Here is a 112,486-nt window from a genome sequence, read left to right as displayed (position 1 = left end):
ACGGTAGTGCTTCCGTCCGGCGATGGCGCGTTCTCGGCAGCCGTCGTCGCCGAGGTTCTTTTGATCAATTCTCTCGCCGTGATCGGGCTGATCTGCCTGCACATCGGCGCAGCGGCGGGCCGCGCGCTCGTTGCAGCACAGCCGGGACCGGCGCTGCCTTAGGCCTTTGCCTCCACACATATCGTTTCAAAGCTGCCCGGTCGCCTTCCGACACTATGCAGAATGCGCGAAGGCGGGTTGAGATAGCGGCCGGCAACGGCTATCTCGTTCAGACCCGCAAGCGGTTCTCCGCCAAACCACAAGGCGCATAGCTTCGATGAGCCCCGAATTCCTCGTTACCCATTCCGGTGGTTTCCATGCCGACGAGCTGCTGTCGAGCGTCATTCTGACGCGGCTTTTCCCGCAGGCGCGTCTGATCCGCAGCCGGGCGCCGGAATGGATCACACCAGCCCCGGACCGGATCATCTATGATGTCGGAGGAGCCTATGATCCTGCCGCCGGCATATTCGATCATCATCAGCGCGGCGCGCCGCTGCGCGACGATGGCCAGCCCTACAGCTCGTTCGGCCTGATCTGGAAACATTATGGCCGCGAATACCTCGCAGCTGCCGGTCTTCCCGATCATCATGTCGAGGCCCTGCACACGGCTTTCGACACCGGTTTCGTGCTGCCGATCGACATGACCGACAATGGTGCGCTCAGCCCCTCTGGCCCTTTGGCTGGCCTGGCGCTGCCGGCGCTGCTCGAGACCTTGAAACCGGTATTCGATGCGGAGGAACCCGAGGCTGACGATCGTGCCTTCCATGCGGCGCTGGCCATTGCCCGCAGTTTCATCGATGCCGGGATCGCCCAGAGGGCCGCGAAACTGCGGGCCGAGGCGATCGTGTATCGGGCGATCGAGGCTGCTGGGCAGGGGCGCATTCTGGAATTGCCGCGAGGGATGCCCTTCCGTCCCGCCATCGTCAAGGCCGGCGCCGATCACCTGCTGTTCGTCGTCCACCCGCGCGAAAAGGATTGGTGCGTGACCGGCATTCGTCGTGGCGACGACGGCTTCGAGCTCCGGGCCGATCTGCCGGCAGCCTGGGCCGGCCTTACCAATAGTGAGTTGGAGGCGGTCTGCGGCGTCGAGGGCGCGAGCTTCTGCCATAACGGCCGCTTCATCGCTGCCGCCAAAACCCGCGACGCGGCGCTTGCCATGGCCGAATTGGCGGTGCAAGAGGCGCTTTCGATCGGAGTATAAGTTGGATGGCGCGGCGCCATTCTCCAGCAGATCACCGTATGCCGGCCGGGTTTCGGATCCGGTATTGGGTCGGGGCCGCAGGCTATCGGTTTGCGCCTAGGTGGCAGCAATCGTGGAAGCGATTGACTTGCATCCGCAAAGGACTAACTTTAATCCATGGCAACCACCACCACCGCGCGAATGATGGCCGAGGGTGAGAGTGGCTGGCGACCTTGAGGAGGATGGGGTTTGCCGTGGATTACCGTGTTATTCTGCTGATCGCCGCATCCGTCATTGCCCTTTTCCCTTTCGACGCTGGAGCGCAGGAGGGGGATGCGACGGCCGGCGCCACCGTTTTCAAGAAATGTGCCACCTGTCATGTCGCCGAGTCCGATACCAACAAGGTGGGGCCGTCACTGAACAAGCTGTTCGGCCGGACGGCCGGAACGCATCCTGATTTTGCTTATTCTGCGGCGATGAAGGCGGCCGGCGAGGGTGGTCTCGTCTGGGACGAGGCGACGTTGCGCGACTATCTGCACAATCCGAAAGCCAAGGTGAAGGGCACCAAGATGGCCTTCGCAGGAGTGAAGGATGACCAGGAGATCACCAATCTCATCGCCTATCTCAAACAATATTCCCAATGAAGGCAATACTCCAAATGACCGGTTGCCGGCGGAGGCGCATGCCTAAATCGCCGTAATTGCCGACATTTTCTATTTGTGCGATAATAAACTCGACGCGTTTGGAGTGCGGTTTCACGGTCGGTCGGTCCAGGAGGGGCGGAAATGGCTGTTGTGCTGGTTCTCGTCTTGGTTGTCGTTGGCTCCGTGCTGTTCCATGTGCTGAGCCCATGGTGGTGGACGCCGATCGCGTCCAACTGGAGCTATATCGACAACACGCTCGTCATCACCTTCTGGATCACCGGCATCGTCTTCGTGGCGGTGGTTTCCTTCATGGCCTATTGCGTCTTCCGCTTCCGCCACAGACCGGGCAATCGAGCGCATTATGAACCTGAAAATCGCAGGCTGGAATTGCTTCTGGCCTCGGGAACGGCGGTTGGCGTCGCGGCGATGCTGGCGCCCGGCCTGATCGTCTGGAACCAGTTCATCACAGTACCCGCCGATGCCGCATCCGTCGAAGTAGTCAGTCAGCAGTGGCTGTGGAGCTTCCGCCTGCCGGGTGCGGACGGAAAGCTCGGCCGTGCCGAGACGCGTGACGTCACTTCCGACAATCCGCTGGGCCTCGACAAAAATGATGCAAACGGCCTCGATGACATCATCGTCGAAGGCGGCGAGCTTCATCTGCCGATCGGCAAGCCCGTGCACATATTGCTGCGCTCCGTCGATGTGCTCCATGATTTCTACGTGCCGGAGTTCCGCGCCAAGATGGATATGATCCCAGGCATGGTCACCTATTTCTGGCTGACACCGACGCGCACGGGCACGTTCGAGATCCTCTGTGCGGAACTTTGCGGCGTCGGTCATCCGCAGATGCGCGGCACCGTCATTGTCGACAGCGACGCGGACTATCAGACCTGGCTCGGGCAGCAGCAGACATTCACCCAGCTGACGGCGTCATCGGGAGAGCCGCCGCCGGCGAACTGAACTGGCCGCAAGACGGCCGGAGGCCGCAGGGCCGGTTTAACCAACCGGCGGGTATAGGAGGAGATATCATGGTCGAGATTCCGTCCGGCAGCGCAGGTGTCATCCCGACCGCCGAAGTCGAGGATGTCGAGCTTTATCATCCGCACAGCTGGTGGACTAAATATGTGTTCAGCCAGGACGCCAAGATCATTGCCGTCCAATATTCGCTGACCGCCATCTCGATCGGCCTGGTGGCGCTGGTGCTCTCCTGGCTAATGCGCATTCAGCTCGCCTTTCCCGGCTATTTCGCCTTCATCGATGCCGATCACTATTATCAGTTTATCACCATGCACGGCATGATCATGGTGATCTATCTGCTCACCGCGCTCTTCCTCGGCGGCTTCGGCAATTACCTCATTCCGCTGATGGTCGGCGCCCGCGACATGGTGTTTCCCTATGCAAACATGCTGAGCTACTGGATCTATCTGCTTGCAGTGCTGATCCTCGTCGCCGGCTTTTTCGCGCCCGGCGGCCCGACAGGGGCCGGCTGGACGCTTTATCCGCCGCAATCCGTTTTGTCAGGCACACCAGGCGGCAAGGACTGGGGTATCCTGCTGATGCTCACCTCGCTTATCGTCTTCATCATCGGCTTCACCATGGGCGGCCTGAACTATGTGGTGACAGTGCTGCAGGGCCGCGCCCGCGGCATGACGCTGATGCGGATGCCGCTCACCGTCTGGGGCATCTTCACCGCGACCGTCATGGCACTCTTGGCCTTTCCGGCCCTCTTCGTCGCCTGTGTCATGATGCTGTTCGACCGCGTGCTCGGCACCAGCTTTTTCATGCCCGCGATCGTCGAGATGGGCACGCAGCTGCAGCATGGTGGCGGCAGCCCGATCCTGTTCCAGCATCTGTTCTGGTTCTTCGGGCATCCGGAGGTCTATATCGTCGCGCTGCCGGCCTTCGGCATCGTCTCGGATCTGATCAGCACGCACGCGCGTAAGAACATCTTCGGCTACCGGATGATGGTCTGGGCGATCGTCATCATCGGGGGCTTGAGTTTCGTCGTCTGGGCGCACCACATGTATGTCAGCGGCATGCACCCGGCCTTCGGCTTCTTCTTCGCCACCACGACGCTGATCATCGCCATCCCGACGGCGATCAAAGTCTACAACTGGGTGCTGACGCTGTGGCGCGGCGATATCCATCTGACGCTGCCGATGCTCTTTGCGCTCGCCTTCATCGTCACCTTCGTCAATGGCGGCCTGACCGGCCTCTTCCTCGGCAATGTCGTCGTCGACGTGCCGCTGTCGGATACGATGTTCGTCGTCGCGCATTTTCACATGGTCATGGGGGTTGCGCCGATCCTTGTTATCTTCGGGGCGATCTATCACTGGTATCCGAAGGTGACGGGACGCCTGCTGGACGAGACACTCGGCCATATCCACTTCTGGATCACCTTCCTCGGCACCTATGCGATCTTCTTTCCGATGCATTATCTAGGCCTGCTCGGTGTGCCGCGCCGGTACTTCGAGATGGGAGAAACGGCCTTCGTGCCACCGTCGGCCCACACGCTGAATATCTTCATCACCGTCATGGCGCTCGTGGTCGGGGCCGGGCAGATGGTCTTCCTGTTCAATCTGGTCTGGAGCCTCTTCCGGGGCAGGGAGGCAGGCGGCAATCCTTGGCGGGCGACGACGCTCGAATGGCAGACGCCGCAGACGCCGCCCCCACACGGTAACTGGGGCAGGGATCTGCCCGTCGTCTACCGCTGGGCCTATGATTATAGCGTGCCCGGGGCGGCCGAAGATTTCATTCCGCAGAATGTGCCGGCAAGCGACGGCGTGACGCGAGAGGTCCCGGCATGAGCGTCGTGCTGATCTTCCTCGCCGCCATCGCCGCCATCATGATCTGGTGGCTGGCCGGGCAGCGGCTGACCTCGAAGCCCTGGCTGGAAACCGGCTCGGTGCAGCTGCCGGACCATCATGGTGTAGACCGGCCGCCCGTGCCTGCGGTGAAAATCGGCCTCTTCGTGTTTCTCGGCGTCGTCGGCGCCGTCTTCAGCCTTGCCGTCAGCGCCTATTTCATGCGCGCGGCATCGGCGGACTGGTGGGGGATGCCGGTTCCGCGGCTGCTCTGGGTGAACACCGCGGCACTGGCCTTGAGCAGCGCCGCGCTGCAATGGGCCAAACGTGAAGCACAGCATGGCCGCATAGAAAGCCTGCGGCCGGCGCTTGCGACAGGACTTGCGCTTGCCGTCTTCTTTCTCGCCGGGCAGATCCAGGCATGGCGGGAACTGACGGTGGCCGGCTACGTACTGGCCGACAATCCCGCCAACAGCTTCTTCTATATGCTCACCGGCCTGCACGGGCTGCATATTTTGGGCGGGCTTGCCGTCCTCGCGCATACGACGGTCAAGGCGTTCGCAGCCGATGCCGCGCCGGAGAGACTGCGGCTCAGCGTCGACCTTTCGGCCATCTATTCGCATTTCATGCTCGCCGTCTGGCTTTTGCTCTTCGCGCTCTTTGCCGGCTGGGCGAATGATTTCGTCGATCTCTGCCGCACGTTGATAAGCTAGGGGATTTGCAGATGGCACACTCTGTCCAGACACACGGCGAGGCAGACCTCAGGCCCGCGGGCCTTCGCGGAGTCGCGGCCGATTTCAGCTCGGATCAGCGCGCCTTCAAGACCGCCTCCTGGGGCAAGGCGATGATGTGGATTTTTCTGCTCAGCGACACCTTCGTCTTCGGCTGTTTCCTGATCGCCTATATGACTGCCCGCATGTCGACGCCCGTCGCCTGGCCCAATCCGAGCGAGGTCTTCGCGCTGCATATCGGCGGCCAGGATGTGCCGCTGATCCTGATCGCGATCATGACCTTCGTGCTGATCTCCAGCAGCGGCACCATGGCGATGGCGGTCAATTTCGGCTATCGGCGCGACCGCCGGGTGACCGCGATACTGATGCTGCTGACGGCACTTCTTGGCGCAACCTTCGTCAGCATGCAGGCTTTCGAATGGACGAAGCTGATCACCGAAGGCGTGCGCCCCTGGGAGAACCCGTGGGGGGCAGCCCAGTTCGGATCTACCTTCTTCATGATCACCGGCTTCCACGGCACCCACGTCACGATCGGCGTCATCTTCCTGCTCATCATCGCCCGAAAGGTCTGGCGGGGCGATTTCGACGTGGAACGGCGCGGTTTTTTTACCAGCCGGAAAGGCCGCTACGAAGCCGTCGAGATCATGGGCCTCTACTGGCACTTCGTCGACCTGGTCTGGGTCTTCATCTTCGCGTTTTTCTATCTGTGGTGAGGTCGTCATGAGCGAGACAACGGCGCATGCCCAAACCCAAACGGTGCATGCACAAGCACACACTGGACAGCAGCATCCGATCCGGCTCTATCTCTTCGTCTGGGGCTTGCTCTTCGTGCTCAGCGCCTTTTCCTACCTTGTCGATTATTTCGGCATTCAGGGTTATCTCAGATGGACGCTGATCCTTCTGTTCATGATGCTGAAGGCCGGGCTGATCGTCGCGGTCTTCATGCATATGGCCTGGGAGCGGCTGGCACTCGTCTACGCCATCCTGATGCCGCCGGTGCTGGTGCTGGTCTTCGTGGCACTGATGGTATCGGAATCGCAATATACGATTGTTACGCGGCTCGCCTTTTTCGGAGCGGCCCCTTAAATATTGTCATCGGGGGGCCGAGCGCGACGCCTGAGATGACTGCCGCAGGCCCAGTCTGAACTCCTCTGAACTTTCTTATCGAGCGGGCCAACACCTCGACGGGAGACGTCTTATGGCTGAGATCTTGCTGTTTCATCACGCACAAGGGTTGACCCCTGGAGTGCGTGCCTTCGCAGACGACATCAGGGCGGCGGGCCACATCGTCCACACGCCCGATCTGTTCGACGGACGCACGTTCGATCGCATCGAGAAGGGTCTCGCTTATGTCGGCGAGATCGGATTCGACGCCATCAGGGAACATGGCGTCCGGCTCGCCGACGAACTGCCTCCCGAACTGGTCTATGCCGGCTTCTCATTTGGGGTGCTGCCAGCGCAGAAGCTGGCACAAACGCGGCCTGGAGCCTGCGGGGCTCTGCTTTTCCATTCCTGCCTGCCGATCAGCGGCGAGTGGGCCTTCGGACCCTGGCCGGAGGGCGTTCCGGTCCAGATCCATGGCATGGACAACGATCCGATCTTCGTCGGCGAGGGTGACATCGATGCCGCTCGCGAGATTGTAGCGAAGGTCGCGGACGCGGAGCTTTTCCTCTATCCCGGCGACCAGCACTACTTCGCCGACAGCTCGCTTCCGACATATGACTCGGATGCGACCGCTCTGCTCACTGCCCGCGTGCTTGCGTTTCTGGAGCGCGTCTGATCCGGCGTTCATGGCTCGCTCGAACCCCGCGGCCGCCAATCCAAAAATTCCCACATAAGATATGTCCTAAAACATGATGGAGGTCGCGCCGGGCGGTGGACTCGGTGATGATGGCGCCGTTCGTCATTCCGATCTTGGAGTCCCATGATCTTCATTCCGCTTCCCTTCGTCGTTGCTCTCCTGCTGCTCATCCTCTTTGCCACTGTTCTCAGGCGCGATGAGGAGGTGGCGCCGAATCTGCCTTTTCTGGCACTGATCCTGGTCTCGGCGCTGCAATCCGCGCTTTCCGGCCTGCGTTGGGGCTATGGCGTGCAGGGGGTGGGGCTGGTTGCGCCCGTGATTGCAGCAGTGGTGCCGCCGCTTGCCTATGCCGGGGTTTCCAGGCTGGTGAGGACGAGCCGGCGGTCGCTTGCTGCGCGGATCGGGCTGCATGCCGTGCCCGCTATCCTTATCCTGCTGCTGGTAACCTTCTGGCGGGACGCGATCGACGTGGCGCTGGTGCTCGTCTTTGTCGGCTACGCCGTGGCGATCCTGCTATTGATGCGCCCGGGGGCGGACGCGTTGCGGCTCGCGCCCTTCGAAGGCGCCGTGCCGGCATATCGGGCAATCATCTTCACGGCAGCCGCGCTTTGTCTCTCGGCCGCTGTCGATACTTTCGTCTTCCTCGATTTCATCTCGGCGCATAGCGAGCGGGCGCTGGCGCTGATCAGCGTGGGAAATCTCGCCGCCCTCGTTATTCTCGGCATTGCTGCGGCAGCCGCCAGCCGCAGCCGGGTGCCGCCGGAAATAACAGAGGTAGCGCCGAGGTCAGATACCAGCGAGGACAAGGAGACGATCGCGATGGTCGACGCGCTGATGGAGGCAAAAGAGCTCTATCGCGACGCCAATCTCAATCTCGAACGGCTCGCCCGCAAGGCCGGAATCCCCGCCCGCCAGATCTCGGCGGCGATCAACCGGACGATGGACAAGAACGTCTCGCAATATGTCAACGACTACAGAATCGGCGAGGCCTGCCGCCTGCTTTCCGCCACCGAAAAATCGGTAACCGAGGTGATGTTCGAGGTCGGCTTCCAGACGAAGTCGAACTTCAATCGGGAGTTCCGGCGCGTGACCGATATGACGCCGGTGACTTGGCGGCAGAGGAAGAGGTGAGGTGCGGGGCCCACCGGGCTTGCTCTTCTGTAGGACTCGCCATCGATTGTTGTGGCGGGCGTGCCGTGGGACACCCCCCTCTGCCCTACCGGGCATCTCCCCCACAAGGGGGGAGATTGGCTGGGCGAGATAGCTTCCTCAAACAACTAAAGCCCCAAAAATAACGAAAGCATTGTAATTGTCGATGCCGTTTGAGAGGGACCGATGGTCAAGCTCTTGCCGATCTCCACCCTTGTGGGGGAGATGCCCGGCAGGGCAGAGGGGGGTGCCACACGGCAATACAGTTGTTGGGTGAGGCGCGCATGCGCAGTCACGGCCGCCAATAGTGCAGCCACCACGTACACAATCGCGATCGAGGCATGCCTGAAAGATGTTCCAGGTCGCGGTTTTTTCGCCGGCGGCCATTCTGTCGGCATGAACACGACATCGGAACATGAACGACACCTTGCCGCCAGGCTCAGATCGCTGTCGGTCGAGCCCACGGTCTTCGAGATTGAGCCGCCGGAGCGGAGAGCCCGGCGGCGGGGAGTATCGGCGATGCTGGCCCTTGCGGGGGTGGTGTCGCTGGCGGTGGCTCTTCTTTATCGGCCGGATGCGCTGGAGCGGATCGCTACCCTTACAAAGTTTATGGGCGGTGAGGCAGTTCTATCGGCTGGTGGAGCGGCGTTGCCAATCACGGCTTTGCCTGAGAACGCGGCGATTGACGACGCCACGCCAACTCCGGGCATCGTCGCACCGAACCGGGGTACGCCAAGCCGCGAGATCACGGGCTCCGGTTATGTCGTGGCGCCCGACATCGCCACCGTTTTTTCCAAATATGAGGGGCGGATCGTCGCCATCGAGGTCGAGGCGGGCGATCCGGTCATTGCTGGCCAAGTGCTCGTTCGGCTTGATGATGCCGGTGCACGCTTCGCGCTCCGAGGCGCTTATATAGCGGGGCGGGCGGCGGAGCTGGCGCTGGAGGCTGGGAATATTGCGCTCGTCCAGGCGCGGTCTTCGCTGGATCGTGCAGAGCGGCTGGCTGGGCGCGACGCTATGTCGGCCGAGGCGCTGGAGGCGGCGCGCACCGCCTTCGATACGGCCGGGAATGCCGCGGCACAGGCAAGGCAGGATCTCGAAAAAGCGAAGCTCGATATCGACAGGGCGCGCGAGCAGATGGAGGCGCTGACCGTGCGGGCGCCGATTTCCGGCACCGTGACGCGGCTTGATGCGCATGTCGGCGACACCGTGCTGTCTCGCGAGGATAGCGTGCGGGAGAACGAAAGCCTGCTTGCCATCACCGATACTGCAAGTCTGGTCATCGATGCCGATGTGGCCGAAGTCAATATGGCGCTGCTGCGTCCGGGTCTCAAAGGAGAGGTGGTGCTCGACGGATTCCCCGATAAACCATTCACGGTCGAAGTGGCGAAAATTGCGCCGGTTATTTCCAAGGAGAAGGGCACGGTGACATTGCGCCTGTCGCCCTCTTCGCCGCCACCGGGAATGCGGCCTGCAATGGCGGCGCGCATTCGGCTGGTGGTGGGCGAGGAGGCTCATCACCCGGCCTCGTCCCTCAAGGCTCCGGCCGCTGGCCTGCATATCTCAGGATAAGGGCTGATCGGATCGCGCCGATGGCTGCCCCTCACCCTAACCCTCTCCCCGTTCTGACGGGGAGAGGGGACGTGCCTCGCGTAGTGTGAATGGGCACGGAGAGGTCACGGCATGTCCCCTTCTCGCCGCTCGCGGGGGGAGAAGGTGGCGGCAGCCGGATGAGGGGCGCTGCGGGCCGCACCTTTCTCCAGCCTCATCCAGAGGTGCTCGCGGGCCTCGAAGGACGGGGCTGGTCACGGGGTTCGGCGGATGCAGATGCCTACGTGGGTGAAAAGAAGTGTGCCGGGCGCGGCAGGTCTCTTCTCCGTTTTTCGCGCCGCGACTCCGATGAATAAACAACCAAGGAGCAGAACCATGACCGACACCGCAGAACCCTATATCGCCCTTGCTGGCGTCAGGAAGTCCTTCAGGATCGGAGCGGAGACAATTCCGATCTTTTCCGGGCTCGATCTCTCCATTCCGCGCGGCGATTTCGTTGCTGTCATGGGACCCTCTGGCTCCGGGAAATCGACATTTCTCAACATGCTCGGTGGTATCGACAGCCCGGATGCCGGTGAAATCAGGGTCGGCCGCAGCCGTCTCGAGCAGATGGGCGAAGGAGCAAGGGCGGTCTGGCGGGCACATGCCATGGGCATCGTCTTCCAGTTTTACAATCTGTTGCCGCCGCTGAATGCGGCGGAGAATATCGAGTTGCCGCTGCTGTTGAAGCCGCTCGGCCGCAAGGAGCGGCGGGCTCGCGTCGATACGGTCATGGATCTCGTCGGACTTGCGGGCCGCCAGTGGCAGTTTCCGTCGAGCATGTCGGGCGGGCAGCAGCAGCGCGTCGGCATTGCCCGCGCCATCGTCACCGATCCCGATCTTATTCTTTGCGACGAGCCGACCGGCGATCTCGATCGCAAATCGGCCGATGATATCCTGGAGATACTGAGCTTTCTCAATCGCGAGCTTCAGAAGACCATCATCATGGTCACGCATGATCCCGAGGCCGCTTCCTTTGCCCGGCGCACGCTGCGTCTCAACAAGGGTGAATTCGTCAGCGAGGAAAGGGCGGGCCGATGACCTTCTTCCAGCTCATGCGGCGCAATATCTGGCGCAAGCGGCTGCGCGCCATTTTGCTGATGTTTTCAGTCGGCATCGCCTTCCTGATCTACGGGCTTGCGGCGAGCTTCGTCAGCGGCAGCCAAGGCGCGGCCGGCGCCAGGGACAATCTGCTCGGCGTCTTCAACAAATCGAGCCGCGGGCTGCCGCTGCCGCTTGCTTATCTCAACCGGATCGCGGCCGACGGCGATGTCGCCGCAGTCGCCTATACCGCACGTATGCGGGGCTTCGTCGAGGTTCAAAAGAATGTGGTTGCCGTCAGTGCCGTCGATCCACAGGCGATCGCCGCGGCCAACGGCGACGAGCTCAAACTGACGCCGAAGTTGATCGCGGCTTTGGAAGAGGCCGGTGATCGGGTGCTGGTCGGCAGGGCACTGGCGGAAGCCGAGGGCTGGTCGATCGGCCAGCGCATCGGTTTTACCGGGCAGCTTGCCAGGGCTGACGGCAGCCGCAATTGGAGCTTCACGATCGCGGGTATTTTTGAGGGGGCGGATGCCAGCACCGATACGTATTTCATGCTCACCCGCTACGACGCCCTCAATGCGGCTCGTGCGCGCGACAAGGATACGGTTGACGCTTTCGTGGTACGTCCGCGCCCGGGCGTGTCACCAAGTGTGCTGGCAGCGCGGATCGATGCTCTATTCGCCAATTCGGCGGCGCAGACGAGGACGCAGTCGGAAAAGCAGTTCCTTGAAGCGTTTCTCCGGCAATTCGCTGATATCAGCCTGATCGTGAGCCTCGTCGTGGGGGCGGCCTTCGTCACCATCCTCATGATCGCGGTCAACACTATGCTCTTTGCGGTGAGGGAGCGGCGTTTCGAGATCGGCGTCTTGAAGGTACTCGGCTTTTCCAGTCCGCGGATTCTCGCGCTCATTCTTGGCGAGACACTGTTTATCTTTCTTGTCGGCGGCGCAGGCGGACTTGTTCTCGCCACGCTTGCGACTTTTTCCATCGGACCGGAGTTCGGCCTCGTCTTCGGCACGAGCGTGCTTGCGAAATCTCTCGCCATTATGGCGGGGCTCGGCCTGCTGACCGGACTGCTGCCTGCGGTGATCGCCGTGCGCCTGCCCATCGTCAACGCCTTCAGAACGAGATAACCCAATGTCATCAACGCTCAAGCAGACCTTTCTCATGATCAGAGTCAACCTTGGCAGCCTGCCGCGACGGCTCTGGATCTCGTTGTCGATGGTACTGTCGGTCGCCCTCGTCGTGGCGGTGCTCTCAGGTTTCCTGGCGATGGCGCGCGGCTTCGAGGCCGCGCTCGCCGGCGCCGGCTCGCCTGCTATTGCCGTTATTCTCGGCGGCGGCACCAACCAGGAGACTGGTTCGGAGGTGCCGGCCGAGGCAATCCGCAGCCTTGCGGCCATGAGCGGCGAGACCGGGATCGCGCGCGATGGCGCGGGCAAGCCCGCATTGTCGCGCGAGACCGTCGTTCCCGTCGATGTCAGACAAGGCGAGGGCGTCGAGCAGACGCTGTCGCTCAGAGGCATGGATCCGGCAGGCCCCGGCTTGCGTGAACGCGCGCGGCTTTCGCGTGGGCGGCTGTTTTCGCAAGGCGCGCGCGAGATCGTCGTCGGCGCCCGCATCGCCGACACCTTTCCCGGCTTTGCGGTCGGCGAGACGATCCGGTTCGGCGCACTCGACTGGAGGATCGTCGGGCATTTCACTTCGGGCGGCAGCGCCTTTGAATCCGAGATCTGGGCGGATCTGGAGGTGGTGCAATCGGCTTTCGACCGACAGGGGCAAGTGCAGAGCCTGCGTGTGCGGCTCGACGGCGGAGGCAATCCCGCAAGAGCACTGGCGGCATTGCGTGATCGCCTTTCGGGCTTGCCCGGCGCGCCGCTCGTAATCGTTTCCGAGGCTGATCTCTACGCCGGCCAGGCCGAGCGCACAGAAAGCCTGATCCGCCTGTTCGGCTGGCCGATCGCGCTGCTGATGGCGATTGGTGCGGCGGCGGGCGCCTTGAATACGATGATGAGTTCGGTTTCCGACCGCAGCGTCGAAATCGCGACGCTGCGCCTCCTCGGCTTTGCCCGCCTGCCGGCCTTCGCCGCTACCTGGGTGGAGGCGGTACTCCTGTCGGTGGCCGGCACCGGCCTCGGTGTCTTCGCCTCCAAGCTCGCTTTCGACGGTTGGCAGGCAAGCACCATGGGCGCCAACAATACCAGGATGGCCTTTCAGCTCGACGTCACTCCGGACGTGGTCTTCACCGCCGGCCTGCTGGGCCTTGCCATTGGCATACTCGGCGGCGCCCTGCCGGCGTTTGCCGCCGCGCGGCTGCCGCTGACTTCGGCTTTGCAGGCGAGGGGGAAATGGCGCTGAGATGATCACCCGCCCCATGATTCGAGACGGCCCCTCGGGTCTTCTCACCATGTGGCTGATCGGCATGCGTGGCGCTGTAGCTTGAGCGCAAGCGAGAGCAGAATCACTGCGGTGCAGCCTGAAGGAGAGATATCTGCCGCCCGCCGTTCTCCGATTTATTCGCCTTCAAGTCGCTGGTTTCTCGATTCTAGTTGCAGCTTTTCAGCGCGTTATCGGACCCGGCGCCATTGCCTGTGGAGTAAAGCCCGTAAACCGGTCCGCTGCCGCATTGATAACATCTTCTCGCCTTCTTGCCGTGGACGGTTGCCCCCGCCGCAGGCGATCGGCCGATCCCGGCCGGTCTCAGTGGTGACATAGCGATCCGACGAACAGGGCAACATTGGCGATATGACAATCTACTATGTGAACTCAGCGACTGGCTCCGACCGCAACGATGGGACGAACCAGAACTCGGCTTTTGCGACTTTGTCCAAAGTGGAATCCCTAGCACTGAAACCAGGCGACAGTGTGCTGCTCGCCAAGGGGAGCGTGTTCAACGAACAATTCGATATCAAATATTCCGGCAGCGAGAGCGCGCCGATCAAGATCGGCAGTTACGGGACGGGGGCGGCACCCGTCATCCATAGTGGCGGTGATGGCATTCATAGCCTTTATGCGTCGAACATTGTTATCGAGAACCTCAAGATAACAAATAGCGGTGGTTCTGCCATCTCTGGCGGCAGTGTTTCGAACTGGACGGTTCGCCATGTGGAAGTCGACAAGGCGGGATTGTCGGGTGAAACAGGCGCCATGAATTTCCGCAACAGCAAGAACATCACGATCGAAAGCAGCAAGATTTCGGACGCTAAGGGCGACGGCATCTGGATCGACAAGGTCGAGGGCCTCAAACTTCTCAACAATACGGTGACGAACAGCCACGGCGCCAAGGCCGATGCCGTCCAGGTGAACGACAGCAGCAACATCCTGATCCAAGGCAATCATCTCGACCAGACGCAAGCCGATAGCCCCAAGGGCGTCCTCGTGCTCATCAGGCCGGTGAACGCGGTGGTCGAGGATAATACTCTGAGCGGCGGCGGCTTCGGCATCAGCGCACAAGCGGGCAAGAACGTCGCCATCCGCGACAACGATATATCGGGATTTCACGGTTACAACTGGTCCTTCGCCGTCGGTCTCGGTGATGACGGGAATGCGAGAGACTACGATATTGCGGGCAACCACATCCACGATGGCGCCTGGGGCGTCGTCATTACCGCCCCCGCCGACGCTCCGAGCTATACCCGCACGAATATCAAGGTCCACGACAATGTCTTCGACGACCTCTCGCAGTCGGCGCTGAAGGTCGACAGACCGGCCTCCGGCTCCTTCTCCAACAATACAATCGAGAGCGGCACCAACGCCACCAGCATATCGCCTTCGATCGTCGACGCGCACACCTTCACTGTCAGCAACAACCATACGGTCGCCAATGTCGAGACGGCGCTGGCGAGCCCGGTTGTCACGACTGCCGCAGTCACGGAGGCGTCGGCGGATCCGGCGGTTGTCGCCGTCCACGACAATTTGAAGATTCTCACGGATACGGGCGACGCCCACCGCGGCAATCTCCTCGAAAACGACAGCTCCGATAACGGGACCCTGGTGCTGCGCCGCTTCGGTAACGAAAGCGTCGGCAAGGACGGCCTGACGCTGACCGGCGACTACGGCGTCATCCACGTGGACCGGGAGGGCAACTATGCCTACACGCTCGATGAAACGAAGCTCCCCGACCATGACCATGACGGACATGTGAGCGAGACCTTCAGCTACGGGATCGACGATGGAAACTCGTACCACAGCGACGGCGATACGCTGACCGTCTACCTCCATATGGATAGCTTGCTGAGCTGAGGGCGCGCAGCTGAAACTGAACCAAAGAGAAATCCCGGATAATTTCCGGGGTTTCATGAGCGGCAGCCGGCCGCTTTGCTGCTGCGGGACTGGATTGACGACCAGCCGCGGCCGAATGAACGCAACATTCACCAGAATTGCGCCCTGATCGTGCATCGAGCGGGTACACGGGTCTGGCGTTCTCACCCCGCCCTTGCCTTCGGAACATTGTGCTGTCTCACGATGAACCACAATCGCATTCAAAGTGCACCGGGAACCGGCAAGACTGCGGTCAACATCATTTCAACAGCCCTTGCCCGCAGGCAGTCCGATACCGTTCATTCACCATTTGGTCGTTGTTCGATGGATTATTTTCGTTGAGGTTGTAGCCTTGAGGGTGCCGCCACCGCCAGGCGCTTCTCGGGAACAAGGCAGGCCGATGGGCCTTCGATCGCTGTAGCCGCAGCATTGGGGGCGTTTTCGGCCTTAGTCCCGATCGCATCCGATCCACTCGTTGCAGTCGAGCCAGTCGACTGCGCGACAATGTGAGAACAAGGCGATATGACAGTCTATTATGTGAATTCAGCGACCGGCTCCAACTCGAACACCGGAACAAGCGAGGATTCCCCCTTCGCATCGTTCTGGGCGGTGGAAAACCTGAAACTCCAGCCGGGCGACAGCGTGCTTCTCGCCGCCGGAAGCGTGTTCAACGACCAGCTCGATCTCAAATATTCCGGCACTGTCGACGCCCCGATCACCATCGGCAGCTACGGGATCGGCGACGCTCCGGTCATTCATAGCCCGGGCGACGGCATTCACAGCCTTTACACCTCGAACATCGTCATCGAGAACATCAAGATCACCGACACCGGTGGCGCGGCTATCTATGGCGGTTATGTTTCGAACTGGACGATCAACAATGTCGAGGTCGACCACACCGGTTTGGCGGGCAAGGCCGGTTCCATCAGCATCAGGACCGGCTCGAACATCACCATCGAAAACAGCACGATCAACGATGTCAACGGCGACGGCATGTGGATTGAGAAGATCAACGGCGTCACTCTCCTCAACAACACCGTCACTAACGCCCACGGCACCACGGCGGATGCCGTCCAGATAAACGACAGCAGCAACATCGTCATCAGCGGCAATTATCTCGATCAGACGGGTGCGGTGACGCCAAAGGGCGTACTAACGCTCATCCGGCCTGTGGACGCGGTGATCGAGGGGAACACCATCCTCGGCGGCGGCTTCGGGATCAGCGCGCAGGCCGGCACGGATATTGCCATCCATGACAACGATATATCCGGCTATGGCGGCTACAGCTGGTCTTACGCCATCGGTCTCGGCGACACGGGCGATACACGCAACTACGATATATCAGGCAACTATATCCATGACGGCGTCTGGGGCGTGTCGGTCAGCTCCGCCGGCACGACGACCTATGTTCGCGAGGGCATCGATATCTACGGCAACCTCTTCGATGACCTGACCCAGGCGGCATTGAAGGTCGACCGGCCGGCATCCGGATCCTTCCATGACAATTTCATCGCGAGCGATGTCACGCCATACAGCATCTCCCCCTCGATCATCGCTGCAGGCACCTTTCCCGTCAGCGATAACACGATCATCGAAGAAGGTCCTACCACGCTTGCAAGCGCCGACAGTCTCGCCGCCGCCGATGCGAGCATCAGCCTCGTATCGGACACCGGGCTCACATCCCACAACGAGCTGAAACTTGCTGCCGACAAGATTGCAGCGGATAAGGTCGGCGCCCGCCACGACAATCCCATCTGGGAAAACGGTGTATCGGATGAAACGCTGCTGCTTCGTCACTTCGGCAAGGCGGCTGCCGAAAAGCACGGGTTGACACTTGGCAACGGCGATCACGGCGTCACCATCGAAGCCGCTGATCTTGCTGGCCCGGAGAACGGCAGCGAAATTTCACACCATGAGATCACGCCTCAGCCGTTGCATCATTCAGAAGCGGACCCGCTGATCGTCTCTATGCTTCAACACGGCGTGCTGCACTGAGGATAGCCGGGCGCGTCGCCGCTGCGGCGAGAAGCCGTGGCGGCATCAGCGGTCGCCGAGCAGCGTTCGGGGAAAGGGCTCTCCTGTCGCTCGCCGCCATCGGCTCAGGAAGAGAGGCCGATCGTAATCGTGGCGGAAAGCACGCCGCCATCAAGCTTTTCAAAATCGAAGATGTGATCGGTGGCGTCCTGCGGAATGAGGCCGTCGTCGTCGTTGCGCGTATCGCGGCGGGGGCGTCCACGATAGTCGGGATGCTCACCATAGATGATGTCGCTCAGGGCATCATCGAAATAGACCTGGCTGACGAGAAGCTCCTTGCCGTCCACGAGGATGCGGCAATGAACATGCGGCGTGCGGCCACTATACCATCCGGGATAGGCGGTCAGAAAACTAGCCTGCCCGGCCTTGTCAGTCAGCTGGCGGCCGCGAAAGGCGAGCCCGCTTATCGCCTTGGCATCACCGAGTGTACACATCTTCGCAGCCTCTCGGCCGGAATAGATGCCACGGTGATCGGTATGCCAGATTTCGATGTCGGCATTTTCAACCGGCCGGCAATCGGCTGCATGGACGATACGGAGGGCCAGCCGCAACGGCAGTCCGGCTTCTCCTTCCGAGATGTCCTGGCGGGCCGGGACGTCGTTGACATGGCAGGGACCAAGGGTCTGGGCGATGGTCACGACGCAATTCGGGCGAGTGCGGAAGAGCGGCGCGGGCAGCTTTTCCAAGGCGACAGACTTGGTGCCGCCGCTCAGAAAATCAGTGCCCTTCCAGTCGAATGTCCTGGCTGCCGCCATGACATGCCGCCGCGGCCAGACTGCCGTCGCAACAACCGACGATGCGGCAATCGCGGCGCCGCCAAGTACAAGAGTCCGCCTCTTCATATGTCCTCCTTTGTCTCAAGATCTGGCGTGTAAGGGGGATAGGCCGGGACTACCAGTTAAATCCCGGCAATGATCGACGGTGACGAGGCTGTCGGCGCGAAGCAGGGCGAGGCCATCAGACTTTATATGGCAACCTGTTCGCCAAGCTCGACGACGCGGTTTGACGGCAGGTTGAAGTAATCGGAGGGATCGATGGCAAAGCCCTCCAGCGCCATGAATATGCGTTCCTGCCAGCCGGGCAGACCGGTGTTCGGCGTCCTGACGAGGTTGCGGCGACCGAGATAGAAGGACGTTCTCATGATCTCGAACTTGAAGCCTCCCTCCCGGCAGAGAGCCAGCGCCCTGGTGACGTCGGGATCGTCCATGAAGCCGAAAGTGATGTCGAGACGCACGAAACGCGGCGAGAGCTGGCTTATCTTGATGCGCCTGTTGTCGGGAACATAGGGTTCGTCCTCGGTCCAGACCGTCAGGATGACGTTCTGTTCGTGGAGCACGTGATTGTGCTTGAGATTGTGGAGCAGAACGTTCGGCGTCCGGTCCGGCACGCTGGTTAGAAAAACCGCCATTCCCGGAACGGTAACCGGTGAATGGTCCGACTTCCGCTCGATCGAGCGAATGAAGGAATCGAGCGGAATCTCGTTGTTGGCCCGCAGTCTCTTGAGGTAGGTCTGCCCGCGGGTCCATGTCCACATCAAAATCATGATCGCCAGCGCCAGGGCGACCGGAACCCAGCCGCCGTCTTGGATTTTCAGCAGGTTGGCTGCGAGGAAGACAACTTCGATGACGAAGAGCGGCAAAAGCACTGCAGATGCGAGCATGAAGGAGTATCCCCAAGCGGCGCGAAGGAACTGGAAGGCCAGCATGGTTGTGATCACCATGGCTCCAGTCACCGAGATGCCGTAAGCCGTTGCCAGTGACTCGGAGTCGCCAAAGGAAAAGATCAGCACCAGCACGCCGGTCAGCAGGAGGAGATTGACACTCGGCACGTAAATCTGGCCGGTATTGGTCTCCGAGGTGAACTTGATCCGTAGCCGTGGCAGAAAGCCGAGGTGAACCGCCTGGCGGGCCAAGGAAAACGCGCCAGTGATCACGGCTTGGCTGGCGATGATGGTTGCGAGCGTCGCCAGAAGAACCACTGGCAGCAAGGCCCAATCGGGATACATCAGAAAGAACGGATCGGCGATCGCTGCGGGTTGGCTGAGAACGAGCGCGCCTTGCCCGAGGTAATTCAGCAGCAATGCCGGAAAGACGAGCACGAACCATGCCGTCTGGATCGGGCGTCGCCCGAAATGGCCGAGATCGGCATAAAGCGCTTCGGCGCCCGTGACTGTCAGAAAGACCGCGCCGAGGACGATGAGCCCAACGGTGCCGGCATGAGCGAGGAACGAGAGCGCGTTGATAGGATTGATTGCGGCCAGAATCCTCCAATCGTCGCCGATATGGATCACGCCACCTGCCGCCATGGCAAGGAACCACAAGACCGTTATCGGCCCGAAAAACATTGAAACAGCGGCGGTCCCCCGCGACTGGGCGGCAAACAGAACGATCATGATCGCCGCCGACAGGGGCGGAACGTATTCGGCAAAAGCTGGGGTAATCAGCTTCAAGCCTTCAAGCGCGGACATCACCGACAAGGCAGGCGTGATCATCGCGTCGCCGATGAAAAGTGCCGATCCGATCAGGCCGGCGAAGAACAGCACGGGCACGTTTCGCCCCATCTTTTTCATCAGGAGAGCGAGAAGCGAGAGTGTACCGCCTTCGCCGTCATTGTCCGCCCTGAGAAGGAACAGCACATATTTGAAGGTCACGATGATCGTCAGCGTCCAGATCATCAGCGAAATAAGACCAATTACCTCGAATTCGTGGACGCCATCGGCCGTGAACGGTCTGAGCGCCTCGCGAAAGGCGTAAAGCGGGCTGGTGCCGATATCACCATAGACGACGCCGACGGCGCCGACGACCAATCCGACAAAGCCGGCCCGGCTGGCGACATCACCGGTCTTATCTGCACGTGCTGAAGTCATGTTTCCCCGCTCACGTCGCTTGCTTACAGACGGAAACATATGCCGCATTGAAGAAGGGCAAGTAAATTTGTACGGGTGCAAACTTTTCGCGACGAAGCGAGCATGGAGGCCGGCCCGGCATGGCTGCCGCAAGACGTTCAGAATGAATCGATTTCGGTCCTGAAAATTATGTAGTAGGCATCCGAAATCAGTATCAGGCCGGGGCCAAGCGAGATGGAACCCACTCAATTGTTCGAGCTGGTCATTGCGATGTTGCTCGCAATCATCGCGCTGCACTACGCTGCCCACAGGCTGGGATTGCCGCCGTCCGTGGCGCTGCTGGCCGGCGGCGCTCTGCTGGCCTTCGTGCCGGGGCTGCCGGCGATTACTGTCGATCCCGGGCTGGTGCTCGTTATCTTCTTGCCGCCGCTCTTGATGGACGGAGCCTGGGCCATTGCTCTCGTGCGGCTGCGGCGCCATATGATCGGCATCGCCTCGCTGGCCGTCGGAGCGGTGTTCTTCACCTGTGCCGTCGTGGCCGTCGTGACCCATCTTCTCTTTCCGTCACTTCCCTGGGCCGCCTGTGCAGCACTTGGCGCGATCGTTTCACCGCCTGATGCGGTGTCGGCTCGTGCCGTGCTGGAGCGCGTCAAGCTGCCGCGACGGTTGCAGATACTGCTGGAAGGCGAGAGTTTGCTGAACGATGCGAGCGGGCTGGTTCTCTTTCGCTTTGCCGTCGCCGCCGCCGCAACGGGAAGTTTTAGCGCGGTGGAGGCGGCTGCCAGCTTCCTTGTGCTGGCGCTCGGCGGCGCGGTCGTCGGCGTCGTTGTCGGAACGGCGTGGGTGAAATTCGTCCGGCGCCTGGGCGACGAATATCTCATCATCGCCGCCACCGTGCTGCTCGCCTGGATTTCCTATCTGCTCGGCGAACTGCTGCACGTTTCCGGCGTCATCGCCACCGTTACTACGGGTCTGATCGCCTCCTGGCACCAGCACACTGTATTCTCGGCCGCAACACGCATGCGAGGCACGTCGTTCTGGACTGTGATGATCTTCCTGATGGAAGCTTCTGTATTCACATTGATTGGGCTGTCGCTGCGCGATGTCGTTGAGCGCGGCGGCGGTTTCGCCACAGTGATCGCCACCATGGGACTGCCGATGCTGGCAATCCTCGTGACGCTCGTGATCGCCCGCTTTGCGTGGGTCTTCGCCTCAGATGTCGTCATCCGGCTCTGCGCGCCGCTGGGGTTCAAACGCGCCAAGCCGCTGGGCGCCGGCGGCGCCACCGTCCTCAGCTGGGCCGGCGTGCGCGGTGTGGTGACGCTCGCCCTGGCGCTCAGCCTGCCGGAAGAATTCCCCGGCCGCGACTTCATCCTCGCAACATCTTTTTCCGTCATTGTCGGAACCGTGCTCGTCCAGGGAACGAGTTTGGGGCGGATTATTGCCTGGGCACGACTGGTGGAGCCGGAGACGGAGAGAGCGCGTCTCACAATGAGTCAGGCCGAAGCCGCCATGGCGCAGGCGCAGCTTGGAACCATTCAAAACCTGGCATACGACCTCGAGGGAAATCTTATCCACCCACAATTGCTCGAACGGTACCAGCGCCGTGCCACGGCGATCGTGGATTACGCCACCAGAACGGAACATTATATCCCGGTGCTCCATGCTCATTTCGATGTCGTTCTCGAGGCGGTTGCAACCGGACGCCGGGAACTCATTCGGCTCCATCGCGCCGGTGATATAGATGACGAGACGCTGCAGGAGCTGGAACGGGATCTCGATCTCGAGGAACTGAGCGCGATCTCAGCCAAAGCCTGAGTTTCGCGGCCTTGCCAGATTGAAGCGGCCGGTCTGCAATAGTTTTTGCGCAGATCGAAGTATTCCACGCGGTCCTGAAATATAAATCGCCTCGCGCCTAATAGCCTTGCCTCTGCCTCTTTGTGAGGTGTCGGTGGGTGGCTCGCCGTGAGTATCCTCATTGCGCGGGTATCTCGTTGCCTCCAGGACCGAACTTCCCATCGTCCGGCTTCGCCAATGGAGCGTTTGGATGCTGCCAGATTACCTGTTTTCATCGCGATGCTGCAGGCTACGTAAAGTTTTGTTTCTGTAAATTCTGAAAAAATACGCGGTCAAATTGCTTCTAATTGCTGCCATGATTCAAATATACGTTCCGGCCGCGATTTTTTCTTCGCCACATTTCGGATGTTCCAAATAATTCAAACAATGGTGAGAAACAATGAAAATTATTCTCGTCATAGCCCTCACGGTTTTTGCCGTGCCGTGTGAGGCCGACATGCTCGTCACGGCTTCGAAATATAATCGCATGCACGAACGCTCCATTTCGTTTCTCGGCATCAATCCCCGCAGAACGTCGTGGTGCGGAGCCTTCCTCGCCTTCGTCGCCAAACGATCGTCCCGCCAGCCGCCGCCCAATCCCAATATGGCAGTTTCCTGGAAAAGCTTTGGCAAGCCCGTCTTCTTCCGCTCGGCAAGGCGGGGTGATGTCGTTGTCATTCGAAGCGGCAGGCGCTTCCACGTCAGCCTGTTCGACCACTTCGACCAACGACGCCAGTACGTTTATCTCTTCGGCGGCAACCAATCCAACCGCGTCCAGCTGTCACGTTACCGCACCAGCTCGGTCGTTGCCGTTCGACGATGAAGCGGGAAATCTCACCTTTCCGCTGGTTTCAGCAAATCCAATAGCTCATGGTGCGATCGAGGCCCCTGCGGGGCGCTTCAGGATGAGGCCGGAGAGAGGACGACGACGGTCAATCAACCCCGTCCAACGCACATATCACGCCGTCGACGGGAATGGCTGCCAGCCTTTCGCGCCTGATGTCGAACCGCCAGGCCTTGACCACATTCTCGGATCGATAGGAGCCATCCGGTTGCTCCACCATCCTGCCGAGCGCAAAGACGGCGAGGTCGGGAAACCGGCTGGACGAGCAATAGGCCGGCTGCAGAAGCTCGTGGCGGGGCGACGGCTTTGAGATCGTTACCTGGTCGAGCACGGTCCAGACGGGGAGGTTTCCGTTCATGCCGGTCTGGCGCCGAAGCACCAGCGACAGCTTTGCACCGCATTTGATCTCGGCTGCCGCATAGGCCGGGCCTTCGGCTATTGCCGACAGAGCAGTCCCGCTGACCTCCACGCAGTCCTTCGCCGGAAGAGGCGTGGATTCGCCACGTGCCTCGCTGGCATGGGAGGCGGCCGGGATCAGAGCGAGAAGAGCGGCAATCGCGGGGAGATGTCGAGACATGGGAGACCGTTGAGAACAGCGAGGGAGGGGGTGCTGGTTTCATATCCACAATCCAGAAGAGAGGACGGTAGCTTTGCTCGGAGATGAGTCAATAGCCGATCCGCTACCGCGTGTGGAACTTCGCCGGCGCCGGCCGGTGGCCGACCTCGTCCTTCGAGGCCCCTCAGGCCAGAGGCCGGAGCCTCGAAGGACCGGGGCGGGTGGTTGGGTACCTGGCGGCATCGCGCCATACACAATGAATTGGCCGGCCCGACACAATGCCAGTCAGCGCAGGCGTCAGCCGCGGCTGACACTCCGGAAGGCAGCGATGATGCTGTCAGCGGCCAGCCGGGCTTCGTCTGCGGTCGTCTGGAAATTGGTGACGGAGAGGCGCAGGACGTCGCGCCCGCGCCATTTGGCGCCGCCGGCGAAGAGGGTGGCGTCGTCGCGGATTTTTGCGATGGTCTTGCGGGTGATCGCGTCGCTTTCATCGTCCGGGCGGTCGGCGGCGAAGCGGAGGATGAGCTGGTTCAGCGTGATCTCGTTCAAGATAGTGATACCTGGTTCGCGCTGGAGATGCTCGCCCAGCAGGCGGGCCGACGCGCAACATTGGTCGATGAGGGCGGCGATGCCATCGCGGCCGAGATGTTTCAGCATTGCCCAGGTGGCGAAGCCGCGGGCGCGCCGGGAAAGCTCCGGCACGTAATGGGAAGGATCGCGCTCGCCCTCGGCTGCGAGCGGCAGGTAGCTTGCGGCGATCGTCATGGCGCGGCGGTGGGCAAGCTCGTTGCGCACGATTGCATAGCCGCAGTCATAGGGCGTCTGCAGCCATTTATGACCATCCGTCGCCCAGCTGTCGGCCGCCTCGACACCGCGGCCGAGATGGCTGAATTTCTTTGATGCCTGTGCCCAGAGGCCGAAGGCGCCGTCGACATGCACCCAGGCGCCTTTTTCCCGAAGGGCCGGGATCAAGCGGATGAAATCGTCGAAGCCGCCGGTATTGATCTGCCCGGCCTGGAGGATGGCGATGCAGGGACCGCTGACCGGGGCAAGCGCGTCGCCGAGTGCGGCCGGATCGATCCGGCCCATTGGATCGGTCGGCAGGCGCAGCACGCGGTCATGACCGAGGCCGAGGAATTGCAGTGCGGAGAAGACCGTCGTGTGGGCGTCGTCGCCGATCAGCACGGTGATCTCGGGCGCGCCGAACAGGCCTTTGGCATCCGCATCCCAGCCTGCCTTGCGCAGCACCTCGCCGCGGGCGGCGGCAAGGCAGGTGAAATTGGCGACCGTGGCTCCCGTGACGAAGCCCACAGAGCTTTCGGCTGGCAGCTTCAGGATGTCAAGAAGCCATCTGGCCGCGATTGTTTCGACGGCAGCCGCGGCCGGGGCGGCGACGTGGTTTCCGGCATTCTGGCCCCAGGCGCTGGTCAGGAAATCGGCCGCGACGCCGACCGGATGAGAGCCGCCGATGACCCAGCCGAAGAAGCGCGGACCGGTGGTGAAATGCAGGCCGGGCTCGGCGTCCGTGGCGAGCTGCCTGATGACATCGGCCATATCGGCGCCGACCGCCGGCAGCGGCTCATCGAAGGCGGCGAGCGAGGCGGCATAATCGTGCCGGGGGACATGGCGGTTCGGCGCGCGCTCACGAAATCCGGCTGCAAGGCGGGCGGCTTCCTGAAACAAAGATGCGATTGCCGACATGCGGGGTCCCCCTCAGCCGAGCGCCCACCGGCCCCGGGGACCGCCTCCAGGCAAGCTTGCCGGCCCGGCAAGTCTAGCCGATATCGCCGTCGCTGTCTTGGTTCGGGAAAAATCGATCCCAGGCGGGTTTGGCTTCGGCTGAAGCATTGCGGCGCGGAGCCAAAGCCCTACAGCATATCCCCCAGGCTCCAGTGGTTGTTCCAGCGGGCGTCGATTTCGTCGTCGACGTTCTGGTAGCGGATATCGGTGGAGAGGCGCAGCCGCCGGGCACGGTCTTCGTTGTTGGTGGCGGCGTGGATCATGTAGGGAGAGTGCAGCACGGCGTCGCCAGCCTCGTAATCGGCGGCGAGCCAGCGGGCGTCGAAGCGCTCGGCCATGTCGGGAAGATCCTTGGAGATCCAGCCGCCTTCGGCCATGTGATCGTTATAGGCGCTGATCCGCTCTTCCGGCGAGAGAGTGCCGCTGTTCGTCTGGAATTCCGCCTCCATCCTGCGGCCGAGCGCATGCGAGCCTTCGAGATAGACTAGACCGCCCATTTCGGCCGGGATGTCGCCGATCGGGATCCATGCGGTGACGAGGCGACTGGTGCCGCCGCGGAGGTAGACGAGGTCATAATGGGCGGGCGTGGCCACCGCCGTGCCGGGTTGGACATAGCGCATCAGCTTGCGTTTATGGAGATAGGAGATGCCCTGGACAAAGGCGTCCATGAAGCGGACGAGTCGCGGTTGGGCGCAGAAGCCTTCATAGGCGGCGGAACGGACGATCGACATTAGGCGGCGGTTGGCGAGATTCCAGTCGAAGCCTTCGGCGGCCGCGATGCCGAGTGCGAATCATGGCCGGGCGCCAGCAGGCCGGTTTCGGCGAGGTGGGTGAAGACCCAACGGCGGAAGTCGATCACTTCGGCGCGCGGCAGGAGGCCTTTCAGCCAGACATAACCATCCTCCTCATAGCGGCGGCGAATGGCCTCGATACCGATACCGGGATCGGTCGGCGCGAGCGGGCCGAGCTTTTCAGCGGGGATTGTTTTGCCATGGGCGGCGACGGGCGTTTGCGTCACTCCCATCCCGGCGGCATTCACGGCAATTGACATTTCATTCATTCCTGCTTTGACTTTTCCTGCCTCCAGCTTGCTTGTTACGTGAGCCAATCGCCATGGAGGAAAGTTGCAGCTGGATTTTTCGCTCATGAGAGAAGCTGACGCCGTCTATCGATCTCCCCTCGCTGCGGCAGGCGGGCTTGCCGTGATCGGCAGCGGCAGGCAGCATGCGCGCCATGCGGTGAAGGACAGGAAGCTGCCGAGTTTTGCGGCCGTGCTGGTGGAGCGCGGGCAGGGCTTTCTCGAAACAGCCGCCGGCGGGCGCCAGCGTGTGGAAGGGCCGGCGCTCTTCTGGCTGTTTCCGAACCGTCTCCATTCCTATGGGCCAGACGACGCCGGATGGGACGAGCGCTGGGCGCTGTTCGAAGGCTCGTTCACACGGGATTTCCTGCGGATGCGGCTGATTGGCGAGCGCCATCCACTCGTGAGGTTACGCCAGATCGAGGAGGTGGTGCGGCTCTTCGCGCGGCTGCATGCCGATCTCGTCGACGACAGTCATCTCGGGCAGGCCTCGGCGGCATTGGGGCTCCATCGCATCGTCATCACCGCCGCGCGGCAGGCGAGCGCTGCTGCAGGTCGCGAAAGCGAGGGCGCGACCGGCGATCTCGTCGAGACGCTGCGGGGCAGGTCGCTGCAGCCTCTCGACCTTGCCTCGTTGGCCGCCGAGCACCGCATGTCGCCAGCCACGTTGCGGCGGAAATTCATCGCCGAAACGGGCATGCCGCCCAAGGACTTCCAGCTTCGGGCGCGTATGGACCATGCCAAGCAGCTGCTCGCCACGTCAGACGAGAAGATCGAAACCGTCGCAGCCATGGTCGGCATCGAAGACCCGTTCTATTTTTCTCGCGTCTTTCGTGAGCGCGAGGGCTGCAGCCCCCGTGAATTCCGGATGCGATATAAGCGAGGTTGAGCTGTTGGTTTATCGCTCGCCGTCTTTGTCGCGATATTGAATAAATCAAGCATTGCGGGAGGAGTTAAGCGATTTTCGCCAGTAGATGTTTTGATTTTATGCAGCCTACTCTCGAAATTTTCCAAAGATCGGCTAAAATCTATTGCCATCTTTTGAAGTATCCATCAATAATGTAGGCAATATCATTCGCGCTGCTATCAAGGCAGCTCTGTCGATCAGCGAGGGATATGCACTGAAATATTTCATTCTCTATGCGCTCGTGTGCTCGGTAGTCGGGATAATTCTTCTCGTCGTCTTCTATCAAATTGAACCGGTTCAGATGGAGAGGCCTGGCGATCAGACGGCCTTCGAACCGGATGATCTGATTGTGCGGTCGACCCGCGAACCGAGGACAGATCAGCCCGTTATGCGGCCTCCCAGCCAATGGGATCTGCGGCTTGGCAATCAGCCGGAGGCGCAGCCCGATCAATCAGGCGTGCGCAAAGGCGGCCGGGTGGGAACGCCGGCGCAGTAGGTGGAGTTGGCACTGCCCTTTGTTTGACAGCGTACCGCGCGCCTCTTCCTTTGAGGCTGTTGCGGGTACTACTTCTGCTCCCTCACCAATTCCATGTCTTCAGGGCTGAGGGAGTTTGGAGCAGTGTTCGCGCCCAGGCCTCCCTCTTGTCGGGCGCGATATCCTCCAACGCCTGCCACTATAAGGGAGTGGCATCCTCCAACCTCCCTCATGCTGAGGCGCGCAGCCCGGAGGGCAGAGCCTCGAAGCACGCGGCCCAACGCCGCTTCTTGCATTCATCAACCGCCGACAGACCCGCCTCGTCCTTCGAGGCGATCCTGCGGATCGCACCTCAGAATGAGGCTCTCTTGAGTCTTGGCGGGGCCGCGGTGGGGCCAGGCGGCGCCAATCGAACTCACGCTTCCGGGTTGCATCCACTGCAGCCGGCTGCGATGACATATCTCCGATAGTCCGGGAGGTGGAGATGGATGCAGACGGCGTGACGATCAAGCTCATAGGCGCAGACGAGGTGGAGGCTTTCCGGCATATCCGTCTGGAAGCGCTTTGTGCCGAGCCGTCCTCCTTTGCCAGCCGCTACGAAGACTGGGAAATTCTGTCTCTGCAGGAGTGGCGCGATCGGCTGAACGAGCCGGTTTTCATCGCCTTCCAGAAGGGCGAACCCGTCGGCATCATGGGCCTATTTCGGCAGCGGTCGAGCAAGATGGCCCACCGCGCCACGGTCGTCATGGTCTATATCAGAGCCAAGCTGCGCGGAACCGGCCTTGCCGTCAAACTGCTGGAGGCGATTTCCGATCACGCGCGCGATATCGGCATCGGTCAATTGGAACTCTTCGTCAGCGCCGAAAATTCGGTGGCGATACGGTTCTACCAGCGGCAAGGTTTTGCCGAGATCGGCCGTATCCCCGGCGGCGTGCTGGAGGATGGCCGGGAGATCGACGATGTCATGATGGCGCGGCGGCTGGTGGGGTAGGCCGTCGCGGCGCGGCGGGCCATCCGGCCTCTTGACCTCAAGCGGGATTGGGGTTGCAGGATGCCGCCTGAATCGGAGGTTGCCGTGATGAAAATCCTGATGGACAAGTATATTGACGATAGCGGGTTGATGGCGGTCGCGATCGATGCGCTGGAGACCGCCTTCCATGCCAGGGCCGCCAACCGGTTGATCTCGCCGCCGAGGCATCATGTGTCGTTTGCTGACCGAGGCGATCTCGTTTTTACCGTTGGCGGTATCCTGGGCGAGAAACCGCTTGCGGGCTTTCGCGTCTACGACACATTCGATGGGGCTGAGCATGCGCAGATCGTCGCCGTATGGTCGGCCGACGACGCCAAGCTCAAAGGCATCGTTCTCGGATCGCGCCTCGGGAGCCTCAGGACCGGTGCGATCGGAGGTCTCGCGATCCGGCATCTCGGTGCGCCAGACGCCAAGATCGTCGGCATCGTCGGCAGCGGCGCGCAGGCGCGAACCCAGCTCGCCGCGGCTGCCGCCGTTCGCGACCTCGATCGCGCCCGCGTTTACAGCCGTGACGAGAAAAATCGCGTTGCCTTTGCAAGCGAGATGCAACTCGCGCTGGGGCTTGAGGTGGAGCCCGTCGACAGCGTCTCGAAAGCCGTTGAAGACGCCGACATCGTCATCTGCGCAACGACTAGCCAAACGCCCGTCCTCCACGCCGGCGATTTAAAGGCCGGCGCGCACGTCAACACTGTCGGCCCGAAAACGCTTCACGGTTACGAACTCGGCCTGGATGTCGCAGACGCCGCGGCCGTGATCGCGACGGATTCTCCCGAACAGGCGCGCGCATACCCATCGCCCTTTTTCTTGGCGGGCTCCGGCAGCGACGGCCGTCTGGTTGACCTCGCCGAGATCATTGCCGGGAAAGTGGCGGGGCGAGGATCGCCCGAAGAGTTAACACTGTTCTGTTCCGTGGGCCTCGCCGGAACCGAAGTTGCCGTCGCGGCGGCGATCCTCGATAGGCTGGATGCGTCGGTGCAGACCCTGATTCAAGGAGGTGGTTCAAGCCTCCGTTCATTCTCTATTCGCGCTTTCCGCCGTCAGACCCAGCATATCCCGCATGCTGTATTCGCCGGGTGCGCGCCCTGCGATCCAGCGGGCGGCGGCAAGCGCACCGCGGGCGAACATGCCGCGATCGAGAGTCGAATGCGACAGCGTCACGACTTCGTCGGCGGCGGCGAACAGGACGCTGTGTTCTCCGATGAGCCCGCCGGCGCGCAGGACGGCGAAGCCGATCTCGCCGGTCGGCCGCTCGCCGGTGACGCCGTCACGCCCGCGCCGCTCGACAGATGCCAGGGAAACGCCGCGCCCCTCGGCGGCCGCTTCGCCGAGCATCAGCGCCGTACCGGACGGGGCATCGATCTTTCTGTTGTGGTGGGCTTCGAGGATTTCGATATCCCAGCCATGCGCGGGAAGAGCGCGCGCCGCCTGGGCGACGAGGCCGACCAGGATGTTGACGCCAATGGAGAAGTTGCCGGAGCGCAGAATCGGAATCGTTCGGGCGGCGGCGGCGATCCTTTGGATCTCATCCGGCTCGAAACCGGTCGCTCCGATCACCAGGGCCGGCCCGCCTGCAGAGGCGCAGAGGCCGGCGAGTTCGGCAGCGGCATTTCCCGTCGTGAAATCCAGGATCACGTCGGCGGCTGCGATTGCTGCCCCACGGTCGATCAGCCCGTCACCGGCGGAGCCGGGACGGCCGATGCCGCCGATGACCGCAAAAGCCGGATCGGCCGCGAGCAGCGGCAGTATGGTGCGACCCATGCGGCCGTTCGCGCCGGCGACGGCTATTTTGACAGGTGAGGTCACGTGTTTTCCTTGGCTGGCATATTTCCGATAGAGCGGCCGCTTGCATCCGGGGTTCGCGCCGGAACGGCATTCTGCACCTACCGCACTTGCGCTCCCGGCGTAAAGCAGGGGATTTGTTGCGACCGTCCCTGTGAACGCCTGGCCTTACCAGTTGCCGGGATCGGCGGTGTGATCGATGCTGGCGAATTCATCAGCCTTGTTCCGGTCGAGGTTTATCTCCGTGGTCACCTTCGTCTCGTCGGTGACCGAGTAGCGGTCAGGGACGGGTCCCTTCGAAAGTTCCTGGTACAGGAGCAAGGCTGCCTCCTCGGCGGTATCGGCCTCGATTTCGCGGGTGAGGGTAACGGTGAACTTGTGCATGGCTTCGGCCCTTTTAATCGGCGCGCGGACGATGCGCAGCTTGCACAGTCTGACACGCTTTTTGCGATGCGAAAACCGCAGCGTGCCGGGTGTGCATGGATCAAACCGAGGAGCCTTTGCCGAAATAACCTACATGGGCTGGAGAAAGGCGATTTCCCTCTTATTTGAGTGGGAATTGCAAACTAAGAGGACCGCGCAATGGCAAAAAACACGATCTGCCTATGGTACAACAAAGACGCTGAGGATGCCGCCCGCTTTTATGCCGCGACCTTTCCCGACAGCGCTGTGGGTGCTGTCACGCGTGCGCCGGGAGATTATCCTGAAGGCAAACAGGGAGACGTTCTGGTTGTTGAATTCACCGTCGCGGGTATCCCTTGCATCGGTCTGAACGGCGGCCCTGCAATCAAACACAGTGAAGCCTTCTCGTTTCAGATCGCCACGGAGGATCAGGAAGAAACCGATCGCTACTGGAACGCCATCGTCGGTAATGGCGGCCAGGAAAGCGAGTGTGGCTGGTGCAAGGACAAATGGGGTTTGTCCTGGCAGATCACTCCGCGCGTCCTCTCAGAAGCACTCTCGGCGGGTGGTGATCAGGCAAAGCGTGCTTTTGACGCGATGATGACGATGAAAAAGATCGATGTCGCGGCGATCGAGGCGGCTCGGCGCGGTTGAGGCGCCATTGCCGCCCGAGGCCGACACATGACGGCCTGTCAGAACCAGAGATCGCGTACGCAGCGCCCGTCGGAGGGAAGGTCTTTGAATGTGTCCAGCCCGTCGAAGTGATCGATGGGGAGATCGGCGACGAGTTCCGGAGGTGCAAGCCGCATGTTGACCGCCATGCGGCGGCGGCCATCCTTTTGCAGGCGCAGACCGCGCCAGCTCAAGACGCAAGCGCAGGATGGGCAGAACAAAATTTCGAGGGATGACGTCTCCCTGCCGGAGCGGGTGTAGGAGGCGGTCTGGCCGGTGAGCGCAATACGCTCTCCTTCGTAATCATAGGCCCAGAGCGTGCCGTAGCGTCGGCAGAGGGTACAGTTGCACGCGGTGATCGATCCAGGATCGCCTTGGAGCGTCCAGCTCGCCTTGCCGCAATGACATGAGCCTGTCAGCATGAGCGTGAGTTCACTTGCTGCTCTCCTTCAAGCACCGCATCGTGCCTTAATCGCGCGGTGACCGCAATTGCCGCTTGCCTATTGATCCGGTCGGCCCGTGACGATGTCAGATGCAATCCTTTCGAAATCCGGATCATGCTGCCTGCAGGCCGCCGCCGTCCAAGGGGCCTGTGGCCATGCTTCTTCATTTCAAAGGCCGTGTGACGGGGTCGCGGAGAGCGATGAACGCGGGATGCCTCGCGTCCTATTCCACAAGGCCGAAGATCGGGCCATAGCCGCCGTGCCAGGAGCGGTCGTTGCGGCCCATTACCGGATAGAAGAGTCCGACACCGCGTCCACCATCGAGAAACAACGCGTCGGGACATTTCAGCCGGTCGCGGAAGAGTCGTGCGAAGTCGTGGAAATTGACACTGTCTTCGCTGATCGCGAAGCGAACTGCGCCGCTTGTGCAGATGCCGACACCGCTTCGGCGGGTTCGGTCTGTCGAGCCGAAGATGAAGATCGGGTTCAGCTTTCCAGCAATGACGAGCATTGGGCCGGACTGCGTGGCGAACCGCACCTTAGGGGCGCGCTTCAGAAATTCGTCGGTCGGAAGTATGCCGGCGCCTGCTTCATCAAGAAAGAACACGCCGTTCGGCTTCTTATAAAAATTCGGGACCTGACCGGCAGAGCCTCCGGCCCCTGCCGTATTGAGAGGTTTCAATTCCCCGCCGTTCTCGACATACAGTCCCATCGGCGAAAAGTCGGCCCGGTACATTCCGGCGTTGACGGCAAAGGCCAGCGTTTTCCCCTCGGAGCGAAGGGCTTCGGCGAGGTTTGAAAAAGCGCGGTATGGTTCGCCATAGGCATCTTTCCAGAACAGGCGCAGATCGGCTTTTCCTGCTTCCAGCGTGCAAACGACGTATGTCGCCTGTTCGAAAGTTTCCTGTTCGCATGGCTCTGCATGCGCCTGAGGCAGGAATGTCATCATTGCCGCCAGCATCATGGCCGCAGCGAGCACGCCTTGTTTGAGATAGGTCAGTGGTGTCAGAATAGTCATGACGAGATCTAATTTCCTATCGTGCGGCCGCAGCGCCGGTTTTTCATCGCCATCGGCGGCGCCAAGAATAGGAATTTTTACCGGCACAGCAATGACTGTCAGCCGCGATTGGTATTCCAAGATTTTTCGTGAGACGTCGACGCCTGCCTCCTTCTTCTACAGGAAGGAAACGATAGCATCTGGCTCCGCTTCTTCCGCTGGCAGAAGAGGTGGATCAGGCAGATGAGGGGGAAGGAGCCTCAGCGGCAAACGCCGCCCATCAGAACCCAGACACCCCGGCAAAGCTGGGAACATTCAACCCTACCAGGCGGTACGGGCGGTGCCGAGTGCCGTTGTATGAGAGGATGAGACGTGGGCGACATGTACCTTGAGCGATACGACGCAGTTTCCCGGACAGCTAAGTTTGTGCATCGTCAAGTGCTTCAGCAACGCCTCGGCGTCGCGCTTCTCGGTCAGCGGAAATGTCACAGTCATGCGGGTTCCTCCAACGAACATACTGAGCATCTGCGGAAATAAATGGTTAAATCCTCTCGCGCCGCAACAAGAAAATTTGAATGAGAAAATTAAAATCGATTAGCTTTTTTTAAAATCGTTTGAAATTAGCTTCCTCGGTTTTCCCATGGATTGGGCAGTGGTTCGGCCGCGAGCGAGATCCGCATAGTGCGCTCCAAGAAGCACTTGAAGCGTTGGGAGCAATGCCCTCGATGAAGGCATTGGCAGATGCTGAGAGATGGCGCTGCTGAGTTAAGATCAGCCGCTCACCGTATATTGCGGACCGCCCAACTTTTGAGCCGCAATCCATTGAGCCTGACGAAGCCTTCGGCATCATGATGATCATAGGCGATGGAGCTTTCCTCGAAGCTGACGAGGTCTGAGGAATAGAGTGAGGAGGGCGACGTGCGAGAGATGACCGAGGCGCTTCCCTTATAGAGCCTCATCGCCACTTCGCCGCTGACGAAGACCTGGCTTCGGTCGATCAGGGCCTGCAGCATCTCCCGCTCGGGCGCGAACCAGAAGCCGTTGTAGATCATCTCGGCGTAGCGTGGCATGATCTCGTCCTTCAGGTGCGCGGCGGCGCGATCGAGCGTGATCGATTCAATTCCGCGATGCGCGGCAAGCAGGATCGCTCCTCCCGGTGTCTCGTATACGCCCCTCGACTTCATGCCGATAAACCGGTTTTCAACCAGATCGAGCCGCCCGATGCCATGCCGGCCGCCCAATTCATTGAGTTCGGTCAGCAAGGCTGCCGGTGTCATTGCCTTGCCGTTGACGGCAACAGGGTCGCCGCTCTCGAAGCCGACGGTGACGATCTCGGGGGCATCGGTAGCGTCGACAGGATCGATCGTGCGCCGATAGATATGATCGGGTGCGACCTCCGCTGCATTTTCAAGAATTTTGCCTTCCGTCGAAGTGTGCAGCAGGTTGGCGTCGATCGAGAACGGTGCCTCGCCACGCTTGTCGCTCGGGACAGGTATCCGATGCTTCTCGGCATATTCCAGCAGCTGCGTGCGGGAGCGGATGTTCCATTGACGCCACGGAGCAATGATCTTGATTGACGGATCGAGCGCATTGACGGCCAGTTCGAAGCGGACTTGATCATTGCCCTTGCCGGTCGCGCCGTGGGCAACGGCGTCCGCGCCGATCTCCTTGGCTATGGCGACCAGATGCTTGGCGATCAGCGGCCGGGCGATGGAGCTGCCGAGGAGATACTGACCCTCGTAGAGTGTGTTAGCCCGCAGCAAGCCTGCGTGGAGGATCTGCTGCACCGGTTGCAGATGCTCGGCACAAGGACAGGCACAAGGCCGAGCATGACGACGACAGGGTGGCGATTACGCCTTCAGCGCCGCGGCGTAATCAGCGGCGTAGGTCTTCAGCGAGCGCGGGGCCTTGCCGGTCAGCGTCTCGACGTCGCCGGTCACGACGGCTGTCCAGTTCTGGCGGACGGGATAGAAGATTGAAGCGAGAAAGCTCGCATAGCCGGCCGGCACGCCGACCCCCGTCAGCATTTCGATGAAGGCCTCGTCGGAGACGGCGTTATAGGTGACGGGCTTGCCGATCGCTTCGGAGAGGATGGCGGCGGCTTCGGCATAGGAGAGCGCTTCCGGGCCGGTCAGGTTGAAGGCCTTGCCGTCGAAAGACGAGGAGGTGAGCACCGCCACGCCGCTTGCCGCGATGTCTCGGGCGTCGATGAAGCTCGATTTGCCTTCGGCGGCGGGAAGCGCAATCTGGCCGTGGTCGATGCCTGGTTTCCAGAAAGTGTGGAAGTTGTCGGAAAACCAGTTCGGGCGAAGGATGACATAGGGCGTGCCGGATTTTTCCAGCGCAATCTCGACCTGGCGATAGGGAATGGAATCGTCGGCATCGACGCCGATGACACTTTGGAGCACGACTTTCACCTTCCGGGCAGCGGCCGCTTCGATCACCGGCAGCAGCAGGCCCTTGGAGTCGACATAGCCGGAGGCGAGCAACACATAGGCACGGTCGACGCCCTCGAGGGCCGGGCCGAAAGTTTCAGGCCTGGCATAGTCGAAGGCGACGCCCTCGGCGGCGGCTACCGGCTTGCCGGCGCGAGAGGCGGCCTTGACGGCTTCGCCCTTCGCCAAAAGCCCATCGACCACATGTCGGCCGACGGTGCCCGTCGCGCCGAGAACCAGAATTTTGCTGCTCATATCACTCTCCGTGGTTTCTGTTGGAAACTATCTTTCCATAGGATACATACAGAGAAAACGGGATCGGAAAAGAGAGCACTTTTTTCTCACCTGGTTTCCTGCGGGAAACCCGGGGCGGGAAGGGGAGGATGGAATGACGACGACAGAGCAGAGCTACAATGTTTATGAGGATCGCTGCCCGACGCGGCTGGTGCTGGACTGCCTGGCGGACAAATGGGCGCTGCTGATCCTCGACCGGCTGCAAGGCGGGCCGGTGCGTTTCAATCACATCCGGCGCGATATCAAGGGCATATCGCAGAAGGTTCTGTCGCAGACACTGAGAAGGCTCGAGCGCAACGGCCTGATCTCGCGCACGATCTTTCCGACCGTGCCGGTAACCGTTGAATATGCGCTGACGCCGCTCGGGCGCACGCTGACGGATACGGTTTCGGCACTCAGCCATTGGGCAGAGCAGAACATGGACGCAATTTTTGCGGCGCAGCGTGCGTATGATGAAAGGGACGCCGGTTGATGATGCCGGCGCTTCGACGTAAGCAACATCTGCTGTCCCGCGCTTACGCAGTCCTCATCCTGCGCAGGCGTGCTGCGCACCACCGCCATGCGGGCGCAACGGCGTAGCCGACGGCCGGGATGGCCGCAAGCCCGAGGAGGATGCCGACGAGACCTGAGCCGGCAGCTTGGACCAGCCAGGAAACCACGCCGCCGACGGCCGGCATTGCATGCGCGGCGCCTTCTCCGGCATCGTGGAGCAGATGGCTCAGCCAGGCAAAGCCAAAGCTTTCGGCGCCGTGCACAATGATGCCGCCGCCGACCCAGATCATCGCCGCCGTCCCGATCAGACCCAGCACCTGGAGAAGATAGGGCATGCCCTGCACAAGGCCGCGTCCGAGCATGCGCGGGAACGCCCCTGTCCGCGAGCGGGAAGAGCGCTGGGCAAGCCAGAGGCCGAAGTCGTCCGCCTTCACGATCAAGGCGACGACGCCGTAAACGGCGGCGGTGATCATCGTGCCGACCAGGGCGAGAACCAGCGCCTGCACCGCCAGCCCCGACTCGGACAGGGAGCCCAGCGTGATCGCCATGATCTCGGCCGACAGAATGAAGTCGGTCCTGACGGCGCTCGCGACCTTTTCGTCCTCAAAGGTTTTGGGATCGATGCTGATCGTCTCGAGCTCCGCCTCGTGGGCATGGGCGGCATGCGGCACGACCAGCTCGTAGACCTTTTCGGCGCCTTCGTAGCAAAGGTAGAGCCCACCGAGCATCAGCAGCGGCGTCACTGCCTGCGGCAGGAGAAGGCTGAGGGCGAGTGCTGCCGGCAGGAGGAACAGAAGTTTGTTCTTGAGGGAGCCGACGGCGATCTTCCCGATGATCGGCAGTTCGCGCGCCGCCGACAGGCCGGTCACATAACGCGGCGTGACGGCAGCGTCGTCGATCACGACGCCGGCGGCTTTGGCGCCGGCTCTGCCCGCCTGAGCGACGACATCGTCCAGGGAAGCAGCGGCCGCCTTTGCAAGCGCTGCGACATCATCAAGGAGGGCAATCAGGCCGACACTCACAAGCAAACCTCTCATTCAGGGATATGGGCAGCGAAAATAGTCAATCGGCCGGCAGCTGGAAAGAGGCGCTGCCACGGATGGTTGCGGCGCCCGATCCGGGCTGGCGCTCGAATGCGCTCACTCGATCTGAATATGGATGTGGTCGTCGTGGCGGGCAGCCCGGCAACCCTGGAAGCGGACATGGGCGTCGGTGATGCCGAGTGCGTTCTTCAGATGCGGTTCGATGAAGATCTTCTGCAGGCCAAAGCGCGCGATCCCTTCTGTCGTCAGCCAGGCGACCGCCGCCGCCGTGCGCTGCTCATCGATCCGGTAGGCCGGGAATAACGGCTGCAGCGCATCGAAATTCCAGCGGGTGGTGAGCCAGTCATGGCGACCCGCGCAAGGCATTTCGTCACCCGGGCCAGGCTGCTCGAAAGCGAAATAACCGATCGGTGAGCGGGTGTCGCCGTTCAGGAAGGCACCGCCGGCATCCTTATAATAATAAGCGAGATCAAGCTTCTTGCCGTCGGCATGCGAGAGATGCGGCAGCAGCGGGAAACCGTTAACGAAGGGGAAGTTCGCATCCAGCGCGACGGTGACGGTACCGGGGAATTGCGCGTCCATATGGGCGGCGAGCGCCTCTGCGAGATCGCGAAGCTTGGGCGTGACGTAGTTGCGGTTCAGTGCGCAGTAGATCGGCGAGCGGACCACGAGCCTGTCTTCGGCGCTTGTCAGGCAGGAGAGCGGAACGCGGCCGAATGCCGGTGCGGCAAATTGTGTGGCGACGGTCGCGGCGGCGTAGCACAAAAGGAAGGGTGTGAGCTTTGCGGGAAATCGCCTGAGGCCGAAGGCGTGCGCAGCGGCAAGGGCGATGAGATAGACGATGCCACCGATCTGAGTGAGCAGCGTCAGGATGAGAGCGGCGAGGGCGTGGAGGATGAAGCGGAGCACCGGGCGGCCTTGCGGAAGGGAGGTTGCATTGCCTTAGGTGAGGGAGTGGGGATGTGCAAGATGGGTTGTGCGTGAGGGCGGTGGGTTGTTCGATATCTGCCCTTCGCTTTGTGTAGCAAGGCCAAGGCAGTGAAGGATGTGCCGTGTGGCCCCCTCATCTGCCTGCCGGCATCTTCTCCCCGCTGGGGAGAAGAGAGGCAAGCCGCACGGCGTCGTTCCCACAGTTGAGGTAGCAATGGGAGGGCGAGCGACGGTAGGATCGAGTGCCTGAGCGCAAGTGAAGTGCAGACTTCGCTGTGAAGCGCCTGCTCAGGCTCCCGATATCAAACCCGCATCGACAGCTCGATGTCCTCTTCGAACGGGACGGAGAGATAGCCAGCGGCGGCTGAGCGAACGCGGGCGAGATATTCGGGGCTGACGTCGGCATTGTCGGCGACGATGAGGGCGCCGGGTCTCAGGCGGTCTTCAACCAGCTCCAGGACATCACGATAGAGCCCCTTGGCGCCGTCGAGAAACAGGAGGTCAATCGTATCAGGAAGATCGGTGCCAAGGGTGTGGAGGGCATCTCCCTCACGAATTTCGATAAGGTCGATGAGGCCTCCAGCCGTCAAGTTTTCGCGCGCCCGCCTGACTTTCGACGGTTCGAACTCGCTGGTGATCAGCCGGCCGCCGCCATTGTCGCGCAGTGCTGCAGCAAGGTGCAGGGTCGAGATGCCGAAGGATGTGCCGAACTCAATGATCGTTTGAGCACGGCAGCTGCGCGCCAGCATGTAGAGCAGCGTGCCGGCCTCGCGCGAGACGGGAAGCCAGAGATCCTTCAGTCGCCCGTAAAGGTCGAGATATTCCGTCTTGCTGCTGATCAGGCGCATTCTCTCGTCGCTGGAAAGCTCGGATATGGCGGGGCTCGTCGCCGCGGCGGCTTCTTCGAACAGGCGGAGGAGGAGAGGCGCGAGCGGCGCGGTGGTCAGTGTCGTCATTGGAGGGCTCCTTGGAATGATGAGGTTCTTGCGCTGCCTCAAAAATACGAATAATCCCTCGCATTTTCTAATCGCATTGCGGAGCACTGCTATGAGCGACCGGCCAAGTACGCGGATTTCTTCACGAAAGCAGCCGAAGCAGGCCCGCTCGACGGAGCTCGTGGGGGCGATCCTCGATGCTGCTGCTCAGGTTTTGGCACGGGAGGGAGCCCATCGCTTCACCACGGCGAGGGTAGCGGAGAGGGCGGGCGTCAGTACCGGTTCGCTCTACCAATATTTCCCCAACAAGGCGGCAATCCTCTTCCGGCTGCAGAGCGACGAATGGCGGCAGACGAACGACATGCTCGCCGACATTCTTGCCGATGCACAAAGACCGCCGTTCGAACGGCTGCGCAGCCTTGTTCACGCCTTTCTTCGCTCCGAGTGTGAGGAAGCGGCGATGCGAGTGGCGCTTCACGACGCCGCGCCGTTCTATCGGGATGCGCCGGAGGCGCAGGCGGCGAGGGCGTCGGGAGACCGCATCATCGGGCTGTTCATGCAGGAGGTGCTGCCATCGGTCCCGGAGGCAAGCCGGGCGCTTGCCGGTGACCTGATCGTCACGACGCTCGCCACGGTGGGGAAGCAGTTCTCGGAGGCTTCCCGAAGCTTGGGCGAGATCGAAACCTACGCCGAAGCCATGGCCGAGATGTTCGCAGCCTACCTTGAAAAGCTCGAATCCGGCCGGGACACGGTGAATTCCTAACAAAGGACCTCGACACGGCAAATGAGAGGCTTTTTGCGAACCGGCCACGGATTATCGCAACCTTGTCACGGCGCCGGGGGCAGCCCTGATGGACCGATTTCTGTTTCCTACTGGTGGTCCAACTGCTTCGACAATTCGGCAAAAAGCCGGTTCTGGGCGATGTCCAGCTGAACGAGATCGACGGCAACGGTGACGGCGCGGCGTCCTTCGATGCTGTCGATGTCGAGCTTTTTCTCGCAGCACCATTGCCGAACGGCATCGGTGACGATGGTTATCTGGCTATCGTCGAGTGAAATAAGCGACAAGAGCATCTTCGTACCCTCTATGAAGCGGCAAGAGCACGATGGTCTCTCAAGCGGTCGTGCCGGTATCCTACGGGCCGATGATGCGTACTCTACGCTCATTCTGCAGCAATGCCACAGCTACTTGGACACGCTTAATTGACGACAGGTCGAGAACAAGACTGCTGAGCGTCATGGTCCGCTGACACAGTCCGGATGTCGCAGATGGCGAATGCCGACATAAGCGATGTCGAGCGGGAAAAGCTCTGAAAACCCCAGCGTCGCCTTTCCGGGCTAATCCGTAAGACTTCTGCTCGGCCAGGCTCCGATTGATCCGCCCGGACGAGCGTCTGCTATAATCGCGGCGATCCCCGGTCGCATGGCCCGGCCGAACTTTGTGAGGCGTCAGATGACTGACGTTCAGGAACGGCTCCTTGAGAGCAAGATGACCGAGATCCGGCAGGCCCGGTCCTGGAGCCCGCGGGGCATCGCCAAATTCGAAAACCTGATCCGCAGCGGTGACGATCTGTCCCTCTACCGCATCAACCCGCTGGCTTTCGCGCACGACGGCACCATTTCGGAGGCGGAAAGCATCGATCTCTTTCTCCATGCAACGCGCAGCGGTTTGTTCGAGATGCGCTGGGACGTCGTGTGTCCCCAATCCGGAATGGTGCTCGACAGTTTCGGCGCCTTGAGGACGCTGAAGACGCACTATGTCTGCGGCCTGTGCGACGTCTCCGGCGAAACCGATCTCGACGATTTCATCGAGGTCACCTTCACAGTGTCGCCGCAGCTGCGCCGGCTGTCTTTTCATGATCCCGGCTCGCTCTCGATCGAGGATTTTCACTGGAAGGCACGGTTTCTCAGCGATGCGCGACTGCCCGGTCAGCAGGTCCGCTTTCTCGACGTCCTGAAAGGGCTGGCGCGCGGCCTTTCCTTCCTGGCACCGGGTTCGGTCACGACGATCAGGGCTGAACTCGGCCCGGGTGCGCTCGCCGGCATCAATGTCGAGACCCAGGCGAGCTTTGCGCTGCCGGTGGCAGGCGAGCCCGCTACGGCGCCGGCACTCCTCAGGATCGGGTATGACGGTCGGCATTTTTGCCCTTCGTCATCAGCCGTTCGGCCCGGCCCGGTCATCCTCGAAGTCGAGAACTCGGCTGCCGTGCGTGGCTCGCTGCTTCTCATCAACTGGCCGCCCGAGATTCTGGCGCAGGCCATCAAGCCCGTTCTCGATTTCGATCCTTACATGTCGGGCGGAATGCTGCTTGCGCGCCAGACATTTCGGCGGCTGTTTCGCTCCGAATGCGTTGATGAAAGGGAGGGCCTCGGCATTCGCCAGGTGACGCTTCTGTTCACCGATCTCAAGGGGTCGACCGCGATGTACCAGCGGCTCGGCGATCTCAATGCCTATGCACTGGTGCGTGAACACTTCGCCTTGCTCGGCGCCACTGTACAGGAGCATTCGGGCGCAATCGTCAAGACGATCGGCGACGCGGTGATGGCTGCCTTCTCCCGCCCGAGCGACGCCGTCTCGGCTGCTCTGCACATGCTCGAGGAAATCGAACGCTTCAACGGGGAGCATGGCGACCCCAGCATTATTCTGAAGATCGGCGCCCATTGCGGTCCGTCGATCGCCGTGACCTTGAACGACAACCTCGATTATTTCGGGCAGACCGTCAATGTCGCGGCACGGGTGCAATCATTGGCCGAGGCCGGCGAGATCTGTCTATCCGAAGCCCTGTTTTCCGCGCCTGACGTCAGGCGGCTGCTCTCCGGCCACAGGCTGGTCGCCTTCGAGGCTCCGCTTCGGGGCGTGGAGGGGATGGCATGCGTCTACCGGGTGATGCCGGGATAATCTCACGTCCTTGATTTATACATGTCTTCATCCCGCGCCGCGGCACGTTCTTGGGAACTTGCATTCCACCATTTGCAACGGGCAACGCTGCCCAAAAGGAGGAGAATACAATGTTGAAACGCACAGCTGCAGCCATCGTTGTCGCCGCCGCATCCGCACTGCCTGTCCTTGCACAGGATGCGATGATGAAATGCGACGAGGCGTCGATGATGAAAATGCAGTCCGACATGGACGCCATGACCGATCCGGCCATGAAGGAAAAGAAGGAAATGGCGTCCAAGGAAATGATGATGGCTAAGGATTCCATGACGGCCAACAAGATGGACGACTGCAAGATGCACATGCAGAACGCGATGAAAAGCATGGGCAAAATGTGACGCTGCTGAAGCCGGGCGAGATGGCCTTGGACAGCCGCCTCGTCCAGGCGCCGGGATGAATGTGTTTCCGGCGCCGCTCACGCCGGAGAGATCGCCGGACTGAACCGGCGGCTCGGTTATTTCGCCAGCACGAGATGCGTGGTTTTTTCGCTGGCGACATGCTCGGTGACGCGGAAGCCCAGCGCGGGAAGATCGATGCCTGCAAACATCGCTTCGCCCTTGCCGAGCACGACGGGCGAAACGGCGAAATGCAGCTCGTCGATCAGACCCGCCTGCAGATATTGGCGGACGGTCGCCACTCCGCCGCCGATCTTCACATCCTTATCGCCGGCCGCCGCCTTCGCCTGATCGAGCGCCTGATGAATGCCGCCGGTGACGAAGTGGAAGGTGGTGCCGCCCTCCATGACGAGCGGTTCGCGTGGATAATGGGTGAGGATATAGGTCGGCGCGTGGTAAGGCGGGTTCGGACCCCACCAGCCTTTCCAGGCATCGTCGGGCCATTCGCCGCGGATCGGGCCGAACATGTTGCGCCCGAGAATGAAGGCGCCGAAATTGGCCATGGCGCGGGACGCATAATCCTCGTCGATGCCTGTGGAACCGTCGTCCTTACCCATCATCGCGCGGAAGGTGCGCGTGTGGAAGAACCACTGAAACATTTCCGGCCCGCGCTTTCCGAGCGGATCATTCAAGCTTTGCTCCGGCCCGGCGCCGAAACCATCCACGGAAACGGAAAACCCTGCGACGCGCACTTTGGACATGCTTTCCTCCATCTGATTGCTGATTGAAACTAGTTGTTATCTCGCACAAGTGATCCTATAATGCAACTGGTTTCCATAGGAGATGCTTCGTGGATATAGAATTACGGTCCGGCTGTCCGATCAACCTGACGATGGAGGTGCTGGGCGACCGATGGAGTCTGATTATCATCCGCGACATCATGTTCGGCAACCGCCGGCATTTCCGCGATCTGCTCACTCATTCGGAGGAGGGGATCGCCTCCAATATCCTGGCGGCCCGGCTGAAGCGGCTGCTCTCGCTTGGCTTCATCAGCAAGCGTGACGATCCGAGCCATAGCCAGAAAGCAATCTACAGCCTGACGGAACCGGCAATCCAGCTCGTTCCCCTCTTCGCCATGATCGGCGCCTGGGGCAGGCGTCACCTGCCGGTGAGCGAGGATCTCAGCATTCGCGCCGAGTTGCTGGAAGAGGGCGGACAGCCGCTCTGGGACGAATTCATGGAGGATCTCCGGCAGATCCACATCGTCGATCCGATCGGCGGGGCGAACGGGACTGTTACCTCGCCGGTGCTGGCGCGGCTGACGGCGGCGTTTCTGGAGGTGCGGGGAAGAATGGCGGCGGCCGGGGCGTGATGTAAGAAAAGGATAATTGAAAGATCTACCGTGTGGCCCCCCATCCGACCCTCGGGCCGCCTTCTCCCCGCGGGGAGAAGGGGAATCGTGGCAGCGCCTCGCCCCTCCGACATTTCGGTTGAAAGGGGAGTCGTGCGGCTTGGTCCCTTCTCCCCAGCGGGGAGAAGATGCCGGCAGGCAGATGAGGGGGCCACACGGTGGGACGCTTTTTTCACTTTCTACGAAAAATATCCGGTCGTGCTCATTGGTCACCAGCGGATCTACCTCACGAACAATATAGCCACCGGCCCCGCCAGCAGGCTGGCGAGGATGAAGGCGGAGAGGAAGTAAGTCTGGAGGACACGGAGGATGGATTTGAAGCGGATCATGCTGACGTCCTGGATTGGGATGCCCGATCCTCGGCGGCAACAATTGCGGCAGCATGACCGGCTGCCTTTCAAGTTCCGCAATGTTGCTGCAACCCTTGCGGCCGAAACCTGGGCGCAAGGAATGGTGGGCGATGCGGATTCTGTTGATCGAGGACGAGAGGGAGCTGGCCGGGGCGCTGTCGGCGGCGCTCGGCAAGCATGGGATCGTGACGGATCACACAATGCATCTCGGCGATGCCGTCGAGCTGACGCGGCAGAACCACTATGATGCGATCCTGCTCGACCGGCGCCTGCCTGATGGCGAGGGGCTGCGGTTCATTCCGGAGCTCAGGCGAACGGGGAGGGATACGCCGATCATCGTGCTGACGGCGCTGAACGAGCCGAAGCAGCGGGTGGAAGGGCTCGATCTCGGTGCCGACGACTATCTCGGCAAGCCGTTTCTGGTCGAAGAGCTGATGGCGCGGCTCAGGGCCGTGCTGCGCCGGCAGCCGAACCTTTCCGAACTCAAGATCACGGCCGGGCGGATGGTGATCGATCCCTTACATCTCAGCGTTAGCGTCGGCGATACGCCGCTCGATCTGCCCCGGCGCGAGCTTCTGGTGCTCGCCGCCCTCGCCAAGCGCAAGGAAAAGACCGTGCTGCGCTCGACGCTGGAGGCGGCGGTCTACAATTATGAGGAAGAAATTCAGTCGAACGCGCTCGATGCGCATATATCGCGGCTGCGAAAGCGGCTAACCGATGCCGGGGCCGAGGTTTCGATCCACAATATCCGCGGCGTCGGCTATCTCATGAGGGAAGAATGATTGGCGGGGGGAGCAAGTCCAATCCTTCGCTCTGGTGGCGGCTCAGCTGGCAGCTCAGCCTCGTCTTCGCGGGCGTGGTGACGGCCGTCACCATCGGGCTCTGCTTCTATGGTGCGACGATCCTCTCGCCGAATGTCGCGCTGGAGGACCATATCACATCAGTGCTGGCGCCGGCCGTTTCACTCGATGCCGAAGGGCGACTCGAAGTCAAAGATACGCCGGAGCTCGACGCGCTGAAACGAGAATATGACGGGCTCTGGTATGTCGCGGCCACGACGAACGGCTCCTTCGTATCCTATGGGACAATTCCCGCAGCCTATAGCGAACTTGCGCGTCTGACCTATCTGTTCGAAGGGGCCGACATCAGAGGGGCGGCCGGCACGGACGAGATCGCCTCGGTCGAGAGCGCGGAGACCCCGGTGGGCGAACTCCGGGTGCTGTTCGGCGGCGTCGCCGACAAAGGCTGGCCGGTTCTTACCCTGATGGGCGCGGTTTATCCGATCTACGTGCCGCTGTTTGCCGTCGCCTTGCCCGCGGTTTTTCTGGCGGTTCCCAGGATCATCAGGCGCGGGCTTGCCAGCGTCAGCGAAGTTGCCCGCAAGGCATCGGAAATCGAACCGCGCCGCTACGATGCGCGCCTGCCGCTGGAAGGCATTCCGAGGGAGGTCGCGCCGCTGGTGATCGCCTTCAACGAGGCGCTCGACCGGTTGGAAAACGAGCACCGCAAGCGGCAGCACTTCCTGATCGATGCGGCGCATGAACTGAGGACGCCGATTGCCATCATGCAGACGCGGATCGATGGAACGGCCGAGGGGCAGGAGCGCCGGCGATTGCTCGACGACGTCGCGCGTCTGGCCGAGACGGCCGAACAGCTGCTCGATTTCGAGCGCAACGACCAGGCGACCGATCTCCATGAGACCGTCGATCTGGTCGAAATCGCCCGGACCGTGGTGGCCGATCTTGCGCCGCTCGCGATCGGCGCCGGTTACCAGATCACGTTTCAGAGCGAGGTCGAAAGCTTGAAACGCAAGGGCAGTCCTTCGGCCCTGCCGCGGGCGGTAAGCAACCTCCTGCGCAACGCCATCGATCATGGCGGCGGCGGCGGCATGATCACTGTCTCTGTGTCGGCAGCCGGCGGCGGGCGGATCAGCGTCGCAGACGAGGGGCCGGGCATTGCGGCCGAGCACCGGGAGCTGGTGTTCGAGCCCTTCTACCGCGTCACCCCGAAAAGTAAGGGGGCAGGGCTCGGCCTCAGCCTCGTTAAGCAGATCGTCCTGAACCACGGCGGCGAGGTCCGCATCGAGCGCAGGGCTGCCGGGGCCGAGGTGGCGATCCAACTGGGATAGGCCGAATTGTTTCGGCAGTCTGCGTTGCCGCGAGTAATGTAATGCTGCGGCAATTCTTCGCCACCACTTTCGCCTGATATCAACGGCGACGGAGGCCAAGCGGAGTGCGCAGCAATCGATTTACTTCATTTCTTTCAAAACGGGTGTCGAGGGCCTTTTCGCTAGTCCTGCCGCTCGCGCTTGCCGTGGCTGCTGCCGGCTGCAGCTCGGTTCCGCTCAAGGAGGGCGGGACGCTGACGTCCTACTCTCATCTCGGGCCGGCCAAGGGCAAACTCTCGAAATCGCGCGTCTATGTCGATGGTCTCAGCCTCGCTCCGATAAAGACGGTCGCGATCGAACCGACGAGCTTCGCCTTCAGCGCCGCGAGTCGCATCAAGTGGCCTGAAGGCCGGGCGATGGTCTCCAATGCGCTCGACCGGGCACTCTGCATTTCCCTCAGCGACCGGTATCAGATGGTGGAGTCAGGCGAGCCCGCGGATCTGACGATCCGCTCCGTCGTCACCGACATCGTGCCAACCAACAAGACAATGGCAGGTGTTTCAACCGTCGTAACCGTCGGCACCGGCTTGGCGCTGCCGGTCGGCGTGCCGCGCCTGCCGGTCGGGCTCGGCGGGCTGGCTGTGGAGGCCGAGGCGGTCGACAAGTCGGGCGCGCAGCGCGCGGCGATGGTCTGGGCGCGGGGCGCGAATTCGCTGCAGAACAACCCGCGCGTTTCCGAGGTGGGCGATGCCTACGCCCTTGCCGGGAAATTCAGCAGCGAATTTTCCCGTATGCTGATTGCAGGCAGGGAGCCGAAGGGATTGGACCTCCGGCTTCCCTCGCGCCAGCGGATGAAATCCTGGTTCGGGGGAAAACCGAAATACGTCGCCTGCGACGCCTTCGGCCGCGAACCTGGGCTGGTCGGGATGGTGGCCGCCAAATATGGCGCGCCGCCGCAATGGACCGAGAAGAAGCCGAAGCCGGCGACTGCCTTTTGATCGAGTGCTCAGCCCACCCCGAGCTGGGCTGATCGGACGGACGGAGAAGGGCGACGGCCTTGCTCCGTCCGTCTCTAGCGCTCGGATGTGTTTTCAGGCAGCGGGTGCGGGATGTAGCCAGAAATAGAGTTTGGTTCGCTCAGGCCTGTCGGAAGGGTGCGGACCGCGCATGAAGAATTGCCCGCCGTTGCGCTCGATCACACGCCGCGAGGCGTCATTGTCCTCGTCGCAGAGAACGACGAGGCGGGTGAGGCCTTGTTTTGCCGCCACATCGAGCAGGAGGCCGAGCGCTGCGGTGGCGCGGCCGCTGCGCTGCTTCCACGGCACGACCGAATATCCGACATGGCCCGAGACTTCGGGCGGCAGCTCCTCTGTGCCCTGATGAAAGCGGAGGTTGATGCTGCCGCAGAATTCGCGATCCCAGATCCAGAAGAGAAGAACCGTCAGCGGCGACGCGGATACGGTGCGCTGTCTGTCGCCCAGATTAAGATCGTCGAGAAATTTCGATTTGTCCTGGCGCAGCCGTTGGAGTTCTCCGCGGATATAGGCCTGGTCGCCGGCACGGCGCGGGTCGGGAGGCCAACCGGCCGCAAGCGCTGCTTCGAAGCCCGACAGGTTTTCCAAACCGGCGCAAGCAGGGTCACGCAGCCGGAGGGTGTTGCGGCGTCTCCTGAGGTCATAGGTCACCTTGCAAATGCAGCCGCTCGGAAGGTTCGATCCTGGCTAGACAAGCATGACTGAGAGCCGCTGGGAAGCGCTTACGCGACAGCAAAAAGCCCCGCATCTTCATGCGAGGCTGGCCGTGCGTTCGGCGATTCGGATTACCGGCACTGACGGCGCGGGCCGTAGTTCGGCTGATAGGTATTGTCCCAGGCGCGGTACGACCGATAGCGGGCGTAGCAATACTCGGCGTGCGAGCTGTATCCGCGCGAGCTGTAGGCGGCGCGAGGCTGCGAGGCGATGATGCCGCCGATGATGGCACCGGCCGCCAAGCCGCCGATAATGGCGCCGGTATTGTCGTGGTGACGCCGCCATCTGCGATCGTAGCGGCGGTCCCAGCCATAGCGGTCGTCCCGATAGTAGTCGCGATCGCGGTAGTAGTGGCGATCGCGGTAGTAGTGGCGCCTCGGGTACCACCTCCGACCATTATCGAACTGGCCTGGGCAGTTCGTGAAGTTGTTGCAGCCGACCGCGATGATCCGAGCATCGCTGCCGTCAGGCGTCGGCTGCACCGCCTGTTGTACCGGACTGGGCACGAAGGCTGGGCCTGCCGTAGCCGGCGTCCCGGAGAATGCCGTCGCTATCGATAGGGCAATGATGGCGAATCTGTTCATGTCACTCACCTTGAGTCACGGAAGTATGGAGGGATAACGCGGACCGAGAAAATAAGTTTCTCTTGGGGTCAGGACCCGACTATGTGCGCATTCGCTAACGCAATGGACTGCGCGGCCGAATCATTGCGATCGGATCGGCGGTTCTCCTGCGCTACACCTCTCTGAAAGCGCGCAAGGGACGCTATCGACGACCGGAATCTGGAGGAAGTTCAAATTGCAAGTAGATCTTAAACTGGTTCTTATGGAGCTGCTGCTTCAATGCCTGACATGTAACGCGTCACCTTAATGTCAGAAAGACGACCATGCAGCTCTCCAGAATCATCGGCCTTCTCTGTCTATCCACCAGTCTTGCGCTTGCGCCCCTCAACATCGTCTTTACCGATACATCGCCCGCCTTCGCAAAAGGTGGTGGCGGTGGCGGCAACGGCGGTGGCGGTGGTGGTCACGGGGGTGGCGGTGGTGATCACGGCGGTGGCGGGGGCGGCAACGGCGGTGGCAGTGGCGGCGGCAACGGCGGCGGCAGCCATAGCAGCGGCGGCGGAAAGGGAAGCTCCAGCTCAGGCGGGAAGACGGAGAACGGCCATGGCTCGAACAAGTCGAGCGGCAAGACAGGCAAGGCGAATACGACCAAGCAGAGCGTGACCACCAAGGGCGGCGCCAAGAAGACGACCTCCGTCAAGGCGCCCGCGGAAAAGTCGACCAAGAAACCCGCAGCACAGCTTGCCGGTCTCAATTCCTTGAAACGCAATTTCGATGCCCTCATGAAGACGGCGGATCCGCGTATGGCTGCAATTGCGACGTACGCTACCGCTTACGCTCAATATGAGCTGGCCAACGGGGTTGCCCCGCCGGCGGACGATCCTGTTCTCGGCGACGCCGCTCTGACGGCAGCACTGGCTTCGGCGACCAAGACGGGCACGCTCACCCCCGAAGCTTTGGCCTGGGCCAAGGACACGCTCGGCATCGGCACGGCTGTCGGCACGATCGACCAGATGAGAGACGCGTTGGCGGCTGCGGCGCCGGTCGCGGAAGAACCGGTGGCGGAGACCCCGACGACGGAGACTCCGGCAACCGAGACTCCGGCTGGCGAAACCGCCGAGGGCAGCGAGACGACAGATCCTAGCGCGACCGCGGAAACGCCGGAAGCCGAGACGGGCAGCACGGAAGAAGTATCGGGAACGACCGAGTCGGCGCCGGCTGTCGATTCAACAGAAACCTCGGCCACAGCAACGAGTCCCGAGGCGACCGGCCTCTAAATCACCGAAAGTGGCTAGCGTATCGGCTCGAAATCGGAATAGATTTTCGAGCCGATACATAATTAGATTCAGAGCGTTAGCGCACCCTTTGTGCGTCTGAAACGAGGATCACGGGCAGAGGTGTCGCGGGGAAACTGACACGCGCCGTCAGACTCGCTTCCCGCCGGCAAGCAGTCGAAGCTGGTCTTCATCATGCACCCCCTGCCGATAAAGCTCGATGATCAGGGCTCCGAGACGATCGGCTTCCCAGCCTGCTCTATCAATATTAAGCCCGCTACACAGGGCTTCATGTACACGCCTGCAAATATCGAGATCTGCGGAGGCGAGTGGTTCGTCACGCGTGCTGAAAAGCTTGTCTGACATCGCAATCAGCCCTTTTGGGATGCCGTGAATCGCTATTGTGCAAAAAGATAATTTCGCAGCCTTGGCTTCGCAAGATGGGCGAACGTCCGAAATCAGAACAATATGGGAGCCGCGGCAAGACGCGGCGCCGGGGTGGAGCTGAAATCAACCGGCGCCTCGGCCGGACTGAATAGGCGGGGAGAATATCTCTATTTGGCCGCGGGATCCTTACCGCCCTGCTGCGACAGGCGCAGCTCTTTCAGGCGTTTGGTCTTTTCCCGGCGAGCCCGCTGCTCCGCCTCGATGGTTTCCTTTGCGGCTCGCTCGGTATTTTCGAAACGATCCTGCCGGTAAGCCTTTGATGAGGGTTCACGTTCTCTTTTCATGGCCGCTAAACGCAAATCGACGAAAACGGTTTCATGATAAAACCGTTTTGCCAAAAAGCGGCGCGGCCGCCGGGCGCCTCGCCAGCGCCCGACGACACGTCGGATCAGCCTTTGATAAAGGCGAGGATGTCGGGATTTATGATATCGGCATGGGTCGTGCACATGCCGTGCGGGAATTTCTCATAGACCTTCAGCGTCGCATTCTGCAGGAGCTTGGACGAAAGCAGCGCGGAGTCGGCGATCGGCACGATCTGGTCGTCGTCGCCATGCATGACGAGGGTCGGCACGGTAATGATCTTCAGGTCTTCGGTGAAGTCGGTTTCCGAGAAGGCCTTGATACCGTCGTAATGCGCCTTGGCGCCGCCGATCATGCCCTGGCGCCACCAATTGTTGATGACCGGTTCCGACACTTTCGCCCCCGGCCGGTTGAAGCTGTAGAACGGGCCGGCGGGAAGGTCATGATAGAATTGGGCGCGGTTGGCAGCGAGCTGCCTGCGCAGGTCGTCGAAGACTGCGATCGGCAGGCCGCCGGGATTGGCATCGGTTTTCACCATGATCGGCGGTACGGCGCCTATTATGACGAGCTTGGCGACTCGGCCCTGCGGCTCGCCGTGCCGGGCGACATAGTGGGTCGCTTCGCCGCCGCCGGTGGAATGGCCGACATGGACGGTATTCCTGAGATCGAGATGCTCGACGACGGCTGCGGCATCGGCCGCGTAATGATCCATGTCGTGGCCGTCGGCCACCTGGGTGGAGCGGCCGTGGCCACGCCGATCATGGGCGACGACGCGGTAACCATTGTCGAGGAAGAACAGCATCTGGGCGTCCCAGTCGTCGGAGCACAGCGGCCAGCCGTGATGGAACATGATCGGCTGGGCGCTCTTCGGTCCCCAGTCCTTGTAGAAAATCTCGACGCCGTCCTTCGTTGTGACTGTGCTCATCTCATGGCTCCTTGTGGTTGGATTTGACTAAACAGGCTGCGGCAGGCGGGATCGGCAGCGCCACGAGCGCCGTGACGCCAATGACGGGATAAGAAAGTCGCGCCTGGGGATGGAATCGACAATATGATGATGTGCTTATTGAATGCCTCGTTCTACTCTATTGATATGACAGAAGTTTGCATGGTCAGTTGCCAGGACGCTCAGTGCCCTGTTAACCGGTGACGGCGACGCAATAGGGCGGTCCTTGCCCGACTGCTTCGCGCTGCGACATTCCTTGATCACGGTAGCTGGGCAGCGCAGTGAAGGCGGCCGAACTAACGGGCAATATCCGCAATGAGCCACTTTATTCCCTTTCGTGCAATCTATACGTTCGGGTAGGTGTGTTTCGCCTTCGATTATGTTGCGCCGGATGCAGTCCGCTGGCGCTCACTTGAACGGGGATCGACGCCCAACCATCTAATCCCTCACAACAACGTCATGGCGACGATCGCATCCGCGATTGCTTTGCCGGCGCGGGACGGCCGTCTGCCGCCTGAGGATCAGAACATGGGTTACATGGATAAGGATATAGCGCCCCAGAATGACGGGGCGCTGGTCGATGCCTATTCGCAATCGATCGCAGCAGCAGTCGACACGGTCGGCCCGGCCGTCAGCCGGATCGAGCGGTTGGGTGGGCGGCAGGGGCACGGGTCGGGATTCGCTGTCTCGCCTGACGGCCTGATCATCACCAACAGCCATGTCGTCGACGACGCCAAGGTCGTTCGCATCACCACGCCTGATGGATTCGTCACCGAAGGCCGGGTGCTCGGCCGGGATGTCGATACTGATGTCGCCCTCATTCGCGCCAACACCAGCACCGGCGCCTGGGCGAGGCTCGGGGATTCCCAGCGCCTGCGCAGGGGCCATATCGCGATCGCGATCGGAAATCCGCTGGGCTTCGAATGGACCGTCACTGCCGGTATCGTCTCGGCGCTGGGCCGGTCGATGCGGGCGGCCAGCGGCCGGCTGATGGAGGATGTCATCCAGACCGATGCCGCGCTCAATCCGGGTAATTCCGGGGGGCCGCTGGTGTCTTCCGGCGGCGAGGTTATCGGCGTCAACACCGCCGTCATCCAGGGCGCACAGAGCATCGCCTTTGCCGTTGCATCGAACACCGCCAATTTCGTGGTGTCGGAGATTCTTCGCTATGGTCAGGTCAGGCGCGCCTTCCTCGGCATAGCAGGCGACACGATCGTGCTGCCGCGACGGGTCGCACTTGCGGCGGGTACGGTTCAAACGACATCCGTCCGCGTCCGCAGGGTCGAACCGGAGGGGCCGGCGGCAAAGGGCGGGCTGCAGGAGGGCGATTACATCCTCGCCATCGACGGCAGCCCGGTCGGCGGCGTCGACGATATCGTCAGACTGATGGATGGCAGCAGGATCGGCAAAGAGACGGAGATTCTGGTGTTTTCGGTGGCCGGCCGGATCGAGAAGAAGATATTGCTGCCGATGCCGCGGTCATGATGACTGTTGCCACCGACAGCCGCGACTTACCGAATGAGCGCGCGACCGCGACCGGCTCGTTGAGAAGGCCCGCTCCAGGCGCCGGCCATCACCTGCCGGTGGAAACACAGACAACGTTCCGTTCCGTCAGGCGCTGACCGCCGCCGGCTCCGTCCCGGAGAAATCCACTGCGGCGAAGGCTGCCGCCAGCACTTCCGGTCCGGCACCGTTTTTTACCGCGTCGGTGGAGAGGATTTGACGATAGCGACGCGCCCCGGGCAGGCCGGTGAAGAGGCCGACCATGTGCCGGGCAACCTGTTGCAGCCGGCCGCCGCCGGCGATATGGCGCTCGGCATAGGCCATCATCCGGTCGCACAGCGCCTGCCAATCGGGCTCGGCCGCCGGCGCGCCGAAGAAGCGCCGGTCGACGTCGGCGAGGATCGCCGCGTTCTGGTAGGCGGCCCGGCCGAGCATGACGCCGTCGACATGGGCGAGGTGCTGGGCGGCTTCGTCGAGCGTGCGGATGCCGCCGTTGATGCCGATGAACACATCGGGCCAGCGCTGTTTCATCCGGTAGACGATCTCGTAGTCGAGCGGCGGAATCTCGCGATTCTCCTTCGGGCTCAAGCCCTTCAGCCAGGCCTTGCGGGCATGGATCCAGATCGCATCGACGCCGGCATCGAGAACGCGGGTGATAAGCGCGGGCAACGCCTCTTCCGGCTCCTGTTCGTCGACACCGATCCGGCATTTCACCGTCACGGGCGCGGTCGCGACCGCCTTCATCGCCGCGACGCATTCGGCCACCGTCTCCGGTGTCAGCATCAGGCAGGCGCCGAAGGTGCCCGATTGCACACGGTCGGAGGGGCAGCCGACATTCAGGTTGATCTCGTCATAGCCATAGGGTTCGGCGATTTTCACCGCCTCGGCGAGTTTGACCGGATCCGATCCGCCGAGCTGCAGCGCCAGCGGATGTTCCGCGGCGTCGTGGCCGAGCAACCGCTCGCGCGGGCCATGGATGATGGCGTCGGCCACCACCATCTCTGTATAGAGCAGCGCCTGCCGGCTGATCTGGCGGTGGAAATAACGGCAATGCCGATCCGTCCAGTCGATCATCGGGGCGACCGCAAATATCGGCCTCTTCTCAGTCATCGACGGTCCATTGTTCCTTGTAGCCGTGGCGCCTCAATGTTGGCGCCCTGCATCGCCGCTCCGGCGAGATCATCATTAAGGGCGCATATAACACCTGGCCTTGCGATCGACAAATCCAGGCGTGGCAAACAAAAACGGCGCCCCTTTCAGAGCGCCGTTCCTGCCGCCGAAGCGATAATCTAGCTTACGAAGCCGAGATGTTGACAGCCTTCGGGCCCTTGCCCATGCGGTCCGGCTCGGTGTCGAAGGTGACCTGCTGGCCTTCGCGCAGCGACTGGATGCCAGAAGCCTGCAGCGCCGAGATGTGGACGAAAACGTCCTTTGCGCCGCCGTCCGGCGTGATGAAACCAAAACCCTTGTCCTGGTTGAAGAATTTTACGATGCCTTTGGTGGCCATTGGGATAGTCCTTTTCCCTTAGTCTGTGTTTATCCGCGCCCCCGAGAGGAAGCGGACGGCTTTAGCTTTCGTCCCGATTGGGGTTGGGGACGAAGGGTCAGTCGGAGAAGTCACGTACGGGGAAAGAACGTCTACGCAGGCGGGGATTCCCGCGCCCCCTTCCGTGAGGGAAGGGATTACCACATCAGTCCAGTCACCGGCATGCAAATGCCCGAGTGAGTGAATTCGTGCCAGCATTTCGGGCAAAAAGCAAGCGGCATTATTGTGGCATGACCTTCATAATGACAGGAAATGCCGAAGATTCAGATACTTGACAAAAAGTTAGCGGATCCTTGCATGCCTGTGCCATTGTGGGATTCCGTGCCGAAACGGGATGAGGGGTGCTTCGGTGGCCGGGCATGGATTTTGCGGAGCGGCAGGCCACATCGATCAGCCCTCATGGTGAGGATCGCAGAGCCTGCCTCCGGTGTTCCTGGCGCCGTCTTTGTTCCGCCCTCATCCCGAGGTGCGTAGCCCGCAGGGCGAAGCCGCGAAGGACGGGGGCGGCCACCGGCGCCATTGCCTTCGATTCTGCATAGGGGCTTTGTGAAATGCAGGTAAGGCGTTTGCGCCCGCCCTCGTGGTTCGAGACGGCCCTTGGGTCTCCTCACCATGAGGGCTCTCTTTTGGCCTGCGATTTTACTGCGTATCCCCCAGCAGTGCACTCAGGCTCCAGGGATTTTCCCCCTGCTGATCGGCGATGTCGTCGACTTTCCAGCCGCCATGCTCGCGCACGAGGGTGTAGAAAAGCGTCACCTCCTTGCCGTTGTCGAACTGCACTTCCACCTCGGCCTTGTCGTCCAACAGGATCGGCTGCCCGATCCTGACGTTGCTTGCCTCGCCGTCCTGGCCTGCAATGACGGGATCGAAATCGACCGCGCCGACATCACCCTCGGGCGTGTTGTCGAGATCGGCCTGGAGAAGTTTGTTCAGATGGTCGGAAAAGAAGATCGAATAGGGCGAGGGCGCCTCGGCATCGCTCCTGTCGGTGTCGTAGCTGTAAAGCGCCTTGAGCAGCGCCTTCGGCGTCTTGTAGGTCTCCGCCAAGGCGGGCAGGGCCGCGAAAGCCGAAATGGCGAGGGCGAGGATGACGGTGGGTAGACGCATGCTGGCTCTCCTCCGATGGGCAGAGAATCATAGCCGAAACGACCGTTGAGGTGGAGCGGCATTTTCGGAGGTGCCCCGGCCGGGTCGCCTGCCTTGCCGCGTCCGGCTGGTGCCAGCAGGCAAGCGCCTGAAAATCGCAGCCGGTGGGGCTTGCAGATTGCAAGTCCCACCGGTGCTGAAGGCCCGGACAGCGCACATCTTGGCGTCTGGCAACTATCCTGCCGCGATTAGATCAAGGTGTCATGCAGCAGGCTGGATGACGACGGCTCAAAAATGTCCTTCACGGCGAGGGTGAAGTCGTGGCTGGTGATGTTGCCGGCCGCGTCATAGGCTTCGGCGGTGAAGGTCAGGCTGTGGGTGCTTTCGAAGTCGATCGCAGCCTTCGTCTGGATCTTGTTGCCGACGAGCTTGAAGATGCCGTCGGCATCATCCGTCAGCCGCCATTTCACCGTGCCGCCCTCCGGATCGACGGCTGAGAGAAGGCCGACCGAGGTGCCGATTGCGACATTCTCGGAGATCGAACTGCGCGAGAACGAGAGCTTGATCGGCGCCTGGTTGACCGGGGCTTCGTTGACGTCGAGCACGTTGATCGTGATGTCCTTTTCGACCGTGACCTTGCCGTCGGAGACGGCCACCTTGATCGTGTGCGACTTGGCCGTCTCGTAGTCCAGCGCCTTCGAGGTGACGATTCGATTGCCCTTCAGCCGGAAGTGATCGTCGGCGCCGTCGAGCAACGTGTAGGTGAGGGTGTCGCCGTCGGCATCCTTGGCGCTGAGCAGACCAACCGTTGTCCAGATCGGTGTGTCCTCGGAGAGGGCGGTTTTCGAGAGCTGAATATTGGTCGGCGCGGCGTTGCTTTTGGGCGTGAAGCTTTCCGTGGCGAAATCGTAGATGCCATCGGCAAAGCGGGCGAATTCGACGTCTGTCAGCGTATCCGTCCCTTCGGCGGCGCTCGTCAGGATGTGATCGCCATTGTTCACCGCGAAGGAATAATTGGCGAAATTGCCTGAGAAGAGCGCGGTGTCGATACCGGCGCCGCCATCGATGGCGTCGTTGCCGGCGCCGCCGGTCAATTTGTCGTTGCCAGCATTGCCGTTGAGGATGTCGTTGCCGCCGCTGCCGTCGAAAATGTCGTTGCCGTCGGTGCCTGTAAATTCATCGTCACCGCCGCCAGTCTTGACGTCGATGCCGAACGCATTGCCGGCTACGAAAGATCCGAGATCTCCCAGTTCGTCGGAAAGATCGAGGTGGGCGCTGTCCGTCAGGGCCACTGAGGCTCGAAAATCGCCGAACGGATCGGTCGACCAGACGATTTTGTCGAGGCTTTCGAACTGCGCGCTCGAACCGGCGACGGTATATCCTGCCGTTTCAAGGACTTCGATGTTTTTGATCGTCAGGCCCAGAAGCGAGCCGGTTCGTAGCGTATCGATCCCGGCGCCGCCATCGATCGTTCCGAAATTCATGGGAGCGAATGTCTCTACGGCTATGAAATCGTCGCCGTCTCCCGCATCGATGTCAACGACCTCAGGGTTCAGGCCGAAAAGCTTACCATCGTCGATCGTATCGTTGCCCGCGCCACCCCTGATGACATCGTTTCCAATGTCGCCGGAGATGTGGTCATTGCCGTCACCGCCATTCAGCGTGTCATTGCCAACTCCGCCATTGATCCAATCGTTTCCGGCACCGCCGTTCAGTGTGTCTGAACCGTCGCCGCCTGCGATGGTGTCGTTGCCTGCGCCTGTCGTGATCACGTTGTCCCCGCCTGAGCCCGTGACATCTGCGGAGCCCGAGCCCAGTTCGTCCGAAAGGTCTACCGTCCCGGAATCCGAGATGACCAGGTGAGCTGCCACGAGAGGATTGATTTCGGAGTCGCGGATGAGATCGTAGGCTTCGAACTCTGCCCCGGTCTTGGTAATCGTTGCGCCGTTAGTGTCCAGGATATTCAGCGGGGTGCCCGGCTCGGTGCTGTTAACCGTGAAGCTTTCAGTCGCGAAGTCGTAGACGCCATCGGCAAAGCGCGCGAATTCGACGTCTGTCAGTGTATCCGTGCCTTCCAGCGCGCTCGTCACGACGCGGCTGCCATTGTCGACCGTGAAGGAATAATCGACGAAATTGCCGGCGAAGGCCGCCGTGTCGATGCCCGCGCCGCCATCGATAGTGTCGTCGCCGGCGCCGCCGGTCAGTTTATCGTCGCCGTCGTGGCCATTGATGACGTCGTTGCCGCCGCTGCCGTCGAAAATGTCGTTGACATCGCTTCCCGCGAACTCATCGTTGCCGTCGCCGGTCTTGATGTCGATACCGGAGAAACCGTGGACACGACTTCCGAGATCTCCTAATTCGTCGGAAAGATCGAGATGGGCGCTGTCCGTCACCACTAGCGAGGGGTCATAACTGAAGAAGGGGTCGGTCGACCTGACGATCCTATCAAAGCTCTCGAACTGCGCGCTCGAGCCGCTTACCTGGAAATCGGCCAGTTCAAGCACTTCGACGTTCTCGATCGTCAGGCCGCGGAGCGCCGAGCCTTGCAAGGTGTCGATTCCCGCACCGCCATCGATCGTTCCCGATATCAATGGAGCGAATCGCTCAACGGTTATCAGATCGTCGCCGGCGCCGCCGTCAATGTTGACGATTTCTGGCTGCAGGCCGCCATCAGGTCCGAGCACAAAGCCAAAACCGCCATCGCTGATCCGATCATTGCCGTCGCCGCCGATCAATATGTCGTTGCCCGCATTGCCGTAGATCGTGTCGTCGCCAGCGCCACCGTTCAGCGTGTCCGCGCCGTCGCCGCCTGAGATGGTGTCGTTGCCGGCACCTGTTGTGATCGTGTTGTCACCGCTCGAGCCGGTCACGTTCGCCGATACCGAACCCAACTCATCGGCCAGATCTGCCGCGGAGGAATCGGAGACGGTGAGAGAGACAGGTACGGAAGGATTGGCTTCAGAGTCGCGAATAACGTCGTAGGCTTCGAATTCAGCGCCAGTGTTGGTAATTGTAGTGCCGTTTGTATCCAGAATATTCAAAGCCATATTTTAATCTTCCCCAAAGATGCGTTTTACTCTGAAAAATGAGAAATCCCCGAAAGAACTGTTGGTTCAACGGACGACAACCTCTCGGGGATCTATGCCAATCATAAATGAAGTTTTCAATGAAAAATTGTGATTTTTACTTGATTTTTTAACGAAAAAGTAAGGCTGAAATACTGCGGAAGGACTTTGAATTTGCAAACCAAAAGTCGTATTTTAGTCTTTTAATTCATAAGCGTCCTGCGCGGAGATAAGCTCGCGGCGTAAGCGTGAAAAATTGTCTTCGCCTGACGCGCTATGATATTGCGCGTCGGCGCCTGATCATCGGCGTCGCTCTCCCGCCTGGGCTTGCGCCTGCGGATGGCTTCCGGTGAAATCTCTCATGCGAGCTTGATGAGGCCCGCCGCAGTCGGGATAAATCCGCAGGCGCGGTAGAAGCCGGTCAGCTGCGGTTCGAAATCGACATGCAGCCATTCAGCGCCGCGCTCGCGGGCGATGCTCGTAGCCTGCCTGACCATACGCGTCGCGATGCCCTGCCGCCGCATATCGGGATGGACCGACGTATCGAGGAGGAAGGCATGAATGCCGCCATCCCAGGCGACATTGACGAAGCCGACGAGCTTGCCGTCGTTATAGGCGCCGATATGGGCGAGACTGCGGGAGAGGATTTCGGCGAAATCCCGCCTGTGCGGGCTGCCCCAGGCGGCAGAAAAGAGGGCGTTCAGTTCGTCGGCGGCGGGGAAGGGGTCGGTGCGCAGTTCCAGCATGGGTGGTTTTCTCCGTTCGAGCCGGCCGAGAGCAGAAGCTAGGGCCGGGAGGTTGCGGATCAATCACGGTGGATTGGTTCGAAGCTGCAGCACATGTTACACATATGAGGCGCGGGCATTCCCGCAGGGGCGCAACTGAGGCGTCGTTGACACCCTGTCGCCACGGAACATAATGAGAACATCTGACATTCCACCGGCAGAGAGGGTTCCATGTGCGGACGCATATTCGTCAAGACCTCGCTTGAGGAGCTGATCAGCAATTTCCCATTTGCTGTCAGGGGCGGGGATATTGACGGGCTGGGAAATCGCTTTCCCCGGTGGAATGGCGCGCCGTCACTGGATTACCCCATCATCATCAGGGACGTCGTGCGCGAGCCTGATGTAACAGGCCCCATCTTCGTGTCGGCACGCTGGGGTCTGCTGCCCTCCTGGGCCAAATCAGGCGGCCGGCCGCCGCCGGTCAATGTCCGCTGCGAGAGCATCGCTTCCAATGGCATGTTTCGCGCGGCATATGGTTCGCGCCGGTGCCTGGTGCCGATCAACGGCTTCTTCGAGTGGAAGGACATTCACGGCACGGGCAAGAACAAGCAGCCCTATGCGATCGCGATGAAGGACGGCTCCGCCTTCGCGCTCGCCGGCATCTGGGAAAGCTGGAAAGATGAGAACGGCATTTCGATCCGCAACTTCGCCATCGTCACCTGCGAGCCGAACGAGATGATGGCTGAGATCCATGACCGCATGCCTGTTATCCTGCATCGCGAGGATTATGAACGCTGGCTGTCGCCGGAGCCGGATCCGAACGATCTGATGAGGCCTTTCCCGGCCGAATTGATGACGATGTGGAAGATCGGGCGGGGCGTCGGCTCGCCCAGGAATGACGGGCCTGAGATCATCGAGGAAGTCGAGGACGATCCGGAGCCGACGCTGCTCTAGGGTAAGTCAGGCAAAGCGGTGGCGGTCTTACCTCCGGAAACGCTCTGATTCACCGGCTCGGGCGGAGCCATTCACGAAACCATGCGGCAAACACATCCTCACGAGGAGAGGACAACGCATGCAGGACGACGCCGGAACGCTTTTACGGTCGTTCCTCAACAATGCCCTTCGCAGACAGACACAGCGCCGGATCCGGGACTTCGGCGGCTATGAGATCGGCAAGCGCCGAAAGCCTGATGTCATCGCTACGATGGCGGACGAGGTAGCCGAGTTCCTCTGCACCTATCTCGACATCACGGCGAACGGCCGACCGGCGACCAGGGAAGGCGTGGTCTTCGCCATCGCCCAGGCGCTGGGCAATGTGCCCGATGAGCTCGCCTACAGGCTGACATCCCGCGATGACGATGCGTGGAGAACCGTCTGCGAGTCCGTCGCTGTTTTCCTGGAAGCCTGCATGGAATTCGACCAGAAGCCCTATGACGGGTCGCTGACGGCGCGATCGAACTATAACGGCTGGAAAGACTGGGAGGTGATCGTCAGCGGCGAGAGGCCCAGGGGCAAATGGCGCCACGCCTGGAAGGAGAAACCAGGCGACGATTTCATCGGTTTTGACGGCGAAACCTGCATGGGGCGGATCTTCAAGATCGATCTCACCGGCTCCGACGAGCGCTGGTACTGGCTGATGGCGGCCGATGGCAGCCCACGGCGCGGATGGCCGGCGGCGGGGTACGAGGCGAGCGCGAGGAGCGCGGCCTGCCGGGTAGAGCGGATTTATTTTGCGCTGGTGAAGGGGGAGGCGAGGGGGGAGCATGAGATGTTGGTTTGTGGAACTGCTGGCCATTCGCCCAAGATGGCGGTTGCTAAAGGTTAATGAGTCATCCGTCGTACGGACGCGCTTCGGCTGCATTCCTGTGATAAGCACCGGAATGCAGAAGAACGGCACGCCCTTCGATCCTCTTAACGATTAGTTCGAAATCGCTTCAGGTGTTCTCTCTTCTTCTTCTTCTTCTTTTTCCGCAATCAAACGCCACGCCGCGGCATTGCCCTTCCGCTCTGGAATCAGCTCAATCAGATTTTGGTTCTTGAGTCTGTAAAAGACTTCCTTCATTTGATTTTCGGACTTTATTCCGGTGATTTCTCTGGCCTGACGATTCCTAATTTCTGGATGAGTGGCTAGATACTCAAGGACCAGTTCTTCGGGCGTCGCAAGCGGAGTATGAGGTATTGTCACCACGACATAGTTACCCTCCTCGCGGAGAGTCGGACTCTTAAGGCGCCACTCTTTCATCTTGTCAAAGGCCGTATTCAAGCCTTCACCTAAATCTTTGTTTGGAGCATCCTTATATTTAGCTAAACTTCTAACAATTTTAGAATTTCTACTATATCTGACATCAAGAAAATTTTCTGTCGTAACAAACCCAGGAAGACGCCCCGGGCTTTTAATTTCAATTCTGTTCTGAAAAATCAATACCTGTATATCATCGGAAATTGAGTAATCGCGATGTATAACCGCGTTAACTAATATTTCCCATATGGCCTCTGGTGGGTAAGCGACTGCCTTCAGTCCTTCCGTTGTCATAATGCTTATACCGGACATTATTTCGGTAACTGTCTCCGCAGCATTGTGAATTTGCTGATAAAGTGATCCTTCTATATTTATATTCTTTTTCAAATGCTCTCTTTCCGGAATGTCTTGCTTTGTATCGTAGAAAATTATCTTCACTCCGCATCGGCGCGGAAAAACAGGTTGGGGTCTATCGGAAAATAGCAAAATTCCCGCGCAATTCGGCACGAAGGCATTGCGATCTATCAGGCCTTCGTTCACGCAGTAAGCGAGTGGTTCCTGCGAAGGCATGAGATCAGAACTGAAGCGTTTCAGCTCGTCGGAATCTACTATGTCTTCAGCACGCAGGTTGTTCAATAACGTATCTTCGTAGCTTGCGGCGCCTTTCGCAAAGGATAGTGAAGTGATTTTCTCGGGGTCTGTAACGGGGAGCGACTGGGCACCCATTCTTTGGTAGACTTTTCCTTCGCTAGTTTTGCAGACATTCTGACTTCTATCAATATAGACACGCATGACAATACCCGGCCGTTCATCAGTGTCCAGGAACTCATGCCGAAACGCAATTGATGGATTTAAATTGAAAAGACATTGTAGAATTGAATTATATTCTTCCGATGTGTTTTTGCCGTTCCATCTATCGAGGGGAGAAATTTATCATCGGCAATACCGATGATAAATTCACCGCCGTCAGCGTTGGCAAAAGCTACCGCGATCTTCTCGACCTTTTTACCGTCGATTGCGGCCGCTTTCTTATCGTATAAGTCGCCTTCCGGACGAGTACACAGTGCTAAAGCATCATCTTTAGAAATTCTATTGATTTCAGGCATTAATGTCATTCCATTAAGAGCAGAGGTGATACGTCAGTACCCGTTATGGATTAATATTCCATTTCTAAGTGGTTGTAGAGGTTGTGTTTGCAGCTGCTTGCTGTTCACCGCCCCGGCCGCCCAGTCTTCCCCTTCGTCCGCCCCTTGCGCTTCTGCTGTGCCGGCTCCTCGTAGCTCCCGGCGCCAACCCTGCCGCGCACCACCGGCCTGACATCGTCGTCGCGTTCCGGCTGGCCTTCCAGCAGTGGTGAAAACCGCTTCGTGCCCTTGGCGGCGTCCGGCTTGTCAGGCACATGGCCGCTCACCGGTTTTTCCGTGCGGCCGACGGTCATTTCGTCGAGAGTGTTACGGCGGAAGAGGCTCTTGTTGTCGGCGGGGGTGGCGACATGTCGGCCCATTTCGTCGAGTTCCGGCTTGCGGAAGAGCGGCGTGGCCGTGTCGGTGCCTGGGCCCATGTCGTCGAGGGTGGGTTTGGAGAAGTAGGAGGGTGTGGTACCCCCCTCTGTCCTGCCGGACATCTCCCCCACAAGGGGGGAGATCGACTCGCGGTTGGCTTTTCCGTTCCTTTTGCCGCCTTCCTGGTTGCGGGCTTCCTCCCGCGCCATCGGGTCGTCCATCGCGGCGAGTTCCACGGCCTTGAGGCGTTTGATTTCGTCGCGCAGGCGGGCGGCTTTTTCGAAGTCGAGGTCGGCGGCGGCGTCGCGCATGCTTTTTTCGAGCGCGTTGAGATGGGCCTGCAGGTTGTTGCCGACGAGGTTGCCGCCGTCGGCGAAGCCTTTACCGGAGACGCCCGAGATGTCGGCGCGGACGTGGTCGCGCTCGTAGACGGAGTCGAGGATGTCGGAGATCTTGGCCTTGACCGATTCCGGGGTGATGCCGTTTTCGAGGTTATAGGCCATCTGCTTTTCGCGGCGGCGGGCGGTCTCGTCCATGGCACGTTGCATGGAGCCGGTGACGTTGTCGGCATAGAGGATGACCTTGCCGTCGACGTTACGGGCGGCTCGGCCGATCGTCTGGATCAGCGAGGTTTCCGAGCGCAGGAAGCCCTCCTTGTCGGCGTCGAGGATGGCGACGAAGCCGCATTCGGGAATGTCGAGGCCCTCGCGCAGCAGGTTGATGCCGACGAGCACGTCGAAAGCGCCGAGGCGCAGGTCGCGGATGATTTCGATACGCTCCAGCGTGTCGATGTCGGAGTGCATGTAGCGCACGCGCACGCCCTGCTCATGCAGATATTCGGTCAGGTCCTCGGCCATGCGCTTGGTCAGCACGGTGCAGAGGGTGCGGTAGCCCTTGGCCGCGGTCTCGCGAATCTCGCCGAGCACGTCGTCGACCTGGGTGCGGGCGGAGCGGACTTCGACCGGCGGGTCGATCAGGCCGGTGGGGCGGATCACCTGTTCGGCGAAGACGCCGCCCGACTGTTCCATCTCCCAGCTGCCTGGTGTGGCCGAGACGGCGATCGTGTCGGGGCGCATGGCGTCCCATTCCTCGAAGCGCAGCGGCCGGTTGTCCATGCAGGAGGGCAGGCGGAAGCCGTATTCGGCCAGCGTCGCCTTGCGGCGGAAGTCGCCGCGATACATGCCGCCGATCTGCGGCACGGTGACATGGCTTTCGTCGATGAAGACGATGGCGTTGTCGGGGATATATTCGAACAGCGTCGGCGGCGGATCGCCGGGGTCGCGGCCGGTGAGGTAGCGCGAATAGTTCTCGATGCCCTGGCAGGAGCCGGTGGCTTCCAGCATCTCGATATCGTAGCGGGTGCGCTGCTCCAGGCGCTGAGCCTCCAGGAGGCGGCCGGCCTTCTCCAGTTCGGCGAGGCGCAGCCGCAGCTCCTCCTTGATCGCCTTGATGGCGCCGTTCAGCGTCGGGCGCGGGGTGACATAGTGCGAATTGGCGTAGATCTTCACCGATTTCAGATCGCCGGTCTTCTGGCCGGTCAGCGGATCGAACTCGGTGATGGCGTCGATCTCGTCGCCGAACATGCTTATGCGCCAGGCCGCGTCTTCCAAGTGGGCGGGGAAGATCTCAATGGTGTCGCCGCGAACGCGGAAGGAGCCGCGGGTGAAATCCATGTCGCGGCGCTTATATTGCTGGGCGACGAGATCGGCCAGCAGCTGGCGCTGGTCCAGACGGTCGCCGACATTCATCTGGAAGGTCATGGCCGTATAGGTCTCGACCGAGCCGATACCATAGATACAGGAGACCGAGGCGACGATGATGCAATCGTCGCGTTCGAGCAGCGAGCGCGTCGCCGAGTGGCGCATGCGGTCGATCTGCTCGTTGATCGAACTTTCCTTCTCGATATAGGTGTCGGAGCGCGGCACATAGGCTTCCGGCTGGTAGTAATCGTAGTAGGAAACGAAATATTCCACCGCATTGTCGGGGAAGAAATTCTTGAACTCGGAATAGAGCTGGGCGGCCAGGGTCTTGTTCGGCGCCAGGATGACGGCCGGGCGCTGCGTTTCCTCGATCACCTTGGCCATGGTGAAGGTCTTGCCGGAGCCGGTGACGCCGAGCAGCACCTGGCTGCGGTCGCCATTCTGCAGGCCCTCGACGAGATCGCGGATCGCCGTCGGCTGGTCGCCGGCCGGCTTGTACTCCGAGTCCATGCGGATGGTGATGCCGCCTTCGGATTTGTCCGGGCGGGCAGGGCGGTGCGGCGTCCAGATCTTGCCGTTCTTGTGCAGCGGGTTGCCGCTCTCGATCAGCTTCGACAGCGCCTCCACGGTGGCGGTGACTCCGCCGGGCGAGATGCTGCCGGCATCCTCGAGCGAAATGTCGAGACCCGCCACCGGGTTCAGGCCGGCGGCGGCGCGCGTCTTCGGGTCGGAGGAACCGCCGATCGAGACGCCGCGCGCGGTCTTGCTCACCGTCGCCTTCTTGTTGACGCTGACGGCTTCCGAATGCTTGCGTGCTTCGTTCTCCACCCTCTTGCGGTGCTTGCCCGCTTTCGAGGCAATCTCGCGCTGGCTCTCGACGCCGGAGGCTTCTGCATCGGCTTCAAGCTGCTTCACCCAATCAGCGACGGAGCCGGAGAGGGGGGCGCCTTCAAAGGACGATTGCGGGGCTTCCTCGAAACCATTCGAGGTCGGAGATTTTTTCGGAGCTTTGGCCATGGCGCGAATATGGAGAGAGTCAGCGCGAAAGGGAAGAGGCAAAGAGTACAAAAGGGAAACGAATGAATCGTTCGGATTGGCTCAACAATTGGCCGGCTTGTGGCCGGCGGGCGGAGCCTCGAAGGACACGCTCCAGCGCTGCTCCTTGCAGCATGAACGTCAGCGCACCCGCCTTCTCTTTCGGGCCCCGGCGGGGCGCTCCAGGATGAGGCTCTCTTGGGCGGGGCTCCGGTCCCATCCTCTCGCCCGCACTGGAACCGGGATCGGCCCTCGGCAGTTAATCCTATGTCAATTCAGCTGCAGGTGCGACTGCCATTAGCGACCATTCCGCCTTCTGGAAAAAATCGATCTCGATCGAACTTGATACCGGCGAGCGGCTGGTTCTCCGCTCACCGCAGGATGCGCTTTACGCACTCGTCTCCGACTGGCCGATCAATGGCGGCGTCCATCAGCAGAGGGCGATCGATTTCTGCCGCGCCTGGCTTGCCGGCCGGATGCCGGCGGAAACGGTGCGGCAGGCTTTTATCCTTGCGGCGCTGGAGGCTGGCGTGGCGATCGCCGACGATGAGAATGGCACTGCAAGCTCCATTTCGAACCCTCCGGTGTAGGTCGAGCGACGCAGCCATATCCACGGTCACGCAGTCACATTCGCAGGGTGAATAAGTTTTATTTTCGTGTATTGCAAATATTGTTCCCGCTGTGTTTGTAGGAATGAGTGGCGTTTATTACGCTCCGATTCTTTGGAGAAACAACCGAATGAGAATAAAAATTCTCGCTTGCGCTGCCCTGCTGATGCTGGTCGGCTGCAATGCCCCAGTGTCGCAATCCGTTGCGGATTCCCAACGTGCGCCCTCTAGTGACGTCCGACAGAACTTCATCAACATCGTATTCAAGAGAAGTTACAGACACGAAGCGGGAGAAGTGGTTTGGGCGCGAATTTCCAGCGTGGTGCTGCTTGAGCCTGAGAAAAAGATCTATGCTTACTGTGTACGCGTGGTGCCCAAGCACAGCTGGGGCGACTGGGCCTATCTCGGCGTCTCCTTCACGGATGGCCAAATCCTCGGCGCAACGGCGAATGACTACCGTTGCCAGGACAAGCGGCTGCGCTACTACCCGTTTCCTGAGCTGACCGGCATGAAGACCTGACGCGGCTGCGAGGGCTCGCCCGCGTCGGTTTTGCTGCTTATAGCCACCGACCGCCGGCGCGCCCGCCTCGCCGTTCGAGGCACCTTGGTGAGGCTCTCGTGGGCCTTGCCGACATAGCCGCGGCGCGCGGGTAGGGGCTGCGGCATCGTCCAACCTCCGGCTGCCGGAAGCGGACTGCGCATCCGGCAGTCCGCGCAACGGATAGGCCGCACCAGCAAAGGCAACACCTAACCCGCGGGGAGAACCATCCTCACACCGTCCCTAGGCAAAGACCGCCTCTCTGGAATGATCCGCCGTCGGCGCTCTGCAGTACCATACTAGGACGGCAATCGTTCCAACGGGAAACAAAAATCCGAGAAGCTGGTGCCATCCGCTTCGGTTGACGTCGTGAAGGCGTCGGGCGGCGACGGCGATCCACGGAAGAAACGTGGCCAGCGACCAGATCCGGTTCAAGGTTTCGCTCCGATCCACGGCAAGCAAAGCGATGGCGACGAGAGAGAGGAAGAGTGCCGAATACCAGAATTCCGATCGGCTCGCTCTGCCGCGGAAGTTCACGTAGTTCTTGAAATAGCTGCCGATCGCCTGGCCGAAACCCATCGGCTCAGCCGGGCCGCCGAAGCGGTTCGGGCCGGCCGGCGGTTTTCTGAAGATGAAGATTGACGGCACGGCTATGAGGATCAAGACGATCAGCCAGTGCCACAGAGAAAAACTGCCCATGTAATACCCCAACGGCTAAATGGTTTAATGAACGCGCTTTTGCAGATTAATCGATTGCAAGGCGATTCGTCATCAATCACAGCGCGAGAATTTCTCCGCGACTTTGAGGGTGGGATGATGCCTGGGTGGCGCGCGGCCTGATCGGTCAGTGCTTGACCAGCACCCGCGCTAATACGGGCTGTTCTATGCCCTTCAGCGTCAGCGTGCGCTCTTCCGCTCCGGCAACGAGAGCGGCGGCCCCGGCCGCCGTCTCGGCGGAAACCAGGATCTCGCCGGCGGCGGCCTGGGATTCCAGCCTGGCGGCCTGATTGACGACGCCGCCGATGGCGGTGAAGTCGCTGCGGAAGCTGGAGAATTCGCCGATCTGCACCTCGCCGGAATGGATGCCGACGCCGACACCGATGGAGCGGCCGGGCAGGGCGTCGGGCGCCAGGCTATTCAGCGCCGCGGCGCAGTTGCGCTGGATCTCCTGGGCGGCGCTGATCGCCGCGCCGGCGTGATCTTTGCGGATGATCGGGAAATTGAAGATCGCCATCAGGCCGTCGCCCATCTGCTTGTTGACGATGCCGTCATGCGCCCAGATCGCCTGGGCGCAGCGATCCTGGAACAGGCTGACGATTTCGCTCAAGCGCACCGCCTCGATACGCTCGGAAAGATCGGTAAAGCCCCTGATGTCGGCGAACAGGATGGTGGCATCGACGGTGATCTGGCGCTGCTTCTTCACATATTGGAACGAGCGCTCGCAGATGGTGCAGATATCGGGATTCATCTTGCTACGGGTGATGCCGAAGGCGCGGAAGGGAAGCGCGAGCGGGCCGCCGATCGGGATCGGCATATGCATCTGATCCCAGCAGCCGCGGCAGATCCTGGCGCTGCCATGCCTTGCCTGCTCCGTGAAGGTGGATTCTGTCGTCATGTCGCGCGATCCAATGGCCGTGGTGAAGCTTCCGTCAACATGTGGCTTTTGGCAACTGTTGTGTTGGTTGAGGAGGTTTCATCGACCGCGGGCGGAGCCGTTGCTTTGGCCTGCGGACCAACTGCGTTGGCCGCGGGAGCAACTGCGTTGGCCTACGGACCAACTGCGTCGGCCTACGGACCAACTGCGTTGGCCGTGGGATAACAGACACAGTTGTTACTCCCACTGTTCGACGCCGGATGCGAAACTATCTCCGACCAATCGCGATGCACCGGCTTTCGGAAGGGAGCGCGGGAACTCGCCCCAAAGAGGAGATTGAAGCGATGACTGCAACAGCCGGGAATGGAAAGGGCGGACAGACCATGCAGAGGCCGCCCGTTGTGTCGCAGGCGGCCTGGGAGGCGGCTCACCGGCAGCTTCTCGTGAAGGAAAAGGCGCATACGCGTGCCCGTGACGCGCTTGCCGCCGAGCGGCGGCGCATGCCATGGATGGCCGTCGAAAAGCAATACGCTTTCGAAGCGCCGAAAGGCAGGATCAGCCTGCTCGACCTGTCCGAAGGCCGGCACCAGCTCATCGTCTACCGCGCTTTTTACGAGCCTGGCGTCTTCGGCTGGCCCGAGCATGCCTGCCGTGGCTGCTCGATGGTTGCCGATCAGGTCGCCCATGTCGCCCATCTCAACGCCCGTGACACGACGCTGGTTTTCGCCTCGCGCGCGCCGCAGGCCGACATAGCGCGGCTGAAGGAACGGATGGGCTGGACGATGCCGTGGGTGACGATCACCGACGACTTCGACAAGGATTTCGGCGTCGACGAATGGCACGGCACCAATGTGTTCTACCGCGACGGCGAGCGCATCTTCCGCACCTATTTCGTCAATAACCGCGGCGACGAGCAGATGGGCGGCACCTGGAATTATCTCGACATCACGCCGCTCGGACGCCAGGAAGTCTGGGAGGATTCGCCTGCGGGCTATCCGCAGACCCCGACCTACAAATGGTGGAACTGGCACGACAGTTACGTTGCCGACGCCGAGCCCGACAAGAAATGGGTCGAGGTCTCCGATGCCGGTGAAGCGGCGTTCCGGGAGGAAAGCGCCAAGGGGAAATCCTGAGCCGCGTTCAGGATCAGCCCTCATTCTTGTACGCTGCCGTAGCTGTCTGATGCGGTTGTGCGGCGAAGATGCGCGTTTCAGGATGAAGGGGATGGGGGTACCGTGTGGCACCCCCTCTGGCCTGCCGGCCATCTCCCCCACAAGGTGGAGATCGGCTGGGCGCGATGGCTTCCCCAAACAACTACCTTATAGCTGCTGCGCTACGGTCACGAGGGAACGATGGTCCAACCTCTGCCGATCCCCTTGTGGGGGAGATGCCCAGCAGGGCAGAGGGGGTGCCACACAGCACGCCCGCAAAGGAAAGACGAAAGTATCTCGTGCTCAAGGCCGGAGCCTCGAAGGACGAGAGCGAGCGGCTGGAAGAGTTGGCGCGATGATGGAGAGAAGTCGCGCGGTCTGAATTACCCGAGTTGCCTTGCCGGCCACTGACCATGCATAGTGGCCGGCGAGGCGGAGGGGTCGATGATGAGATTGCATGCGCTTGTTCTGATGGTGCTTCTCGCGCCCGCCGCGGCGCATGCCGAACGCCGCTGCGGCTGGCTGGAGAATCCCTCGATGGCCAAATGGTCGCTCATGGATGCCGGCGGCGGCTGGACCATCATGGACAATGGCAGCGGCTACAAGGCCGCCGAGGGAATGGACAAGATCCCCGACCTGACGGCCGGCGAATTTGTCTACACCTATGCCTCGCATGGTTATGCCTGCGCCTGCATGGACGTCGACACGGACGGTGAGGAGGGAATCACCCGTATTCACTCCGTGCGGCAATTGCCGCTTTCCCGATGCCGGAACGATGCTGCCATCGGCTGGTTCCTCGACAAGGGCCAGTGATAAGGCGGGCGATCGCTTTGGCGTTGAGCGCCGCATCTTGGAAAACTTATGAAAAAAACTCCCGTCCGTTATCGTACCGGGACGGGCGCGGCTGGAACTTTGTCGTGCGCGCTGTGTTTGAGGTCGGCTCACAGGAGAAGAGGATGCCGTCCTTCACGCAACCACACTCGGCCCCGCGCAATTTTCAGTTCCCCGGTGAACAGCGGCAGGGCGACCCGACGATGGGGACGATCAATGCCGAGCTTGCCGACAAAGGCTTTCTAGTCACCAGCACCGACGAACTCATCACCTGGGCGCGCACCGGCTCGCTGATGTGGATGACTTTCGGTCTTGCCTGCTGCGCCATCGAGATGATGCAGATGTCCATGCCGCGCTACGATGTCGAGCGCTTCGGCGTCGCCCCGCGCGGAAGCCCGAGGCAGTCGGACCTGATGATCGTGGCAGGTACGCTGTGCAACAAGATGGCGCCTGCGCTGCGCAAGGTTTATGATCAGATGCCGGAACCGCGCTACGTCATCTCCATGGGCTCCTGTGCCAATGGCGGCGGCTATTACCATTATTCTTATTCCGTCGTGCGCGGCTGCGACCGGGTGGTGCCGGTCGACATCTATGTTCCCGGCTGCCCGCCGACGGCCGAAGCGTTGCTCTACGGCATTCTGCTCCTGCAGCGGAAGATCCGGCGCAACGGCAGCATCGAGCGGTAGCTGCCGATGCCCTTACCGAATTGCTTACCATTTTTCGCACGCCCCTCCTTTGCGGCGGAAACTTTCGAGCGGGAGTTGCGTTAGGGCGGTGACCGGGGATGTGTCCACCGATGGGAGGAGGAGGATCCATGAAAGTCATGATCGTTGAAGACGAGGGCCTCATCGCCCTGGAGCTCGAACGTATCGCGCAGGATGCCGGACACCAGACCGTCGGACCGGTTTCGACCGTTGAGCAGGCCCTCGCCTATGCTCCGAAAAGCGACGTCGCGCTCGTCGATCTTAGTCTCGCGGACGGGGTCAGCGGCGCGCAGCTTGCCCGCCGCCTGATCGACCGCTACGGCATCGATGTCATCTTCGTCACCGGCAGTCCGGAGAATGTCGGAAATGGCATGGAAGGTGCACTCGACATCATCCCCAAACCCTTCACCGACAACAGGATCGCCAGCGCGCTCTCGCGGGCACAGGCTTTGCGCAGGGACTTCGAGGGCAGCAATGCCGTCCTCTGACCGCCCGGCTGTCGAAGAGATCGAGGCGTCTGGCCGACAATGTCAACCTCGAGGTCGTCTGATGAAGCACGCGCTCATTGCCGTTCTATCGGCGCTGACAGCCTGTGCCAGCGCGGCCGGCGAACCGCAGGCGGTTCCCGGTAGTCTCACCTATGGCGGAAAGGTCATTCATCCGCCATATCGCGCGGGAACGGTTGTCAAGAACACCTTTCTCGGCCAGTTCGGCTACCGCGTCTTCGAGACCTATGTCGTTCAGCCGGACGGCACTCTCAAGCTGACGTCGCAGAGCACCGGACCGGATTTTCTTTGGCAGTGACGGGAGGCATACGGATCTATGGCAATATGACCGCCAGGTCATCGTTCGCGCCATTCCCCGCGTTCAGCCGCGTGGCGGCGAGGTCGATGAAGGCCTTGACCAAAGGCGACAGGTGCTGACTGCTGGGGTAGACGACATGCAGGCCGCCGGTCGGCGTCGTGTAATCATCAAGGACGCGGCGCAGTCGGCCGTCCGCGATGCAGGCCTCGGCGAGGCCGTGCGGCAGTTGCGCGATGCCGTAGCCGGCAATTGCAGCGGCCATGACCGCCTGCATCTCGTTGGCGGCGAACCGTCCCGATACCGTGACTGTTTCCCGGATGTCCGCGCTCTCCAGCACCCAGGGCACATTGGCCGCCGACGGACCGGCGATGACGCAGTCGTGGCCGGTGAGGTCCGCCGGCCGACCGGGCGTGCCGCAGCGGGCGAGATAGTCCGGGCTGGCGCAGAGAATCCTGTAGGTCGAGCCGAGCTTGCGGGCGATCAGCGTCGAATCTTCCAAAATGCCGGTGCGGAAGGCGAGGTCTATGCCGTTCTCGATAAGATTGAGCCTGTCGTCGGTCAGGCGCAGTTCGACCTTGGTCTTCGGGTAGGCCGCGAGGAAGTCGAAGATCGCAGCGGCGAGGAAATGGTCGCCGAAGCCGACGGGCGCGGAGATGCGGATCGTGCCGGCTGGCTCGGCCCGCGCCTCGGCCAGCCGAAGGTTCGCCTGCTCGAGGGTGCGAAGCGCCTCACTGCTCTCCTCGTAATAGAGGCGTCCCGCATCCGTCAGCCTGAGGCTGCGGGTGGTCCGCTGCAGGAGCCGCACGCCGACCTCGCGCTCAAGCGCAGCGATACGGCGGCTGACCGTCGTCTTCGGCATGGCGAGCAGGCGGGCGGCGGCGGTGAAGCTGCCGGCCTCGACGACACGGGCGAAGACGACGATGTCGTTGAGATCGAGCATTGTATTCACCAGTGGCACGATGTTTCTCAATCTTAGGCCATTATGGTTCAATGCGGCAAGTCTTACCTCTGGCTCATCGCCAAACGACAAGGAGCAGAGACATGAGCAAGCCAAGAAGCGTGCTGGTAACGGGCGCGACCGGACAGCAGGGCGGCGCGGTCGCCCGCGCATTGCTGGCGCGGGGCCACCGCGTCAGGGCGATCTGCCGTAGATCGGAGAGCGACAGCGCCAGGCGCCTGGCCGCGGCGGGAGTCGAAGTCGTCGCCGGTGATCTCGACGATGCCGGGTCGGTGACGCAGGCTGCGAGCGGTGTCGACACGATGTTCCTGATGGGCAATAGCTACGAGGCCGGGACGGATGCGGAAACCCGCCAGGGCATCACCGCCGCGAATGCGGCGAAGGCTGCCGGTATCGGGCACCTGATTTATTCCTCCGTCGCCGACGCCGATAGAAGGACCGGCATTCCGCATTTCGACAGCAAGTTTCTGGTCGAGCAGCATATTGCCGGGCTCGGCATTCCCTATACGATCAGCGCGCCCGTCGCCTTCATGGAAAACACCGTGGCGGCGTGGGCTATCGACGGGCTGCGCCAGGGCGTCTACGCCGCAGCCCTGCCGCCCGGGCGCGTGTTGCAGCAGATCTGCCTTGCCGATATCGGCGCCTTCGTTGCGGCCCTGACCGAACGGCGCGAACAGGTATTCGGCAGGCGTTTCGACATTGCCGGTGACGAATTGTCCGGCGAGGAGCAGGTGAAAGTCCTGTCGGAAGTGCTCGGCCGTCCGATCGGCTATCAGGAATTGCTGATTGCCGCGATGCGGCAGCAGAGCGAGGATGCGGCGCTGATGTATGAATGGTTCGACCGCACCGGCTACGACGCCGACATTCTCTCCCTTCGCCGCGATTTTCCTGACGTTGGCTGGCACCGTTACGCCGATTGGGCAGGCGGGTTTGATTGGAGCGTTCTGGACAAGGCTGGCGGCTGACGCGTTCCGCGGCGGTTGACGGCGGCAGATCCTTGGCGCGGGGCCGAGGATGAGGGACAAGGAGATCCGGCGGACCGACAGCGATTATCCGCTTGCGGCCGTCGGCGGCGCGTTCATAATCAGCCACGGTCCTTTGGGGGAGGAGGCTTCAATGCCGTCGAGTTTTCATGTCGAAAGTGCGGATGGTTATGAGCGGCTGATGGGCCGGTGGAGCCGGAAGCTGGCGCCGATGCTCATCGATTTTGCCGGGCTGGCGGATGGCGATCGCGTGCTCGACGTCGGCTGCGGCACCGGCAGCCTGGCGTTCACGCTTGCGCAAACGCCCGGCCTGCGGGAGATCGCCGCCATCGATTATTCTCCTGTCTTCGTCGAGGCGGCGAAACGGGCCAATACCGATCCACGCATATCGTTCCAACAGGCGGATGCCTGCTCCTTGCCTTTCGAGGACGGCCGTTTCGACAGGGCGATTTCGCTGCTGATGCTGCATTTCGTGCCGGAGGCGGGCAAGGCGGTGGCCGAGATGGCTCGCGTCGTCCGCCCCGGCGGCGTGGTCGCCGCCGCCGTCTGGGACCATTACGGCGGTATGTCGAACATGCGGATGCTGTGGGATACTGCCGTCATGCTCGACGAGGACGCGCTGCCGCTGCGCCGCCGATATTGTTTTCAGCCGATGATGCGGCCGGGGGAAATGAAAGAGACCTTCATCGCGCAGGGCCTTTCCGATGTCGAGGAAACCTCGCTCCTGGTGCGGATGGACTATCTTTCCTTCGACGATTATTGGCAGCCGATCGCAGCCGGCGAAGGGCCGCTCGGCAGGTATGTTGCGGGACTCGAGCCGGACAAGAAAAAGGCCGTCGACGCCGCCATTCGGGCCGCCTATGAGGCTGGCGAGCCGGATGGGCCGCGATCGTTCGCTTCGGTGGCGTGGGCGTGCCGGGGCAGGGTAGCTTGAGGCGGTCGGCCGGATGCGCCTGTTGCGATGAAGAGGCGGTGCGGCGGCGAAGAAAGATGCAAGGAGCAACGTTGAGGCGCGTGCTTCGAGGCTCCGCCGTTTTCGGGCTGCGCACCTCAGCATGAGGAAAGCTGGAGGATGTCGCCAAGGCCAGAGAGAGCCTCATCGCGAGGGGCGTTGGCGGAAGCCGCGTTCGAAAGCGCTTGCTGAATGAAAGATCGGGGCCGTCGGCGGGTTGAAACTGAAGCCGCCTACGACAATAAATCGGAGTATCCTTCATGTTCCGCGCATGAAACCTGAGCCTTTTCAGTAGATTACAAATCGTCCATGTCCTGATATCGCCGCATTTCCTACAGATTCCCGTCGCAATCGGGTGTCAGCCTGTCACCATCAAGTGATCAGGAGGTGATCGGGCATGAGCCTCTCTTTCCCGACGATGGCGGCGATCCGGTTCGGTTATGGTTTCCGGCCGGGCGAGGTGGCGCCGCAAAGCAAGGATGAGCTGATCGGGCAGTTATCCAAAGGCGCGGCGGCAACGCCGGATTTTCCGCTCGGCGGCCCCGACATGCGTCACCGGGCGATCCTCAGCCTGCAGGACCAGCTGAAGCAGATCCGGGAAGATGCCAAGACGGTCACTGACGATCCGACGCGGCGCGAGATGCGTAAGGCTGTGCAGCGCCAGGCGCAGCAGCAGTTTCAGCACGACGCGAACCTGCGGCTGATGCAGGCGGTGCTGTCGCCCCACGGCTTTTACGAGCGGCTTTCGACCTTCTGGACCGATCATTTCTCCACCAGCGCCAATAAGAGCCTGCCGATGCGCCTTATCGTGCCGCTCTACGAGGCCGAGGCAATCCGGCCGTTCATTTCGGGCAGGTTCGGCGATCTTCTGCGCAGCGCCACCGCTCATCCCGCCATGCTGATCTACCTCGACCAGGCGGATTCGCTCGGGCCGGATTCGGCCGGCGGCGTCAAGCGCAACAAGGGGCTGAACGAAAATCTCGGACGCGAGCTCCTGGAACTGCACACGCTCGGGGCCGGCAGCGGCTATACCCAGGCGGATGTTACCGCCGCGGCCATGGTGCTGACGGGACTCACTATCGACCGCAAGGAGATGGATATCGCCTTTCGGCCGAACATTTCGGAGCCCGGCGAGCATCAGGTGCTCGGCGTCAGTTATGGCGGGCGCCGGCGCTCGCGCGAGGATTATCTCGACATGCTCGACGACCTCTCGGTCCATCCGAAGACGGCGGCGCATATCAGCCGCAAGCTCGCGGTGCATTTCGTCTCCGACCAACCAGACGAGGGGATGGTCTCTGATATGGCGGCCGCGTGGAAGAAGACGGATGGCGACCTCACCGCCGTCTATACCGCCATGCTCGACCATCCGGCCGCCTGGCAGAACGAGGGCGCCAAGGCGCGCCAGCCGTTCGATTTTGTTGTTGCCGGTCTGAGGGCGCTGAACGCGGGGCCGGTCAACGGCGTCGTCGGCAGCTTCCTGGCAGCCAATCAGCAGGGAACGGACGAGGGCGATATGGCTGCCAATACGCCTGGTATGGCGGGAGCGCCAGTGACGACGGACCCCGCCGGAGAGGCGAGGGACAAGCGGCTCAAGGCCTTTCGGGCGGCGCGGGCATTGGGGCAGGGGGCGCTGAAGCGCATGGGCCAGCCGATCTGGCTGCCGCCGAGCCCTGCCGGTTTCGAGGAAGGCTTTTCCGCCTGGATCACCGGCAGCCAGCTCGCCGAGCGTCTGGCCTGGGCAAGGCGGGCCGCGGCGCAGTTTGGCCGCGACGAGGATCCGCGCGCGTTCCTGAGATCGACGCTTGCCGATGCCGCGCGCGATGAAACGATCCGCGTGGTATCGCAGGCGCCGAACAGGATCAGCGGTTTGACGCTGGTGCTGGCATCGCCGGAATTCAACCGCCGATAGGAGGCTCCCAATGAACCGGATCTTGCTTTCCCGCCGCGGTTTTCTGACCTCGGCCTGCTGTCTTGCCGCCGCCCCCGTCTTCACGCCGGTCAGCTTCGCGGCGATGCCGGGCGATAATCGTTTCGTCACCATCGTCCTGCGCGGCGCGATGGATGGGCTCGACCTGGTGCAGCCTTACGGCGACGCCGGTTTTGCCGCGCTCAGGCCGACCCTGGCGCTGACGCCGGATAGCGGGCTTCTCGATCTCGACGGGCATTTCGGCCTCAATCCCGCCGCCGCCGACCTGATGCCGCTCTGGAAGAGCCGAGAGCTCGCCTTCGTCCATGCTGTGTCGACGCCCTATCGCGACCAGCGCAGCCATTTCGACGGGCAGGACATGCTTGAATCCGGCGGCGAACATGTCGCCGAGGAAAAGACTGGCTGGCTGAACCGGGCGCTCGCTGTCATCCCCCGCTCGGATGCGCGCAAGGCGATCGACGTCAACACGTCGACGGAGCTGATCCTCTCCGGGCCGAACAATGTCGACGTCTGGGCATCGGATTCCAATCTGGCGCCGGCGCGTGACGAGATGCAGTTCCTGGCGCGGCTCTATGCCGGTGATCCGCCCTTCGCCCAGGCACTTGCCGAGGCGACGCGCGCCGACGGCGCTGCGATGATGATCGAGCTGGACGGCGAGCGCGGCGAGAAGATCGGCGACGTCGCGACGCTTGCGGCCAACATGCTGAAGGGCGATTACCGCATCGCCAGCTTCTCGATCACCGGGTGGGACACCCATATCGGCCAGGCCGGCCAATTCAAGCGACCGGCAGGGGATCTCGCCCAGGCGATCAACACGCTGAAGACGACGCTCGGGCCCGAGATCTGGGCAAAGACGATGGTGCTTGCCATGACGGAATTCGGCCGCACCGTCCGCCAGAACGGCTCCGCCGGCACCGACCACGGCACCGGCGGCTGCGCTGTCCTTGCCGGCGGCGCGATCAACGGCGGCCGCATCCTCGGCCGCTGGCCGGGGATCGGCGATGGCCAGCTGCTCGACGACCGCGACCTGATGCCGACGGCCGACGTGCGCGAGGTGGCGGCGGCGATGCTCTACCGGCAGTTCGATGTCGGTGTGGACGATCTGACGGGGAAGATATTTCCCGGGCTGGGCTTTGATAAGGGATCACAGTTTTTGAAGGTGTGAGAGGGGCGGGACGGCACGACGACCAACCCTCATGGTGAGGAGCCCGAAGGGCCGTCTCGAACCACGGGGGCGGGTGGCTTGGCATCACGCCAGCATCCGCACTCGGCGAAGCGGAGGCCAGCCCGTCCTTCGAGGCCCCTGCGGGGGCACCTCCAGGATGAGGCTGGAGAGAGGGCGCGACCTTCCAACAAGGTTTGAGAATTTGCCGCTGCCCGGTCCCTCGCTTTCGCTCAGGGCGTTCGGCCCCGCAATCGATTCACCGGATCGATCGCTCCCGCTTCGCGGAACCGGGCCTCACTCCAACACATCATAAAGCCTGAAGATGAAGCTCACCTGGTAGAGCAGGTTGCCGATGACGAAGATTGTGTGGAAGCGGCGGTTCGCGGTCCAGGCGGCGAGGGCGCAGAGCAGGATGTAGACGATGTTACGGGCGGGATATTCCCAGCCGAGCGAGAGGATGCGCTCCGGACCTTTGATCGCCGTGTCGAGGATATCGACGGCGTAGATCAGGCCGAGGACGCCGAAGAACCATTTACGCCGCGAAATGAAATATTCCTCGTAGCCGCCATATTCATCGAGGCTCGCCGGGAAGAGCAGGGCGCAGAGCAGGAAGAACAGGCTGCAGAAGCAGACGAGGAAGAGATAGATGCCGAAGCCGATGACGGGCACGGCCTGCAGGCGGTATTCCCACCACCAGATATGGATGATGAAGAGGAACAGGGACAGCGCCCAGCCGAGATGGACGACATAGACCCGCGCGTTGGCCGGGTGTTGGACGATACCGGCCACGCCGGTCAACAGCCTCGCGAGCGAAAGGCTGATGACCATGCCCATCACCACCTTAATATGAACGAAGACCTCCGGCGAGCTGACCGTTTCCATGGTGTCGATCCCGGCCTGTCACTCCTCGGGGACTTGCTTGGGCTTGCCCTCTTCGTCGAGCGCCACCATGATGAAGGTGGCGGCGGTGACCTTTTCCATCTTGGCATAACGCGAGCGGTGCGCCCAGGCTTCGACGATCAGCGTAATCGATGTGCGCCCGACGCGGTCGATATCGGTATAGACCGAAAGCGTATCGCCGATCTTGACCGGCAAATCGAAGGCCATCTCCTTGACGGCGGCGGTGACGACGCGGCCCTTGGCGCGCTCGGCGGCGCGGATGCCGGAGGCAAGGTCCATCTGCGCCATGACCCAGCCGCCGAAAATATCGCCGGCCGGATTGGCATCGCCAGGCATGGCGAGCGTGCGCAGCGTCAGTTCGCCTCTCGGCTTGGCGGCATCGGTCATCAAAAGATCTCCATCTGATCTGGGGTTGGCCGGTGATTCACTTGAAGTCACCCTAGTGCATGATATCGAGACGTGTCAGTGGTTTTCCAGGCATAAGATGCGCAAGATTGACCCCATCGCAGCCTGTCAGCGCTCTACGCGGAAAAGCAACCGGTAGCCATGCTGAAACGTGAGCGAGCGCCAATCGACTTTGACTGTTGAAAAATGTCAGGTGAGATTTCGCCCGGTTTAGGCGATGCAGCGGAGCAATGAATGTACTCGGAGATAGGTACTTATGTGTTGGTCTGTTTCATAGCAGTCTTGGTAACAGCTGTTTTTTGCGATGCGCTCCGAAACGGTCGTTTGCTGTTTCAAACCGGTTTTTCTGGTCAGCGATCTGCACTTCGCCGGAGCGACCATCCGATTTTGTTCTGGCTGCTCACCTTCTTGTTCTTTTGCGGGTTCTGCGTCGCATGGGCTGCTTGGTGGCAAGAGACGATTTTGTTGTTGAAGTTGCTTAATCTTGCGGACTAGCGGGTAAGGTCTCTCGAAGTCATATACCAAGGAACGGCAGACCAAATATGGCAGCTCGCATCGATCTAAATTCCACTCGTTTTCAGCCGATTGATTTTCACAATCGGAATCTCACCTCACGTTATTCAATTATCTTCTAATAAAATTTTACGCTCCGGTAATTCCGGTAGTTCAGAATGTGAGCGGTCTCATGTCCAAGAATCGCCGGGAACCCTCATGCGTAACGTCAAGATTTCCACCCGTCTTTACTGCCTCGTCGGCTTCACGCTTGCCGTGCTCGCCGCGACGATGGTCTTCTTTCTGAACTATTCCTATTCCGAGCTGGAAGCGGAGCGGAAGGTCGGGCTGGAGAAGATGGAGGCGACAGCTCTCGGCATCTTCGACAAATATTACAAGATGGAACAGGCGGGTACGATGACCCGTGAGCAGGCGCAGGCGGCCGCCAAGGACGTGATCGGCGCCATGCGCTACGGCGCCGACGGCTATTTCTGGATCAATGACATGCGCCCCGCTATGGTGATGCATCCGATCAAGCCGCAACTGAACGGCACCGATATCTCCCAGATGAAGGACCCGACCGGCAAGTTCCTGTTCGTCGAGTTCGTCAACAAGGTGAAGAAGGACGGCAAGGGCTTCGTTGATTATTACTGGCCGAAGCCGGGCGCCGATGATCCGGTGCTGAAATATTCCTATGTCGCCGGTTTCGAGCCCTGGGGCTGGATCGTCGGCACCGGCGTCTATGCCGATGATCTGGCGGCGCTCTATCGCCAGAATGCGATCTGGGCTGCAGCGCTCTGCCTGCTTGGCGCGGCCGCCACCATCGCGATCGCTTATGCTATCGTCCGCAGTGTGACGGCGCCGATTGCCCGACTGAAGACGGCGATGAATGCGATTGCCGCCGAGGAAGCATCGGTCGAGATCGCCGGCGCTGACCGTCGCGACGAGATCGGCCAGATGGCCAAGGCGCTGCTGGTTCTGCGCGACTCTGTCGACGAGCGTAGCGCATTGCGCGGACGCGAAGACGAAAGGCAGCGCCAGATCGAGGACGAGCGCCGTGGCAACGAGGCGAGCTTGCGCTCGGCTTCCGAGCGGCAGAGCCGCGCGATGCAGGCGCTCGGTGTCGGCCTGGAGAAGCTTGCAAGCGGCGATCTGACCGTTTCGATCGGCGATATCGGTGACGATTACGCGAAACTGCGCAGCGACTTCAACGCCGCCGTCGATGCGCTGAACGGCGTCATCCATGCGATCGCCGAATCGAGCCGCGTCGTCAACGACAGCGCGTCCGACATCAGCGAGGCGACCGGTAATCTGTCGAAGCGCACGGAGCAGCAGGCGGCCGCACTCGAAGAAACGGCCGCAGCGCTCGACGAAATCACCGCGACGGTCAAGACCGCGTCCGAGCGGGCGAACGAGGCGCGCGAGATGGTGGCCGAAACCAAGGCGAGCGCCGGCCGCTCCGGCGACATCGTCCGCAACGCCGTGACCGCGATGGGCCGGATCGAGGAATCCTCGAGCCGCATCAACCAGATCATCTCTGTTATCGATGAGATTGCCTTCCAGACGAATCTGCTGGCGCTGAACGCCGGCGTCGAGGCTGCGCGGGCCGGCGAGGCGGGCCGCGGCTTCGCCGTCGTCGCCCAGGAAGTGCGCGAACTTGCGCAGCGTTCCGCCAATGCGGCCAAGGAGATCAAGGAACTGATCAGCCGGTCGGCTGCGGAAGTCGAGGGCGGGGTTGCGCTGGTGCGCTCGACAGGTGACGCGCTGCTGGAGATCGAGGCGCTGGTCAACCAGGTGAACGACCATGTCGCCTCGATCGCGACGGCGGCGCGCGAGCAGTCGACGGGGCTCAACGAGATCAACAGCTCCGTCAATCACATGGACCAGATGACGCAGCAGAACGCTGCGATGGTCGAGGAGACGACGGCGGCCAGCCGCACGCTTGCCGACGAAAGTACGCAGCTGAAGACGCTGCTTGCGAATTTCCGGCTGCGCGAGGCGGGGCGTCCGACCGAAACCCGATACACACGGGCAGCGTGAAAAACAGCAAAGATCAAAGGCCGGGCGACCGGCCTTTTTCAATTCCCACCGCCTTCAGATTGTGCCGGTAAGTTTTCATTCACCGTTTTTAATTAAAATTGGACCGAGTTTTTTCGGTCACTCTGCGGCCGGCCCATGGAAGCGATAAGAGTATGGCGTTTGTTTCCTTTCCGCGGCGAGCCTTCCTGCCCGTGCTGCTCTCGGCGGCGCTGACCACCTGTTCGATCAGCGATGGGCTGGTGCCGCCGGCCAATGTCGACAATGGCACCCGGGTCAGTTCGATTTCACCGTCTCGCGGTGCCGCGCGTATGGCGCGTGCGGAGCGCCTTGCGCCGGCGGAAACTCAGGCCTCCTATCCCGTCTCCGGCGGGCCTGTCGGCAGCAGCCAGGGCTCGGTCGATTATCTCGATACGCCGAACCTTGCCGGCACCGGGCACGCGGCACAGGCGCCGCAGATGCTGGCCGCGCCGGAATCCCATGGCCGCAAGCTGCCGATGATCGACAGCGACGAGGCGCTGGCGGCAGGCCAGCCGAACGGCAACTGGGGCGGCACGCAGAACCTTGCTGTCCCGTCCGGCGGTGTCAACATGGATGAAGAGCTCGGGGCCGAACCGGTCGTCGGGCTGGCGCAGGAACAGCAGCAGCAGATCGCCGAGGGCAACGCCAGCGAACCTGTCGTCGACGGCATCGGCACCGACAGTCCGGCTCAGATCAATCAGCCAGTGCGCCAGTCCGCACCCCGGGCAATGCCGCAGCCGGCAGCCCAGGCCGAGATGAGCTCAGCCCCCGCCTGGAATGACGGCCGCCCTGTCTTGGAGCCGACCCGCGTTCCCGAAGAGGACGAGAGCGAAGAAGTCGCGATGCTCCGGCCCAACAATCCGATGATGAGCCAGCCCGCCGCACCGGTCGACCCGAGCGTCATGCCGGCTTCCGAGCTCGCCTGCCGGCGCGAACTGAAGCGTATGGGCGTGCTCTTCGACGAGAAGCCGCCGATATCGCAAGGGCCGGCCTGCCAGGTCCCTTATCCGGTCTCGCTAAAGGGCCTTTCCGGCAATATCGGCGTGCAGCCGGCGGTGACGCTGAATTGCCAGGTGACGCTCGCCTTCGCCAAGTGGGTGAAGAACGAGTTGGCGCCGTCGGCCCGCTTTCGCTACTGGAGCGGCATCAAGACGATCCAGCCGCTCGGCGGCTATTCCTGCCGGCGCATGAACAACAGCCGGCAGAGATATAATCCGATGTCGGAACACGCCCGCGGGAATGCTATCGACGTCGGCAAGTTCGTGCTGAAGAACGGCCACGCGATCGATGTGCGCAAGAAAGGCCTGTTCTCCTATCGCGAGGGCCGGCTGCTGAAGGCGGTACGCACCGATAGCTGCCGCTATTTTAACACGGTGCTCGGGCCGGGCAGCAACCCGGAACACTGGAACCACTTCCATTTCGATCTGCGCTCCCGCAAGAGCGGCAAGGTCTATTGCGACTGAGCTTGTGGCATTGTCGGAGAGAGGCGCAGTCACGCTGCATGACGTCCGCCGGCAGAAAAGGGTTCATCCCCGCCGCCGGGCGCGCTATAGAACGGCGAGGCGGATTGCCGTTTGAGAGTTTGATCCATGAGCTATGAATTTCATGTCGGCCAGAAGGTGGTCTGCATCAACGACACCTTCAAGCATGTCAGCATCGACCAGCTGATCCGTAAGGGCGAGATCTATACGATCCGCTGGGTGGGCGAATATACCCACTATGTCGACGGCACGTTCATCGGGGTGAAGCTCGCGGAAATCCATCGCGGTAATGATGACGGGCCGGAAGGCTACGGCGCCGCCGACATGCCCTATCGTGCGACGCGCTTCCGGCCGCTGGTGAAGGACAAGATCGCATCGCTGCGCAAGCTTCTGGCGCCGACGCCCGATGCGCCGGTCGAACCGAAGGAAAAGACCAGGAAAAAAGAGAAGGTCTGAGCGCCGCTCCGGCGCTGCAGCGGCCGACAGCCCACAAATCCGTCAGGTTTCGAACGGTGATCTCCGGTTCTGCTGGTTGACACCCATCGACGAACATGTTTGTTACGAACATGTTCGTTAATGGAGATAGGTCAATGGCGCGACAGCCCAGGAGCCGGCGCGAGAGGCCGAGCAAGCCGGCTTTGAGCCGCGAGGGGATCGTTGAAGCAGCGTTGCACCTGTTCCATCAGGAAGGACTGGCGAAGGTCACGATGCGGCGTGTGGCCGCCGTGCTCGATACCGGGCCTGCGTCGCTTTACGTTTATATCAGCGACACCGAGGATCTTCACGCCGAGATCCTCGATGCGCTGCTTGCGGGCGTTGCCGTGCCTTCTTCGTCAGCGGATTGGCGCGGCCGGCTGAAAGGCACGCTTCGCAGCTATATGGCGGTGCTTTTCGAGCATCCGGAACTGGCGCGGATGGCAATGTCGACCATGCCGAGCGGAGCGAACTACCTCGCACTTGTCGAGACGATTCTGGCGCTCCTGAACGAGGGTGGCGTGCCGGACGCCGATGCGGCATGGGCGCTCGATCTGCTGCTGCTCTACGCCACGGCGCAGGCCGCCGAAAAGGCCGCCTGGAAGGCATCATCACGCTCGCCATCGGAGTTCTCCTCGCTGACGGTGGCGATCGAAGCGGCCGATGCCGAGGCGCTGCCCAATATCACGCGGCTCAGCGGCGATCTGCTTTCAGGCGGCGGCGACCGGCTGGATTGGGCATTCGATGTGCTGATCAATGGCGTTCTCGCGGCACGACGTGCGGAGACGAAAGCATGATCAACATTCTCGGCGCCGGCCTCGGCGGCCTTGTACTCGCCCGCATCCTGCATATCCACGGAATGGATGTGCGCATCTTCGAAAGCGACGCCTCCCCCTCCGCGCGGCATCAGGGCGGCATGCTCGATATGCATGTGGAGACCGGCCAGAAAGCGCTCGAGGCGGCCGGCCTCTACGAGAAGTTTCGCAAGATCGTCCTGGAGGAAGGCGATGCCTTTCGCGTTCTCGACAAGGCGGGCAGGGTGCATCTCGCGGAAGCCGGCAACGATCTGCGTCCCGAAGTCGAGCGCGGCCAATTGCGGGCCATGCTGATCGCATCGCTGCCGGAAGGGATCATCCGGTGGGGGCATCGCGCTACTGCTGTCGCTGCCGCGGCGGATGGCGCCTATATCGTCAGCTTCGCGAACGGGCTATCGGTCCGGACGGACGTGCTGATCAGCGCCGACGGCGCCTGGTCGAAGGTGCGGCCGCTGCTGACCGATAGCGAGCCGGTCTATACCGGCCTGTCTTTTGCGGAAGCGCGTTTGACGGAGGTCTCCGCCCGGTTTCCGAAGCAGGCCGAGATCGTCGGGAAGGGGACAATGATGGCGCTTTCCGAACGCAAGGCCATTCTGGCTCATCGCGAGCCGGGCGATATGATCTGCAGCTACGCTGCCTTCGAGGCGCCGGCCGAGTGGTCGGCCGAAGTCGTATCGAAGGCCGGCGGCCTGCTCGAAGACGTGCTGGCGCGGTTCGACGGCTGGGACCGGTCGCTCGTCGATCTCATCGCCAGGAGCGAGGCGCCTTTGGTTGCAAGGCCGCTCTTTGCCTTGCCCGTCGGCCTTCGCTGGGGTCGCAGGGCCGGTGTCACCCTGATCGGCGATGCCGCGCATCTGATGTCTCCCTTCGCCGGTGAGGGAGCCAATCTCGCTATGCGCGACGGCGCGGACCTGGCCCAGGCGATCCTCGCTCACGACGATATCGAGGCGGCGCTCGCCAGCTACGAAACCGCCATGTTTCCCCGCAGCGAAAGCGCTGCTCAGGAATCAACCGCGGGTCTTGCTCTCTGCTTCAACGACCAGGCGCCGCATCCTCTCGTCGATTTCTTCCTCGGTATGCGTCCGGGGGTGGAGGCGGTTGCTACGTGATAGGCAATCTCAGGGAATTCTTCACGCTCACCGCCGGCACTGTTCTCGGCGATCTCGGCCGGACGCGTTCCTGAAAGACGGCGATCCGATCAGGCCGTTTTCCTGCTGAGGAACAGCCCGGTCTCCTTGCTGACATCGAGCGCGCCGCTGCCTTGCCTGAAGGCATCGGCGATCGCCCTGCGAAAACCGCTGAGCTGAGGCTCGCCGGCGCCTTCGCCGGGCGGATAAGAGGTCAGGGCCAGGAAGACATCCTCGGGTTCGGTGATCCGCATGCTTGCCGGATACTGCGACATGGCGACGTTTCCGAATCGCGTCCGCATCATTTGCTCGGCGGCGTCATATCCAAAGGCTACGGCTGCCGGATCGGTCGGCGCGCTGCCGAAGACGGTCGTCAGGCGATAGATCTCGCGCATATTGCCGATGCCGTTGGTGGTGACCGCGAGAAAGCCGCCCGGTTTCAGCACCCTCGCCATCTCCGCGATGCCGGCGGCGGGGTCGGGCAGGTGATAGAGCATATGCATGGCGATCACGAGATCGAAGGCGCCGTCTTCGAAGGGAAGGGCGGCGGCATCGGCCCGGCAGCCTCGAACGGAACCGAAGGGCAATGCGCCGCAGCGCGCCACTGCCTCGTCGACCATGCCTGGCGAAAGGTCGGTGAGCGTCAGCTGCAGATTCTCCGCCAGCAGATCCGCCGTTACCGCCCAGAACCATGCCGGCCCGCAGCCGACGTCGAGGACGCGATCTGCCGGTTTCAAAGGCAGCTGCGCGGCAACCCATGGAAACCAGCCCGTTTCGGCGATCGTATATTCGGTATGGAGCCTGGCGCGGGCGGCGAGCTTGCGGCTGTCGCCATATTGTCTCGAATTGCCTTCGGTTATGGAGGACATCTCAACTCTCCGTCTTCCTCGTGAAGCCCCGAGCCTCGAGGCAAGCCTATAGGCGGCCTCCTTCCCGGACAAGACGTGAATGCGCAACCGGTCGAGCTGCCTGTGCGGCTGGCTCAAGTTTTCCCGGAAAATAAATCGTATCCGATTAAATCGGAATGGTGTTGACATCGGATTCGGTTCGACATATTAACACGCATCCGATTTAATCGGGTACGTTAAAAATCATCAACCGAAAGGATACGACAATGACCGAGAAGCTTCTTTTCGCCGGCAAGACCCACATCGCCGGCGGTCACAACGGCTATGCACGCAGCAGCGACGGCACGCTCGACATCAAGCTGCCGCACCCGCACCCGGCGGCCGAAAACCTGTTCGGCGCCGCCTGGTCGGCCTGCTATATCGGCGCCATCGAGCTCGCCGCCGCGCAGCGGAAGATCACTTTGCCAGCCGGGCCCGAGGTCGATGCCGAAATTACGCTCAACGGCGATAACGGCTCGTACTTCCTGCGTGCACGACTCAATGTCAGCCTTGCAGACATCGACCGTGAGATCGCACAGGAACTGATCGAGGCGGCCCATAGCATCTGCCCTTACTCCAAGGCAGTCCGCGGCAATATCGACGTCGAAACCAAGCTTATCTGAACAGGAGGGGCCGGCGTCGCGCCGTCACCTTCAAGCGGGGGTCTGCCGATCGGCAGACCCGCTTCTGAGCCAGCAGCCAAACCTGCCGATCCGGAGGACATGCCATGATCAACAGCCACGCGGAGCCGCGCCGGGCCGCCTATGACGAGTTTTCGCTGGTGCTCGATCCCGATGTCTACGAGCCGTTGCCCGACGATTGGCTGATCGGCATCACCGATGTCGTCAGCTCGACCGCGGCGATCCGATCGGGACGCTATGAAGACGTCAATTATGCCGGCGCATCGATCATCGCCGCCCTCGGCAACGCCTGGGGTTCGTTCGCTTTTCCCTTCGTGTTTCGCGGAGACGGAGCAGCCTTCGCCTTGCCGGCGAACGGCATCATGGCGGCGACATCGGCCTTGCGTGACGTCGCGGGCTTCGCCAAAGCCGAGCTTCATCTCGACCTGCGTGTCGGGCTCGTCACCGTCGGCGAAATCCGTGCCAACGGGCGCGACGTCAGGATCGCGCGCTATGCCGCTTCCGAGAGCGCGACCTATGCGATGTTTGCCGGAGGCGGGCTCAAATGGGCGGACCAGCAGATCAAGAATGGCCGCTTTCTGGTCAAGCCCGGCCGTTATGCGATGACGCCTGACCTGACGGGCTTGAGCTGCGACTGGGCGCCGTTCCCGAGCCAGCGTGGCGAGATCCTGTCATTGTTGGTCGAGCCGCGCGACCACACGCGCCCGGAGGTGTTTGCGGCGCTGGCAAGACGCGTGCTCGCGGTTTTCGATGCCGCGCCGCGCCGGTCTCATCCGCTTTCCGGAGGGACGGCTATGGCAAGAGAGAAGCAGGTCAGCGCGAAACGCTGGTCGGAGGTCGCCTCCAATTCGGATTTCCGCAAGTTCGACGACGGCCTGCGCCTGACGCTGGACTGCGCGCCGGACCAGATCGACAGCGTGGAAGCCATGCTCGATGCAGCGCGGGCGCGCGGCGAGATCGACTTCGGGCTGCACCGCCAGTCTCACGCGCTGATGACCTGCCTCGTGCCATCGGGGCGGCCGGATTCGCATCTGCATTTCCTTGATGGAATGGGCGGCGGTTACGCGAAAGCGGCCGAGATGATGGAGGAAGACGCGCTTGCGGAGGGAAGGCAGCGCGCTCTGTAGGGGCGCGCCACTTCTTTTCCGTCATGATGCCTGCCGGTTCGTTTTCGGTCTGAGCAGGTTTAAGAGCATTTCACAAAGCTGAGGCGGCGCCAGTTCGGTTTCGCATTCTATCTCCGCGGCGGTAAACCATCTGAGCGCCGTGTGTTCATCGCCGATAAGTCGCGGAGAGTCCTGCCATCGGTCGACGTGATAGACATGGAAGGTGGCGGATGCCCCGGGCGGGCTTTCCGAAACGAACTCTCCGGCCAACAGCCAGTGCTGCGGCGTCACGCCGATTTCTTCCAGCAATTCCCGGCGCAGTGCCGTCTCGGCGTCTTCGCCGTCTTCGACGTGACCGCCCGGCAGGCTCCACCGCTCCGGGTGCGTCCTGCGTTCCGAACTTCGCCTGGCGAGAAGAACGCTCCCATTCCCGATCAATGCACCGATTGCGATCTCGGGCATGTCACTAGGCGAAGACATGTGCCGCGATCATGATTTTTGCAGCTCCGCCTGCGCCCGTAGCAGGTTGTCGCGCAGCCGCGTCACCGATTTCTGCACGACGGGGAAATCGTCGCCGAGGCCGACGGCGTCGATCAGGGCGGAGCCGGGATCGGTCTCGAGAAGATCGCGCCCCGCTGGCGTCAGGCTGACACGCACCTGGCGTTCATCGGCGGGATCGCGGTGGCGGGTGATAAAGCCGGCCGACTCCAGCTTCTTCAGAATGGGCGTCAGCGTGTTGGATTCGAGGAACAGCTTTTCTCCCAGCATGCTGACCGTCTGGTTGTCCTCCTCGCAGAGGGCCACCATGGCAATATACTGCGTATAGGTCAGGCCGAGCGCGTCGAGGATCGGCTTGTAGGCGCGGCCGAAGGCGAGATTGGCCGAATAGACCGCGAAGCACAGGAAGGTCGACAGCTTCCTGCTGCCGGCCTCCTTGAAGGCGGGCGCAGCCGTGTCGGCCTTTTCTGCGGTTTTAGACGTGATCATGGCTCTGTCCTGTCCGGGGTTTCAATAACTATATATATCGCATCCGATTAAATCGCAACGGTGCAAGTGGTGTTTCGAAAAGGCCGGTGCCGTCGGCCCAGGCTTAGAGCGCTTCCGATTTTAGCTGAATCGGAAGGGATTCCGTTTCTGGCCGTTTTGTGATTCAAGATGCTGGCTGGAGGAGGCCAGCATCGGATGACTCGACCTCTTTCAAATGATCTTCGCAAGCGTGTTGTTGATGCCATCGAAGCCGGCGAGAGCTGCCGGTCGGTGGCGGTGCGGTTCGGTATTGCGGTGTCTTCAGCGGTGAAGTGGTCTCAGCGCTACCGTTCGAGCGGATCTGTGGCGCCTGGGAAGATGGGCGGTCACCGCAAGCGTGTTCTCGAGCCGTACCGGGCGTTTATCGCCGAGCGAATTAACCAGACGCCGCATCTATCACTGCACGGATTGAAGGCAGAATTGGCCGCACGAGGGGTGAAGGTATCCCACGACACCGTATGGCAATTCCTGCGGCGCGAGGGGCTGCGGTTCAAAAAAAACACTGTTCGCCCTTGAACAGGGACGTGCCGACATCGCGCGGCGACGACAACGCTGGCGGTCCTGGCAGACCGGTCTCGATCCTAGGCGGCTGGTCTTCATCGACGAAACCTGGATCAAGACCAACATGGCGCCGCTTCGGGGCTGGGGGCCGAAGGGCAAACGCCTACGCGGCTTCGCCCCGCATGGCCATTGGCGCACCCTGACTTTCCTGGGCGCGTTGCGCTACGATCGGCTTGCCGCGCCTTGTGTCTTCGATGGACCCATCAATGGCGAATGCTTCCGAGCCTATGTCGAACAGCAACTCCTATCGGTGCTCGAACCCGGCGACATCGTCGTGATGGATAATCTCGGCTCCCACAAGTCGGTCGCCATCCGTCAGATGATCCGCAACGCTGGTGCCCGACTCTGGTACCTGCCGCCATACTCTCCCGACCTCAATCCGATCGAACAGGCCTTCGCCAAAATCAAGCACTGGATGCGCCTGGCTCAGAAGCGAACGATCGATGACACTTGGCGCCATATCGGACACCTCGTCACAACCATCGGGCCCAGCGAATGCAGCAACTACTTCGCCAATGCCGGATATGCTTCCGTGAAAACCTGAAACGCTCTAGGCGAATTTCTCCGTCGCAGCGGTGAAGCCGCCGGAGGAGCCGGATGGTTCGACGCATTCTGGGATGAGCGGTATTGAAGGGCGCTGACGGTCGATCCGCAGCCGGTGCTTTCCCGCAGCGAGCTCAGCCATGCCGACTGGCACGTGCTCGACCTCGTCTATCTCTCGACCGGCGCGTTTCGCATCGGCGGCTGGCTGCCGCTGCCGCGGAGGGCAGGTGCGGTGCGGCCTCGGCGCCGCTTTCCATCTGATATTTCTGGATTGCGGTTACGGCCAACGCAGAGCCGCCGTCGCCACCGGCGCGTCCCAGAGAGCGATTTCCTCGTCGGTCAGCAAAGCAAGGGTGACAGACAGCCCCTGCATGTCGAGCGAGGTGACGTAGGTTCCAACAAGCGAGCGCTCGATCGGAATGCCTCTTTCCTCGATGAAACGGCGGGCGCTGTTATAGGCGAGGTAGAGTTCGGCGGGCGGCGTGCCGCCGAGGCCGTTGACGAACAGCAGGGCTCGCATGCCCGGCGCTGCCGCGATGTCATCGGCGATGGTTTCGCAGAGATGTCCGATGATGGCGTCGGCGGCGGCGAAGGGCTGCCTGACATGGCCGGGCTCGCCGTGGATGCCGACGCCCATTTCCATTTCGCCGGGTCCGAGCGCAAATGTCTTGCGTTCGGTCTGCGGCACTGTCACGCCGTTCAGGGCCACACCCATCGAGCGGTAGCGTCTGTTCAATCCCTCGCCAAGCTGCTTCAATTCGGCAAGCGACATTCCGCGTTCGGCCGCGGCACCTATGAGCTTTTCGACGATCAGCGTTCCGGCGACGCCGCGCCGGCCGCGGCCTTCGCCTGTTCTCGACGTCTCGATATCGTCGCTGACGACGACCATGTCGAGGCTGTGGCGGTCGCCGGCCATCTCGATCGCCATTTCGAAATTCATCAGGTCGCCATCGTAATTCTTGACCACGAGCAGGCAGCCGGCGCCGGTGTCCGCCTCCTCAATGGCGGCAATGATCTGGCTCGGTGTCGGCGAGGTGAAGATATGGCCGACACAGGCGGCATCCAGCATTCCCTGGCCGATGAAGCCGATATGCATCGGTTCATGGCCGGCGCCGCCGCCTGAGATGAGCGCCACCTTGCCCAACGTGAGGTGGCGGCGGCGGATGCATTTGCGCTCGGCCCCGAACACCACGAAGGCCTCATGGGCGCGCACGAAGCCTTCGACGCTTTCGGCGACCATGGTTTCCGCAGTGTTCATGAACTTCTTCATCAAGCCCCTCCCAGAGCCAAGCATTACGCCACGTCAGTTCACTGCTCACTCGCTTCTGAAATCGCGACGATCTTCTGCACAAGATCGGAGATCGCCTCTTCGAGCAGGCGGTTTTTGCGATCGTCACCGAAGTCAGGCACCATCAGCGACAGGTGCCGCAATTTCTCAGAATGGCCGAGATCCGGCAGCTTGCCGGGATGGGCAGCCTGATAGGCTTCGAGAAAGCGCTCCTCTTCAGCGGCGCTGAAATGGCAGACACGGACGATGGTTGCCAGATGGCGCGCCGGCAGCGGGGTCGCATATGTCGGACTGGTGATCTGGGTAACGAAGCTGCGATGTTTGCCAAGCGCCGTCGCCAGGCGCTGGCGCGTGCCCGATGGTCTGTTGTCGATGATCTGCGCCAGAATGGACTTGTAGACTATAATGGCGTCTTCGGTGTCTTCGCGCGCCATTCTATTCTCCGGCTGCCTTTGTGCCATCGGCATTGAGACCGATGATTGCCGAGCTTATCGCGGGACGCCGGGCCGGCGCCACGGAAAAATGCCGGAGGCCAGCGGCGAGCAGCCCGGAGAGATAGCGGGGATCGCCGGCCATATCGCCGCAGATGCTAACGGGCTTGCCGGCGGCAAGCTTCACCGCCTGGGCAATAAGCCGGAGCACGGCGGGTGCGGCCTTGCCGGCATCGACGTTGATGTCGTCGCGGGCGGATGCGGCAAGATACTGTGTGAGATCGTTGGTTCCGAACGAGAAGAACGCCGCCGACCCGAAGGTGTCGAGCATCAATGCGGCCGATGGTACCTCAACCATCATGCCGATCGGCGGCATCCGGTGTGGCAGCGAACGGCGGCCGAGCCTTTCGGCTTCTTCCCGGAATATCTCGCGCATCCTGTCGATTTCCTCGGGAAAAGTCACCATCGGCAGCATCACCGAGAGCTTGCCGTAGACGGCGGCGCGCAGCAGGGCGCGGGCCTGCACACGGGCAATTTCCGGCCGGGCAAGCAGCAGCCGGATGCCGCGCAGGCCCGGTTCGAGAATCAGCATGTCTTCGAGGCCGGTGAGCGGCTTATCGCCGCCGATGTCGAGCATTCTTATGATCACTGGCTTTTCCCCCGCCTGTTCCAGCACACGGCGATAGATCGCCACTTGCCTTTCCTCGTTGGCGGCATCGGCGAGCGAAGTGACCGAAAATTCCGAGCGCATCAGGCCGACGCCCGCCGTTGCCGGATCGAGCGCGTCGATCTCGGCGGGATCGTTGATGTTGATGGAGATGAGGATCGGCACGCTGTCCGCCGTGCGGAGCTCGCCGCTTACGGTTTGCGTGTCGACGGCAGGCACTTGAGTGGGTGCCGGCGGCGGGATCAGCATGCCGCCCGCCTGCAGAATGACCGCACCGGCGTCGCCATCCACACTGACAGGATCGCCGTCTGCGGCTGAAAAGCGCCCGGTGGCGACAACCATCGGCACGGATTTCGCCCGTGCGAGCAGGGCGACATGGCCGGCGGTGCTGCCCGCAAACAGCGCGATGCCGCCGCCTTTCGACCAGTCGTGGGCGAGAAAGCGACTTGGCTCCATGTCCTTGCCGACGAAGACCGAGCCGGCCGGGAAATCGGCAACCGGGGTGCCGGCGAGCGCGCCGAGCACACGGTTCTTGATGTCGAGAATATCGACGGCACGCGCCCGCATCTGTTCCTCGTCGGCCGCTTCGAGTTCGCTGATATAGGCGTCGAGCGTGGCGACCCAGGCGAAGACCACGTTCTGGTCCTTTTCCATACGCGCGCCGGTCGCTTCCGCGATCGTTGGATCTCGCAGCACCTCGATCTGAAAATCGATGATATCGCGGCTTTCGGCATCGGCGCCCTCGGCAAGGCGCTCGAGTTCGCCGATCGAGATATCGATCGCCTTTTCCAGCGCGCCGAATCCGCCGGCGATTTGAGGCGGGAGATCGGCGTCCGGCCGCTCGGCGGCGGAAGGAGCTTTCGGCTCCTCCGCGAGAAAGGCCGGGCCGGATGCGACGCCCGGGGATGCGCTCTTTGCTTTCAGCCTAAGCGGTTCGGCCATGTTTCTTTTCCTCATCGAAATTGCGCTCGATGAGTTCCTTCAGCGCACGGATCGCCTCTTCGGCGAGAATGCCGTCGGCGCGGATCCGGAGGACAGACCCTTTGCGGATTCTCGCATTCATGATCTTGATGATGCTCTTGCCGTTCAGCCAAACGTCGCTGCCGTTGACTGCGACCTCGATCGAACAAGGGAAGGACTTGGCAAGCCGCGTGAAGGTGACGGAGGGGCGGGCATGCAGCCCGACGCCGTGCTTGACTTCCACCTCCGTCTGGCAGTTCACATGCAATGGACCAGGCTCCTGTTTTTCAATACGCAATCCGTTCGTCATCAGGGGGACAGTTCCTCGGCTGTAGCGACGACCTTGGCCAGTGACGCGCCCCCCGACGCTTCGGCAGCAGCGATGACGGCGCCTTCGACCAAAGGCGCGTTGCAAATGGAGACGAGCGCCGAACGGGGAAGCCCCAGCATTTCGATCGCCATCTCGCTGTTGGTTTCGGCGCCGCCGAGATCGACGAAGACGGCGACGCCGGCATCGGACCAGGCGGCTTCGATCGCCCTCAGGATGCCGCCAGCATCGGTACCGAGTTCGCCGTGGACATTGCCGCCCGACCAAGCGAGCGGCACGCAGTCGCCGACCATCTGGCGCACCATGTCGGCTATGCCGCGTGCCACCAGCGGCGAGTGGGAAACGATCACGATACCCACGTTTGCGGTCTTAGCAGTCATGTCGGTCCTTGCATTCATTGGGGCCGCTGCTCCCCGAGATAGCGGCAGATCGCAGTGGTCAGCAACGCGCAGCTCCACGCGCCGGGATCGACGTGGCCGATCGAACGGTCGCCGAGATAAGCCGCACGCCCGCGCATTGCCTTCATCGCGGCGGTCCTATTGGCGGAACGTTCGGCCTTGCGGGCGATGTCACCGAGTGGTGATCGCTTCGCCAGTGCCGCATGTACGGGATAGAGTACGTCGAGTAGGGTCTTGTCGCCCGTATGGGCGCGTCCGCGCCTTGCCACCGCGTCGATCGCCTGTTTCAGCACCTGCGGAAAATCGGCCGCTTCCTCACTTTTGCGAAGCTCGCGGCCGATCTCCATCAGCAACGTGCCGTAAAGCGGGCCGGCCGCACCGCCGACATTCATCACCAGCGCCAGGCCGATCTTTTCCACCGCGTCGGGGAAGGGCAGGTTGGACAGGCTCTCGCCCTCGGCGCTCACCGCCTCGCAGCCGCGCCGCATATTGGTTCCGTGATCGCCATCGCCGATGGCGCGATCGAGCGCGCAAAGGTGATCGGTATTCTCCGCGATCGTCGCGCGGCACACCTCGATCAATCCTGCCACCAGCATCGGTTCCGCCTGCACTGCCGTCCTCCCTGTCGCCACATCTCCCGCGCGGCTCTCAAACTTTACGCCGCTCAGGCCAGGCTTGCCACCACGCCGAACGCGCCAGCAACGGCGACCGCACCGGGATCGGCAACCCCCGCCAGATCCCTTTCTCCGACATAGGAGGCGCGTCCGGCTCTCGCCTTCGTCATCGTCTTCGTCGACTCCGCACCCGCTGCGGCTGCCTTTGCGGCTGCGCCGACATCGCCGGATGCGAGCGCCTGCAGGGCAGGCGAGAGCGCATCGACCATCGTCCGGTCGCCAACTGAGGCTCCACCATAGAACGTCATCCTGTCGAGCCCGGCAAGAAGGGCTGCCGATATATCGGCCTTGTCGGCCATCGCCTTTGCCGCCGCTGTGAAGAAGATCGACAGCAGCACGCCGCTCGATCCGCCCATGCTGGTACGGAGAATATCGCCAAGCGAGGCGAGCGTTGCCGCCGGCCGGTCGAGCGGCAGCATGTCCAGGCGCGCAAGCACGCTGCGGGCGCCCGTCGCCACCGTCGAGCCGGTATCGCCGTCGCCGACGCGGCCGTCCAGCCTATTGAGTTCGCTTTCCTGCGAAATCAGATGCTCACAGAGCGCCGTGATCAGGCGACGGTTGCGGCTGTTCTCCCCGGCCACTGCCGCGCCGTTCAATCCGGCTGATGTTTTCGGCGCGGCGATGATCTGGATCTCGTGGAGCTCGACGGCCGGCACCCAGGCATGCGGTTCGACCGTAGCCGTCAGCGCCGCTTCACGCGCGGCATCCAGCCGGATCAGCGACAGCGAGAAACCGTTCATGTTGAGCGCAGTCATCATCGGCGCTGGGCCGATGATCAGCCGGATGCGGCGGCCAAGCGATGAGGACAGCACGGCATTGGCGATGACGGTCATTTCGAGCGGCGGCACGGCGCCGAGATTGTTGATGAGGAGGGCGTGACTTGCCCCCTCGCGCAGCGCAGGCGACAGGCGCGCCACCATGGTGGCGACGATATCGGCGACTGGCTGCATGGCGATACGCTCAAGGCCGGGCTCGCCATGGATGCCGAGGCCGAGTTCGCCTTCATCAGCGCCGAGACGGTCCTCATGCGCCTGGCCGGGCACGCTGCAGGTGGAGAGAGACATGCCGAGCGAGACGATATCGCCAGCCGCACTTCTGGCCTGGGCTGTGACCGTTGTCAGGTCCTCGCCCCTTTCGGCGTGATAGCCAACGATCTTATGGACGAACAGCGTGCCGGCGACGCCGCGCGGCTGGTTGATGCCGGGGATGGCGATGTCGTCGGCGACGATGACCATCTCGACGTCAAAGCCTTCGGCGCGCGCCTTTTCGGCGGCGAGGCCGAAATTCAGGCGGTCGCCGGTGTAGTTCTTGACGATCAGCAGGGCGCCCTTAGGGCCCGTCACGGCGCGAATCGCCGTCAGCACGGCATCGACACTCGGGGACGCAAAGATTTCGCCGGAGACGGCTGCCGTCAGCATGCCCTTGCCGACGAAGCCAGCATGCGAAGGCTCATGGCCGGCGCCGCCGCCGGAGATGATCGCCACCTTCGACTTGTCCCAGTCCGCGCGCAGGATCACCTTGATGTCGGGAAAGCTGTCGAGGCGGGCGAGACGACCGTTGCCGCTCGTCAAAAGCAGACCGTCCAGAGCTTCGGTAACGATAGTTTCCCTGCGGTTGAAAAAGTGTTTCATCGATTGAGACCCGTCTGTTTGTTTTTCATGCCGTCGTCATGTGTGTTTGCCGGTCAGGATAGGCGCTGTCCAGCCGCATCGAAATAAAGCGGATCGCGCAGCGTCAGGCTGATCCGGTCGCCCGGCGCGATCGCCAGATATGGATCTGCAAGTGTGACGAGCTTGTGATTGCCAGCTCTAATATGGAGATGGTTTTGGTCGCCGAGATGCTCGATCCAGTCGATCTCGGCATTGGCGTCCTTGCCGACAATGATATCGAGATGTTCGGTGCGGGCGCCGACTGTTTTTGTACCAGCCGGCGGCTGACCGCCGGGAAGCAGGTCCGCCGGCAGAAGGTTGATATGCGGCTGGCCGAGGCGGGCGGCGACATGCAGGTTGGCGGGATTGCTGTAGATTTCGCGCGGCGTTCCGACCTGCATCAGCCGGCCCTCGGCAACGATGCCGATACGGTCGGCCATGGTCATGGCTTCCACCTGGTCGTGGGTGACATAGAGCAGCGTCGAGCCCAACTCCTTCTGGATGCGCTTCAGCTCCAGGCGGAGTTCGGCGCGCAGCTTGGCGTCGAGCGAAGACAGGGGCTCGTCCATCAGATAGATCGCCGGCCGGCGCACCAGTGCCCGGCCGATCGCGACACGCTGCATCTCGCCGCCGGAAAGCCTGGTCGAGCGGTTGGCGAGTTTATGGTCGATCCGGACCATGCGCGCGACCTCGCGCACGCGGCGGTCGATCATCTCGGCGCTCAGCTTGCGCACAGGCGCCTTCAGCGGGAAGGCGAGGTTGTCGTAGACCGTCATGTGCGGATAGAGCGAATATTGCTGGAAGACGAAGGCGACATCGCGTTCGGCGGGCGCCTCAGTGGCGACATTGCGGCCACCGATTTCGATGCGGCCGCTGTCCGGCTTTTCCAAGCCGGCGATCAGCCGCAGCGTCGTGGTCTTGCCGGCGCCTGTGGGACCGAGCAGCACGACGAATTCGCCGTCGCGGATCGACAGATCGAGATCGGCCAAAGCCTGAGTATCGCCGAAGCGCTTGGCGAGGTTCCTAAGGACGATGTCAGCCATGCCGGGTCTCCTGATAAAGCTGCGATGGCACCGCGCGGCCCGACGTGCAGTCGAAGAGCGTGAGTTTTACCGGGTTGAATTCCAAGCCGACGGTCTCGCCGATCCGGAAGGTGCGATTGGCGGGAACGCGGGCCTTTATAAGGCTGCCCCGAGTTTCGACAGCCACGACCTGATTGGTGCCGAGATATTCGCTGCCGTAGACGGCGCCGCGAAGGGGCGACGCATCGCTGAAGCGGATATGCTCCGGCCGCACGCCGAGCGCCAGCTCGCTCTCGGCCATGTCCTGATGGATCTCGGGAACAGCGACATCGACTCCATCGATCACGATGGACGTGTCGCCGCTTTTCAGGCCCGAGGTGAAGCGCATGAAGTTCATCGGCGGCGAGCCGATGAAATCGGCGACATACATGGTCGCGGGCTTGGCATAGATCTCCTGCGGCGTGCCGAACTGCTCGATGACGCCATGGTTCATGACGGCGATCTTGTCGGCCATCGCCATTGCCTCGTGCTGGTCATGAGTGACGTAGACGGTGGTGGCATGGATGCGGTTGTGCAGTTCGCGCAGCTCGTGGACCATGACCTCGCGGAACTCGGCGTCGAGCGTGCCGAGCGGCTCGTCCATCAGGAAGCATTTCGGGCGCCGGACGATGGCGCGGCCGAGCGCCACACGCTGCCGGTCGCCGCCGGCAAGGCCGGAGACTGAGCGGTTGAGAATACGATCGATCTGTAGGAGCCGCGCGGTCTCTTCGACGCGCTGACGGATTTCGGCCTTGGGCATGCCCTGTGACAGCAAGGGGAAGCCGATATTCTTGCGCACATTCATATGCGGGTAGAGCGCAAAGAGCTGGAAGACGAAGGCTATGTCGCGGGCGCTGGCGCGGTTGAAGGTGACGTCCTCCCCGTCGAGATAGATCTTGCCGCTCGAGGGCAGCTCGAGGCCGGCGATCATGCGAAGCGTCGTCGTCTTGCCGCAGCCTGATGGACCGAGCAGCGCCAGGAACTCGCCGTCATGGACGGTGAAGCTCGAATCCTGAACGGCAACGAAGCTGCCGAATTCCTTGCGGAGATTTTCAATCCGGATGTCCGCCATGGTTCACTCCGCGAATTTCGAAACGATGATGAACATGACGGTGCCTGCAAGCAGGGTGACCAGCGAATAGGTGTAGAGCACCAGCAGGAAGGGCTGGAACAGCATCAGGAAGCCGAGGCCGATCAGCACGGTGGCGATGGCCTCCATCGGGCCGCGCCGCAGGAAGAACGGCCGTTTCGGACGGGCAGGGGTGCGTGTTTGGATCAGATGGTTCATTTGCGGACGGCTCCGAAGGTGATGCCGCGCAGCAGCTGCTTGCGCAGAAGGATGGTGAAGACGAGGATCGGGATCAGGAAGATCGTCGTACCGGCGGCAACGGCCGGCCAGTCCTGCCCGCCCTCACCGATGATCGTCGGGATGAAGGGCGGTGCGGTCTGGGCGTCGCCTGAGGTCAGCAGGGCGGCAAACGCATATTCGTTCCAGGCGAAAATCAGGCAAAAGATCGCGGTGGCGGCGATGCCGGTCGTTGCCTGCGGCAGCACGACCTTGCGGAAGGCCTGCAGCCGCGTATAGCCGTCGATCATCGCCGCTTCCTCATATTCGCGCGGGATCTCGTCGATGAAGCCCTTGAGCAGCCAGACGGCGAGCGAGACGTTGACCGCGGTGTAGAGCAGGATCATGCCGAGCGCCGTGTCCGACAGGCCGAGCTCGCGATACATGAGGTAGATCGGGATGGCGACGGCGATCGGGGGCATCATGCGCGTCGACAGGATGAAGAACAGCAGGTCGTCGGCGAGTGGCACCTTGAAGCGGGAAAAGCCATAGGCGGCGAGCGTGCCGAGGAAGACCGCGAGGAAGGTGGAGCCGAAGGCGATGACAAGCGAATTGACGAAGCGCGGCACGAAATTCGACGGGCCTGCTATCACCATGTTCCGCTTGCGCGTCACCTCATCGCAAGTGCCGACCGGCGCCGGCAGCGAGGCGATATAATCCGGCGTCTGCCGGGTGCGCGTCGTGAACAGGTTGCAATAGCCCTCGAGCGACGGGGTAAAGACGATCTTGGGTGGATAGCTGATCGAATCCGGCGGCGACTTGATGCTGGTCAGGAAGATCCAGACGAGCGGGATGAGGGTGATCAGCGCGTACAGTACGACGATGGTGCCGGCGATGCGCTTGTTGGACAGGCTCGGTTCAACGACCGAATGGGCGGAGTTAGCGGCACTCATCGTTGCTTCACCTTGTTCAATGCCTTGACGTAAATGTTGGCGAGGCCGAACACCGCGACGAAGAGGATGATGGCGAAGGCCGAGGCCCGGCCGGTCGCCCAGCTTTCGAACGCGGCGCGCTTAAGCGTGATCGAGGCGACTTCGGTGACCGAGCCTGGCCCGCCGCCGGTGAGCAGTGTCACCATGTCGAACATCTTGAAATTCTCGATGCCGCGGAAGAGCACGGCGAGCATGATGAAGGGCAGGGCCATCGGGACGGTGATCGACCAGAACTGGCGCCCCGGCGAAGCGCGGTCGACCTCGGCCGCCTCGTAGATATAGTCAGGGATCGAGCGCAGGCCGGCGAGGCAGATCAGCATCACATAGGGCGTCCACATCCAGGTGTCGACGATGATGATCGCCCAGGGCGCCAAAGAGACATTGCCGAGCATCTGGATATCGGAAGTCGGAATGCCTGAGACCAGCGACACGGCATAGGCGAAGAGCCCGATCTGTGGCTCGTAGAGAAAGCGCCAGAAATTGCCGACCACAGCGGGCGACAGCATCATCGGGATTAGGATGATTGTCGTCCAGAAGGCATGGCCGCGAAACTTGCGGTCGATCAGGTAGGCGAGCGTGAAGCCGATCACCGTCTGCAGCAGGATCGTCCAGAAGACGAAATGTGCGGTGGTCTGCATCGCCTGCCAGATGTCGGGATCGTTGAGGACGCGCTTGTAATTCCCGAGGCCGACGCCCTGCACCGGCGCATTCGGCCGATTGGCGCGGTAATTGGTGAAGGAGAGATAGAGCGCCCATAGCAGCGGGAAGATGTTGATCGCCAGCAGCAATGTGATGGCCGGCGCAATGAACAGCCAGGCGATTGCCCTGTCGGAGAGGCCGCGGACGCGCCGGGCGACCGAGACCGGCGTTGCCCTTGCTGTCGCATCGGCCGCCTTCTCGACAATGGAGGAATGGGAAATTGTCAATTCTTCACCCAGTCTATTGCGATTTGGAAGATCTGGCGGCCCGGCTCGTCTGCCGATCCGGGCCGCCATCCTGGTGAGGATGGCGCGCGGAGGGATTCCGCCTGTCCCGTCGTCCGACACTAGATCTTGCCGTCGTCCTTGAACACGTCGCTCCAGTCCTTCACCAGGCCGTCGAGCGCTTCCTTGGCGGCACCGTTGCCCGCGACCACGTAGTTGTGGACGCGCTTCTGCATGGCCTGCAGCAGCGAAGCATAGCTCGGCTCGGCCCAGAAATCCTTGACGATCGCCATCGAGTCCAGGAAGGCCTGGGCATAGGGCTGGCTCTTGGCAAAATCCGGCGCGTTAACGACGGAGTTCAGGCAGGAAAACCCGCCGAGCTCCCACCATTTGGCCTGCACATCGGGCTGTGCGAACCACTTGATGTATTGCAGGGCGGCGTCGCGCTTCTCGGAGTAGGAAACCACCGAGATGCCCTGGCCGCCGAGCTGGGCGAAATGCGCCTTTTCAGCCGGATTGGGGAAGAAGCCGATCCTGTCGCCGCCAACCTTCTCGTCCTTGTAGAGGCCGGGCCAGGTGAAGGCGAAGTTCATCTGCATGGCGACCTGTCCGGATTTGAAGGCGTCGGCGGATTCGACCATGTAGACGTTGGAGCTGCCGGGCGGGGTGCAGCAATCATAGAGCGACTTGTAGAATTCGAGGCCCTTGACCGCGTCGGCCGAGTTGACGAAGCCCTCCATGTCATAAGGCTTCTTCGGATTGTCGTACTGGAAGCCCCAGTCGTAGAGGACGTTGGTCACGCCCATGGTGATGCCTTCGGAGCCGCGCTCGGTATAGATCGAGGCGCCATAGACGGTCTTGCCGTCGATCTGGCGCTTCTGGAAGAACTCGGCGATATGCTTCAGCTCGTCATAGGTCTTCGGGGCCGCGAGATCGTGGCCGTATTTCGCCTTGAATTCCTTCTGCAGTTCCGGCTTCTCGAACCAGTCCTTGCGATAGGTCCAGCCGACGACATCGCCCATGGCCGGCAGCGCCCAGTAGTTCGGCGTGTTCTTCGGCCATTCCGAGTAGCCGACGACCGTCGCCGGCACGAAGTCATCCATCTTGATGCCTTCCTTGTCGAAGAAGTCGTTGAGCTTGACGTAGTGGCCGTTCTCGGCCGAGCCGCCGATCCACTGGCTGTCGCCAATAATGAGGTCGCAGAGCTTGCCATGGGAATTCAGCTCGTTGAGGAAGCGGTCGGCATAACTCGTCCAGGGAACGAATTCGAACTTCATCTGCGTGCCAGTCTTGGCGGTGAAGTCCTTCGATAGCTCGACCAGCGCATTCGCGGGGTCCCAGGCGGCCCAACACAGCGTCAGTTCATCGGCTTTGGCGAGATTGGGCAATGCCGACGACGTGACAAGCGCCGTGGCCAGCCCCAAAAGGGCTTTCGATGTTTTCTGCATAAGTTCCTCCCAGAACCAAGGCCGGCTCCCGCCAGCGTCGCACGTTCACCCATTTCAGAGAATGCTCACATGAACTCCTCACTCATCATGTTTAGCAATATGTTTAGTGATATCTATTTTTATAAACATTGCAAGTGACAATCGTTGCTGCAGTGCACAGGTAGTTCACCTATCTCCAGGAGCGGTCTTTCGGGTGATCTGGGGAAATTTCATTCGCAAGCGTACCGATACGGCGAAATCTGGCCTCGCTGCGGGAGAGCTCGCGGGATATGGACCTCAACGCCGCTCCTGTTTTCCCGGAACGGTTCAAACTTGGCCTCGCTTCGGTGGGGCCTTTTTCTTGAGTGGACGGGCCGCATCGGGAATATTCCGTCGCAGTGCGAGATTTAGCCTTTCCGGACTGACGCAACGGGCGTATTCAGCCAGTGCGCGGTTTGTACGCGCCTCCCGCGGCGGACCTCCGATCAGCTTCCTTTCCGTTCCCTGTCGCGACACCCGGAATTTCCATTGGCAGATCGATGACCACGGCAGAGACGAGCGAGCAGGGGCAAGAGGTGGCGGGCGGCCGCCAGGCGAAGATCGTGGCGCTGGTCGTTGCCGTTTCCTTCTTCATGCAGATCCTCGACGGCACGATCGTCGCCACCTCGCTGCCGCAGATGGCGGCGAGCTTCAGCGTGCAGCCGGTGTCGATGAGCATTGGCATCACCGTTTATATGCTGACGATGGCCGCCTTCATTCCGCTGTCGGGCTGGCTCGGCGACCGGTTCGGGGCGCGGCGTGTCTTCCTGACGTCGATCGGCGTCTTCACGGTCGCGTCGTTGTTCTGCGGGCTCTCCGGCAGCCTCACGGAATTCGTGCTGTGGCGTGCGCTGCAGGGGGCGGGCAGCGCATTGATGACTCCGGTCGGGCGCATCATCGTGCTGAAGAACGCGCGCAAGTCCGAACTCGTCCAGGCGATTGCGCTCATCACCTGGCCGGCGCTGACGGCGCCCGTGGTCGGCCCTGTGCTCGGCGGTTTCATCACCACCTATGCCAGCTGGCATTGGAACTTCCTGATCAACATTCCGATCGGCATCGTCGGCATGGGGCTGGTGCTGCGTTTTGTGCCCGAACAGCGCGAGGCTGATCCCGGTCGGCTGGATATTCGCGGCTTTATCCTGAGCGCGGCCGGATTGACCCTGCTGCTCGCGGCCTTGGAGCTTTCAGCCAAATGGGAGGGCGGGCTTTGGCCGGTCATCTCAATGCTCGCGGCCGGCATCGTCCTATCGGTCATGGCGACGCGGCATTTCCTTGCCGCCGACAATCCGCTGCTGGATCTTTCGGCTTTCCGCGTCCAGACATTTTCGATGTCGACGCTCTCGGCGGGCACGGCTTGCCGAACGGCCATCAACGCGACGCCTTTCCTTCTGCCTCTCTTGTTCCAGCTCGGCTTCGGGCTGAGCTCGATTGCCGCAGGCACCTATCTGCTCGTCTATTTTCTCGGCAATTTCAGCATGAAGGCGGTGACGACGCCGCTCTTACGCTTCTTCGGCTTCCGTACCGTTCTCGGGCTCAACGGGCTGATTGCAGCCCTGTCGATCGTTGCCTGCGGTTTCCTGACGCCTGACACGCCGCCGTTTTTCATCCATGCGCTGCTCTTTCTCGCCGGCCTGTCGCGATCGATGGAGTTCACGGCGCTGAACACGCTCGCCTTTGCCGATATCGGCCCGGCGCAGCGAAGCTCGGCCTCGACGCTGTCGAGCATGTTGCAGCAGATGTCCATGCTGCTCGGCGTTGCGGTGGCCGCCGCCGCGCTCAACATTTCCTCGGCTCTCAGAGGCGCCGACAATCCCGTTCTGGCCGACTTCCGATGGGCCTTCGTCGTGGTCGGAGCGATCGGCATCGTCTCGTCGCTGCGCTTCCTGCAATTGCCGAAGGAGGCGGGCGCCGAAGTCTCCGGCCATCGGAAATTCCAGAAGAGCTAGCGTCGCCTGCGACAAGAGCGAGGGACGAGCGATGTTTACCTCAGGCGGGCAATGCAATACGACAGTGCCCATGCTGACGACTCGGACCTTGCGGCCGTCGTTGCTTAGAGAGAACGCCGGGAGACGGAATGAGCAATTCTAGCGGCGATGCGGATGCCTTGATCCACATCCTCTATATCGACGACGACGAGGGGCTCGCTCTCCTGATGCAGAAGAACCTTGCGCGGCGCGGCTTTTCGGTCGAGTGGGCGCAGAATGGTTCTGCCGGCCTTGCGCGGATCGCCGAGGGCGGCATCGACGCCGTCGTGCTCGATCATCTCCTGAGCGGCGAGACTGGACTCGATATTCTGCCCTGCATCACGTCCGTGCCGGATCATCCGCCGGTCATTTATGCAACGGGGTCGGACGACACTAGCATCGCGGTCGCGGCGCTAAAGGCGGGTGCCGATGACTACATGCTGAAGGGGATTTCGGCCGATTATTTCGACCTGCTCGCCGCCGCTCTCGAACAGGCGCTGGAGCGGGCGCGCTTCCGCCGCGAGACGGCGCAGGCGCAGGAGGTGATCCGTCAGCAGCGCGATCATGCCGAGTTGCTGCTGGCCGAAGTCAATCACCGCATCGCCAACAGCCTCGGCCTTGTCGGCGCGCTGATCCGCATGCAATCTTCCATGACCAAGGACCAGGTGGCGATCGACGCGCTGCACGAGACGCAGATGCGTATCAACGCGATCGCGAGCGTGCATCGCCGGCTCTACACCAACCGGCAGATCGGTTCGGTGCAGGTCGATGAATATCTGAACAGTCTGCTAACCGAGCTTGAAGCTTCGATGCGCGACGACAAGCGGCCGCACCGTATCGTGCTGACCGCAAAGCCGGTCAATCTGGCGACCGACAAGGTGATCACGCTCGGGCTGATCGTCAGCGAGCTCGTCACCAATGCTTTCAAATATGCCTATCCCGACAGCGTCTCGGGCGAGATCCGCGTTTTTGTCGACCAGACGGACGGGCAATTGCGCGTCATCGTCGAGGATGATGGAGCGGGGTTTGATCCAGAGGGCGCGGCCAGGGGGACGGGGCTCGGCACACGGATTTTGACGGCGATGGCCGCGAGCTTGAAGTCGGATTTCGCTTATGATCCCGGGCATGACGGGACGAGGGCGATGCTGGTATTTTCGTTGCATGAGGACAAATAGGTAGAGGCGAGGACATCATGAAGGGAGTGGCCCCCTCATCCGGCTGCCGCCACCGACCGGGGTCGAGCCACGGTCTCGACCCGTCCTTCGGACCCCCGCTGGGGAGAAGGGATTCGCGGCAATGTCTCGATCCCCTCTTCTCCCCGGCGGGGAGAAGGTGCCCGTAGGGCGGATGAGGAGGCCACACGGCACACCTTGTCCTATTTCTACAAGAGCTTGCCGGCACAACATCATCAAACCTAACGCTACGGGAGGAAGGCATGACGGCGATCCGCACACCCCGGGAGGTCTACGATTTCTGGTTCGTTCGATGCGGCCGCGAGCTATGGTTTCGTCCGCCGCCGGAACTCGATGCCGAGATCCGTGATGTTTTCCGCGATACGCATCTGGCGCTTGCCGCGGGCGTCGGCGATGAATGGCGGGCCGATCCGGTGAGCCGGCTGGCGGCCGTCATCGTGCTCGATCAGTTTCCCCGCAACATCTATCGCGGCACGGGGCTTGCCGTTGCTACCGACGGGCTGGCGCTTCGGGAAGCCAAGCTCGCGCTCGCGGCCGGCGCCGACCAGGCGGTGGAACATGCTTGCCGAACCTTCTTCTACCTGCCGTTCGAACACGCCGAGAACCTCGACGAGCAGGACCGTTCGGTGGCCCTGTTCACCGCGCTCGGCGACGAGGAATATCTCGATTATGCGATCCGACACCGTGAGATAATCGCCGCCTACGGGCGCTTTCCTCACCGCAATGCCATGCTCGGGCGGGAATCGACGGCAGCAGAACTCGACTATCTCTCCAAGCCCGGCGCGGGGTTCTGAGCTGTTTGGACGAACGTGCGCTGCATGGACAAGCTCGGTGCAGGGCGCTTTAGGCATCTCCCGCCTTTCTGTCGCCTTTCTTTGCGATGAAAAGCGAGCATTCAATTTCGATGACAACCTTTCCGGAGGCCTTTTTGCGGCTGAGATCCATCCTGCTTCGCACCATTTTTCTTGTGACGCTGGCGCTCGCCGGTGCGCATTTCGAGAGCGCAGCAGCCTTCGCGCAGGAACCGCAGCCGCAGGCGGCAGCAGAGGCGCCGCTTGTCGATACGCCTTCGGCCCAGGCGGCGAAGGAGATCGAGAAGGCGAAGGTCCAGCTTGGCTCGCTTCAGGACAGCGTCAAGGAGAACGCCGATAATGACGATGCGCTGGTCGGGCTTGCGACCAAGGCCGATGAGCTCAGCCGCGCCGTCATCACCATATCGGTCAACCTGAGACCGCGTTTCGACCAGATCAAGAACCGGCTGACCGAGATCGGCGAGCCGCCGAAGGATGGGCAGCCGCCCGAGGCGCAGATCGTCACCGACGAGCGTAACGCGCTTGCCGCCGAGCGCGCGCAGATCAATGCGGTGACCGGTGACGCCGAAAACCTGTCGATCGCCGTGACGAAGCTCATGAACGAGATCATCGAGATGCGGCGGCAGCTTTTCGCCGATACGCTTTTCAGGCGCACGGAAATCTCCATCTCGGTGCTTGACGATGCCGCGAGCGCCTTCGTGCACGAGATCAGCGAATTCTCACAGGCTTTGGCGAGCTGGGCCTCATTCGTCTGGAAGTTCAAGCGATTCCCACTGTTCGCCGCCATCTTCCTGTCGCTCGCCTCAGCACTCATCCTGCTTTCCGGCAGCTACCGGCTGTTCGGCTCCTATTTGCGCCGCGATGAGGCGGTCGAGGACCCCTCCTATATCGGCAGGCTGTCGATCGCCTTCTGGTCGACGCTGATCCGAACGCTGGCGCTGGCGGTCCTGCTTGTTACCTCCTTTTTCTTCCTTAACAGTTTCAATGTTTTGCGGCCGGATATTGCGCCTGTTATCGGCGCGCTGTTCGGCACGATCGGTCTCGTCTATTTCGTCGGCCGCTTCGTCAACGCCATTTTCGCGCCGAGCGAACCGCACTGGCGGCTGGTGAAGCTTTCCAATCTCGGCGCCCGCTCGATCGGCTACTGTCTCTCGGCGATGGCTGTCGTCAACGGGCTCGACTACCTCTTCGGCACGGTCAGCGAGGCGATGGGCTCACCGCTGGTGCTGACCGTCGTTCGGAGCCTGATCGCTGCCCTGATCATCGGCATCATCCTGATCGCCGTCTCCTTCAGCAAGCCGATGCTGGCGAGAAGCGGCGATCCCGACGCGCCTGGCAGACATTGGCCGCGGGGCATGGCAATCATCCTGCGTGTCGTCGGTGCCGCTTTGATCGTTACGGCGCTTGCCGGCTATGTCGGACTTGCCCGCTTTGTCGCTACGCAGCTCATCATCACCGGCGCGGTCGTCGCCACCATGTATGTCGGCCTGCTCTCGGGCAAGGCGATCTCGCGGCAGGAGAGCTTCGGCGATACCTTCTTCGCCCGCTTCCTGGCGCGGCGCTTCAACCTCGGGCCGGTGGCGATAGACCAGGTCGGCCTGCTCGTTGGCCTTGCCATGTATGCGGTGGCGCTGCTCGTCGGCATTCCGTTGATCCTGCTGCTCTGGGGCTTCCATGTACAGGATCTGCAGCTTATCGCCTTCCGGCTGTTCACCGAGGTCAAGCTCGGCGGCATCAGCATCTCGCTGCTCGGAATCTGCACCGGCATCCTGCTCTTTGCCGGCGTCTATCTGCTGACGCGCTGGCTGCAGCGCTGGCTCGACGGCAATGTCATGGCGCGAAGCCATGTCGATCTCGGCGTGCGAAACTCGGTCAAGACGGGCATCGGCTATCTCGGCGTCGGCATCGCCGCGATCATCGGCGTCTCCGCCGCCGGCATCGATCTGTCGAGCTTCGCGCTTGTCGCCTCGGCGCTTTCGGTCGGTATCGGTTTCGGCCTGCAGAACATCGTCTCCAACTTCGTGTCAGGCCTGATCCTGCTGGTCGAGCGGCCGTTCAAGGTCGGCGATCACGTCGTCTCCGGCACGGCCGAAGGTATCGTCAAGCGGATCTCGGTGCGCGCTACCGAGATCGAGACTTTCCGCAAGCAGGCGATCATCGTGCCGAATTCGGAACTGATCAACGGCCTCGTCGGCAACTGGACGCATCGCAACAAGATCGGTCGCTCGGAAATCCCGGTTTCCGTCAGCTACGACGCCGATCCGCAACAGGTGATGGATATTCTCTTGGAGTTGACGGCGAAGATACCGCTCGTCATGCGCAATCCCGAGCCGCATGTCGAATTCCTGCGCTTCGGCCCCTATTCGCTCGATTTCGAGCTTCGCTTCTTCCTCGCTGACATGGGCGACGGTCTGACGGTGCGCAACAATTTGAGGATCGAGATCCTCAAGCGCTTCAAGGCGGAAGGCATAGAAATCCCGCTGCCACAGAGCGACCTTACCATCCATCGGGAGGCTGCCCTCGTCCTTCCCAATGCGGTTAAGGAGCATGCTGACGGCCATGAGAATTCCAAGGATAGACCGGTGGAGGAAGAAGAGCGGCCGGTGCGCCAACTGCGCGGGCGGGCAGCGGAGAGCTGAACAGCGTATTCAGCCATCATTCACAGGTCTATGTGCATGATCCCTTCCATCGGGATCGCTGCCGAGGGCAGCACCGATCTTTCGAGGGGAGGGCGCGTCAGCGCCGCCGCACATGATGGCAAGATTTGCCGCCTTTTTGCTTGTCCCGCTGCTTGCTGCGCCGGCGGTCAACGCCGCATCCATCACCAACACCGATCCCGCAGCCGTGGTGCTCGTCATCACCGAGGGCGGACAGCGCGTCGAAGTTGTGGTCGATGCCGGCGCTTCCGAAAGCCTCTGCTCCTCCGGCTGCTTCATGACGACACCCGACGGCGACCGGATCGGGCTCGATGGCGGCGAGACGATCGACATCGTCAAAGGCTCGGCGGTCGTCAAGTAAGGCTGCGGCCCCACGGAGCTACGGCTCTCGCGCCAGCGCCGTTTGCGCCGGCGCCGACGTCCGCATCAGCGGCCGGATGGCGAGGAATGCCGCCACGGATGCGGCGCCGAACGCGGCGGTGATCGACAGCGACCAGGACACGCCGATATTGCCCATCAGGAAGGCCAGCGCGAAAGGCGCCGTCGAAGAGACGGCGAGGCGGGCCGACATCACTTTTCCCTGCCGCTGGCCATAGCCCTCGCTTCCGAAGAGCGCCAAGGGCAGCGTTCCCTGCACGATGCTGCTGAGGCCGGAGCCCAGGCCGAAGATCACGGCGAAGACCACTGCACCGGCAACGGACGGCGCCGTGAGGAGGAGAATGACAAGGGCCGCCGGCAGGAGCACGGCGGAGATGACAGCGAGCGTGAGCTGCGGCAGGCCGCCGCCGAAGACCATGTTGACGAAGCGGCTCAGCACCTGCGACGGGCCGAAAAGCGTGCCGACTATCACGGCCATGGCGCCGAGCCCGAGTGCCAACATGACGGGCACCATATGGACCAGAAGCGCCGCATTGACGAAGCTTTGCAGCGCAAAGCCGGTGATCATCAGGATGAAGGCCGGCCTGCGTGCCGCAGCGGGGAGGCCAGCTTCGATTCGCTTCGCCGTGCCGCTCTTCTCGCCCGTGCCGGAGGTGCCGGCGCCGCGGGCCAGCAAGGCGTGAATGGGAAGGCAGACGAGGAGATTGAGCGTGGCGAAGAGGAGGTAGACGTTCTGCCACGAGAGATGAGCGTGCAGGGCGGTGGTGATCGGCCAGAAGATCGTCGAGGCGAAACCGCCAATCAGCGTGAGATAGGTGATGCTGCGCTGGGCCGCGCGCGGCCGGATCTGAACGAGAAGGGCGAAGGCCGCGCCATACTGCACCAGGTTCGACGTCGTCTCGACGGCTATCAGGGCAGCGACGAAAGCGGCCTTGCCGGGAGCGAAGGCGCAGCCGGCAAGCGCGACCGCCGCAATGGCCGAGCCAACGGTCATGACCCGCCCCGCGCCGAAACGATCGATCCACATACCCATGGCGGGTGCTGCCAGGCCGCCGATCAGCAGTGCCGCCGACAGCGCGCCGAAGATCCATTGCGCCGACCAATCGAGCCCGCGCGCCATGTCGGGCGCGAGGATGCTGAAGCTGTAGTAGAGGGTGCCGTAGCCGATGATCTGCGTCAGACCGAGCGCGAGGATGGCGGCAACCGGCGGCCGCTCGGAACCGGCGGGCGTCATATGGATTTGACGCCAACGCGTCGTTCGAGCTTATCGGCCTCTTCCCCGCGTTCGCTGTAGCGGTCGGTAAGATAGGCCGAGGCGTCGCGTGTCAGCCATGTGAATTTCACCAGCTCCTCGCAGACGTCCACGACGCGGTCGTAAAAGGATGACGGCTTCATGCGTCCGTCGCTGTCGAACTCCTGGAAAGCCTTTGCCACCGACGACTGGTTGGGAATGGTGATCATCCGCATCCATCGGCCGAGGATGCGCATCTGGTTCACGGCATTGAACGACTGCGACCCGCCGGATACCTGCATGACGGCAAGCGTCTTGCCCTGCGTCGGCCGCACCGAGCCTACCGACAGCGGTATCCAGTCGATCTGCGCCTTCATGATCCCCGTCATCGCGCCGTGCCGCTCCGGGCTGACCCAGACCTGGCCTTCCGACCAGGCTGACAGCTCGCGCAATTCCTGCACCTTCGGATGGGCGACCGGCGCTCCATCGGGAAGGGGAAGGCCTTCGGGATCGAAGATCCGCACCTCACAGCCGAAATGCTCGATCAGCCGTGATGCCTCATGTGCCAGCAGACGGCTGTAGGATACGGCCCTGAGCGAGCCGTAAAGGATGAGAATGCGCGGCTTGTGCATCGAGAAGGGCGGCCGCAAGGCCGCCAGATCCGGCTGGTGAAGATGGGCCGGCGAAGTGGCTGGAAGGTCAGACAATGCGCTTGCCTTCGGCATCGAGCACCTTCTCGCCGTCTTCCTTGGTGAAGGCGCCCTTGTGCGTCTCCGGCAGGATTTCCAGGACCAGCTCGGACGGGCGCGACAGCCGCGTGCCGAGCGGTGTGACGACGAAGGGCCGGTTGATCAGGATCGGCTGGGCGAGCATGGCGTCGAGCAACTGGTCGTCACTCAGAGCGGGATTGCCGAGGCCGAGTTCGGCGTAGGGCGTGTCCTTCTCGCGCAGGGCCTGGCGCACGGTCAGGCCGGCATCGGCGATCATCTTGACCAGTTCCGCACGCGACGGCGGGGTGTTGACGTATTCGATGATCTCAGGCTCGATGCCGGCATTGCGGATCATCGCCAGCGTGTTGCGCGAGGTGCCGCAAGCGGGATTGTGATAGATAGTGACGTTCATAATTTTGCCTCGGAGGATAGGGTTGACGATGTCTCGGCTGGCTGCAGCAGCCAGTTGAAGAGGAGCAGGGCTGCGACCGCACCTGATATTTCAGCAAGCCAGAAACCCGGAAGGTCGACCGGACGAATGCCGGAGAAAGTGTCGGTCAGGGAGCGGGCGAAAGCCACGGCCGGATTGGCGAACGAGGTCGACGCGGTGAACCAATAGGCGGCGGTGATATAGAGTCCGACCAGCCAAGGGACGGCCTTTTGTTCGAAGCGGATGCCGGCGAGAATGACCGCGACGAGGCCGAAGGTCGCGATACCCTCGGAAAACCATTGCGCGCCGCCGGTGCGGATCTTGCTCGACAGGTCCAGGAGCGGCAGGTTGAACATCAGATGGGCGCAGATCGTTCCGGCTACGCCACCGGCAAACTGCGCCAGCACATAGAAACCGAGATCGCGTTTGGGC

General features: G+C 61.8%; 110 protein-coding genes and 4 pseudogenes (2 of these 114 only partly in view). 59 read left to right on the top strand and 55 right to left on the bottom strand.

The annotated features are described in order from the left end of the window. The 16 genes from AMK00_RS13455 to AMK00_RS13380 all read left to right on the top strand — a co-directional run. A protein-coding gene (locus AMK00_RS13455; protein ID WP_064803423.1) for a hypothetical protein crosses the window boundary here: on the top strand, positions 1–162 show its 3' end. It extends 402 nt beyond the left edge of the window; the window shows 162 of its 564 coding nt (coding positions 403–564); its start codon lies beyond the left edge, outside the window; the stop codon is at positions 160–162. Positions 163–316: 154 nt separating this feature from the next. After that, a complete protein-coding gene (locus tag AMK00_RS13450) occupies positions 317–1,240 on the top strand; it encodes an MYG1 family protein (RefSeq protein ID WP_064810666.1) in 924 nt (307 codons plus the stop codon). 233 nt (positions 1,241–1,473) lie between these two features. Then, complete coding sequence (locus AMK00_RS13445; protein WP_189636968.1) at positions 1,474–1,863, top strand: c-type cytochrome; 390 nt, start codon at positions 1,474–1,476, stop codon at positions 1,861–1,863. A 141-nt stretch (positions 1,864–2,004) separates the two neighbouring features. Continuing rightward, entirely contained in the window at positions 2,005–2,823 is an 819-nt protein-coding gene (locus AMK00_RS13440) for a cytochrome c oxidase subunit II (RefSeq protein WP_064803420.1), read from the top strand. Positions 2,824–2,891: 68 nt separating this feature from the next. Beyond that, positions 2,892–4,670 (top strand): cytochrome c oxidase subunit I, encoded by a 1,779-nt coding sequence (gene ctaD / locus AMK00_RS13435; RefSeq protein WP_064803418.1) that lies wholly within the window; start codon positions 2,892–2,894, stop codon positions 4,668–4,670. Further along, positions 4,667–5,380: a cytochrome c oxidase subunit 3 gene (locus AMK00_RS13430; protein WP_064810665.1), complete on the top strand. Its 714-nt coding sequence runs from the start codon at positions 4,667–4,669 to the stop codon at positions 5,378–5,380. Before ctaD ends, AMK00_RS13430 begins: the two co-directional genes overlap by 4 nt. 11 nt (positions 5,381–5,391) lie before the next feature. Beyond that, on the top strand, positions 5,392–6,111 hold the full coding sequence (locus tag AMK00_RS13425) for a heme-copper oxidase subunit III family protein (protein ID WP_064810664.1): 720 nt from the start codon (positions 5,392–5,394) through the stop codon (positions 6,109–6,111). A gap of 7 nt (positions 6,112–6,118) precedes the next feature. Beyond that, positions 6,119–6,484, top strand: coding sequence for a cytochrome C oxidase subunit IV family protein (locus AMK00_RS13420; protein ID WP_064803412.1), 366 nt, complete (start codon positions 6,119–6,121; stop codon positions 6,482–6,484). Positions 6,485–6,596: 112 nt separating this feature from the next. Then, positions 6,597–7,178: a dienelactone hydrolase family protein gene (locus AMK00_RS13415; RefSeq protein WP_064810663.1), complete on the top strand. Its 582-nt coding sequence runs from the start codon at positions 6,597–6,599 to the stop codon at positions 7,176–7,178. Between the two features lie 144 nt (positions 7,179–7,322). Further along, complete coding sequence (locus tag AMK00_RS13410) at positions 7,323–8,330, top strand: helix-turn-helix domain-containing protein (protein ID WP_064810662.1); 1,008 nt, start codon at positions 7,323–7,325, stop codon at positions 8,328–8,330. A 414-nt stretch (positions 8,331–8,744) separates the two neighbouring features. Continuing rightward, positions 8,745–9,920 carry an efflux RND transporter periplasmic adaptor subunit gene (locus tag AMK00_RS13405; protein WP_237350399.1) on the top strand — a complete coding sequence of 392 codons (1,176 nt, stop codon included), beginning with the start codon at positions 8,745–8,747 and terminating at the stop codon, positions 9,918–9,920. 354 nt (positions 9,921–10,274) lie between these two features. Further along, positions 10,275–10,979 (top strand): ABC transporter ATP-binding protein, encoded by a 705-nt coding sequence (locus AMK00_RS13400; RefSeq protein ID WP_064810660.1) that lies wholly within the window; start codon positions 10,275–10,277, stop codon positions 10,977–10,979. Continuing rightward, the gene (locus tag AMK00_RS13395) at positions 10,976–12,115 is read left to right on the top strand and encodes an ABC transporter permease (RefSeq protein ID WP_064810659.1); all 1,140 of its coding nucleotides are present in this window, start codon (positions 10,976–10,978) and stop codon (positions 12,113–12,115) included. Before AMK00_RS13400 ends, AMK00_RS13395 begins: the two co-directional genes overlap by 4 nt. Positions 12,116–12,119: 4 nt before the next feature. Further along, positions 12,120–13,340, top strand: a complete 1,221-nt coding sequence (locus tag AMK00_RS13390; protein ID WP_064810658.1) for an ABC transporter permease — start codon at positions 12,120–12,122, stop codon at positions 13,338–13,340. Between the two features lie 387 nt (positions 13,341–13,727). Then, the gene (locus AMK00_RS13385) at positions 13,728–15,224 is read left to right on the top strand and encodes a right-handed parallel beta-helix repeat-containing protein (RefSeq protein WP_064803398.1); all 1,497 of its coding nucleotides are present in this window, start codon (positions 13,728–13,730) and stop codon (positions 15,222–15,224) included. Between the two features lie 540 nt (positions 15,225–15,764). Next, positions 15,765–17,237 carry a right-handed parallel beta-helix repeat-containing protein gene (locus AMK00_RS13380; protein WP_064810657.1) on the top strand — a complete coding sequence of 491 codons (1,473 nt, stop codon included), beginning with the start codon at positions 15,765–15,767 and terminating at the stop codon, positions 17,235–17,237. 104 nt (positions 17,238–17,341) lie between these two features. On the opposite strand, the gene AMK00_RS13375 is transcribed toward AMK00_RS13380, so the two are convergent. Continuing rightward, positions 17,342–18,118: a dioxygenase family protein gene (locus tag AMK00_RS13375; RefSeq protein WP_064810656.1), complete on the bottom strand. Its 777-nt coding sequence runs from the start codon at positions 18,116–18,118 to the stop codon at positions 17,342–17,344. A gap of 122 nt (positions 18,119–18,240) precedes the next feature. Beyond that, positions 18,241–20,142 (bottom strand): potassium transporter Kup, encoded by a 1,902-nt coding sequence (locus AMK00_RS13370; RefSeq protein WP_064810655.1) that lies wholly within the window; start codon positions 20,140–20,142, stop codon positions 18,241–18,243. 213 nt (positions 20,143–20,355) lie between these two features. On the opposite strand from AMK00_RS13370, the gene AMK00_RS13365 reads away from it, so the two are divergent. After that, positions 20,356–21,939, top strand: a complete 1,584-nt coding sequence (locus AMK00_RS13365; RefSeq protein WP_064810654.1) for a Na+/H+ antiporter — start codon at positions 20,356–20,358, stop codon at positions 21,937–21,939. A 418-nt stretch (positions 21,940–22,357) separates the two neighbouring features. Beyond that, positions 22,358–22,780 (top strand): TIGR02594 family protein, encoded by a 423-nt coding sequence (locus tag AMK00_RS13360; RefSeq protein ID WP_064803389.1) that lies wholly within the window; start codon positions 22,358–22,360, stop codon positions 22,778–22,780. Between the two features lie 109 nt (positions 22,781–22,889). On the opposite strand, the gene AMK00_RS13355 is transcribed toward AMK00_RS13360, so the two are convergent. From AMK00_RS13355 to AMK00_RS13345, 3 genes and pseudogenes are all read right to left on the bottom strand, one after another. Further along, positions 22,890–23,378, bottom strand: a complete 489-nt coding sequence (locus AMK00_RS13355; protein ID WP_064810653.1) for a hypothetical protein — start codon at positions 23,376–23,378, stop codon at positions 22,890–22,892. 276 nt (positions 23,379–23,654) lie between these two features. Beyond that, the gene (locus AMK00_RS13350; protein WP_064810652.1) at positions 23,655–25,058 is read right to left on the bottom strand and encodes a pyridoxal phosphate-dependent decarboxylase family protein; all 1,404 of its coding nucleotides are present in this window, start codon (positions 25,056–25,058) and stop codon (positions 23,655–23,657) included. Between the two features lie 167 nt (positions 25,059–25,225). Then, positions 25,226–26,148: pseudogene (locus tag AMK00_RS13345) on the bottom strand (phytanoyl-CoA dioxygenase family protein). Between the two features lie 94 nt (positions 26,149–26,242). Here AMK00_RS13345 and AMK00_RS13340 point away from each other — a divergent pair. From AMK00_RS13340 to AMK00_RS13325, 4 genes and pseudogenes are all read left to right on the top strand, one after another. After that, a complete protein-coding gene (locus AMK00_RS13340; RefSeq protein ID WP_064811718.1) occupies positions 26,243–27,064 on the top strand; it encodes a helix-turn-helix transcriptional regulator in 822 nt (273 codons plus the stop codon). A 142-nt stretch (positions 27,065–27,206) separates the two neighbouring features. Continuing rightward, positions 27,207–27,578 (top strand): hypothetical protein, encoded by a 372-nt coding sequence (locus AMK00_RS13335; RefSeq protein WP_064810651.1) that lies wholly within the window; start codon positions 27,207–27,209, stop codon positions 27,576–27,578. Between the two features lie 463 nt (positions 27,579–28,041). Then, the gene (locus AMK00_RS13330; protein ID WP_064810650.1) at positions 28,042–28,548 is read left to right on the top strand and encodes a GNAT family N-acetyltransferase; all 507 of its coding nucleotides are present in this window, start codon (positions 28,042–28,044) and stop codon (positions 28,546–28,548) included. Positions 28,549–28,632: 84 nt separating this feature from the next. After that, positions 28,633–29,550: pseudogene (locus AMK00_RS13325) on the top strand (ornithine cyclodeaminase family protein); the annotation flags it as partial. 48 nt (positions 29,551–29,598) lie between these two features. Here the strand turns inward: AMK00_RS13325 and dapB are convergent. Together dapB and AMK00_RS13320 are read right to left on the bottom strand one after the other, a co-directional pair. Continuing rightward, positions 29,599–30,390, bottom strand: a complete 792-nt coding sequence (gene dapB, locus AMK00_RS30800; protein WP_082240354.1) for a 4-hydroxy-tetrahydrodipicolinate reductase — start codon at positions 30,388–30,390, stop codon at positions 29,599–29,601. Positions 30,391–30,534: 144 nt separating this feature from the next. Beyond that, entirely contained in the window at positions 30,535–30,750 is a 216-nt protein-coding gene (locus AMK00_RS13320; RefSeq protein ID WP_011425842.1) for a hypothetical protein, read from the bottom strand. A 198-nt stretch (positions 30,751–30,948) separates the two neighbouring features. On the opposite strand from AMK00_RS13320, the gene AMK00_RS13315 reads away from it, so the two are divergent. Next, on the top strand, positions 30,949–31,422 hold the full coding sequence (locus AMK00_RS13315; RefSeq protein WP_064803375.1) for a VOC family protein: 474 nt from the start codon (positions 30,949–30,951) through the stop codon (positions 31,420–31,422). Between the two features lie 38 nt (positions 31,423–31,460). Here AMK00_RS13315 and AMK00_RS13310 read toward each other — a convergent pair whose 3' ends face one another. The 5 genes and pseudogenes from AMK00_RS13310 to AMK00_RS13295 all read right to left on the bottom strand — a co-directional run bounded on the left by AMK00_RS13310 (position 31,461) and on the right by AMK00_RS13295 (position 35,570). Continuing rightward, positions 31,461–31,862, bottom strand: coding sequence for a GFA family protein (locus AMK00_RS13310; protein WP_064803373.1), 402 nt, complete (start codon positions 31,860–31,862; stop codon positions 31,461–31,463). Positions 31,863–32,106: 244 nt separating this feature from the next. Beyond that, the gene (locus tag AMK00_RS13305; protein ID WP_064811717.1) at positions 32,107–32,883 is read right to left on the bottom strand and encodes a phosphodiester glycosidase family protein; all 777 of its coding nucleotides are present in this window, start codon (positions 32,881–32,883) and stop codon (positions 32,107–32,109) included. A gap of 318 nt (positions 32,884–33,201) precedes the next feature. Then, positions 33,202–33,375: a hypothetical protein gene (locus AMK00_RS32570; protein WP_164517789.1), complete on the bottom strand. Its 174-nt coding sequence runs from the start codon at positions 33,373–33,375 to the stop codon at positions 33,202–33,204. A 284-nt stretch (positions 33,376–33,659) separates the two neighbouring features. Then, positions 33,660–34,643: pseudogene (locus AMK00_RS13300) on the bottom strand (argininosuccinate synthase); the annotation flags it as partial. An 87-nt stretch (positions 34,644–34,730) separates the two neighbouring features. Then, complete coding sequence (locus AMK00_RS13295; RefSeq protein WP_064810649.1) at positions 34,731–35,570, bottom strand: SDR family oxidoreductase; 840 nt, start codon at positions 35,568–35,570, stop codon at positions 34,731–34,733. A 133-nt stretch (positions 35,571–35,703) separates the two neighbouring features. Between AMK00_RS13295 and AMK00_RS13290 the strand changes: the two genes are divergently transcribed. Continuing rightward, the gene (locus AMK00_RS13290) at positions 35,704–36,081 is read left to right on the top strand and encodes a winged helix-turn-helix transcriptional regulator (RefSeq protein ID WP_020921619.1); all 378 of its coding nucleotides are present in this window, start codon (positions 35,704–35,706) and stop codon (positions 36,079–36,081) included. A 43-nt stretch (positions 36,082–36,124) separates the two neighbouring features. Here AMK00_RS13290 and AMK00_RS13285 read toward each other — a convergent pair whose 3' ends face one another. The 3 genes from AMK00_RS13285 to AMK00_RS13275 all read right to left on the bottom strand — a co-directional run bounded on the left by AMK00_RS13285 (position 36,125) and on the right by AMK00_RS13275 (position 39,030). Then, complete coding sequence (locus AMK00_RS13285; RefSeq protein WP_064806206.1) at positions 36,125–37,123, bottom strand: DUF808 domain-containing protein; 999 nt, start codon at positions 37,121–37,123, stop codon at positions 36,125–36,127. A gap of 117 nt (positions 37,124–37,240) precedes the next feature. Beyond that, the gene (locus AMK00_RS13280; RefSeq protein WP_064810648.1) at positions 37,241–38,053 is read right to left on the bottom strand and encodes a hypothetical protein; all 813 of its coding nucleotides are present in this window, start codon (positions 38,051–38,053) and stop codon (positions 37,241–37,243) included. 323 nt (positions 38,054–38,376) lie between these two features. After that, positions 38,377–39,030 carry an O-methyltransferase gene (locus AMK00_RS13275; RefSeq protein ID WP_064810647.1) on the bottom strand — a complete coding sequence of 218 codons (654 nt, stop codon included), beginning with the start codon at positions 39,028–39,030 and terminating at the stop codon, positions 38,377–38,379. Positions 39,031–39,121: 91 nt separating this feature from the next. Here AMK00_RS13275 and AMK00_RS13270 point away from each other — a divergent pair, with 91 nt between their 5' ends. Next, positions 39,122–39,772, top strand: coding sequence for a TetR family transcriptional regulator (locus AMK00_RS13270; RefSeq protein WP_064810646.1), 651 nt, complete (start codon positions 39,122–39,124; stop codon positions 39,770–39,772). A 107-nt stretch (positions 39,773–39,879) separates the two neighbouring features. Here the strand turns inward: AMK00_RS13270 and AMK00_RS13265 are convergent, their stop codons facing one another. Then, positions 39,880–40,083, bottom strand: coding sequence for a hypothetical protein (locus AMK00_RS13265; protein WP_064803363.1), 204 nt, complete (start codon positions 40,081–40,083; stop codon positions 39,880–39,882). A 379-nt stretch (positions 40,084–40,462) separates the two neighbouring features. Between AMK00_RS13265 and AMK00_RS13260 the strand changes: the two genes are divergently transcribed. Then, entirely contained in the window at positions 40,463–41,908 is a 1,446-nt protein-coding gene (locus AMK00_RS13260; RefSeq protein WP_064810645.1) for an adenylate/guanylate cyclase domain-containing protein, read from the top strand. A gap of 110 nt (positions 41,909–42,018) precedes the next feature. After that, a complete protein-coding gene (locus tag AMK00_RS13255) occupies positions 42,019–42,285 on the top strand; it encodes a hypothetical protein (RefSeq protein WP_064803359.1) in 267 nt (88 codons plus the stop codon). 116 nt (positions 42,286–42,401) lie between these two features. Here the strand turns inward: AMK00_RS13255 and AMK00_RS13250 are convergent, their stop codons facing one another. Then, positions 42,402–43,043 carry a dihydrofolate reductase family protein gene (locus AMK00_RS13250; protein WP_064810644.1) on the bottom strand — a complete coding sequence of 214 codons (642 nt, stop codon included), beginning with the start codon at positions 43,041–43,043 and terminating at the stop codon, positions 42,402–42,404. A gap of 89 nt (positions 43,044–43,132) precedes the next feature. Here AMK00_RS13250 and AMK00_RS13245 point away from each other — a divergent pair, with 89 nt between their 5' ends. The 4 genes from AMK00_RS13245 to AMK00_RS13225 all read left to right on the top strand — a co-directional run bounded on the left by AMK00_RS13245 (position 43,133) and on the right by AMK00_RS13225 (position 47,148). Continuing rightward, positions 43,133–43,654 carry a winged helix-turn-helix transcriptional regulator gene (locus AMK00_RS13245; protein ID WP_020921610.1) on the top strand — a complete coding sequence of 174 codons (522 nt, stop codon included), beginning with the start codon at positions 43,133–43,135 and terminating at the stop codon, positions 43,652–43,654. A gap of 499 nt (positions 43,655–44,153) precedes the next feature. Beyond that, positions 44,154–44,825 (top strand): response regulator transcription factor, encoded by a 672-nt coding sequence (locus tag AMK00_RS13235; protein ID WP_064811715.1) that lies wholly within the window; start codon positions 44,154–44,156, stop codon positions 44,823–44,825. Beyond that, positions 44,822–46,171: a sensor histidine kinase gene (locus AMK00_RS13230; protein WP_094299097.1), complete on the top strand. Its 1,350-nt coding sequence runs from the start codon at positions 44,822–44,824 to the stop codon at positions 46,169–46,171. Before AMK00_RS13235 ends, AMK00_RS13230 begins: the two co-directional genes overlap by 4 nt. Positions 46,172–46,275: 104 nt before the next feature. Continuing rightward, on the top strand, positions 46,276–47,148 hold the full coding sequence (locus tag AMK00_RS13225; protein ID WP_064810642.1) for a DUF3313 domain-containing protein: 873 nt from the start codon (positions 46,276–46,278) through the stop codon (positions 47,146–47,148). Between the two features lie 93 nt (positions 47,149–47,241). On the opposite strand, the pseudogene AMK00_RS13220 reads toward AMK00_RS13225, so the two are convergent. Both AMK00_RS13220 and AMK00_RS13215 read right to left on the bottom strand, forming a co-directional pair. After that, positions 47,242–47,828, bottom strand: a pseudogene (locus tag AMK00_RS13220) (GNAT family N-acetyltransferase). 141 nt (positions 47,829–47,969) lie between these two features. After that, positions 47,970–48,482: a BA14K family protein gene (locus AMK00_RS13215; protein ID WP_064803349.1), complete on the bottom strand. Its 513-nt coding sequence runs from the start codon at positions 48,480–48,482 to the stop codon at positions 47,970–47,972. 302 nt (positions 48,483–48,784) lie between these two features. On the opposite strand from AMK00_RS13215, the gene AMK00_RS32565 reads away from it, so the two are divergent. Beyond that, positions 48,785–49,738 (top strand): hypothetical protein, encoded by a 954-nt coding sequence (locus AMK00_RS32565; protein WP_064810641.1) that lies wholly within the window; start codon positions 48,785–48,787, stop codon positions 49,736–49,738. Between the two features lie 147 nt (positions 49,739–49,885). Here the strand turns inward: AMK00_RS32565 and AMK00_RS30785 are convergent, their stop codons facing one another. The 3 genes from AMK00_RS30785 to AMK00_RS13205 all read right to left on the bottom strand — a co-directional run bounded on the left by AMK00_RS30785 (position 49,886) and on the right by AMK00_RS13205 (position 51,407). Next, positions 49,886–50,101 carry a hypothetical protein gene (locus tag AMK00_RS30785; protein WP_082240304.1) on the bottom strand — a complete coding sequence of 72 codons (216 nt, stop codon included), beginning with the start codon at positions 50,099–50,101 and terminating at the stop codon, positions 49,886–49,888. A gap of 188 nt (positions 50,102–50,289) precedes the next feature. Next, entirely contained in the window at positions 50,290–50,520 is a 231-nt protein-coding gene (locus AMK00_RS30780) for a hypothetical protein (RefSeq protein ID WP_082240303.1), read from the bottom strand. A 50-nt stretch (positions 50,521–50,570) separates the two neighbouring features. Further along, entirely contained in the window at positions 50,571–51,407 is an 837-nt protein-coding gene (locus AMK00_RS13205) for an alpha/beta fold hydrolase (protein WP_064810640.1), read from the bottom strand. A gap of 546 nt (positions 51,408–51,953) precedes the next feature. On the opposite strand from AMK00_RS13205, the gene AMK00_RS13200 reads away from it, so the two are divergent. Continuing rightward, positions 51,954–52,910 carry a S1C family serine protease gene (locus AMK00_RS13200; RefSeq protein WP_064811714.1) on the top strand — a complete coding sequence of 319 codons (957 nt, stop codon included), beginning with the start codon at positions 51,954–51,956 and terminating at the stop codon, positions 52,908–52,910. A 126-nt stretch (positions 52,911–53,036) separates the two neighbouring features. On the opposite strand, the gene dusA is transcribed toward AMK00_RS13200, so the two are convergent. The 5 genes from dusA to AMK00_RS13175 form a co-directional block, all read right to left on the bottom strand. After that, positions 53,037–54,038 (bottom strand): tRNA dihydrouridine(20/20a) synthase DusA, encoded by a 1,002-nt coding sequence (gene dusA, locus AMK00_RS13195; RefSeq protein ID WP_064810639.1) that lies wholly within the window; start codon positions 54,036–54,038, stop codon positions 53,037–53,039. A gap of 184 nt (positions 54,039–54,222) precedes the next feature. Beyond that, positions 54,223–54,435: a cold-shock protein gene (locus tag AMK00_RS13190; protein WP_064803342.1), complete on the bottom strand. Its 213-nt coding sequence runs from the start codon at positions 54,433–54,435 to the stop codon at positions 54,223–54,225. A gap of 678 nt (positions 54,436–55,113) precedes the next feature. Next, entirely contained in the window at positions 55,114–55,581 is a 468-nt protein-coding gene (locus AMK00_RS13185; protein ID WP_064810638.1) for a DUF3828 domain-containing protein, read from the bottom strand. 227 nt (positions 55,582–55,808) lie between these two features. Beyond that, positions 55,809–58,607: a metal-binding protein gene (locus tag AMK00_RS13180; protein WP_064810637.1), complete on the bottom strand. Its 2,799-nt coding sequence runs from the start codon at positions 58,605–58,607 to the stop codon at positions 55,809–55,811. 377 nt (positions 58,608–58,984) lie between these two features. Beyond that, on the bottom strand, positions 58,985–59,371 hold the full coding sequence (locus tag AMK00_RS13175) for a GNAT family N-acetyltransferase (protein ID WP_064810636.1): 387 nt from the start codon (positions 59,369–59,371) through the stop codon (positions 58,985–58,987). Positions 59,372–59,581: 210 nt separating this feature from the next. Between AMK00_RS13175 and AMK00_RS13170 the strand changes: the two genes are divergently transcribed. Together AMK00_RS13170 and AMK00_RS33020 are read left to right on the top strand one after the other, a co-directional pair. Then, positions 59,582–60,304: an SOS response-associated peptidase gene (locus AMK00_RS13170; protein ID WP_064810635.1), complete on the top strand. Its 723-nt coding sequence runs from the start codon at positions 59,582–59,584 to the stop codon at positions 60,302–60,304. Between the two features lie 118 nt (positions 60,305–60,422). Further along, complete coding sequence (locus AMK00_RS33020) at positions 60,423–61,175, top strand: hypothetical protein (RefSeq protein ID WP_064810634.1); 753 nt, start codon at positions 60,423–60,425, stop codon at positions 61,173–61,175. A 93-nt stretch (positions 61,176–61,268) separates the two neighbouring features. Here AMK00_RS33020 and AMK00_RS13160 read toward each other — a convergent pair whose 3' ends face one another. The 3 genes from AMK00_RS13160 to uvrB form a co-directional block, all read right to left on the bottom strand. Continuing rightward, on the bottom strand, positions 61,269–62,381 hold the full coding sequence (locus AMK00_RS13160) for an ATP-binding protein (RefSeq protein WP_237350398.1): 1,113 nt from the start codon (positions 62,379–62,381) through the stop codon (positions 61,269–61,271). A 59-nt stretch (positions 62,382–62,440) separates the two neighbouring features. Then, positions 62,441–62,695 (bottom strand): AlbA family DNA-binding domain-containing protein, encoded by a 255-nt coding sequence (locus tag AMK00_RS33015; protein WP_237350397.1) that lies wholly within the window; start codon positions 62,693–62,695, stop codon positions 62,441–62,443. A 104-nt stretch (positions 62,696–62,799) separates the two neighbouring features. Beyond that, positions 62,800–65,808, bottom strand: a complete 3,009-nt coding sequence (gene uvrB, locus AMK00_RS13155; RefSeq protein ID WP_064810633.1) for an excinuclease ABC subunit UvrB — start codon at positions 65,806–65,808, stop codon at positions 62,800–62,802. Between the two features lie 314 nt (positions 65,809–66,122). Here uvrB and AMK00_RS30775 point away from each other — a divergent pair, with 314 nt between their 5' ends. Next, entirely contained in the window at positions 66,123–66,416 is a 294-nt protein-coding gene (locus AMK00_RS30775) for a DUF982 domain-containing protein (protein WP_335720569.1), read from the top strand. 148 nt (positions 66,417–66,564) lie between these two features. Beyond that, on the top strand, positions 66,565–66,954 hold the full coding sequence (locus AMK00_RS13150) for a hypothetical protein (protein WP_064803329.1): 390 nt from the start codon (positions 66,565–66,567) through the stop codon (positions 66,952–66,954). Between the two features lie 261 nt (positions 66,955–67,215). Here the strand turns inward: AMK00_RS13150 and AMK00_RS13145 are convergent, their stop codons facing one another. Both AMK00_RS13145 and AMK00_RS13140 read right to left on the bottom strand, forming a co-directional pair. Then, positions 67,216–67,671, bottom strand: a complete 456-nt coding sequence (locus tag AMK00_RS13145; protein WP_064811713.1) for a DUF805 domain-containing protein — start codon at positions 67,669–67,671, stop codon at positions 67,216–67,218. Positions 67,672–67,816: 145 nt separating this feature from the next. Then, the gene (locus AMK00_RS13140; protein WP_064810632.1) at positions 67,817–68,587 is read right to left on the bottom strand and encodes an adenylate/guanylate cyclase domain-containing protein; all 771 of its coding nucleotides are present in this window, start codon (positions 68,585–68,587) and stop codon (positions 67,817–67,819) included. A gap of 323 nt (positions 68,588–68,910) precedes the next feature. Here AMK00_RS13140 and AMK00_RS13135 point away from each other — a divergent pair, with 323 nt between their 5' ends. The 5 genes from AMK00_RS13135 to AMK00_RS13110 all read left to right on the top strand — a co-directional run bounded on the left by AMK00_RS13135 (position 68,911) and on the right by AMK00_RS13110 (position 72,056). Beyond that, a complete protein-coding gene (locus AMK00_RS13135; RefSeq protein ID WP_064810631.1) occupies positions 68,911–69,699 on the top strand; it encodes a DUF899 domain-containing protein in 789 nt (262 codons plus the stop codon). Between the two features lie 462 nt (positions 69,700–70,161). Then, complete coding sequence (locus AMK00_RS13125) at positions 70,162–70,530, top strand: DUF4087 domain-containing protein (RefSeq protein ID WP_064803324.1); 369 nt, start codon at positions 70,162–70,164, stop codon at positions 70,528–70,530. A gap of 143 nt (positions 70,531–70,673) precedes the next feature. Further along, the gene (locus AMK00_RS13120; RefSeq protein ID WP_064810629.1) at positions 70,674–71,234 is read left to right on the top strand and encodes a NuoB/complex I 20 kDa subunit family protein; all 561 of its coding nucleotides are present in this window, start codon (positions 70,674–70,676) and stop codon (positions 71,232–71,234) included. Between the two features lie 128 nt (positions 71,235–71,362). Next, a complete protein-coding gene (locus AMK00_RS13115; RefSeq protein ID WP_064810628.1) occupies positions 71,363–71,740 on the top strand; it encodes a response regulator in 378 nt (125 codons plus the stop codon). 61 nt (positions 71,741–71,801) lie between these two features. Next, positions 71,802–72,056, top strand: coding sequence for a hypothetical protein (locus AMK00_RS13110; RefSeq protein WP_064810627.1), 255 nt, complete (start codon positions 71,802–71,804; stop codon positions 72,054–72,056). A gap of 16 nt (positions 72,057–72,072) precedes the next feature. On the opposite strand, the gene AMK00_RS13105 is transcribed toward AMK00_RS13110, so the two are convergent. Beyond that, positions 72,073–72,996 carry a LysR family transcriptional regulator gene (locus AMK00_RS13105; protein ID WP_064810626.1) on the bottom strand — a complete coding sequence of 308 codons (924 nt, stop codon included), beginning with the start codon at positions 72,994–72,996 and terminating at the stop codon, positions 72,073–72,075. 101 nt (positions 72,997–73,097) lie between these two features. On the opposite strand from AMK00_RS13105, the gene AMK00_RS13100 reads away from it, so the two are divergent. The 4 genes from AMK00_RS13100 (at position 73,098) to AMK00_RS13085 (ending at position 78,041) form a co-directional block, all read left to right on the top strand. After that, the gene (locus tag AMK00_RS13100; protein WP_064810625.1) at positions 73,098–73,979 is read left to right on the top strand and encodes an NmrA/HSCARG family protein; all 882 of its coding nucleotides are present in this window, start codon (positions 73,098–73,100) and stop codon (positions 73,977–73,979) included. A 151-nt stretch (positions 73,980–74,130) separates the two neighbouring features. Beyond that, on the top strand, positions 74,131–74,931 hold the full coding sequence (locus AMK00_RS13095) for a class I SAM-dependent methyltransferase (protein ID WP_064811712.1): 801 nt from the start codon (positions 74,131–74,133) through the stop codon (positions 74,929–74,931). Between the two features lie 415 nt (positions 74,932–75,346). Then, entirely contained in the window at positions 75,347–76,858 is a 1,512-nt protein-coding gene (locus tag AMK00_RS13090; protein WP_064810624.1) for a DUF1800 domain-containing protein, read from the top strand. A 10-nt stretch (positions 76,859–76,868) separates the two neighbouring features. Further along, positions 76,869–78,041, top strand: coding sequence for a DUF1501 domain-containing protein (locus tag AMK00_RS13085; protein ID WP_064810623.1), 1,173 nt, complete (start codon positions 76,869–76,871; stop codon positions 78,039–78,041). A gap of 294 nt (positions 78,042–78,335) precedes the next feature. Here AMK00_RS13085 and AMK00_RS13080 read toward each other — a convergent pair whose 3' ends face one another. Both AMK00_RS13080 and AMK00_RS13075 read right to left on the bottom strand, forming a co-directional pair. Beyond that, complete coding sequence (locus AMK00_RS13080) at positions 78,336–78,923, bottom strand: hypothetical protein (protein WP_064810622.1); 588 nt, start codon at positions 78,921–78,923, stop codon at positions 78,336–78,338. Between the two features lie 18 nt (positions 78,924–78,941). Next, the gene (locus tag AMK00_RS13075; RefSeq protein WP_064810621.1) at positions 78,942–79,328 is read right to left on the bottom strand and encodes an acyl-CoA thioesterase; all 387 of its coding nucleotides are present in this window, start codon (positions 79,326–79,328) and stop codon (positions 78,942–78,944) included. A gap of 729 nt (positions 79,329–80,057) precedes the next feature. Between AMK00_RS13075 and AMK00_RS13065 the strand changes: the two genes are divergently transcribed. From AMK00_RS13065 to AMK00_RS13045, 5 genes are all read left to right on the top strand, one after another. Then, on the top strand, positions 80,058–81,878 hold the full coding sequence (locus tag AMK00_RS13065) for a methyl-accepting chemotaxis protein (protein WP_064810619.1): 1,821 nt from the start codon (positions 80,058–80,060) through the stop codon (positions 81,876–81,878). Between the two features lie 152 nt (positions 81,879–82,030). Next, positions 82,031–83,359 (top strand): extensin-like domain-containing protein, encoded by a 1,329-nt coding sequence (locus AMK00_RS13060; RefSeq protein WP_064810618.1) that lies wholly within the window; start codon positions 82,031–82,033, stop codon positions 83,357–83,359. A gap of 126 nt (positions 83,360–83,485) precedes the next feature. Then, positions 83,486–83,833 (top strand): hypothetical protein, encoded by a 348-nt coding sequence (locus AMK00_RS13055; RefSeq protein WP_008535048.1) that lies wholly within the window; start codon positions 83,486–83,488, stop codon positions 83,831–83,833. A 134-nt stretch (positions 83,834–83,967) separates the two neighbouring features. Then, a complete protein-coding gene (locus AMK00_RS13050; protein ID WP_237350396.1) occupies positions 83,968–84,648 on the top strand; it encodes a TetR/AcrR family transcriptional regulator in 681 nt (226 codons plus the stop codon). Continuing rightward, positions 84,645–85,775, top strand: coding sequence for an FAD-dependent oxidoreductase (locus AMK00_RS13045; RefSeq protein ID WP_064810617.1), 1,131 nt, complete (start codon positions 84,645–84,647; stop codon positions 85,773–85,775). Before AMK00_RS13050 ends, AMK00_RS13045 begins: the two co-directional genes overlap by 4 nt. 89 nt (positions 85,776–85,864) lie before the next feature. Here the strand turns inward: AMK00_RS13045 and AMK00_RS13040 are convergent, their stop codons facing one another. Then, complete coding sequence (locus AMK00_RS13040) at positions 85,865–86,662, bottom strand: class I SAM-dependent methyltransferase (RefSeq protein ID WP_064810616.1); 798 nt, start codon at positions 86,660–86,662, stop codon at positions 85,865–85,867. A gap of 245 nt (positions 86,663–86,907) precedes the next feature. Between AMK00_RS13040 and AMK00_RS13035 the strand changes: the two genes are divergently transcribed. Both AMK00_RS13035 and AMK00_RS13030 read left to right on the top strand, forming a co-directional pair. Beyond that, positions 86,908–87,303: an Ohr family peroxiredoxin gene (locus tag AMK00_RS13035; RefSeq protein WP_064810615.1), complete on the top strand. Its 396-nt coding sequence runs from the start codon at positions 86,908–86,910 to the stop codon at positions 87,301–87,303. Positions 87,304–87,407: 104 nt separating this feature from the next. Next, positions 87,408–88,448 (top strand): DUF3095 family protein, encoded by a 1,041-nt coding sequence (locus AMK00_RS13030; RefSeq protein ID WP_064810614.1) that lies wholly within the window; start codon positions 87,408–87,410, stop codon positions 88,446–88,448. A gap of 21 nt (positions 88,449–88,469) precedes the next feature. On the opposite strand, the gene AMK00_RS13025 is transcribed toward AMK00_RS13030, so the two are convergent. Then, on the bottom strand, positions 88,470–88,889 hold the full coding sequence (locus tag AMK00_RS13025) for an NUDIX hydrolase (RefSeq protein ID WP_064810613.1): 420 nt from the start codon (positions 88,887–88,889) through the stop codon (positions 88,470–88,472). Positions 88,890–88,916: 27 nt separating this feature from the next. After that, positions 88,917–89,414, bottom strand: a complete 498-nt coding sequence (locus AMK00_RS13020) for a MarR family winged helix-turn-helix transcriptional regulator (protein WP_064810612.1) — start codon at positions 89,412–89,414, stop codon at positions 88,917–88,919. 195 nt (positions 89,415–89,609) lie between these two features. Between AMK00_RS13020 and AMK00_RS30770 the strand changes: the two genes are divergently transcribed. Continuing rightward, a protein-coding gene (locus AMK00_RS30770; RefSeq protein ID WP_123876205.1) for an IS630 family transposase occupies positions 89,610–90,558 on the top strand; the annotation gives its coding sequence in 2 pieces (ribosomal slippage) (positions 89,610–89,945 and positions 89,947–90,558; 948 coding nt in all). A 276-nt stretch (positions 90,559–90,834) separates the two neighbouring features. On the opposite strand, the gene AMK00_RS13010 is transcribed toward AMK00_RS30770, so the two are convergent. The 13 genes from AMK00_RS13010 to AMK00_RS12950 form a co-directional block, all read right to left on the bottom strand. Continuing rightward, on the bottom strand, positions 90,835–91,827 hold the full coding sequence (locus tag AMK00_RS13010; protein ID WP_064803292.1) for a dihydroxyacetone kinase subunit DhaK: 993 nt from the start codon (positions 91,825–91,827) through the stop codon (positions 90,835–90,837). Positions 91,828–91,865: 38 nt separating this feature from the next. Beyond that, entirely contained in the window at positions 91,866–92,279 is a 414-nt protein-coding gene (locus tag AMK00_RS13005; protein WP_064803291.1) for a hypothetical protein, read from the bottom strand. 1 nt (position 92,280) lies between these two features. Further along, positions 92,281–93,885: a putative PEP-binding protein gene (locus AMK00_RS13000; protein ID WP_064810610.1), complete on the bottom strand. Its 1,605-nt coding sequence runs from the start codon at positions 93,883–93,885 to the stop codon at positions 92,281–92,283. After that, positions 93,869–94,213, bottom strand: a complete 345-nt coding sequence (locus AMK00_RS12995; RefSeq protein ID WP_064803287.1) for an HPr family phosphocarrier protein — start codon at positions 94,211–94,213, stop codon at positions 93,869–93,871. The genes AMK00_RS13000 and AMK00_RS12995 overlap by 17 nt, the downstream gene beginning before the upstream one ends. Beyond that, a complete protein-coding gene (dhaM, locus tag AMK00_RS12990; RefSeq protein ID WP_064806193.1) occupies positions 94,213–94,611 on the bottom strand; it encodes a dihydroxyacetone kinase phosphoryl donor subunit DhaM in 399 nt (132 codons plus the stop codon). Before dhaM ends, AMK00_RS12995 begins: the two co-directional genes overlap by 1 nt. 14 nt (positions 94,612–94,625) lie before the next feature. Beyond that, complete coding sequence (gene dhaL, locus AMK00_RS12985; RefSeq protein WP_064806195.1) at positions 94,626–95,225, bottom strand: dihydroxyacetone kinase subunit DhaL; 600 nt, start codon at positions 95,223–95,225, stop codon at positions 94,626–94,628. Between the two features lie 68 nt (positions 95,226–95,293). Further along, positions 95,294–96,934, bottom strand: a complete 1,641-nt coding sequence (locus tag AMK00_RS12980) for a dihydroxyacetone kinase subunit DhaK (protein ID WP_064810609.1) — start codon at positions 96,932–96,934, stop codon at positions 95,294–95,296. Between the two features lie 53 nt (positions 96,935–96,987). Beyond that, on the bottom strand, positions 96,988–97,995 hold the full coding sequence (locus tag AMK00_RS12975) for an ABC transporter ATP-binding protein (protein ID WP_064803284.1): 1,008 nt from the start codon (positions 97,993–97,995) through the stop codon (positions 96,988–96,990). Further along, positions 97,988–99,085: an ABC transporter ATP-binding protein gene (locus AMK00_RS12970; RefSeq protein ID WP_064803282.1), complete on the bottom strand. Its 1,098-nt coding sequence runs from the start codon at positions 99,083–99,085 to the stop codon at positions 97,988–97,990. Before AMK00_RS12970 ends, AMK00_RS12975 begins: the two co-directional genes overlap by 8 nt. 3 nt (positions 99,086–99,088) lie before the next feature. Continuing rightward, positions 99,089–99,301: a hypothetical protein gene (locus tag AMK00_RS12965; RefSeq protein WP_064803280.1), complete on the bottom strand. Its 213-nt coding sequence runs from the start codon at positions 99,299–99,301 to the stop codon at positions 99,089–99,091. After that, a complete protein-coding gene (locus AMK00_RS12960; RefSeq protein WP_064803278.1) occupies positions 99,298–100,251 on the bottom strand; it encodes a carbohydrate ABC transporter permease in 954 nt (317 codons plus the stop codon). Before AMK00_RS12960 ends, AMK00_RS12965 begins: the two co-directional genes overlap by 4 nt. After that, entirely contained in the window at positions 100,248–101,216 is a 969-nt protein-coding gene (locus AMK00_RS12955) for a carbohydrate ABC transporter permease (RefSeq protein ID WP_064803276.1), read from the bottom strand. Before AMK00_RS12955 ends, AMK00_RS12960 begins: the two co-directional genes overlap by 4 nt. A gap of 119 nt (positions 101,217–101,335) precedes the next feature. After that, entirely contained in the window at positions 101,336–102,661 is a 1,326-nt protein-coding gene (locus tag AMK00_RS12950; RefSeq protein ID WP_064803275.1) for an ABC transporter substrate-binding protein, read from the bottom strand. A gap of 518 nt (positions 102,662–103,179) precedes the next feature. On the opposite strand from AMK00_RS12950, the gene AMK00_RS12945 reads away from it, so the two are divergent. From AMK00_RS12945 to AMK00_RS12925, 5 genes are all read left to right on the top strand, one after another. After that, the gene (locus tag AMK00_RS12945; protein ID WP_064803273.1) at positions 103,180–104,625 is read left to right on the top strand and encodes an MFS transporter; all 1,446 of its coding nucleotides are present in this window, start codon (positions 103,180–103,182) and stop codon (positions 104,623–104,625) included. Positions 104,626–104,753: 128 nt separating this feature from the next. Then, positions 104,754–105,818, top strand: a complete 1,065-nt coding sequence (locus AMK00_RS12940; protein ID WP_064803271.1) for a sensor histidine kinase — start codon at positions 104,754–104,756, stop codon at positions 105,816–105,818. Between the two features lie 260 nt (positions 105,819–106,078). Then, positions 106,079–106,630, top strand: coding sequence for a DUF924 family protein (locus tag AMK00_RS12935; protein WP_064803269.1), 552 nt, complete (start codon positions 106,079–106,081; stop codon positions 106,628–106,630). Positions 106,631–106,764: 134 nt separating this feature from the next. Further along, positions 106,765–109,287, top strand: coding sequence for a mechanosensitive ion channel family protein (locus AMK00_RS12930; RefSeq protein ID WP_064811710.1), 2,523 nt, complete (start codon positions 106,765–106,767; stop codon positions 109,285–109,287). Positions 109,288–109,399: 112 nt separating this feature from the next. After that, positions 109,400–109,666, top strand: coding sequence for a hypothetical protein (locus AMK00_RS12925; protein WP_064810608.1), 267 nt, complete (start codon positions 109,400–109,402; stop codon positions 109,664–109,666). 18 nt (positions 109,667–109,684) lie between these two features. Here AMK00_RS12925 and arsK read toward each other — a convergent pair whose 3' ends face one another. The 4 genes in view from arsK to AMK00_RS12905 are tightly spaced (each overlapping or abutting the next) and all read right to left on the bottom strand, a layout consistent with a single transcriptional unit that may run on beyond the window. After that, complete coding sequence (gene arsK, locus AMK00_RS12920; RefSeq protein WP_064810607.1) at positions 109,685–110,917, bottom strand: arsenite efflux MFS transporter ArsK; 1,233 nt, start codon at positions 110,915–110,917, stop codon at positions 109,685–109,687. Further along, the gene (gene arsH, locus AMK00_RS12915; RefSeq protein ID WP_064810606.1) at positions 110,914–111,639 is read right to left on the bottom strand and encodes an arsenical resistance protein ArsH; all 726 of its coding nucleotides are present in this window, start codon (positions 111,637–111,639) and stop codon (positions 110,914–110,916) included. Before arsH ends, arsK begins: the two co-directional genes overlap by 4 nt. Then, positions 111,614–112,036 carry an arsenate reductase (glutaredoxin) gene (gene arsC, locus AMK00_RS12910; RefSeq protein WP_064810605.1) on the bottom strand — a complete coding sequence of 141 codons (423 nt, stop codon included), beginning with the start codon at positions 112,034–112,036 and terminating at the stop codon, positions 111,614–111,616. Before arsC ends, arsH begins: the two co-directional genes overlap by 26 nt. Continuing rightward, positions 112,033–112,486, bottom strand: the 3' portion of a protein-coding gene (locus tag AMK00_RS12905; protein WP_064810604.1) for an MIP/aquaporin family protein. Its footprint extends 245 nt past the window's final position; only the last 454 of its 699 coding nucleotides appear in the window; its start codon lies beyond the right edge, outside the window; it ends in the stop codon at positions 112,033–112,035. Before AMK00_RS12905 ends, arsC begins: the two co-directional genes overlap by 4 nt.

The sequence above is a fragment of the Rhizobium sp. N621 genome, from assembly GCF_001664325.1.
Lineage (GTDB): Bacteria > Pseudomonadota > Alphaproteobacteria > Rhizobiales > Rhizobiaceae > Rhizobium > Rhizobium esperanzae.
This window is presented reverse-complemented; position numbering and strand designations above follow the sequence as displayed.

Excerpts from the sequence above, each read along its gene's own strand:
- AMK00_RS13450 (WP_064810666.1), top strand. The coding sequence starts at position 317 with ATGAGCCCCGAATTCCTCGTTACCCATTCCGGTGGTTTCCATGCCGAC.
- AMK00_RS13440 (WP_064803420.1), top strand. The coding sequence starts at position 2,005 with ATGGCTGTTGTGCTGGTTCTCGTCTTGGTTGTCGTTGGCTCCGTGCTG.
- ctaD (WP_064803418.1), top strand. The coding sequence starts at position 2,892 with ATGGTCGAGATTCCGTCCGGCAGCGCAGGTGTCATCCCGACCGCCGAA.
- AMK00_RS13430 (WP_064810665.1), top strand. The coding sequence starts at position 4,667 with ATGAGCGTCGTGCTGATCTTCCTCGCCGCCATCGCCGCCATCATGATC.
- AMK00_RS13425 (WP_064810664.1), top strand. The coding sequence starts at position 5,392 with ATGGCACACTCTGTCCAGACACACGGCGAGGCAGACCTCAGGCCCGCG.
- AMK00_RS13420 (WP_064803412.1), top strand. The coding sequence starts at position 6,119 with ATGAGCGAGACAACGGCGCATGCCCAAACCCAAACGGTGCATGCACAA.
- AMK00_RS13415 (WP_064810663.1), top strand. The coding sequence starts at position 6,597 with ATGGCTGAGATCTTGCTGTTTCATCACGCACAAGGGTTGACCCCTGGA.
- AMK00_RS13410 (WP_064810662.1), top strand. The coding sequence starts at position 7,323 with ATGATCTTCATTCCGCTTCCCTTCGTCGTTGCTCTCCTGCTGCTCATC.
- AMK00_RS13405 (WP_237350399.1), top strand. The coding sequence starts at position 8,745 with ATGAACACGACATCGGAACATGAACGACACCTTGCCGCCAGGCTCAGA.
- AMK00_RS13400 (WP_064810660.1), top strand. The coding sequence starts at position 10,275 with ATGACCGACACCGCAGAACCCTATATCGCCCTTGCTGGCGTCAGGAAG.
- AMK00_RS13395 (WP_064810659.1), top strand. The coding sequence starts at position 10,976 with ATGACCTTCTTCCAGCTCATGCGGCGCAATATCTGGCGCAAGCGGCTG.
- AMK00_RS13390 (WP_064810658.1), top strand. The coding sequence starts at position 12,120 with ATGTCATCAACGCTCAAGCAGACCTTTCTCATGATCAGAGTCAACCTT.
- AMK00_RS13385 (WP_064803398.1), top strand. The coding sequence starts at position 13,728 with ATGACAATCTACTATGTGAACTCAGCGACTGGCTCCGACCGCAACGAT.
- AMK00_RS13380 (WP_064810657.1), top strand. The coding sequence starts at position 15,765 with ATGACAGTCTATTATGTGAATTCAGCGACCGGCTCCAACTCGAACACC.
- AMK00_RS13375 (WP_064810656.1), bottom strand. The coding sequence starts at position 18,118 with ATGAAGAGGCGGACTCTTGTACTTGGCGGCGCCGCGATTGCCGCATCG.
- AMK00_RS13370 (WP_064810655.1), bottom strand. The coding sequence starts at position 20,142 with ATGACTTCAGCACGTGCAGATAAGACCGGTGATGTCGCCAGCCGGGCC.
- AMK00_RS13365 (WP_064810654.1), top strand. The coding sequence starts at position 20,356 with ATGGAACCCACTCAATTGTTCGAGCTGGTCATTGCGATGTTGCTCGCA.
- AMK00_RS13360 (WP_064803389.1), top strand. The coding sequence starts at position 22,358 with ATGAAAATTATTCTCGTCATAGCCCTCACGGTTTTTGCCGTGCCGTGT.
- AMK00_RS13355 (WP_064810653.1), bottom strand. The coding sequence starts at position 23,378 with ATGTCTCGACATCTCCCCGCGATTGCCGCTCTTCTCGCTCTGATCCCG.
- AMK00_RS13350 (WP_064810652.1), bottom strand. The coding sequence starts at position 25,058 with ATGTCGGCAATCGCATCTTTGTTTCAGGAAGCCGCCCGCCTTGCAGCC.
- AMK00_RS13340 (WP_064811718.1), top strand. The coding sequence starts at position 26,243 with ATGAGAGAAGCTGACGCCGTCTATCGATCTCCCCTCGCTGCGGCAGGC.
- AMK00_RS13330 (WP_064810650.1), top strand. The coding sequence starts at position 28,042 with ATGGATGCAGACGGCGTGACGATCAAGCTCATAGGCGCAGACGAGGTG.
- AMK00_RS13320 (WP_011425842.1), bottom strand. The coding sequence starts at position 30,750 with ATGCACAAGTTCACCGTTACCCTCACCCGCGAAATCGAGGCCGATACC.
- AMK00_RS13315 (WP_064803375.1), top strand. The coding sequence starts at position 30,949 with ATGGCAAAAAACACGATCTGCCTATGGTACAACAAAGACGCTGAGGAT.
- AMK00_RS13310 (WP_064803373.1), bottom strand. The coding sequence starts at position 31,862 with ATGCTGACAGGCTCATGTCATTGCGGCAAGGCGAGCTGGACGCTCCAA.
- AMK00_RS32570 (WP_164517789.1), bottom strand. The coding sequence starts at position 33,375 with ATGACTGTGACATTTCCGCTGACCGAGAAGCGCGACGCCGAGGCGTTG.
- AMK00_RS13295 (WP_064810649.1), bottom strand. The coding sequence starts at position 35,570 with ATGAGCAGCAAAATTCTGGTTCTCGGCGCGACGGGCACCGTCGGCCGA.
- AMK00_RS13290 (WP_020921619.1), top strand. The coding sequence starts at position 35,704 with ATGACGACGACAGAGCAGAGCTACAATGTTTATGAGGATCGCTGCCCG.
- AMK00_RS13275 (WP_064810647.1), bottom strand. The coding sequence starts at position 39,030 with ATGACGACACTGACCACCGCGCCGCTCGCGCCTCTCCTCCTCCGCCTG.
- AMK00_RS13270 (WP_064810646.1), top strand. The coding sequence starts at position 39,122 with ATGAGCGACCGGCCAAGTACGCGGATTTCTTCACGAAAGCAGCCGAAG.
- AMK00_RS13265 (WP_064803363.1), bottom strand. The coding sequence starts at position 40,083 with ATGCTCTTGTCGCTTATTTCACTCGACGATAGCCAGATAACCATCGTC.
- AMK00_RS13260 (WP_064810645.1), top strand. The coding sequence starts at position 40,463 with ATGACTGACGTTCAGGAACGGCTCCTTGAGAGCAAGATGACCGAGATC.
- AMK00_RS13255 (WP_064803359.1), top strand. The coding sequence starts at position 42,019 with ATGTTGAAACGCACAGCTGCAGCCATCGTTGTCGCCGCCGCATCCGCA.
- AMK00_RS13250 (WP_064810644.1), bottom strand. The coding sequence starts at position 43,043 with ATGTCCAAAGTGCGCGTCGCAGGGTTTTCCGTTTCCGTGGATGGTTTC.
- AMK00_RS13235 (WP_064811715.1), top strand. The coding sequence starts at position 44,154 with ATGCGGATTCTGTTGATCGAGGACGAGAGGGAGCTGGCCGGGGCGCTG.
- AMK00_RS13230 (WP_094299097.1), top strand. The coding sequence starts at position 44,822 with ATGATTGGCGGGGGGAGCAAGTCCAATCCTTCGCTCTGGTGGCGGCTC.
- AMK00_RS13215 (WP_064803349.1), bottom strand. The coding sequence starts at position 48,482 with ATGAACAGATTCGCCATCATTGCCCTATCGATAGCGACGGCATTCTCC.
- AMK00_RS32565 (WP_064810641.1), top strand. The coding sequence starts at position 48,785 with ATGCAGCTCTCCAGAATCATCGGCCTTCTCTGTCTATCCACCAGTCTT.
- AMK00_RS30785 (WP_082240304.1), bottom strand. The coding sequence starts at position 50,101 with ATGTCAGACAAGCTTTTCAGCACGCGTGACGAACCACTCGCCTCCGCA.
- AMK00_RS13205 (WP_064810640.1), bottom strand. The coding sequence starts at position 51,407 with ATGAGCACAGTCACAACGAAGGACGGCGTCGAGATTTTCTACAAGGAC.
- AMK00_RS13200 (WP_064811714.1), top strand. The coding sequence starts at position 51,954 with ATGGGTTACATGGATAAGGATATAGCGCCCCAGAATGACGGGGCGCTG.
- dusA (WP_064810639.1), bottom strand. The coding sequence starts at position 54,038 with ATGACTGAGAAGAGGCCGATATTTGCGGTCGCCCCGATGATCGACTGG.
- AMK00_RS13190 (WP_064803342.1), bottom strand. The coding sequence starts at position 54,435 with ATGGCCACCAAAGGCATCGTAAAATTCTTCAACCAGGACAAGGGTTTT.
- AMK00_RS13185 (WP_064810638.1), bottom strand. The coding sequence starts at position 55,581 with ATGCGTCTACCCACCGTCATCCTCGCCCTCGCCATTTCGGCTTTCGCG.
- AMK00_RS13180 (WP_064810637.1), bottom strand. The coding sequence starts at position 58,607 with ATGGCTTTGAATATTCTGGATACAAACGGCACTACAATTACCAACACT.
- AMK00_RS13175 (WP_064810636.1), bottom strand. The coding sequence starts at position 59,371 with ATGCTGGAACTGCGCACCGACCCCTTCCCCGCCGCCGACGAACTGAAC.
- AMK00_RS13170 (WP_064810635.1), top strand. The coding sequence starts at position 59,582 with ATGTGCGGACGCATATTCGTCAAGACCTCGCTTGAGGAGCTGATCAGC.
- AMK00_RS33020 (WP_064810634.1), top strand. The coding sequence starts at position 60,423 with ATGCAGGACGACGCCGGAACGCTTTTACGGTCGTTCCTCAACAATGCC.
- AMK00_RS13160 (WP_237350398.1), bottom strand. The coding sequence starts at position 62,381 with ATGCGTGTCTATATTGATAGAAGTCAGAATGTCTGCAAAACTAGCGAA.
- AMK00_RS33015 (WP_237350397.1), bottom strand. The coding sequence starts at position 62,695 with ATGCCTGAAATCAATAGAATTTCTAAAGATGATGCTTTAGCACTGTGT.
- uvrB (WP_064810633.1), bottom strand. The coding sequence starts at position 65,808 with ATGGCCAAAGCTCCGAAAAAATCTCCGACCTCGAATGGTTTCGAGGAA.
- AMK00_RS13150 (WP_064803329.1), top strand. The coding sequence starts at position 66,565 with ATGAGAATAAAAATTCTCGCTTGCGCTGCCCTGCTGATGCTGGTCGGC.
- AMK00_RS13145 (WP_064811713.1), bottom strand. The coding sequence starts at position 67,671 with ATGGGCAGTTTTTCTCTGTGGCACTGGCTGATCGTCTTGATCCTCATA.
- AMK00_RS13140 (WP_064810632.1), bottom strand. The coding sequence starts at position 68,587 with ATGACGACAGAATCCACCTTCACGGAGCAGGCAAGGCATGGCAGCGCC.
- AMK00_RS13135 (WP_064810631.1), top strand. The coding sequence starts at position 68,911 with ATGACTGCAACAGCCGGGAATGGAAAGGGCGGACAGACCATGCAGAGG.
- AMK00_RS13125 (WP_064803324.1), top strand. The coding sequence starts at position 70,162 with ATGATGAGATTGCATGCGCTTGTTCTGATGGTGCTTCTCGCGCCCGCC.
- AMK00_RS13120 (WP_064810629.1), top strand. The coding sequence starts at position 70,674 with ATGCCGTCCTTCACGCAACCACACTCGGCCCCGCGCAATTTTCAGTTC.
- AMK00_RS13115 (WP_064810628.1), top strand. The coding sequence starts at position 71,363 with ATGAAAGTCATGATCGTTGAAGACGAGGGCCTCATCGCCCTGGAGCTC.
- AMK00_RS13110 (WP_064810627.1), top strand. The coding sequence starts at position 71,802 with ATGAAGCACGCGCTCATTGCCGTTCTATCGGCGCTGACAGCCTGTGCC.
- AMK00_RS13105 (WP_064810626.1), bottom strand. The coding sequence starts at position 72,996 with ATGCTCGATCTCAACGACATCGTCGTCTTCGCCCGTGTCGTCGAGGCC.
- AMK00_RS13100 (WP_064810625.1), top strand. The coding sequence starts at position 73,098 with ATGAGCAAGCCAAGAAGCGTGCTGGTAACGGGCGCGACCGGACAGCAG.
- AMK00_RS13095 (WP_064811712.1), top strand. The coding sequence starts at position 74,131 with ATGCCGTCGAGTTTTCATGTCGAAAGTGCGGATGGTTATGAGCGGCTG.
- AMK00_RS13090 (WP_064810624.1), top strand. The coding sequence starts at position 75,347 with ATGAGCCTCTCTTTCCCGACGATGGCGGCGATCCGGTTCGGTTATGGT.
- AMK00_RS13085 (WP_064810623.1), top strand. The coding sequence starts at position 76,869 with ATGAACCGGATCTTGCTTTCCCGCCGCGGTTTTCTGACCTCGGCCTGC.
- AMK00_RS13080 (WP_064810622.1), bottom strand. The coding sequence starts at position 78,923 with ATGGAAACGGTCAGCTCGCCGGAGGTCTTCGTTCATATTAAGGTGGTG.
- AMK00_RS13075 (WP_064810621.1), bottom strand. The coding sequence starts at position 79,328 with ATGACCGATGCCGCCAAGCCGAGAGGCGAACTGACGCTGCGCACGCTC.
- AMK00_RS13065 (WP_064810619.1), top strand. The coding sequence starts at position 80,058 with ATGCGTAACGTCAAGATTTCCACCCGTCTTTACTGCCTCGTCGGCTTC.
- AMK00_RS13060 (WP_064810618.1), top strand. The coding sequence starts at position 82,031 with ATGGCGTTTGTTTCCTTTCCGCGGCGAGCCTTCCTGCCCGTGCTGCTC.
- AMK00_RS13055 (WP_008535048.1), top strand. The coding sequence starts at position 83,486 with ATGAGCTATGAATTTCATGTCGGCCAGAAGGTGGTCTGCATCAACGAC.
- AMK00_RS13050 (WP_237350396.1), top strand. The coding sequence starts at position 83,968 with ATGGCGCGACAGCCCAGGAGCCGGCGCGAGAGGCCGAGCAAGCCGGCT.
- AMK00_RS13045 (WP_064810617.1), top strand. The coding sequence starts at position 84,645 with ATGATCAACATTCTCGGCGCCGGCCTCGGCGGCCTTGTACTCGCCCGC.
- AMK00_RS13040 (WP_064810616.1), bottom strand. The coding sequence starts at position 86,662 with ATGTCCTCCATAACCGAAGGCAATTCGAGACAATATGGCGACAGCCGC.
- AMK00_RS13035 (WP_064810615.1), top strand. The coding sequence starts at position 86,908 with ATGACCGAGAAGCTTCTTTTCGCCGGCAAGACCCACATCGCCGGCGGT.
- AMK00_RS13030 (WP_064810614.1), top strand. The coding sequence starts at position 87,408 with ATGATCAACAGCCACGCGGAGCCGCGCCGGGCCGCCTATGACGAGTTT.
- AMK00_RS13025 (WP_064810613.1), bottom strand. The coding sequence starts at position 88,889 with ATGCCCGAGATCGCAATCGGTGCATTGATCGGGAATGGGAGCGTTCTT.
- AMK00_RS13020 (WP_064810612.1), bottom strand. The coding sequence starts at position 89,414 with ATGATCACGTCTAAAACCGCAGAAAAGGCCGACACGGCTGCGCCCGCC.
- AMK00_RS13010 (WP_064803292.1), bottom strand. The coding sequence starts at position 91,827 with ATGAAGAAGTTCATGAACACTGCGGAAACCATGGTCGCCGAAAGCGTC.
- AMK00_RS13005 (WP_064803291.1), bottom strand. The coding sequence starts at position 92,279 with ATGGCGCGCGAAGACACCGAAGACGCCATTATAGTCTACAAGTCCATT.
- AMK00_RS13000 (WP_064810610.1), bottom strand. The coding sequence starts at position 93,885 with ATGGCCGAACCGCTTAGGCTGAAAGCAAAGAGCGCATCCCCGGGCGTC.
- AMK00_RS12995 (WP_064803287.1), bottom strand. The coding sequence starts at position 94,213 with ATGACGAACGGATTGCGTATTGAAAAACAGGAGCCTGGTCCATTGCAT.
- dhaM (WP_064806193.1), bottom strand. The coding sequence starts at position 94,611 with ATGACTGCTAAGACCGCAAACGTGGGTATCGTGATCGTTTCCCACTCG.
- dhaL (WP_064806195.1), bottom strand. The coding sequence starts at position 95,225 with ATGCTGGTGGCAGGATTGATCGAGGTGTGCCGCGCGACGATCGCGGAG.
- AMK00_RS12980 (WP_064810609.1), bottom strand. The coding sequence starts at position 96,934 with ATGAAACACTTTTTCAACCGCAGGGAAACTATCGTTACCGAAGCTCTG.
- AMK00_RS12975 (WP_064803284.1), bottom strand. The coding sequence starts at position 97,995 with ATGGCTGACATCGTCCTTAGGAACCTCGCCAAGCGCTTCGGCGATACT.
- AMK00_RS12970 (WP_064803282.1), bottom strand. The coding sequence starts at position 99,085 with ATGGCGGACATCCGGATTGAAAATCTCCGCAAGGAATTCGGCAGCTTC.
- AMK00_RS12965 (WP_064803280.1), bottom strand. The coding sequence starts at position 99,301 with ATGAACCATCTGATCCAAACACGCACCCCTGCCCGTCCGAAACGGCCG.
- AMK00_RS12960 (WP_064803278.1), bottom strand. The coding sequence starts at position 100,251 with ATGAGTGCCGCTAACTCCGCCCATTCGGTCGTTGAACCGAGCCTGTCC.
- AMK00_RS12950 (WP_064803275.1), bottom strand. The coding sequence starts at position 102,661 with ATGCAGAAAACATCGAAAGCCCTTTTGGGGCTGGCCACGGCGCTTGTC.
- AMK00_RS12945 (WP_064803273.1), top strand. The coding sequence starts at position 103,180 with ATGACCACGGCAGAGACGAGCGAGCAGGGGCAAGAGGTGGCGGGCGGC.
- AMK00_RS12940 (WP_064803271.1), top strand. The coding sequence starts at position 104,754 with ATGAGCAATTCTAGCGGCGATGCGGATGCCTTGATCCACATCCTCTAT.
- AMK00_RS12935 (WP_064803269.1), top strand. The coding sequence starts at position 106,079 with ATGACGGCGATCCGCACACCCCGGGAGGTCTACGATTTCTGGTTCGTT.
- AMK00_RS12925 (WP_064810608.1), top strand. The coding sequence starts at position 109,400 with ATGATGGCAAGATTTGCCGCCTTTTTGCTTGTCCCGCTGCTTGCTGCG.
- arsK (WP_064810607.1), bottom strand. The coding sequence starts at position 110,917 with ATGACGCCCGCCGGTTCCGAGCGGCCGCCGGTTGCCGCCATCCTCGCG.
- arsH (WP_064810606.1), bottom strand. The coding sequence starts at position 111,639 with ATGCCGAAGGCAAGCGCATTGTCTGACCTTCCAGCCACTTCGCCGGCC.
- arsC (WP_064810605.1), bottom strand. The coding sequence starts at position 112,036 with ATGAACGTCACTATCTATCACAATCCCGCTTGCGGCACCTCGCGCAAC.